The organism is Agrobacterium sp. 5Ca50, from assembly GCF_055381905.1.
The window spans coordinates 792279-906781 of sequence record NZ_AP026440.1 but is presented as its reverse complement, the minus strand read 5'-3'; the positions used below and the strand labels follow the sequence as shown (position 1 = coordinate 906781).

The window sequence follows — 114503 nt, the reverse complement described above, 5'->3', positions numbered from 1 at the left end:
AAGGCTGTAGAATTAAAGCCCTCGGACATTGTCACCCGCCAACCTGCAACCGCAATCAGGATGTAGACCAATGTCCATGCGGGTCCAAACAGCCAGTTCGGTGGGGTAAACCACGGTTTGGCCAAGGCCTCATACCATTCACCCGGCTGGATCGTCAGGCCTATGGTAAAGCCAACGCCCAAGACAACAACAAGGAAGACGACCAGAGACGTGTAGTTGGTGGGTGATGCTGTCAATGAACTGCCCTCTTACATGACACCGCGTATGGACGCCGAACAGAGCCGTCAGTCTCAGCGATCAGTTATCCATTCTGCTTGTTGCTCGAAACGGTCAAATCCGGTTCCGGTTCCCAACCGAAAACGCTGCGACCGCCCCATTCGTGAGAATGGGCATATTCACCGGCAACGATCTCCTTGAGGTCGGGTCCGGTGACATAACGCTCCATCTCACGGGCTTGGGCATCGAGCCGCTGCAGCGCCTGCAATTCTTCATCACGCCCCAGGCGCGCCTTGCTGACCGCAGACTTCATGACCCGGATGGTTTCGTCATAGACCTTCAAGGGTACCGGGAACGGATGGCGGTCCTTGCCGCCGTGCGCCAGCGAAAAACGGGCCGGATCAGAAAACCGACAGGGCGTGCCATGCACGACCTCTGACACCATTGCCAAGGCGCGCACGGTTCTAGCTCCCACCCCCGGTGTCAGGATGAGGTCTTCAAAATCCTTGGGTCCACGATCCGCCGCTGCCGCCAGCGCACCATGGAGCCGTCGCATATTGACGTCTTGTTCCCTCACATCATGGTGGTCAGGCATGATCAGATGCGGCAGCATGGGTTGTGCGACCGGTTCTTTTGCTTTTGCCGAAGGTTCCAGAACAGACAATTCCTGCAGGATACGATCGGGTCCGAGCGCCGACAAGAGATCGACCTGACCAATACGCGACGGTGCCGCTCTGCTATCGGCGAGATTAACGATGTTGCCCTGCTGTCTGCCTTCGATTGCCGAATGCGGGGAATCGACAAAACTGCTCATGCCCTCCGACAGCCAATGGTAGCGACGCGCCTGACGTCGTTCGCCATTCATGCCTTGCTGAACAACCACCCATTTGCCGTCATCCGTGACGATGAAACCATGCAGATAAAGATCAAAACCATCCTGCACGGCGGCGCTATCAACCTTGGCGACCAGACGGCTGGTATTGGCCAATTCATCGCCATTCAGACCGGTTCGGCTGGCGATGGCAATCAATTCATTGGGTGTTTTCCGCGAATGCTGGCCACGTCCTCCGCAGACATGAATGCCCAATTCGCCTGACATCGGCGTTAGCCCACGTTTCAGCGCACCGATCACGCTGGTGGTAATGCCTGAAGAGTGCCAGTCCATGCCCATGACGCTGCCAAAGGACTGGAACCAGAATGGATGGGCGAGACGCCGCAAAAGTTCATCGCGACCGTAATGGATCACGATCGCTTCGGAAATGATGGCGCCAAGGCGTGTCATCCGGTCGCCAAGCCAACGCGGGACGTGACCGCTATGAAGGGGAAGATCAGCACTGCCAGCTCGTTTGACCATGGTCGTCTTATAGATCTCCGGCAGTCAAGCTCACAAGCAAAATCGCATGTCACAGAAGTCAGGATCGCGGCGCGGTGACCAAAAACACAGCCCCCTGATCGCCAGTATCTTGCAGCGTAACATCTCCGCCATGTGAGGCCAGCATGGTGCGGGCGATCTCAAGTCCCATGCCCGTGCCGCCATCCTGCAGCCGGGTGGAAAAAAACGGCTGGAATATGCGCTCGCGATTGGCTTGCGAAATGCCATTGCCATTGTCGGCGACCAAAATCCGCACGATCTGCGCATCGCCTTGCACGTCGAGATCGACACGCGTCGCACCATTCTGGAAAGCATTTTCGGCGAGATTACCAAACACCACGGCCGCAGCTTCGATCGGCAGTGCAAACCGAATGCCCGCTTGGCCGGAAAGACCAATCATATGGTGTGGAAACCGATCGCGCAGCATGTTGCAGACATCATCTGCCGTGCTTTGATCGGCGGGAATAGGGATCTCGGCATAGGCCAGTTCCCTCAATCTGGCCAGCAACAGGTCCAGCCGTTTGGAATCGGCAATGATGATGTCAAGAAACCGCTGGCGTTCCTCTTTGGTCATTGGCTGCTCGTCGTCGTCATCACGCATCAACTCGGCCGCACCACGGATTGACGTCAGCGGCGATTTAAGCTCGTGTGATACATGCGCCGCAAACGAGCGCACATATTCGTTGCGATCGACCAGCTTGCTGGCAAGATCGAGAAAACTTTGCGACAGGGTCGCAATCTCGTTTGTGCCGTAACTGTCAAGCGGCTGGATTGCCGCCCGTCCCCCGCGCGCGATTTCATCGGAACGCGAAATCAGCGCGTTGATCGGCCCGGTAATGTTGCGGCTAAGCACGTAGGCAACACCGAGCGTCACCAGAAGCACGCCCAACAACGCTCCCGCCTCCGTTGTGGTCGTCAGGGACGCCGTGCTGTCGATGGTGCGAAACCAGATGATGCTGATAATCGGCAGCGCCATGATCGACAGCAGCACCGAATACACGATCAGGGCCAGTCGTGGCCGCCATTTTGACTTTACCTGCGGTGCCGGCATGTCAGTGACCCCGCTCAGTATCGACGCGCAGCTTGAAACCGACACCATGGACTGTCGTGATCACGCTGTCGGCGCCAACAGCTGCAAGTTTTGCCCTGATGTTACGGATGTGGCTGTCAATGGTCCGGTCGGCGACGTAAGTTCCCGGGCCGTATGCCGCCACCATCAATTGCTCACGGTTGAACACCATGCCCGGACGCGCCATCAGTGTTTCGAGAATGGCAAATTCCAGCGTGGTAGGTAGAACGGCATTGCCCGAGAAGGTCACAGTCCTGCCAGCACTTTCCAGCCGCAGTTCGCCAACGGTAAAATCCTGTTCGTTTCGACCTGCTGTGCTTGTCGTGCCGGTTCGTTTGAGAATGGTTTTGACCCGCGCGACCAGTTCGCGCGGGCTAAACGGTTTGGTGACATAGTCATCGCCACCGATCTCGAGCCCCAGGATCCGGTCGATTTCCTCGTCCCGCGCCGAGAGAAACAGGATGGGAATAGAGGATGTTTTGCGGATTTGCCGGCAGACTTCTAGGCCGTCCATGTCAGGCATACCGATATCAAGAACGATGAGATCGATTTTGCTCGCACGAAACGTTGCCATCGCCTGTGTGCCGGTTCCGGCCGTAGCAGTCGCCATGCCAGCGCGTTCAAGTGCAAAACAGATCACCTCACGGATGTTCGGCTCGTCATCGACGACAAGAATGCGCGGCACCACAAGGTCTCCTGATAATTCCAATGTTTCGTTGATATCGCTGTTTCATTGTTCGATCAAAGCGGTAGACCGAATATAGTTTGCAATTCTGTGGTCCCGGTAGTTCCAGCTTCGCCAATCCAATGAGCGCATTGCAAACCTGGTAGCAAGACGATCCCTCATGCGCTTCGCCATCTCGTGCCTCCAGTCATGTCCTGGCACTTTTGCAACATAGATATCGATAGCCGGGATTGCCGATGGTCCAAGTGAATTGAGGTAATACAAGTCGAGTGGTGTGCCCAACTGACTGACCTCCACACTGTTTTCGACATTGAAGCGGGCAATAAAGTCCGAGAAATCGAAGAATGCAGAGATGTAAAGAACAGCCAGCAGCGTCGCGAGGTTCATGGAAATCAGCCATTCATTGGACCGACGCAATGTAATTCGTAGCAAGATGAAGACCAGACCTGCCGCCACCAGGCCCATCCAGATACCGGCTGCCATGCGCAGACCTGTCAGCGAATAGGTTTGCACGTAAAGATCGAGTCTGAGAATGGACGACAGACAGAGCAGGACATTCTGCAAAATCCAGGCAATCACCAGCATGCGGATCAGACGGCTGCTGTCACCGGGACCGCCACTGCGCATGGCAATCAGCACGAAGGCTGCTGCAAGCAAGGCGGTTGCCACAAGCGGATAGGCACCACGATGGGCATATTCCGCATGGCTCATATCTGTCGGCAGTTCCGCGCCGCCCCACAGATACAGCACATCCAGCGTCGTCTGCATGGCAAACAGCAGGTTGAAGATCCACAGGCACCGGAGGAGGGCGGTATGATCGAGAAAGCCGGTCGATTGACGGCTGACCTGCGGGGTTTCGGTAATGTGATGTCTGATTTTGCGTATCAGGCGCGGACGCAGTATCGCCGAGATACCGATTGCTGCAAGCAACCAGAACCCGATGCGCGTGATATCAAAGAGGTTTATCAGAAAGCTGAGATCGATATTGTGCAGCCCCATCGCGATCAATGGATTGGCCACCGTGAACAACAGCAGGAACACCAGTCCCATGCCGAGCGGCAACAGCCAGCCGGCAAGCGACGTCAACGTCGTTCCGAAAATTAGTTTTCCTGAATGCGAGACGAAATAGCGGCGGCAGAAGTGCGGCAAACGCAACGGCACCAGCGGAATGAACCGCAGCAGCGTCAGCGGTACGCCCATTGGCGTTTTCGGCAATAGATTTGTACAAAAAAGCGCGATGGAAACGACAGCCGTCATCGCTAAGATAACACCTGTTACGCTTGGCGTTTCCAGTAAGGGTGCTGCGGCTAGCGCAGAAATACCAAGGCAGGTGGCTGCCTTGATGCCGCTCGGTGGTCGGCGTGCTGTCATGAGAATGGCTGATGTCAGCGATAGAGAAAACAGGAAAAGGTTAAGGCCCGGCGCCTGCTGGAAAATCAGATAATCGGCGACTGCAATCGTAGCAATGAACACCAGCAGCAGTTTTTTGTCAGCAAGGGTACGGGGTGGGGCAACAGTTTGCGTGTGTGTCAGTTGCATATCGGTACCTCACGCTTTTGCGGCTGAAGGCGTCGAATCCTGTCTTGGCTTATAGATGAAGGCGGGATGCGGGTTTCAACGTAGGAATTATCTTCCAACCACCAACTTTCTTGCAGCAGACTGTAAGGCAGGCGGGGAAGGGCGGCTTGATCAGGGATGAGGTGCTTTTTCATATGAACAGGCTAGGCCCGGCGTTTGCAGATTTTGTGCAGACGATGAGCAGCTATTCAGGAATTTATACGGCGTGCGCCTTTTGACGCCATCGAAATAAACCCGTCTGCCCAGGGCGTCAGGCATTGCGCTGTGCGGCGGCACCTGCTGCAATCATCATGATGATCTCATCAAGCTCATGCCCGAGGCGTTCTGGCGGCAAGCCGACAAATCGCGCTTCCAACGTGATGCTGATGATGCCGTGGACGGCACCAAACAGCGTGCGGGCACGCACGGCGCGATCTTCCGCACTCATGTCAGGCTGCAATTCGGCCAGAGGCTCGGCAATGATGCTGAGCAGAAACAGATGCTCGTCGAGATGCCACTGGGGGGCGGGCGATTCTTCCGGCGGATAATGTTCGAACAGCGCCTTCCAGAGATTGCGATTGGCCATCGCAAACTTCAGATAACCTTGCCCGAGATTGCGCAACTTTTCGGTTGGTGACTTGTTTTTGACCTCAGCCAGCGCCAATGACTGCTCGAGAGCCTTTAATGTCGTCGAATTCACGTGGATGATCAGATCATTGAGATCCGTGTAGGCACTATAGAGACCACCGAGAGCACAGCCAGCATCATGCGTGACATCACGTGCCCGCAAATTTGCTAAGCCATCGCGTTTTATGCGGTCACGCGCCGCTTCCAGCAATCGCGCCTTGAGATCTTCCCGTTTTTCTTCCCGTCGACCCATGCCAGCCACCTCGTAAAAATTCTGAACAACGTTCAAATAAATATTGAACACTGTTCATTTTTATGCGAAACACAAATTCATGAACAACGTTCATAAGCGGGAGAGGCCCAATGTTCAACCAGATCACAACAGTTTTACGTGGTCGCCTCGTCACCGCAGCTTGAACCTCATGTCAACACATCAAGGAATTAAAGCCATGAATGACAGTTTTCAGAAACATTCCTCCACCTGGGTCAGCTTTTCCTACATTTCCTTCGGCGCTGCCGCTTTCATGCTGGTGCTTGGCATCTGGATGATGCCACTTGATCTCTGGGGCAAGGGATATCTCGCCATGGGCATTCTTATGCTCGTTCAGACCACGGTCAACATGACCAAGACCCTGCGTGACAATGTTGAATCGGAAAAACTGATCCGCAAGATCGAAGACGCCAAGACTGAAAAACTGATGGTAAAGTTCAATCGCGATAGCGACAGCTAAACACTATTAACCACACCCTGGGGTTGTTTTAGCTATCAATAATTACCTAACGACTCCATGGTTTTCCTGTCGCGATCGAAAAGGAAAGCGCCAATGCAAGATAGTCTGATTAAAACGAGGAAATTCGCGCCGCTGTTCTGGACGCAATTTCTGTCCGCGTTCAATGATAACTTTCTCAAACAGACGTTGATCTTCCTCATTCTGGCGAAGATGGCTGCGGAAGGTGCGGCCCTCGTGACCCTGGCAGGCGGCATCTTCATTGTGCCCTTCTTGGCGTTATCGGCACTTGGCGGTGAACTCGCCGACAAACACGACAAGGCACAGATGGCCGAAAGGTTGAAATTTGCCGAAATCGGCATCGCCGCCATCTCGGTTATCGGCATCGCCTTTTCATCGATCACTGTGCTGATGGTTGCGCTGTTCGGTTTCGGTGTCATCTCGGCACTGTTCGGACCGATCAAATACGGCATCCTGCCGGACCTTCTCGAAACAAAAGAACTGCCAAAGGCCAATGCCTGGATTGAGGGCGGCACCTTTATCGCCATCCTTACCGGTACGATCGTTGCCGCCTATGCCTTCGCCGAAGGTGACAGCGTCTGGATCTTCGGCCCGATGATGATGGTGCTGTCGGTTCTATGCTGGTTGTCGGCCCGCATGATCCCGCGTACTGGCGCACGGGCACCCTCGCTGGTCATCGACAAAAACGTGCTGCGCTCCAGCATGACACTGGTCAAGGAACTGCGTGAGGATAGTCGCGTCTGGCGCTCAGCACTGATGAATTGCTGGTTCTGGTTCGTCGGCGCCTTTGTCATGTCGATGTTGCCGATCATGGTCACCGAAATCCTTGGTGGTACCGAGCTGATCGTTCCTGCCTATCTGGCAACCTTCGCAATCTCGATCGCCATCGGCTCGGCGATTGTCGGCTGGATGTCGGCCGGTCGTGTCGTTCTTCTGCCCGCACCTGTTGGCATCGCTATCGTTGCCCTGTTCGGTATCGATCTTGCGTGGAACCTCTGGGGTCTGCAGTCGTCAGCACATGCCGATACCATGGCCGCCTTCTTCGCCGGTCAGAACACCATTCGTGTGGCGATTGATCTCGCTGGCATGGCCATTGGTGGTGCATTCCTCGCCGTTCCGACCTTTGCTGCCATGCAGACCTGGGCCGATGAGACACGCCGTGCCCGCGTTATTGGCGGCGCCAATGTTCTTTCAGCCCTGTTCATCACCAGCGGCTTGGCGCTGGTTGCCATTCTACAGGCGATTGGCGTGTCGGTGCCAATGATCATTCTTGGCCTTTCGCTCATTAATCTCGCTGTAGCTTGGCTGATGCTGAAGTTTCTGCCAACCAACCCGTTCCGGGATTTCATCTCCATCCTGTTCCGTGCCTTTATGCGGCTGGAAGTTGAAGGTCTGGAAAACATCCGCAAGGCAGGTCGCGCGCCGATTATCGCTCTCAACCACGTCAGTTTCCTCGATGGCGCGCTGGCGCTGGCCATCACCGAAGAAGAGCCGGTCTTTGCCGTTGACTACAAGATCGCGCAGGCCTGGTGGGTGCGCCCATTCCTGAAGATGTGCAAATTCCTGCCGCTTGACCCGACCAAGCCGATGGCGACACGTTCGCTCATCAAGGTGGTGCAGGATGGCAATTCTATCGGTATTTTCCCCGAGGGGCGCCTGACGGTGACCGGCACTCTTATGAAGGTTTACGACGGCGCCGCCATGGTGGCCGACAAAACCGGCTCGATGGTTGTGCCTGTTCGTATCGATGGTCTGGAAAAGAGCTATTTTTCACGCCTGTCCGGCGGCCAGGTTCGTCGTCGCTTGTTCCCCAAGGTCAAAGTGACCATTCTAGAGCCGGTTCGTCTTGATGTTCCAGATGAACTGAAAGGACGCAAGCGTCGCATTGCGGCCGGTGCAGCCCTCTATAAGATCATGTCGATGCTGCTGTTCAAGACGACGGATACCGACCTCACTGTTCTCGAACGCATCATCAAGACAGCGAAGGAGAAAGGTGGCAGCAAACTTGCCGTCGAAGATCCGATCAGCGGTCCGCTGTCCTATGGCAAGTTGCTGACCGGTGCTGCCGTACTCGGCGCAAAGTTCAAAGCCCTGTTCCCGCATGAAAAGAACCTCGGCGTCATGTTGCCGAACGCCAATGGCACAGCCGCCACAGTTCTCGGCGTCATGTCGGCAGGCAAGGTCCCGGCCATGCTGAACTTCACAGCTGGTGCCGCCAATATCCTGTCGGCCTGCAAGGCAGCACAGGTGCAACATGTGTTGTGCTCGCGTGCCTTCGTCACACAGGGCAAGCTTGCTCCGATCATATCCGAACTGGAAAAGGACGTGACCTTTGTCTGGCTGGATGATCTGCGTGAGACCATCACCACTTTTGACAAGATCAAGGGCCTGATCCGTCGTTACAAACCGCTGGTGAAACAGACAGCAGAAGACACGGCCGTGATCCTGTTTACCTCGGGTTCGGAAGGTGCGCCAAAAGGTGTGGTACTGACCCACCGCAACATCCTGTCAAATGCAGCCCAGGCGGCGTCGCGCATTGACTTCCACTCGGGCGACAAGGTGTTCAATATCCTGCCGGTCTTTCATTCCTTCGGCCTGACCGCAGGAACAGTCCTGCCGCTGGTCGCCGGTGTGCCGGTCTATTTCTATCCGTCACCGCTGCATTACCGCATCGTGCCGGAACTGATCTACACCTCCAACGCCACCATCATTTTTGGCACCGACACTTTCCTCAACGGTTACGCCCGCACCGCACATCCCTATGACTTCCGTTCGATCCGCTACATCTTTTCCGGTGCCGAACCGGTCAAGGCGTCGACACGCGAAACCTATATGGAAAAATTCGGCCTGCGTATTCTGGAAGGTTACGGTGTAACGGAAACGGCACCAGTCATTTCGCTCAACACACCAATGTTCAACCGTTCCGGCACCGTCGGCAAGATCATGCCCGGCATGGAATGGAAACTGGAACCAGTGCCGGGCATTGATGAAGGTGGCCGTCTGTTCATCCGTGGCGCCAATGTCATGGCCGGTTATCTCAGAGCCGAAAACCCCGGTGTGATCGAACCGCTGGTAGACGGCTGGCACGATACGGGCGATATCGTCACCATTGACGAAGACGGGTTTGTCACCATTCGCGGCCGTGCTAAGCGCTTTGCCAAGATCGGCGGTGAAATGGTGTCGCTGGCAGCGGTGGAAGCACTGGCAGGCCAGTTGTGGCCGGGCAGTCTTTCCGTCGTCTCATCCGTGCCGGACGCCAAAAAGGGTGAGCGCCTCATCCTGCTGACTGATGCCCCCAGGGCGACGCGTGCAGCCTTTGCAAGCTTTGCGAAGTCGAAGGGCGCTATGGACATGATGGTGCCTGCCGAAGTGACTATTGGCGCCGTGCCGGTCCTTGGTTCGGGCAAGGTCGACTTTGTTGCCGCGAGAAAACTCGCTTTGTCGACGCAGCCGGGTAGCAACGCGGCCTGATGTTTCAAACCCTGCGGACGGCAAGCAATTTGCCGTCCGTATCCATGTCTCATCAGACATGAAGGGGGAAGTGGGCGCTCGCTCAAAGCGTGCTCTGCCACTTCCGCGATGAATACATCAAGCACCGACCAATTTGATGCCGCCATCTCCCGCCGCGGCGGCATCCTGAAACATCTGACGACGCAATCAGATTTCCTTGATTAGCTGCTCGGCAATCCGCACGCTGAGTGCTGCGCCTGTCAGCGTCGGGTTCATGCACGATGCCGATGGCATGACGCTTGTCCCGGCAATGAACATGTTGGGATGGTCGTGGGTACGACAATCACGATCAACAACGGAATCTGTCGGATCATCACCCATGCGGGTCGTGCCCATGACGTGCTGGCGGTTCTGCCATTTCACATCAGTGGATAGCACTTCGGCGTCCAGCAGTTCGGCAATCTTGTTGAGATCCTGCAATCCGCGATCACGACCCGCATTCCAGTAGTCGGTCACGCTGTAATAGAGGACCGGGACAGGAATGCCGAGTGCATCGAACTTTGTTTTCGATGGCGTGACGCGGTTTTCGGCCAGTGGCAGCGGTTCGAAATCGATGGCCCAGTTCAAGGAACGTGCCGAATATTTTCGGATCTGCTCATCCAGCTTGGAACCGAGAATACCCTTTTTGATGAAACCTTCAGTCATCTGCGCGGTCGGAACAGTGTTGCGCACCTTGATCTTATAACTGGGGTAGTCCTTGCGGAATTCGCCATCCCGCTGGTTGAGATACACCAGCAGTTCCGTTGGGCCTTCACCCGGCCACATATCTTCCTTGGTCAGCATGTTCATGCTGATACCGGTATGGTCCATAAGGTTACGACCAACCTGATCCGAGGAATTGGCGATACCGTTTGGATATTTTTCCGATGTCGAAATCAGCAACAGTTTGGCGGATTCAATACCATAGGCAGCCAACACGAAATATTTTGCCGTCAGACGATGCTCGGAATTGTCGGGCTTCTTGTACCAGATGGCGGTGATCTTGCCGTCGTCACCCGCTTCGATCTTATAGACCGGCGAGTTGTCGAGCAATTTGGCACCGTGACGTTCCGCTTCGTCGATATGCATCGAACCATCGTATTTTGCGCCGATCGGACAGACAGGATTGCAATTGTTGTTGCCGGCGCATATCGGACGATTGCCGTAAGGACGCGAAGCGCGACCATGAGGCTCCAGAACCGGGTTGAAGCCACCGACCAGCAGCTTTTCAGCCAGCGTGTCGAACATATAGGTGGAGTTCAATTGCTTCATCGGAAACGGCATGGAGCGTGGGGGCATAGGGCCACCGCCCTGACCGCTTTCGTCCTGTCCGTCGGTGCCGGTGACGCCCAGTTCCAGTTCGGCCTTGTTGTAATATTGTTCTAGATCATCATAGCCGATCGGCCAGTCACGACCGCGTCCGTAAAGGGTCTGGATCTTGAAGTCGTTGGGTATCATGCGCCACAGCGCCGAGCCGAAATGCCAGGTCGTGCCACCAACCACACGCAGATAGGAGGTGTTGTATTTGACCGGCCCTTCATACTGCAGATAATCGCCATAGGTGGAGGGCGCCCATGGCATGCTCGGAAAGGGAGAGCCCGCACCTTGCAGCTTGGCATTGGCGAGCGACAGTTTGACCGGCGCATTACGGTAGGTCTCGACGATTTCGCGGCGATCAACGCGCGGTCCAGCCTCCAGCACGATGACCTTCTTGCCCGCCTTGGCGAGATTGGCGGCTACAATTCCGCCCATTACGCCGGAGCCGATAACGATCAGGTCGGCATCATAAGATGTGTTTGCCATTTCAAGTGTTCCTGTCAGATCTTGCTGCCGGGCTTAGGTCCCCAGGCGTTAGGGCCTGGACCATAAGACGGAATGGTGAGAAGGCCCTTGGTCGGGCGGTACATCAGGGAATCGGCATAGGTGATAAGCTCGGCATCTTCCGGCTCGCCAACCACACCGAGATACCACGCGGAAACGATCTTGGTTGCAGTCTTCATCAACGCGGGGTCGGTGCCGGAAAGGGCGAGAAAACCATCCATATCCGACACGCCGGATTGTTTGATGAGGTTTGACAATGCCGCCATGCTTGCATCCAGCTCGGCATTACGTTTTTTCAGTGCGGCCAGAAAACGGCCGCCGATAACCGGATCGAGTGTGTAGCCGGTCAGGAACTCTGACAGCTGTGTAAAGGACGTGACAGCATCATCTGTGGCAGCGGCCGAAAGTGGGCCAGTCAGGTCGGCAAACACTGCCAGACCAGCAATTGCGACAGTGGTACGCAGGAATCCGCGACGCGAGACATGTCCTGTGGCAGACGGGGAAAAATTATCGAGAGGCATCAGGATCTCCGGTGGAGCTGTAATGCAAAAAGGAAGGGACGGTCTTACGCCTTAAGAGGCAGGCGAACGACGACGGCGGATCAACAGCCAGGAGATCAACCCAACCACAAAGACACCACACGCAATTGCTGCCGGAGCAGCAAGCGGCGCGAGCCTGACGATCAACGGCTTTTCGCCACCCTCGCGAACAAGGGCGACATCTGCAGCACTGACCTTGACGGCGGGATTGCCGTAATTGGTCAGAACATAATTGCTGACATCGGCAATATCTTCGTCAGACAGACGATCCGTGTAAGAGGCATCAGGTCCAAAAGCCGGCATGAAGGCAACGTTGTCGCCAACTGTGCGATGGACGCCGTATAGGACTGTCGCAATCAGATTGTCGGCCCGGTGCGCAGCGGTTGCGGTATTTTTAAACAGCGATGGGTAGTGCAGGTTACCCTGGCCTTCCGGCTGATGGCAGGAAGCGCAGCTGCCACTGAAAATATGGAAACCGTTTTCGTTCGGCTCCTGTCCAGGCAGTCCACGCAGCGACGCTTCGATTTCTGTCGACGGCTTGCCGAGATCGGCACGCGATTGTTCGTCGCCGGACGCACTGGCAGGCACATCCCTCAGATAGGTGACGATTGCCTTGAGGTCTTCGTCAGGCAGGTGCTGCAGGCTGTTTTCAACCGCTTCGGCCATAGGCCCAGCAGCCTGCGCCTTGCCGCGGACATTGCCGGTCTTGAGATACTGCACGAGGTCGGCATCCGACCAGCCGCCAATGCCAGCCACCTTGTCAGAGGTGATGTTTGGCGCAAACCACGGACCGATCGCTCCGCCCGCCAAAGGCAGGCTGCCGTCTTCGGCCATAAAACCATTTCGCGGTGTATGGCAGGTTCCACAGTGCTCAAGTGCCTCGGCGAGATAGGCGCCGTGGTTCCATTCCGCTGACTTAGCCGGGTTGGGTTCAAACCGCGTCTTATCGAGGAACAACATGTTCCACACGGCCATGGATGTGCGGATTGAAAACGGGAAGGGCAGTGCGGTCTGCTGCGGTTTATGGTCGTCCGCTTTCACCTCATTCATGAAATAAGCGTAGAGTGCCTTCATGTCTTCATCGGTGATCTTGGAATAGGCGGTATAGGGCATGGCCGGATAAAGATGGTTGCCATCCTTGGCGACACCATCACGCACGGCGCGCGCGAATTCTTCCTCGCTGTAATTGCCGATGCCATCCGTTTTTGACGGTGTGATATTGGTCGAGAAAATCTTGCCAAGCGGTGTGTCGATGCCATAGCCACCGGCAAAAGGCGTTCCGCCATGCGGTGCGGTATGACAGGCAGCACAGTCGGCAGCAGTCGCCAGATAACGCCCACGCGCAATGAGGTCGGAAGAGGCGCTGATGGTGTCTTCTGCAAGCGCTAGACCGGACGTAGCGGCCAGCGCGGTCAGACAGAGAAATATGGGTGACAAGACGGGAAGAAGCTTGGGCATAAACAACGTGCTTTCATCAAGCATGAACGATAAGTGCCAAACCGTGCTTCTCCTCCCACGAGCAAGGCCGATACGTGTCGCCGCGGCCCAGATAGCAACATCGCGGAAAACACCAGTCTTTCCGAAGCAATTCTTGCGCGAAAACGCTTAATTGGATAATTCCATACGGAAATATCAGCGTGTCGATGTGTCGCGGGTACGACTTGACGAGTGTCATAACGCCGCCCTCGCCACCTTGACTAGGCAGTTTTTTCTATAATCAGATTTCACCATACGTGAAAGGTTGGATGCGATGAAATTTGATCTGACGGACCTTCGTATCTTTCTGTCAGCAGTTGAAGGCGGTAGCCTGACAGCCGCCGCAGCGCAGAACAATATTGTTGTGGCAGCGGTAAGTGCCCGGCTAAAAAAGCTGGAAGAATCGTTCGACCTGCCCCTGCTAGAACGCACGGGAAGAGGTATTCGCCCCACACTTGCCGGAGACATGCTGGCGCGGCACGCCCGACAGGTTTTAAGCAGCGCGCAGCGCATCGAGATCGAACTGAGCAATTTCTCGCACGGGCGCAGCGGTAATATCCGTTTCCTCTCCAACACAAATATGTTGGCAGAACATCTGCCAGCCGTCATGGGGCGATTTCTGGCCGAACATCCTGACATTAGCATCTCGGTTGCCGATAAACCAAGCCTCGAAGTGGTGGCGCTGCTGAGAAACGGTGAGGCTGATATTGGCATCGTTGCGGCATCTGCCGACATGAGCGGTTTGGACCGCTGGCGTTTTGTGCCCGACAGACTGGTGCTGGTTGTGCCAAAGGATCACGCGCTGCTGGACGCCACCGATTTTTCACGCGTGCTCAGCGAGCGTATGATTACCTTGCAACAGAAGGTAGCCTTGTCACAGTTCCTGCGAAGGCGAGCCGTCGAGCTTGGACGCGATGTCGATATTCGCATGCGCATGGATGGGTTTGAGGGCATCTGCGCCATGGTCGCGCAAGGGGCAGGCGTTGCAATCGTGCCCGAAAGCGCTGCCCTCCGTTATGGTCGCTTCATGGATTTTCGCATGGTGCAAATCCTCGACGATTGGGCCGACCGCGAACTTTATCTATGCGTTCGAAAGGAAGAACATCTTCCTCACCATGGAAAGAAGTTTCTTGCCCATTTGCTGTCTTATGTCAGCGAAGCATCCGCAACTGCTTGAACAGTGCCCTGTCCTGATTTGATGTAAATAGACGAGGTTCCAGCCATAGGAGCGGCACAATCATATACCGCAGTTCGGTAGCGCAGTAGTTGAGCTTTTCAGCATGCACGCGTAAAAATCTCTACATCCGTGTTATGCAGAATCGCGAATAGGAAGAACAGCGATGACCGAGATTTCTCCATTGCCCGTGAGCACATTGCGTCTTGTACTTGCCTATCTGGCAGCCTTCGTCGGCGCAACGGTCCTGTTTTATATCATCATCGTGGTGATGGCAGAGCTGTTCAATATTGAGTTTCAAAACAGCGCAATGGGCTTCATTGTCGCCTTTGTCTCGGCAAATTATGTCGGCCAGTTCTGGTATTCGCGTGAGGCAAACCTGCCTGTTAAAGCCCGAATCTGGAAGATCACATTGCTTTGCGCATTGATCACCCTTGCCCTGTCAGGATTGATATTCTGGGGTGTCTATCATCTGATAGGCCTCGACAGTCAGGCAAGCCTTTTCTCGTTGAGTGGCGATGACGCAACGATCATCGGCGGGTTTGTCGTAGGGCTGGTTCTGCTGCAGGTACTTGTTATTCGTTTCGGCATTGGTATGGGGCTGAAACAGGCCGCCAAACTGCAGGCGCAGAAACTTGCCAAAAGCGGGTCCTGACAGCCGCATAAGGAAATCGGCTGTCAGGCGGTCATATCGCCTATCGGTTATAGACGGCCGTGATGCGAGCGCTTTCAATGCTGTTGGCGTGAACCATAAATCCGGTCAACGCATTGCTTGGATTTTCCGGCAGGTCGAGCTTGTCGACCGACAGGGCGTGGACCGTGAAAATGTAGCGGTGAACTTCACCCGGTGGCGGGCAAGCGCCACCGAAACCGGCAACGCCATAATCGTTGCTGATTTGCGTGGCACCCGCTGGCATCTTGCCATTGGCACTGGCATTGAGCTCCAGGGATGTCACCGTGGCCGGGATATTCACGACATTCCAGTGCCACCACCCTGAACCGGTTGGCGCATCCGGATCGTAAGCCGTGATCGCAAAGCTTTTTGTGCCTTGCGGTGCGCCTGACCATGTCAGTTGCGGGGACTGGTTGTCGCCGATGCAGCCAAACCCGGCAAAGACAAATGCCTTGTCAAGTTGCGCACCCTCGGCAATCGATGAGCTTGACAGCTTGAGGTCCTGCGCGCCCGCCATTGACGAAATCGTCGCAGCCAATAAGGCGGCAGAAAAAAATGTCTTCTTCAACATGATGATGTCCTTCTGAACCGTTGATCATGGTGTTGAAGATATAATCTGTCGCTAGATACCGCTTCCGGCTGACAATCAAATACTATCGGTAAACGCTCATTTTTCAGCAGAACGGATCGCTTTTGGTCTTATACCGAACCTTTTCCGAAAGGCGTCCGAAAAATGGGAAGGGGTCTTGAAGCCGCATTGAAGGGCGATCTGCGAAATCGATGTGCTGGTCGTCTGCAATTGTGCAAGCCCGTTTTCAAGGCGCGTGTTGAGCAGGATTTCCGCAAATCCAAGACCCGATTTTGCAAGCCAGCGCCGCAGAGTTGCTTCACTCATCGCAAAATGCTGCGCCACCTCGGCGAGGCGCCATGACCTGCTAATATCAGTCTCGATAAACCGTCGCACCTTGCTCCAAGGCTGGTCTTCACTGCGGGTGGGAAGTCGCACGCCATTTTGCTGCAACCAGATCAGCGGCTCCAGCAACCTGTGTTGTCTGACGATGGCAGGCAGATCATCCCGATGAAGTGTTTCCTTGATGAGATCAAGGATCGTTGAAATGTCGGTAGAGGCGGCACGGAGCAACTGGATACCTGCGGGTGACGTCGGCCTCGGCTGCTCGGCAAAAACGCTTTCAACCAGATCATGGGAAAAATAAACGCCATCTGCCAGATAGTTGGCGTTTGGAACCGGGCGGTTTTCCAGCGTCACAAGATCGCCCGGAGCGAATATCAGCAAATCCCCTTGTTCTGCGATCAATTCACCGCGCACAGGGCAGACCACACGCTTTGAGCCTGACTGAATGAAACACAGAAAGGCCTGGCCGATATAAAGATCGGTAAATGTTGCTGCCGTCGCCTGTGAGATCGGAAAGATCGAAACCCTAGCAACTGGACTTGGTACCATCACGTCCTGATGTGCGTTTTTATGGTCCACTGGGATGATGCCCTGGCGCGGTAAATTCTCGCCCAAGCTTTTAGGTCATTTTGTCGTAACTGCAATGACAGCGGGACAGACCGTGTCTGGCATCATCCAAAGACAAAGCGTTGCATCAAGAAATCTGGCCAGGCGGAGTATTTTTCCGAGATTTCGTTCAATTCAGGTTCGGTACTGCGCTCCAATATGCCGGTTCGTACAAGACAGGAACTCAGGCCTGCGCCGGCAGCACCTGCGATGTCATGTTCGATGCTGTCGCCAATACAGATGATGCGATCCGAGGCGACGCCGCCCAACAGAGATTGCGCCTTCTGGTAGATTGCCGGATAGGGTTTTCCAAACCAGCGCACGACACCGCCAAGCTCCTGATAGGTTAGCGCAATACTGCCAGCACCGGGTGCCGTGACACCGCCCTTGGCAAGCTTGTGGCGATCAGGATTGGTGCAATAACAGGGCACACCACGGCGCGCTGCCGGTTCCAGCCGCTCCCGATATAGGGAAAGCGGAATTCGTTCAGCCTCGCTGCCCGAGATGATCACCACATCGGCGAGCGCCGCATCTTCTACGCTTTCGAAACCGAGTGAATCAGCCAGATTGCGGTCGTCGCCGCTCGAAATCGTCAGGCATCGCGTCGTGCTTTTCCCTGCCGTCTCCTCTGCCAGAATGTCATGGGCAACATCGCCTGATGTCAGAAAGCGATCGAAACCGGAACGGTCAAAGCCGAGCTTCACCAGACGGTCGGCATTATAGTCACCGCTTCGACCTGAGTTGGAGAGGATAATGATGGATTTTCCCAAAGCCTTCAGTCGCACCAACGCATCATTGGCGCCGGGGTAAGCCCGCTCGTCATCCCGCAAGACACCGAACTGATCGATGAGTAAGACGTCATATCGTTCAGCCAGATCAGCCAGGGTCGTCCAAGGTTTAAGGCTCATGACCATCTTGCCTTTCCGGCCAGCGCCAAGGAGGCAGTGCCGACAGCCGCCTCGGCTGACCGCGCGGCAAGCAAAGGCACACCGAGCGCCTTTTCGCGCATGTTTGCCCAAGCGGGATTGGCAACTCCGCCGCCCACGGTTCGCACAGATTGAAGTTTCGGACCACCAAGTTCGACCAAACGGCCGTAACCCGATTTTTCGATGGAGGTGATACCTTCCAGAATTGCCTGGAAAAACAAGAGATCATCTGCCGGGCGAGGTTCCAGACGCGGCGGATAGGACGGATCATTGATGGGAAAACGTTCGCCGGGCTTGTTCAGCGGGTAATAATCAAGGCCGGTCGGCTTACCTGGCTGCAGAAGCGGTGTCATGGCTTTTAATTGTTCGCCATCAAAGAAGCTGCCGATAACTGCACCTCCGGAATTCGAGGCTCCTCCCGCCAGCCAGAAGTCCAGAATGCGGTGCGAATAAATGCCATAATCAGCAGCATCGATCGGATTGGCTGAGGCCAATTTGATGACCAAAGTTGAACCAAGCGCGGTCACGCCGTCACCAATGCTCGACGCGCCGGTTGCGAAAAATGACGCGCAGCCATCCGTCGTTCCGGCATGATAACGGCAAGTCGCGGGGATGCCGAACAAGCGAGTTGCGGCACTGATTTCCGAAATAGGAGCGCCGGCACGTTTGACCACGGGCAGAAGCGCGATATCCATGCCACAGGCATCCAGCCAATCCGGCCAACGCTCGTTTACGAGATCATACCCGGTTTTCAGCGCATTGTTTTCGTCACTGGTTGCCGCCGACACGCCAAGCTTGAGCAAAATCCAGTCGGCCTGATGCACAACCTTGGTCACGCCGGTCTGGCGCGACAGATGAATAGCGCGGGCCAATGCGGAGGTTGCACCGCGAGCGGGGCTGTTGGTTGGCGCTTCTGACGCGATCTTCTCGACAATCCTAAGGTCGGGGCAGGGGTCGTTGTACATCAACGCATCGCCAACCGGCTCGCCGCTGGCGTCCAGCGCCACCACAGTACCTGAGGTGCCATCAACCGCTAACCCTTCAATATCCTTTAACGGCAGGCGAGCGGAAAGTTCTGCCAGACAGGATTGCACCCCGGCCCACCACACGGAGGGCGAACGCCCGGCCGCAGCATTGGGAAATGAAAATGCGGCCATATCCAAAAGAGTGCCATCGTCCGCAAGCGCAGCAGCACGAACCCCTGAGGTGCCGAGATCAATGCCAAGCGCTTTGGCTGGTCTTGCCGTCGCACTCATGTGCGCTGACTCGCCTTGCGATCCAGAGCCTGACGGTATTGTTCGGCCTCCCAATGGGTCAGTTCGTATTCCTGATCCGGCTCGAGATAGACAACGGGTGCATCTTCGGGAATGCGAGCAACGACTTCCGCAAGGCAGCGCGCCATGACGCGACCACCATCCGTCAACTCATTTGCCAGCAGGACACCGATATCAGGAGCCAGAAGCATTTTGGGGACGGCCAGATTTTCCGCCAGGCGTGCTTCACAATAGGCTTTTGCCGTCTGCCCCTTGCCCAAAACACCAATTTCCGTCCCCAGAAAAATGACATGATCCGGATAGAGAGACCCACCTGTCGCCAGTTTGACGCTCGCAGGATCAAGGGCAGTCTTGTGGCTGCCTCGGTCTTCCGCAGCATGGAAATTGGAACCCGCCGCTAACGCTATCAAAGCTGCGACATCGACCTCTGCGACAGGGCGTTCCGGCATCGTTAACGCCTCCGTGACACGGGTTATGCGATCCCGCACCTGTTCCACGGTCTCACCCGTAACGATAATGCCGTGATTGTAGAGGATGAGAACATCAGGCCGGTTTGTGGCAACCAGTTCGATTTCACGAGCAAGCGGTGTGCCGGGGCGACGATAGGGAATGGTTGCCCAGGTCAAATCTGGAAGCCTTGCCATGCGCTCAGCGATCCGTTTTTCACGATCCTCCAAGACGGACAGCGCAATTGCATTGACGCAGTGATAATGCGCCACCACCGTTTGCGGCAATGCCGCATGAAAGCTCGCCTCGATTGAGGGGCGCAGCCCCGACGCATTCAGGTCGGAGATGATGAAATCAGTGGCTTTTTCGGCGCTTGGATCCCGTGCCCTGAGCGCGTCCACCAGTGGAGCGACCTCAAGGGGCACCATGATGTCGCGTGTTCCGGCATGGGCAAGCCATGTGCCCGACGCCTTCACCCACATCATGCCGTCGTGCTTGATGGACGTGTTACCGCCGGCGCCCTGCGTTTTCAGCACCTCACCGCCGATCTGCCGCGAAAGGTCGAGAAATGCCTCGAAAGCTGGAATGTCCTGCGTCCGATTGCCCGAAGTCATGCCGGCCTCCTCCTATGCCGTAGCGTCGCACCATCGTCGTTTAACAACGATTATGAGCGAACTTTTCTACAAAAGGTATTTTCATGATCACAAAACGTCAATAGTGAATAATTTTCGTCACAACTATTGATAAGGCAGATTGATTATGATTATCTTCATTCATCGGCGAGGGAGACGCCGGGAGGAAACGTCTTGAACGACACCGAACGCCACAAAGCCATTACTGACCTTTTGCGTGAGACACCGTTTGCTTCGGTACGGGATCTGCAGGAGCAGCTTGGCGTTTCTCCCGCCACGATCCGTCGTGATATCGACAAGCTGCATGAGCTTGGCCGTGCACGCAAAGTTTATGGTGGCATTTCTGCGATGGAGCCGGGTGACAGCATCCGCCTGTCAGCACGCCCCTATGACGAGAACCGTGACATTGCCGTCGAGGCAAAACGGGCCATTGCGGCCATGGCTGCCGATCTGGTGCGCGATGGCGATTCCATCATCGTGCATGCCGGTTCGACCTGCTACCAGCTTGGCATTCTGCTGGCGCAGCGCAATCTGCGGCTCTGGACCAACTCCATGCCGCTTGCAGCCTATCTCGGCGAACATGGCACCTGCCAGCTTTCACTTGCAGGCGGCGACCTATACCGCGAACCGGGCATCATCCATGATCCGACAGCCGGCTCCCCGGGCTTTTTTGCCTCACGTTTCTTTGTGGGGACGCAGGGCATCAGCGGCAAGGGGCTGCTTGAATCCCATCCGCTGCTGGTCAAGGTAATTGGCGAACTTGCAGCCTGCGCCGATGAGATTGTTCTTCTGGCTGACAGCCGCAAATTTTCAATTCAGCCACGCAATGCCGTGCTGCCGCTGTCGCGTATCGGCACCATCATCACCGATGATGGCCTGACGGATACGGCCTCGAAAATGCTGGAAGACGCTGGCGTCAGCATCATGATCGCCAATGTCGGAGGTGCGGCATGAGCGCAAATCCTCTCGCAGTCTTTGATCTCGGCAAGACCAATTCAAAACTTTTCGTCGTGTCGGCGGATGGTCAGGTGATTGACGAGGCCCGCACGCGTCCCATCTGGCGCGAGCAGGATGACCTGCGTGTACTGGATGACGATGCACTTTTCGACTGGATGAAGGGTGAGCTTGCCCGTGTCGTTGCCGGGCATGGCGTCGACCGCATCACCTTTTCCGGCCATGGCTGCACATTTGCACTGACGCGCGGCGACCAGTTGGTTCACGCCATTCTCGACTATGAACAGGAACCACCTGCCGATATCGCCGCACGGATCGATGCGATGGCACCGGATTTCAGCGAAACCTTTTCGCCGCCGCTGCCGCTTGGTTTCAATTATGGACGACATCTGCTCTGGCTTGATGCCCGTGATCCGGCACTGATCGCCGAGGCAGAGGCCATTCTGTGTTACCCGCAATTCTGGAGCTGGAAATTTTCCGGTCGTGCGGTGAGCGAAGTCTCTTACCTCGGCTGCCATTCCAATCTGTGGGCACCACTAAAAGACGATTTCAGCAGCCTCGTTGACCGCATGGATTGGCGGAAAAAAATGCCTGAATTTGCAAGTGCAGGCACTGTCATTGGAACATATGCTGTGCAGCTCGAAGACGGCCGCAGCATTGATGTCGCCGTCCATAACGGCGTGCATGACAGCAATAGCGCGCTTTATTTCTACCGTTCGCTTGGCTTTTCGGATTTCACGCTGGTTTCAACCGGCACCTGGGTCATCATCTTCAATCCGGCAAGCCCGTTGGAAACACTGGATGCCAAGCGCGACATGCTGGCCAATGTCACCGTCGATCACCAACCGGTCGCCACGATCCGCTTCATGGGTGGCCGCGAATACGATGTTGCAAGCGGCGGGTGGACTAAGCCTGTATCACCCGAAGCCGTTGCATCGGTTATCGCCAAAAAGGCGTTTGCCTTGCCATCCTTTGCGGCTGGCGGTCCCATGCCCGGCCACAACGGCCACTTCATTGGTACAACCGTCGATGGCGAAGAACGCGCCGCCGTTGCCATGCTCTATGTCGCCTTGATGACCGATCTGTCACTCGACCTGATTGGTTCGAAGAACACGATCGTCATTGATGGCGGTCTGGTCAAAACAGGACTTTATGCGTCAGTTCTTGCAGCCCTCAGACCGGATCAGACCGTGCACACCAGCGCCAACCCTGAGGGTAGTGCCTTTGGTGCGGCTGCGCTCGTCTTTGACGCAAGTGGCCACAATCCTTTCGTCAATGATTGCGCCACGGCCACGGCGGCTACCATCGCCGGACTTGAGGACTATCGCTTGGCATGGCGCCAGCATGTCGATGCCCTGACAAGCTACACGCAAAACGATGCAAAGGAGAAGTGCGCATGACCTTGACGGCAAGCCAGCAGCACCCGATCCTTGAAATGCGCGAGATCAGCAAGACATTCGGCGCCTCAAAAGCCCTGTCCGAAGTCAGCCTGACCGTACATGCCGGTGAAGTCCATTCACTGATGGGCGAAAACGGCGCCGGCAAGTCGACCTTGATGAAAATCCTTTCCGGCGCTTATACGGCTGACCCTGGCGGTTCGGTGCTGATCGATGGAGCGCACGCCTTGCTTGGTGATCCACAGAGAGCCAAGGCCCTAGGCATTGCCGTTATCTATCAGGAACTTTCACTCGCACCCAACCTGACCGTCGCGCAAAACATGTTCCTTGGTAACGAGCCTTCCCGCTTCGGTGTTGCAGACCGGGCAGAGATGCGCCGTCGCGCAGAACCCATCCTGCAGCAACTCGGTATTGGTTTCGGCCCAGGGCGACGCGTCGCCGAACTGTCACTTGGCGAACGGCAAATGGTGGAAATTGCCCGGGCGCTAACGACCAATGCGCGTATCATTGTGATGGACGAGCCGACGACCTCCCTAACAACACGCGAGACCGACCGGCTGTTTGACGTAATTGCCCGCCTGAAGGCAAAAGGCATCGCGATCATCTATATCAGCCACCGCATGGAAGAGATCTATCAGCTTTCCGACCGAGTGAGTGTGCTGCGTGACGGCGCCTATGTCGGCACCCTGGAACGATCCGAACTGTCGGCAAACAAGCTTGTGTCGATGATGGTCGGGCGCGATCTGTCTTCTTTCTACAAAAAAGAGCACCGGCAAGTGACGGGCGAACGCGCTGCTGTCCTGTCGGTCAACAATGTCGGCGACGGTATCAGAGTGCATGACTGCTCTTTTGATGTGCGTGCCGGCGAAGTGCTTGGCGTTGCCGGTCTGGTTGGATCAGGCCGGACAGAACTTGCTCGCCTCGTTTATGGTGCCGACCACAAGACAACAGGCAGCATTACGCTCAACGGCAAACCGGTCGCCATCACGTCCCCGCGCGCAGCGCTCGATGCTGGCATTGCCTATCTGACAGAAGACCGGAAATCGCTCGGTCTGTTCCTCGACATGTCGATCAGCGACAACATCAATATTGGCGTCATTGCAGGTGATGCCAAGTCCGGTGGCGTACTCAATTTTTCGAAGGCGAGGGAACGGGCCGCACATGCGGTGAAATCCCTGTCGATCCGCACCGCCGGGACGCAGATCAATGTCGGTGCCCTCTCAGGCGGTAACCAGCAAAAAGCGCTGCTTGCACGCCTGCTGGAGACAAAACCGAAGGTCATCATTCTGGATGAGCCGACCCGTGGCGTGGATGTCGGCGCGAAATCGGAAATCTACCGGATCATTGATGAGCTGGCCCAGAACGGCATCGCCATCGTCGCCATATCAAGCGATCTGCCTGAAATCCTCGGCATTGCCGACCGAGTGCTGGTCATGCGCGAGGGGCGCATCGCCGGTGAGGTCACCGGATCACCAGAAGAACCGATCGGACAGGAAGCGATCATGGCACTGGCAACCGGCACGGCAGGCCACGCAGCCTGACAACGACAACAGAAAAAGAAGTGGGAGCGGAACAATGAGCGCAAGTGAGACCGAACAGAGCAGGATGGAAAAGTTGAAACTGCGCTCGACGCTGACAGCGCTCGGCATGTTGCCTGTTCTTGTTCTGCTGGCCATCGGCTTCCACTTGATCAGTGGTCGGTTCCTTTCCGCCAATAACCTTTCCATCGTCATGCAACAGGCATCGATCAACACCGTGCTTGCAGCTGGCATGACCTTCGTCATTCTGACCGGTGGCATCGACCTGTCGGTCGGGTCAATCCTGGCGGCTTCCGCGATGATTGCTGTGATTGTGTCTCTTGTGCCTGATCTCGGCATGCTTGGAATTCCGGCCGCCATTGCTGCCGGCCTTGCCTGCGGTTTCCTCAACGGTGCCATCATCGCCTGGCTGAAGCTGCCGCCTTTTATCGTCACACTGGGTTCACTGACAGCCATTCGCGGCGTTGCCCGTCTGCTCGGCAACGACACCACGGTGTTTAATGCAGATTTGCCCTTTGATTTCATCGGCAATGGCACGCTGTTCGGCGTTCCGTGGCTGGCGGTTATCGCGCTGACGACCATCGTCGTGTCTTGGTTCATTCTCAAGCGCACGGTGCTCGGCACATGGATCTATGCCGTGGGTGGCAACTCGGAAGCCGCCAGACTGACCGGCATCAAGGTGCCACTGGTTCTGCTGTTCGTCTATTCAATGTCTGGCCTGTTGTCCGGTGTTGGCGGCGCGATGTCTGCCGCACGCCTTTATGCGGCCAATGGCCTGCAGCTCGGTCAGGCCTACGAACTTGATGCCATCGCGGCGGTCATCCTTGGCGGTACAAGCTTTGTTGGCGGGGTCGGTTCGATCTGGGGCACACTGATCGGCGCCCTCATCATCGCCGTGCTTTCCAACGGCCTCATCCTCGCCGGTGTCTCTGACATCTGGCAGTACATCATCAAAGGCCTTGTCATCATCGTCGCCGTCGGCCTCGATCGCTACAGGCTCCAAGGGCTTGGCCGGACCTGATTTCCGGCTGAACGAACCGGTTGGGAACCGGAAACAACCGCGCAAAACGCGCATTATGGAGGAAAACATGCGTCTTATGTCCAAGTTGCTTATCGGCACCGCCATGGCTGCCGCCCTTTGCATGCCCGCAGCCGCCAAGGACCTCAACAAGATCGGCATTTCGGTCGGTCTGCTTGGTAACCCGTTCTTTGTTGCCACCATCAAGGGCATTGAAGACCGCGCCAAGGAGATCAATCCGAACGTCGAAGTTATCTCCGTTTCCGCCGACTATGACCTCAACAAGCAGGTCTCCCAGATCGACAGCTTCATTGCTGCCGGTGTCGACATCATCATGCTGAACGCAGTTGACGCCAAGGCCATCGCGCCCGCCGTCAAAAAGGCAGAGGCCGCCGGCGTTGTTGTGGCAGCGTTTGACGTTTCCGCTCCGGGCGCCAACGTCACCGTCATGACCAACAACGTCAAGGCTGGCGAAGAGGCCTGCAACTACATCGCCGAAAAGATCGGCGGCAAGGGCGACGTTGTCATCATCAACGGACCGGCCTCGTCCTCGATCCTCGACCGCGTTCAGGGTTGCAAAGAAGCGCTTGGCAAACATGCCGATATCAAAATCCTGTCCGACGACCAGAATGGCCAGGGTTCCCGTGAAGGCGGTCTTGCCGTGATGCAGGGTCTGTTGACCCGGTTTGACAAGATTGACGCGGTTTTTGCGATCAATGACCCGACAGCAATTGGCGCTGAACTTGCCGCCAAGCAGCTCAACCGCAGTGAGTTCATCATTACCGCTGTCGACGGTGCACCAGACATCGAAAAGTCGCTCGCCAGCGGCAATTCCATGATCAAGGCATCCGCTTCGCAGGACCCATATGTCATGGCCGGTCAAGCCTTGAAGCTTGGCGTGGACGTGCTGAACGGCAACAAGCCCGCTGAGCCGATCGTGCTGCTCGATCCACAGCTGATCACCGCAGACAACGTCAAGGATTACAAGGGCTGGACTGCAGCTCGCTAATCTCCTCCAGACCGGACTGGCACCACAGGTCTATGCGGTGCCAGTCCGACTTTTTTTTCCATTCAATTCAGAAAGTACCGGGATATGTCGAAGATCGGTGTGCATTCCTTTGTCTGGAGCGCGGGCTCCTCGCGCGGCGAGCTTGAAAAGGCGCTCGAGAACACGCAAAAGCTGGGCTACAAGCTGATTGAGTTCTCTTATCTCGATCCTGCTCAGGTCGATGTTTCCTGGCTTGCAGGCCGTATCCGTCAACTGGGCCTCGACGTTGCCGTCAGCATGGGCCTGCCACCAGAAGGCGATATCTCGAGCGATGACGCATCAGTGGTGGCCAACGGCGTCGATATCCTTGACCGGGCTGTCGCGCTGGTGCGCGATCTCGGCGGCAGCAAACTTGCAGGCATATTGAGTTCCTCCCATGGCAAGCAGGAACATGTGCTGACCAGAAGATCATGGGATAACAGCGTCTCAGCGCTGACCAAGGTGGCAGACCGCGCCAAGGCATCCGGCGTCACACTCAATCTCGAAATCGTCAATCGCTTCGAGAGCAACATGCTCAACACCGCCGCACAGGGCATGGCCTATATCAAGGATACAGGCGCCTCGAATGTGCTGCTACATCTCGATACATTTCACATGAACATTGAAGAGGCCGATGTTGGTCTCGCCATCCGTCACGCGGCAGACAAGATCGGCTACATCCACATTGGCGAAAGCCACCGTGGTTATCTGGGAACCGGCACAATCGACTTCCCTGCAATCTTTGACGCGCTGGTAGCAATTGGCTGGGATGACTATGTGACGTTCGAATCCTTCTCCACCACCATCGTCGATAAAGATCTGTCACTGAAGACGGCCATCTGGCGCAATTTGTGGGACGATAACGTTGCCCTGGCCAAACATGCGCACCGCTTTATCGAACTTGGGCTGGAAACAGCCTACCTCAAAGGCCAACTGGTTCGTCAGGCTCACCTGCCAGTTTAATGAACAAACCCAACACGCCTTAACGGTCGTCGGCGGCCCACACATCTGGGCCGCCGACTTCTTGGATCGCGCTTATTCAGCGGTCGCTTCGATATCGATCCGGCCTAACAGATACATCGGATTTTGCGATGCGGCTGCCAGATCAAGAACACCAAGGCCGTTAGGACCTTTGGCCTTGATCGTGACAGTCAATGTACCTGGCGCGTTGATGAAGCGAAGAACGGCGTCAGCAGCGCCCTGCAGTTGTGGCTGTGTGGCCGTGATTTCCTGCAGGCCCATGGTCGCACCTACTGTCAAGATGCCTCGTACCTGATCTTCGGTCATGTCGTTTTGCGCCGCGTAAAGCTTCACGGCCTTGTCAATCAGACCTTCGTCCTTGATCGTCATCTTCACTTCGCGACCAGCGAGGCCAAAAAGCGCCCCTTGCATACGTGTTGTATCGAACGAGAAAAACTCCTCGCCAAAGCCACTCACCAGACCGGAAAAATTGATGCTGCCGATATCCTTGCCATTCGCAGATATTTCCTTGATGACGAGGTTCTTGTTTGCTTCATCCCAATTTGCAGCAAGCCCGTAGGAGACGGTCAGAACCTCCATACCCATCTTGCGCAACTGCACGAAGGTTTCATCCGAAGAATTCTCAGGGATTGGAAGCGTCAAATCTTCCTGTTTGATCGTGATGTCGGTTGGAATGCCGTTAAATGGCTTGGTCAGTGCCATCTCATAGTTCTTGAGTTGGAATTGAACGCGCTCAGGCACAGTTGCCGCCGCCGCTTCATCACCTTCTGCCGTATCATCTGTCTTTGGGGTCGTCACATCAACATTGATACCTGCAGCGCGAATGGTGCCCAATTCCGGCATCAGTTGGCTGAATGCAAAGCTGGCCATCTCGTCTTCTTCACGGCTCACAAACTTGCCGAAGCCCTCGAGCGACGAACCCCAGTCGAAACCCGTAAGGCTGGCCTCAGCAACTTCGATTTTGTCGTCGCCATTACCCATTTTCAAGCCGTGCAGGCCGACATTGAGCTTGCGACCGTCCATTTGCAAAAAAGTACTATCAACGACCAGCTTTAGCTTCTTTCCTTCTTCATCGCTCGCCGTGTCAGGGGCGTCGACAGTCAGGCCGCGCAGCTCCAAATCGGCCTTGCCCATCATGTCTACGAGAGAAAGAAACTTGCCAAAATATGCCTGCCTCTCTTTAGGTGAGAGATCGTCATAGTTTGTCGCTGTTGATAGTGCCTTCAAAGTCTCCATAAGGGGCTCCGATGGCATGCGCGAGCTGACCCCCTTGCTGATCATCTCATCATAAGTGAACTTCGTCTCACCGTCTGAGAAAGCAATTTTGCTGACCGTAACCGGTCCATAGACAAGCTTTGCGTCCTTGTCGTCAGGGCCAGCCTTTTCAGTGTACAGCCGGACAAGATAGGCAACATCAATGCTCTCACCTGCGATAGCACCGGTCGTGATCAGCATATTCTTCGTTTTGGTCGCGGCATCACTCTCCGGCAGATCGACCGTAACATCATAGCTGCTGCTATCGACCGAATATTGGGCGATCTTGCCATCGGCCACCCCTGTGAAGACAACATCTTTGTAAACCGTCTTCTGACCGGTATTGGCGACTTTTTGAGTAGCGATGGTTTCAGGAATAAAAATACGCTTTGCGGAAAAACTTGCAATCACTTCAGCAGGAGAGGCGTCGTGCGGGATGCTTTTATTGAAAGCCGGCTCTTCCCAGCGGATATGCGGTATCGAAGCGTTGACCAATTGTGTCTCGACTTCAACGCCATTTACCTCCAGATCGCTTTTGAGGAACAGAAATTCCTGGCGGCCATCAGCGGCCGCAATACGCAGATTGCCGCCATCGGCTTGTGGCAGCACAAAGTTGCGAACATGAATGCGCCCGAGAAAATCGACCTTGACGACCTCAGCTGTGCCGCCAGTGCTGGCGATGAAATCCTTCACTTTGCCTTCGTAGACAGTCTTAACCCCGACGACGCCGACGGCTGCAACTGCGATCACTGCAACGGCTGCCAATAGTCCTTTGCGCCGACCCTTGACGGTCTGGTTGTTTGCCTGTTCCACGAAGTTGGTCCTCTTACTATACAGAATTGAAACGAAACGTCTTTTAAGCACGCGAAAGTTGCTTCGCAAGCCCGGGCGGAGACAAGCGCCGGTGATAAATCAACACCTTGCAAAAACATGTGGCCACCCATGCCAGGAGTGACCGGGCCTGGGATCAAATTTGCGGCAGCGGTATCACAGCCAAGGACCGCAAATATCGCGATAGCACCATCAGGATCACGCGGAAAACTTCACGGTCACGCCACGTTGGCGGAAATAGGCCTGCATCAACTTACGGCCGGAGCGGTTGTTATGGGCCAATTTTGCCGGATCAAAAACCGCTTCCTTGGCTCCTTCACGCGCCAACGCCTGCTTGAGGTCAGCAATATGCAGGTCAATGTCCGCATTGTCCGACTGGATCGATGCGTAAATCTTGTCAGTTACCTCAGCTACTGTCTGGTCGCTCACGGTACTTATCCTCTCATTCGTAAAACCGGCCGGATATCACAAATTTTCTGGCTGTCCTACTGGATGAGTGATGTTCACAGAATCTTAATAACGGAAGTCTTCCGCAAGTTTCGACTGATCTTTCCCGTGAACCAAAAGTGATCATCTATTTTTGCATAGCTCCACTGCGCTATTGGCTATTTCGAAGGCACGCATTTTATCGTATTCATTAACTCAACGAAGCGATGCACCTCCTCCCGCAAAGCTTCGTCATCAGACGGCCCACTCCTCCTCCCAAGGGACGTCTGGCAGAATAGCGGCATCCTCCTCCCAGTCGCTATTCAATTCTTTCGAAAGCCTGCCGCACCTCCTCCCGCGGCAGGCTTTTTCGTTTCTCGCTATAGTTTCAGATATTTTTCGAGGCAGCACTCTGCCAGCAAAGCAAAAAATCGCGCTTTTAGCGCGGTGGAGTTGGGCTGCAATCAACGATGTCGTGTGGCTTGCGGCCGGAATGCAGAAATCCTTCCCTTCGTTTTAGAAGGAAAGGACAGTCGTTAGACAGAAAAACGATCAGCCGCCAAAGCCGAAGCCATCAGGAATGTCTGTCAGCGTAATGCCGAATGGCTCAAGGCTTTTCAGGATCCAGGTCTGATTGTTGCCAATACGGCGGTTATATTCTGCCCAAGCGGACACGAATGTCTTGAAAGGCTCGTCCACACTGTAGTTGAGGGCAATCACCGACGGTGTCGACAATACCGGAGTAGGGACCTGTACGGACCCGATGTTTGGTGCCTTCTTTGAAATCACGAGCCCGTTCAACATGGTGTTGACCAAGCCCTCGGCCTTGCCCGTGGTAACAGCAACAATGGCTTCGTCGCGGGTCTTGAAACGCAGAATATTGGCCTTTGGCAGATATTGCTGGGTGATCAGGTCCTGTGCAGAGCCGAGATCCACCGCAAATGTGTATTTGGGATCGTTCAGCTCATTCCAGGTCTTGCCGCTGAGCTCATCTTTTGAGGAAACGATGACAAAGCTGTTGTAATAAGTCGGATCAGAGAACGACACCGACATGGCGCGAACTGGCGTTGCAGTAACCGCAAAAGCCATGTCGACCTTACCGCTTTGTACATCGAGGATGGCGTTCGCCCAACTGGATTCAACCACTTCAAGTTTGACGTCGAGCGTCTTGGCAATGTCATTTGCCATGTCGATGACAAATCCCTGCCACTCGCCCGTACGCGGGTCCTTGTTGAAATAGGGCGTTTCATTGAGAATAGCCGGGATACGAAGGACGCCGCGGCTACGGATATCATCGATTGTTCCAGCTGAGGCAATGGTGCTGCCCAACAGTGACAGTGCCATCACTGCCGCACCACAGAGCTTGGAAAATAATTTCATAATCTCGTTCTCCTATGTTCCCCGGAATATTTTTCACTGTCCGCGACCCGTGCTCCTGGAAGTCCAGTCCACAAGGCCAAGCGGTCGAGAACCAGCCTATCCGTGATTTGACAGGGGACAATGCTAGAGACTCGGACGTACTTATCGGCTTTTTTATATGTCGTGCTCACAGCGGCGGAAGCGAAAGCTCGCTCGCCCGTGGAGGGTCGAGCACCGGCCCGACAAGCTCGCGGCGACAGTCGTCGAACAACTGCTGTACCATCGGGTGTTTCTGCAGAAATCCTGCGGTTCCGAAATAGACGCGCACCTCTGGCAGATTGGTGAGTTTTTTACTGCGGATCGTGTGATCTTTCGGCCCGACACACCACGATGGAATGATCGAAAAGCCCAGCCCCTCGGCCACACAACGCTTGACGCTGGAACTGCCAGAGGTGGACACAACAGGCTGCACGATTGCCCCGTCCCGCGCCAGAAAATCGACGGCAAGATTTCGAAGGGTCTGTCCGGGCTCGTAGGTTATGAACGGCCGCCCCTCCGCCCAGCTTGGTATATCCTGCGGGTCAGGAAGGTCGCCCCAGCTTTCAGGATAAACACAACTCAGCCTGTAACTGCCAAGCAATCGCTGCGGCACCACCGGATCACCAAAATATCGCTCGGAAATACAGACATCGAGACTGCCGTTCTTGACCAGTTCAGCCAGCACGGTGTCACGTTCATAGACTGCGAACTCGATTTCCGGAAAAACCTCGCGGAACCGCGACAATATGTTGGTGAAAAGGTAATAGAAAATCGCCTGTGGCATGCCAACGCGAAGTGACGAACGTTGGTTCTCGATCAGCTTTGTCAACCGTTCGAGCATGATATCAAGCTCTGGATGCAACAGATTATAAAGTGCGCGCCCGCGCGGCGTGAGCGATATCCGCTTGGCGCCCTGTTCTGAATCGATCAGCTTACCCTTGAGAATCTGCTCCAGCCGCCGGACATGATTGGCGGCTGATTGGTAACTCAAGTTGAGTTCTCGTGCCGCACCGGAAAACGATCCCAGGCGCGCCACCTGATAAAATGTCTGGATGAGTGTAAGGCTTATCTTGGCCATGACTTTGGTCCCCCTCCCTCTTTTCTAGAGAGTGATGAGTTTTTAGCGGATACAAATTTCGTGACCAAGTAACGTCATCATCTTGTATCGACGGACAAGGCCAGCCTCCGCCAATATCGGGCGACAAGCAACAAGGTCGGCCAGAAATTTATGCAATCCCGCTCTTCATTCAGCGTTATCGTCGTCGGATCCGGCATCGTCGGTGCTGCGACTGCCTACTTTTTGGCCCAGCGTGGCGCAGAGGTAAGGTTGGTTGATGCATCCGCACCTGCTGCCGAAGCAACCGGAGCTGCAGACGGTGCCGTCTCGGTCGCAAGCAAGCGTCCAGGCCCTATGATGACCGCAGCCATGAAGGGTGTCGCACTCTATGGGCAGCTGGCGGATGAGGGCCTGTTTGCAGGAGCATTCAAACGGCGCTCGACCTTCATCATTGCAGCGTCCGACGATGAATGCGCTGTGTTGGACGCCCATTCGGCAGCACTTGCAAGCGCCGGGGTAACTGTAAAGACGCTCAGTGACGCGGCCTTGCACCATTCATTTCCGGCACTTTCGCGACAGGCGAAAATGGCTGTCGAGGTGCATGGTGAAGGCCACGCCATTGGCTATCAGATCGTTCACCGGCTGCTGACCGCAGCAAAAATCAAAGTCGACCGCGATACGCAGGTGCAGGGCATCCGCGTTGAACAGGGCGGTAACCGTATCGCCGCTATTGCCACCAACCGCGGTGATCTCAGGGGCGACGCGGTTGTTATTGCGGCCGGCAACGGATCCGCCAAACTCCTTGGTTTGTCAGATGTGCTGACACCAAGAAAAGGCCAGCTTCTGGTGACCGAACGGGCACCGGCACTGAATGCCCTAATGCCCGGCGCCATCATGTCCGGCCGCTATCTCCTGAGCAAAGGCAGCCAGAAAGGCGCGCAGGCAGCAGCATCGCGTGGCCTCGGACTGGTTATTGATCCGCTCACCACAGGGCAGTTCCTGATCGGCGGTACCCGCGAAGATTTCGGCCGCCGCGAAACCAACGATATCGATGCGGTGACGCAGATATTATCCAGCGCCGTCGATCTCGTTCCCGGTCTGGCAGGCGTGAGGCTGTTACGGAGTTTTTCGGGCGTTCGCACCGCTGTTATTGATGGTCTACCGCTGGTAGGGCGAATTCCCGGTCTCGAAAACGGCTATGTCGCAACAGGCTTTGAAGGGGATGGCATTTGCCTTGGCCCAGTAACCGGCAAGGCTATCGCGCAACTGATTTGCGATCAAAAAACTGATCTCGATATCTCCGCATTTAATCCTGCCCGCTTCAACAGTTGTGGAGTGGCAGCATGACCGCAATGACGTTTGAGTGGATGGGACAGAATATTCCGTTTCGTGCGGGTGAAAGTGTTGCGGCAGCCTTGGACGCAGCCGGCATCCGCGGCTTCGGCCATGACGCACTGGGACAGGAAACACGGTATTTTTGCGGCATCGGCGCCTGCCAATGTTGCGCCATGCGCATTGACGGCACAGTCCGGGAAGCTTGCATCACTCCCGCCAAAGTTGGCATGCGGGTGGAGCCGATGGAGAACAAACATGGTTGAACCAGATGTTCTCGTGATCGGTGGCGGGCCTGCCGGCATGGCCGCGGCGACAGAGGTCGCGCGCGCCGGTTACAAGGTTGAACTCGTTGAACAACGCGACACTCTTGGTGGTGCAATCTACCGCCAACCAATTGCTGGCGTTGAAAGGTCATGCCACACGGCGCAGATGCGGGCTCGTTGGCAGGCGATCCTGAGTAAATTTTCGCAAGCCCGTATCCCGGTGCACCACAATTCGGTTTTCCTCGGCGTGGATGGCGACGGCGTGGTTTTGCTGGACAACAGGCGCACGGGACACATCGAGCAGCGCCGTCCACGGGGTGTCATTATTGCCTGTGGCGCTGTCGAAAAGGTTTTGCCAAGGCCGGGCTGGCATCTTCCCGGCGTGTCCACCGCCGGTGGTTTGCAAGTGATGATGAAAGAAACGGGCAGGGTACCGGAGGGGAGTATCCTTCTTGCGGGAAGTGGACCCTTGCTGATTGCAGTTGCCGCGCAGATGGCCAGGTTGGGCAATCCACCCGTTGCCATTGTCGAGGCGGGTGATCCACTCCAACAAGTGGGACCCTCTTTTGCAATGCTGCCCCATCTTTCACTGCTCCGTGAGGCAGTCGGATATCTTGCGCATATATATGCCCGGCGTATTCCGTGGATACGTGCTGCACGCCTGGTGGCAATCGAGCGCAATGAAACTGCACTCCTTGCAACCATTCGCCATAAAGATGGCAAATCCCAGACCATCACGGCGGATCGCATCGGCCTGCATGATGGCATTCGCCCGAACGATTCTGGGCTGCCGCCAGAGGTTACCGACAGCCCGTCAGGTCCGTTCGTTCTGCGGGCCGGTGACTGCCGCGAAGCTTTGGGTGCATTTGCAGCCGACGCCGATGGCAGGCGGGCAGGCCAGTCAGGCGTTACCATACTTTCGGGCAAAGGGACGGCAGCGAACATCTCCAAAACAATCAATCGTGCCCGCAAGGCGCAGGACATCCTGGTAGCGCTCTTTGCACCATCCGATCAATCATCGGTCTTCAACCAGTTGCCTGACGAAACCGTGCTTTGCCGATGCGAAGGCAAGACAATCGGTGATCTTCGCCAGCTCTGTGAACGAGAAGACCTGCTAAGCGGACGCGAAGTCAAACACAATGGCCGGTTTGCCATGGGCGCCTGTCAGGGACGTTTCTGCGCGGCAAATACCGCCGCTCTCATGGCTGAACTCAACCCGGGCGACCGTGCTGCGACAGCACAGGACCTCACCGGCCGCCGCTGGCCGTTACGTCCGGTTTCCATCGCGGCGCTGACTGGCGCCAACTCCACTCCCCACGATAACAATTGAAAAGGTTTACCGAGATGACTCAAGCGCAGCGATTGATACTTGATACAGCCAAGGTGATCCTCGTCCGCAATCCATTCAACGATGCACCGGTTGGTGAAATTGCCGTCAGTTCACCTCTCGAGATCGCAGCAGCCATCACACGTGCCAAGGCAGCCCAGAGCGAGTTTCGCCATTCAACTCCGGCGGTCCGCCGCGCAATGCTGAATGCACTGGCGCTGGAAATCGCCGCCGACGCGGAAAATCTTGCCAAGACCATTTCCAGTGAGATGGGCAAGACAATCCGCGAGGCGCGTAACGAGGTTCGCAGAGCACAGAACACGCTGCGGCTTTCAGGAGATGCGGCAACATTTCTGGATGGTGAAGCCCTGCACTGCGCTATCGTCGAAGGCGGCGCCGACCGTCTGGCAACCATTACCTATGAACCAGTCGGCGTGATCGGCGCCATCACACCATTCAACTACCCCCTGAACCTGCTTTGCCACAAGTTGGGCCCGGCAATTGCTGCTGGAAATGCAGTCGTCGCAAAACCGTCTCCCAAGGCACCACTCGCTGCAGCACGCCTGCGTGAACTTGCCTTGAAGGCTAGATGGCCCGCCGATCTTTTCCAGGTTGTACATGGTGCAGCTGAGGCTGCCCTTTCATTGGCTAGGTCACCGATCGATCTGCTGTCCTTCACCGGCGGTCCGGTTGCCGGACTGGCACTCAAGAACGCCAGCGGGTTGATCCGCTGCCTCATGGAATTGGGCGGCAACGATCCGCTGTTTGTCCTGCCCGACGCTGACCTCGACAAGGCAGTCGCCACCACCATCGGACATCGTTTTGAGATTGCCGGTCAGAGCTGCGCAGCTGTCAAAAAGCTCTATTTGCACCGCGACATCGAAAAAACCTTCACAGAAAAACTGCTGGCAGCCGTTGATGCCGTGGAGTTTGGAAACCCGTCGGATGAAGATACCGACATGGGCACTGTCATTGACCTTGCTGCTGCCAAGAATGTGGCTGATCGGCTCGCGGCAAGCGTTTCCGGATCGGGCGCAAGATTGCTAACAGGCGGTTCCCATGACGGCACGGTGTTTGCTCCAACCGTGTTGACCGATGTCACAGCAGATGCGCCAGTCATTGCCGATGAAACATTCGGTCCGGTTATCGCAATCCGGTCGTTTTCCGACCCGGCTGAAGCGATTGCCGAGGTGAATGCCGGTGCCTACGGATTGCAGGCGGGTATTTTCACCAATGACCATGCGCTAATCAAGACCTTCTCAAGGGATCTTATTGTCGGGGGCGTTATGGTCAATGAAGGACCAGACTTCCGGGCAGAACACGTGCCGTTTGGCGGTGTAAAGCGCTCCGGACTTGGCCGTGAAGGTGTTCGCATTGCTCTACGCGAGATGTCGGAACCAAAAGTCGTCATCGACTGAGGAGTAACGCCATGCGCATTGCTATTCTCGGCGCATCCGGCAGGGTTGGTACTCGTCTCATTGAGCTCACCCTCGTCAATCCGGGACTGGAACTGGTTGCGGCACTCGTTTCGCCGCAGTCGAGGCTGGTTGGTACCCCGGTTGCCGGCGGCAGCATTGAATATCGCCCGGCGGAACGCTGGATAAAGACCCGCAGCGATGTGATGATCGACTTTTCGACTCCTGCGGCAAGTCTTGCGATGCAGGACCTGCTCGGCACGAAGAGCGTTCCCGTGGTCATCGGCACGACTGGTTTCACATCGGAAGATCATGCGCAGTTGACGGCATTTGCCACCAGCCGACCGTTGATGATCAGCGCGAATTTCGCCCATGGTTTTGAAGCATTCCGGCGTTCAGTGATCGATTTTGCCCGCCGCATGCCAGACGCCACAGTGACGATCAGCGAAACCTATCATGCCCGCAAGAAGGCGGAGCCATCCGACACATCGCGACTTCTGGCACGGGATCTGTTTGAAGCACAGAGCCTTGCCATGGAGTTTCCCGCACCAGAGCCGGTCATCCTGATTGATCGTATCGGTGAAACAGTCGGTATCAACGAAGTACGCTTCACCATGGGATCGGCCCGTACAGTTTTCAGCTACCGCGTCGAAACACTGGCGGCTTACGCGGAAGGTGCGCTGGCCGCCGCGCAGTGGCTGGTTTCAACACAACACACCGCGGGGCGCTACAGCCTGGCCAACAGTCTGGCCGATTGAACGAGATAAAGAGAGGAACTTGGACCATGCAGAACATTCATGACCGTTTCAACGGAGTTTTCACTGCCCTGATTACCCCTTTCAAGGATGGCAGCGTCGATCTGCCCGCCTACGATGCATTGGTTGAGCGCCAGCTCGAAGCCGGTGTCGCCGGACTTGTGCCTGTTGGCACAACCGGTGAAGCAGCAACGCTGAGTGACGATGAAGCCGATATGCTGATTGCGCGCACCGTCAAGCTGGCCGCCGGCCGCGCGATTGTCATGGCTGGAGCAGGCGCCAATGACACCAGGAAAACGATCGAAAAAGTGAAGCACGCCGAAGAAGCAGGCGCCGATGTGTTGCTGATCGTTACGCCCTACTACAACAAACCGACGCAGGCCGGACTTCTGGCTCACTACAGTGCAGCCGCAGAAGAAACCACGTTGCCGATCATGCTTTACTCGGTTCCGGGCCGTTGCGGTGTCGAGATTGCGCCGGAAACCTGCGCCGAACTCATGCACCGCCATGACAACATCATTGCAATCAAGGAAGCTGGCGGCTCAGCATCGCGTGTGACGCAGCTTCGCGCGGCATGCGGGGAGGGCTTGATCATCCATTCCGGCGACGATGGCCTGACCCTTCCGTTCCTGTCGCTAGGTGCCGCTGGCGTTACCAGTGTTGTCTCCAATGTCGCCCCGCGCGAAATGGTCCAGCTTGTCGAAGCCTGGAAGTCGGGTGACACGGCGCGCGCGCTGGCGCTTCACGAACTGATCGCCGAACTGACGGACGGAATGTTCATCGAGTCCAATCCCGGCCCGGTCAAGGCTGCCCTGGCACTCTCCAACCTGGCGGGACCGGAAATGCGCCTGCCGATGGTACCGGTATCGGACGTGAACCGCGAAAAGCTCATTGGAATTCTAGGTCGTTTTGCCAGCGCGTCTGTCGCCTTCCAAGAAATGCGATAAGCAGCGCCATCAGCTTTGCATTGTCCGCCTGTAGCGGACATAGCACTATCAAATCGTCAGCTGCTGTTACCTTGCGGCGGCTGACGCGAAAAACAAGGGAACAACAATGACAAAACGAACCGATGAGAAGCTGCGGTCCCCGCGCGGGTATTGCCCGTTTTTATGCGCGGCGGTGACAGCCGGAGGTGAGCGATGAATTACAGCTGGGACTTCCACTCCGTTTGGCAGTACTGGGACCTCTTTCTCTGGGGCCTCTGGATCACTGTCGTCTATACATTCGGCTCGATATTTTTTGGCATCATCATCGGTTTTGTGACCTGTGCGGCACGGCTTTCCGGCTGGAAAATCTTCTCGGCCATTGCCCGCATCTATCAGGAAATCTTTCGCTGTACGCCGCTCTTGGTGCAGCTATTGTGGTTCTATTACGCGTTTCCGCTGCTGATCGGCGGCTCGATCGACAATCGCCTGGCAGCCATGTTGACGCTGTCGCTTTATGTCGGTGCGTTTTACGCTGAAATCTTCCGGGGCGGCATTGTTTCTATCGACAAGGGACAGCGCGAAGCGGCATCCGCTATCGGCATGAGCCCATGGCAGTCGATGACCCGCATCATCCTGCCGCAAGCGATGAAAAGGGTGCTGCCATCCTTTATCAATCAGTCCGTCATCCAGTTCAAAAACACATCGCTGGTGTCGGTCATTTCGGTTGCCGATCTCGCCTACATGGCAGCGGTGGTCAACGGCCAGACCTACCGGCCGCTGGAATCCTACACTTTAATGGCTGGCCTCTACATCGCCATGCTCCTGCCGCTTACCCAGGCTGCAGACTGGATCGAACGACGCCTCAGAGTCAGCGACTAACGGAACGGATGCATGAACATGACACAGCACACACACGACAATGTCCCTGTCATCGAAACGCAAGCGCTTCGTAAGGCATATGGTACGCATGAGGTTCTCATGGGGCTGGATCTCAGCCTCAAGCGCGGCGAGGTGGTCGCACTGATCGGGCCCTCGGGCTCTGGCAAGTCAACCTTCATTCGTTGTCTCAACATGATGGAAACGCCGACCGGCGGCACGGTTCGCTTTCGCGGGAAAGTCGTTGGCCAGAGTTTTCGTGACAAGGGAGAGGCGGTCGGCATCGGTACCTTGCGTCGCCATGTCGGGATGGTCTTCCAGCATTTCAATCTATTCCCGCATAAAACGGTGCTGCAAAACGTTACCGAAGGGCCAATCGTGGTCCGCAAGAGGCCAAAACGCGAAGCGGAAGAACTGGCGATGGATTTGCTCGGGCAGGTGGGATTGGCCGAGAAACACGCATCCTATCCGGCTCATCTGTCGGGTGGCCAGAAACAGCGTGTGGCGATTGCCCGGGCACTGGCTATGGAACCCGAAGTCCTGCTGCTTGACGAAGTGACGAGCGCGCTTGACCCGGAATTGGTCGGCGAGGTTCTGGCGGTTATTCGTGGGTTGGCCGACAAGGGCATGACCATGGCCATCGTGACGCATGAAATGGCTTTTGCCGCCGATGTGGCAAGCCGCGTGCTGTTTCTCGATGGCGGTGTGATTGCTGAAACCGGAACCGCAGATGAAGTCATTCTGCGCCCGAAAAATCCGCGCTTGCAAGGCTTTGTCCAGCGTTTCAGGGGGCAGACATTGTGACAAAACTCAACGTCAGCATCGTCGGCGCCGGAGCAATCGGCGTCGCCATGGCCCGAACCTTGTCGAAAACTGGCGAATTTTCCATTCAGGTCATTGACCGCTCGGAAGAAGCTTTGTCACGCTTGCAACAGATGGAGATAGATGCCTCTGTCAAAGCCGTTCGACACGGTGAGGATTTGCAGACCCATCTGAGAGGGCAGGATGTTGTCGTTGCAGCCGTACCCGAGCCGGCGGTAGCAGATGTTGCACAGGCCGCGGCCAGAGCGGGCGTTCATTATCTCGATTTCACCTGCCCGAGGCCGGAAACACAGGTGATACTGGAGCCATTGTCAAAACATAGGGCGGTTTTCAGCGGATGCGGCGTTTCTCCCGGTCTGATTGGCAATGTCACCTGTGGCCTGCTCAAGTCTTTTTCACCGGTCACCGACGTCATCATGCGTGTCGGCGCCATCCCCCGTTATCCCACCAATCGTCTCGGTTACGGGCAAATCTGGAATGTTGACGGGCTGATCGATGAATATACCCGGCCGAGTGCCGCGATCAGGGATGGGCAGTCGGTTCTGCTGACACCCCTGGAAGATTACGGCCGGTTGAGTATTGACGGAGTAAGCTACGAAGAGTTCATTACATCCGGCGGGGTAGAGGCGCTATCGATCTTCTCGCATGCCGCACCGAAAAACCTGACCTTCAAGACCATCCGCTATCCGGGCCATCTCGACTATATTCGTTTTATGCTTGATGATCTCAACCTGCGTCATCGGCGCGATATGCTGCGTTCGCTGCTCTACAATGGCCTGCCGGTTATCGAAGACGATATCCTGCTCCTTGTGGTAACTGCACGCGGCTATCGTGGCAGGTTGCCCACCGAACGGACAAAGTCCTATCGGTTTGCACCAAACAAGGACGTTGGCCCGTTCAACGCACTGATATCAGGCGCAACAGGTTATGCGGCCGCCCTGTTGTCCATGTTAAGCCAAGGCAAGATTGAACCGCACGGGCATGTCGAACACCACCTCATTGATACGGATGCGCTTCTGGCATCGCCGTTTCTAAGGCCACTTTTGCAGTAACTGGTAGTCGACTATTCATGCAAAGGTTTGGACAATATCCTTGACCAGCCTCTGCAGCGATGCAGTGGAGCCAAATGGCCAATGGGGCGTGGAGGCAAGGAGCACATGCCCCTGCGCCACAAGTGGCAGGACCGGCCATAGAGCAGCATCGCTCAACTCGCTCGGCAATTGCTCTGACAACAAGAATAGCGACGTTTCGCTATCCAGCGCGGCCAGTCCCTCGAGATCAATGGTGGTGAAGCCGAACGGCTGCGGGTCCATGTCCAGCGCGGTTGAAAACCCGACCCGGCTCAACAGCATCGATATGGCAGAATTGGGCGCAAAGACCCTAAGACGCGGAACGCCGGGCAGCGGTTGCGCGACCAGCAATTTCCGGCCGGAAATCTGCCCTGCCGATTTGGTCTTTAAGAGATCAATATTGCTGTCAAATTGCGCAAGCAGCGCCTTAGCTTCGCTCTCAAGGGATAGAGCGGTGCCCGCCTGACCAACGCTCTGGTAGACGGCTGCCAGCATATCCCCGTCACCGGCTTGGTCATCGAGCAGATGAGTAGGGGCAATTTCACCAAGTGCTGCGGCAAGCGATGCATGGCGAAAGCGCGACGCCAGGATGAGATCAGGCTGCAAATTGCGGATAGCCTCAAGACTTGGCTGCTGTCGGCGGCCAACATCCGTCACATGATCGATCTTGTCATTGGCGACATTGACCCAAGTTCGGTATCCGGACGGTTCGGCACAGCCAACTGGCGACTTGCCCAACGAAAGTGCAATTTCGGTCGAGGTCCATTCCAGCGTAACGATGCGCTTGGAGGGCGCCGCGCCAAACGCCATCGGCGCGACGGCCAAAGCCGACACGCCGGTGATGAATGATCGTCTGCCCAGTTCTGTTACCACTTCACACTCACTGTACCGACCACGGTGCGTCCCTGACCGTAGTAGCACTGGTATTCCGTGTTGCAGCCCGCCACATAGTCCTTATCGGCAAGATTATATCCATTGAGCTGGAATGAATAGCGATCATGTTCATACCGCGCAAAGGCATCGACCAGCGTATAGCCTGACACGAAGAAGGTGTTTTTGGTATCTCCTGCCGTTTTGCCAATGTGGCGCGCACCTGCGCCAATGGTCAGCTTGCCATCCCAGGCGTCCGGCATCGGCACATCATAGCTGACGAATATAGATTGCTGCTGCTTGGGTACCGTATATGGCAGCTTGCCAACCTGTGTCGCCGTCTGACTGCGCGTCACCTCCGGGTCCTGCCAGCTTGCGGCGGCCGTCACATTCAAGCGATCCCAAAGGGTGGCATTGGCTTCAAGTTCGATACCACGAACCCGCACTTCGTCGGTTTGGAAATACTCGCCCGAGATGCGCTGCACGACGTTTTGCTGCGTCGCTTCGAAACCAGACAGCGTCACATTGTAGTCTTCACCCTCTGGCGCATATTTGACGCCCACTTCCTTCAACTCACCGGTCGTTGGTTTCAGAGGCTTGGGTGCCAAAGTGAGAACCGGGGAGAACGATGTCGAATAGACCGCATAAGGAATAAAGCCACTGTCGAACACATAAGCTGCACCAACGCGGCCGGTGAAGGCGTTGTAATCTCGGCGCTGCTGCGTGAGCGTGTCAGGAGTGCCGTATGCAATGCTATCGGAATCGTTGGTTACGAAGTCCTGACGTCCGCCAATCGTTAGACGGAAACGATCAAGCTCAATCTGATCCTGCAGATAAATGCCAGCCTGTTTTTGCGTCTGATCAAGATGTGTCCTGATAGGAGCAGACGTCACACCGATGTTGTAGATCGGGTTAAAAATGTTGAGGTTATATGCAGTGCCAGTCTTAGTTCCGGTATCATTGACGAGATTTTGCCATTGCAGATCGACACCACCCAACAGCGTATGGCTGACTGGGCCCGTATCAAACTTGTACTCAAGATTGGTATCAAGCGCGACTGCGTTGAGCGTCGGCTGCGCATTGTAAACCGTACGTGCAAGCGTTGTCGGGGAGGCGGCAAAGCCAGTGGCATACAGGTTCTGATAGTTCACATCGAGATAGGAATAACGGAAATTCTGTCGCAACGTGAGATCATCGTTGAAGGCATGCTCCAGACGGTAACCGATATAGGCGGTTTCCTTGTCGTAGATTGCCAGTGATGGGTCACCATCGGAAAAATTACGCGGGATCGTCAGTCCGAGACTGTTCGGATAGACACTGCCAAGCGCCGGAATAAGCGACGGTACCTGACCGGCATCATCCTTCATGTAAGCACCATAAACGGTGATGCTGGTATCTTCGTCAGGCGACCATTTGATCGTTGGACTGATGGCGATGCGGTCATTCTTGCCGAAATCGTTCATCGTGTCGCTGTCGCGCACAACACCTTCAACACGATAGGTCAGGTCTGATCCGCTGCCGAGCGGACCTGTAGTATCGAAACCAACCTCCTTCTGTTTGAAGCTGCCGAACCTGACATAAGCCTGACCACCGGCCTGATCAGAAGGATCCTTGCTAATCATGTTGACGACGCCACCGACATTCGTCTGGCCGAACAGAGCAGAACTCGGTCCACGCAGCACTTCGACACGGTTCAGGAAATAGGGTTCTACACGAAAACCTGCATAGCCGCCGGTCTGGTTGGCAATCTGTGGAACGCGTAGACCGTCGAGATAGAGATCGGCACTAAAACCGCGGATGGTGAAGTAGTCGGAGCGCGGGTCGTTGCCATAACGCTGACCATTGACGTTGGAGCTGTATAACAGGCTGTCAGCCACAGTTTGTACGGCGCGGTCAGTCATGGCTCCACGTGTAATCACCGAAATGGACTGAGGCGTCTCGGCAATCGGTGTTGTCGTTTTGGTGGCCGATGCGGAGTCCTTTGCCACGTAACTGCGCTGTTCAACGCGCGCACCCTTGGTGCTGCCTTGCCCCTGAACAACGATCGGAGCGAGGCGCGTTGCATCAGTCTCTTCCTGCGCAAAGGCCCTTTCACCAAAACCGGCAACCGCAATCATGGCAACACCAGACATCAACAGAACGCGTGACCGCCGGGCGGAGAGGATCGAGGGGTTGCAAGAGGTCGAAGCGGTGTTATGCATTTTGCGGCCTTTGAAGAGCGTGATACGGCTTCAAACGAGACCCGCCACCTGTGCAGGTAGTCATGAATGGGCGTCTCGCCTGATTTTGAGCTTAAGTAGACTTTTCTAGTCACCATTGTCAGGTCAAATTGAAACTCTGCCGGGCCACAAAGCGACCCATCTGGACCGATGTCGCGGAATCCGGACGAATCGGGTCAAATTTATTTTTGAAAAATTTGATAGCACCGGCTAATGCTCCGGCCGTGATTAAGCTATCCACGGATTTTTCCCTGTTGTGACAGGGCCTCCGATTGGGAGACGAGATGAAACAGCAAAAGGCCGGCGATCTTCAGAACGTGCCCCGCCCTGTCGCCGCAATGTCGCGGATTTATGAAAACAGCGTCGATTTCGGCTGGCATAGCCATCGCCGGGGTCAGTTGTTGCAAATTCTCGGCGGTTTCATGACGGCCCGTACACCTGACAGCTCATTTATCATCCCCAGTGGCTACGGCCTTCTCATTGCGCCCGATGTACCACATGCCGTTACATCTCATGGTCGCGTCTCCATGCAGTCGCTTTATATCGAGCCGGATGGGGCATTGATGCTCAACTGGGAGCCGACGCGGGTTATCTCGACCTCTGTTCTGCTGTCAGCCATGGTTGGAGCATTTATTGAAGAACCGACGCTCTATGCCGAGAACGGGCGGGGCGGGCACCTTGCCGCTCTCATTCTTGATGAAATTTCCCGTGCAGAAGAAGGGCCATTTGCACTGCCAATGCCCAGCGACAAAAGGCTGCAACGCTTGTGTAAGGACCTCTCCGAAACGCCATCTATCGATCTTGACATCGACGATTGGGCCGACAATCTTGGCATGAGCCGCCGGACAATGACACGAAAATTCCGCACCCAGACCGGCATGAGTTTTGCCGAATGGCGCCGCCGTTTGCGTATGGCCCATGTCATGCGTAGGCAGGCCGAGGGTGCACGACTTGATGAAGCCGCTGCAGATGTCGGTTACCGCAGCCTGTCATCTTTGCGCAAAGCCATGCGCGAGGTCGTGGTGTGAGTGATCAAAACACAAATGTGCCCGCGGTCGAAGCCCGTGGACTGGCTGTGGCTTACGACCAGGCCTTTGCACTGCGCGACGTTGATGTGCAGGCGCATCACGGTCGCATCACCGTGATATGTGGCGCCAATGGATCAGGTAAAAGCACGCTTCTGAAAACTCTGGCAGGACTGGAAGCGCCAACGTCAGGCGACATTCTGCTGTCGGGTCAGCCACTATCCCAATTGTCGCGGCGTGATATTGCCTGCCGGGTGGCGGTCATGAGCCAGTCTCCGGAAGTTCCGTTGGGCCTGACGGTCGAGGAACTGGTTGAACAGGGCCGTCATCCACATAGACCTTGGCTTGGCCGTCTTTCAGTAGAGGACCGTGACCTTATCGACCGCGCCATAAGACGTGTTGATCTGCATGCCCTGCGCGACCGCGAACTCTCCACACTCTCCGGCGGTGAGCGCCAGCGGGCTTGGGTCGCAATGGCTTTGACGCAGGAGCCAGAACTGTTGTTTCTTGATGAGCCAACCAGTTTTCTTGACATCCGCCATCAGGCCGAACTGTTGACGCTGCTGAGGCAACTTAACAAAGAGGAAGGCCTGACGATCGTTGCCGTACTTCACGACTTGAACCAGGTCATGGATATCGCCGACGACATTGTGTTGATGTGCAAAGGCAAGGTGTTGGCGACTGGCTCGACAGGACACGTCTTGCAAGAAGACCTGCTTGAACAGGCCTTTGGCTGTAAGGTTGATATCGTTCCTCACCCCCGCAACCATGATCGCGGTTACTGCCTTATTGAATGGGTGGATAGCGCCGACAGCACCAATACTCTGCGGCTTGTAGAATGACAGCAGCAAACGCACCCGTGCGATTAAGGCCGTTCCTGGCTGCATTTGCCTGGCCAATTGGCCTATTGCTACTCGTCCTGTTGGCGGTTCTCGATTTTCGCATGGGAAGCAAGCTGGTGAACTGGAGCGATGTTCTATCGTTTCCGACACGCCCCACCAGCTTGGCTCAAACCGTGTTGGAGACCATTCGTGCGCCCAGACTTGTCGCGGCTATTTTTGTTGGCGCCGCACTGGCCATCGCCGGATCGGTGTTTCAAAGCGTCCTTCGCAATCCACTGGCAGCACCGGATATCCTCTCGGTCACCAGCGGAGCGCAGCTGTTCCTCGTCATTTCGATACTCCTGCTGCCTGTTGCAATTCCATCGATCATCGCAACAACCATGGGGGGCGCTGTTGGCGCCGTTGCCTGCATCGCACTTGCTGGCGGGTTTCGTGCGCCACCGGGCCGATTGGCGTTGGCCGGCGTCGCCATATCCCTATGTTTTGCAGGAATAGCCTCGGCAATCGTCCTGCTGGCTGATGATCGCGCATCCGGTTTGATACTCTGGTCTGCCGGCATTCTTGACCAAACCGGCTGGTCGAAAGTGCTAATGGCGGGGCCGGCCATCATCGCATCATGTATTGCCCTTCTCTTGATCGCCCGGCAGCTTGATCTATTGGGTTTGGGGGAACAGACCTCTGCAAGCCTGGGCGTGACCCGCACCACCACACTGGCTGGCCTGATTGCTGGCGTCATCCTGGCGGGCGCTGCCGTAACACTGGCTGGCCCGATCGGTTTTATCGGGCTTGCCGTCCCCAATGCCCTTCGCGCTATTGGCGTCACACGCCATCACCGTCAATTACCGTTGGCCGCGCTGTGGGGTGCAAACGCCCTTCTAACTGCCGACATGATCACGCAATTACTGGCTGGTAATGGCATTGTTGTACCAACCGGTGTCGCAGTTGCCTGCTTTGGTGCTCCTGCCATGCTGTTGCTTTTGAACACAACAAAAGCAGGTGGTGAGAGCCGTATGGCGGCACCTTCAACTGCCAATCGCCTGTCCTTACCAATGCTTTCCAGTGTGATTGTTGCGGTTGGCCTGCTGGTGGTCATCGGAGCATTGGCTATTGGAGATGGCGTCTCGTCGTCATTTGGTGCCCTTGTCGCAAACCTCGATTTACGCGCCCCAAGGCTGTTTATTGCTCTGGGGTGCGGCGCATTGCTGGCAACTTCCGGTTTGGCGCTGCAAGCGGTCACGCGTAATCCGCTTTGTGGCCCGGAAACGCTCGGTCTCTCGCAAGGGGCAGCGTTGTTCAGTCTGATTGCCCTGCTCTCAGGCCTTGTTCCCGGCACATTGATGTTTCAGTTGGTGACCGTCGCAGGCGCCCTGTCTGCGGTTGTCCTTTTGATGGTACTCGGTCCACGGAGATCACCACAAAAGCTCATTCTGGCCGGCATCGCAATCGCCGCCAGTTTTGGAGCAATCGGCACCATCATCGTTGTCGAAGCGAGATTGCAGACGGCGCAGGCGCTGTCCTGGCTGAGTGGGTCAACCCATGGCCGCGGATATCATGATGCATGGGCCATGGTGCCATGGCTCATCGTCCTGGCAAGTATTGGCCTTTTCTGCAGCCGTCAGTTGGACGCACTTGTGCTGGGTGACGAAAAGGCACGCGCACTGGGAGTTGAAACGGATCGCGCCCGTATTCTGGCGTTGTTATACGCAGCGTTTGCGAGTGCTATCGCCGTCTCGGCCATTGGAGCAGTCGGTTTTGTCGGATTGCTTGCACCCCATGCAGCCCGCCTTTTGGCAGGACCACGCCACGCGCGTAATCTATCGGTTGCCATGGCGACAGGTGCCATTTTCATGGCCGTGGCGGACCTTGTTGGCCGTAGTATTATTGCACCGCTTGAACTGCCTGCGGGTGTCGTTACCGCAGTTCTCGGCGCACCGTTTTTTATGCTGTTAATGCGCCCGCCAGCATCCAGAAAAACCTCAGTTTCGTAACCAACTCAGCCCAGTTCGAGCGTTGTCACACCGAAAACACATGCGGTTTCGAATGATGGCGGTGTTCCACGATACATCCGCGTCGTCTGGAAACCGCACTCAAATCCGTGAGCTTCAAGGACCGCAGAAAACTTGGCCTGATCGGCAGGCACGTCGATGTGGATCAACTGACCTTCAACCTCCGCCGCACACGCAAAAAGCAATGTCGTTGCAGCGTCGGAATCTACAGCGAAAAGTGGCCCGATCTTATAGCCCTCATGGCATTGCCGTGCGACAGCATAACCGCAGATCGCACTATCGCGGATGAGCACTTTTGTCTGCCTCGGCAACGCCAGCCAGGCTTGCAAAAAAGCCGCACGGCGCTCTGCAAAACACTCGGCGTCAAACGTGATCAGGCTGGCCGGATTAATATCTTCGAGGGAGCAGATGTCAGGATCGATCCGGCCGTGCAGCTTTCCGCTCCAGCGAAAGGTCTCGTAGTTGGGGACAAATCCCATGGATCGATAATTCGCCAGTTGCTCCGGCACGCCATCAAGACCGATCGTTCGGTTTTTCAGATATGCCATGCCGGCATCCCAAACGCGCCGCCCGTATCCGCGCCCGCGAAAATCAGAACGCGCAATATAAAGACCGATAAATCCGAAATTAAAACCATAGCGGATGGCGGATATGCCAGCGGCCATCTGCCCATCGACAAAACAGCCGATAAATCCTTCGGGATCAGCAGCCTGAAATGGTGCCGCGTCGGCGATCCCTGGGTTCCAGCCCTCAGCCTTTGCCCAACCAATCAGCATTTCGATCTCCGCCAGATCGAGCGACCGGATCACAACGTCACTCATAAGCCTGTCAGCCGATCAGGTTGGAAGGGCTCCAACATGCCTCGATAGGGTTTCGAGATCGGTGTTGCATAGGCACCGCGCTTGGCGGTCGACAGGCCAAGCGTTACCAGCGATTCCGCCTGTTTTACTGCCGCCGCAACGCCATCCACGACAGGCACACCGAATTCTGCCCTAAGCTCTGCGGTCAGATCCGCCATGCCGGCGCAGCCGAGCACAATCGCTTCAGCCCTGTCTTCCTTCAGCGCCAGCGCAATCTCGCTGCGCAACCGCTCGCGGGCGTTGGAGTTCGGGTCTTCAAGAGACAGCACTGGAATATCCGCCGCTCTCACCTTGCATCGCGACGACATACCGTACCGATGGACGAGATGTTCAAGCGGCAACCGCGACCGTTCCATCGTCGTCACAACAGTGAATTTCTGGGCAATGAAGGCCGTGGCAGAAACCGCTGCCTCGCAGATTCCGATCACTGGCACGTTTGCAAGCGCCCGCGCAGCATCAAGACCAGTATCGTCGAAACAGGCGATGACGACGGCATCGACACCGTGTTTTTCGCCTGCGGCGATTTCCTTGAGCAGGCCAGGAACCGCAAAGACCTCGTCATAATAGCCTTCAATCGAAACCGGCCCCATCGATGAGGTAACGGCGACGATCTCCGTCTGATGCCCTGCAACACGGCACGCACTGTCGGCGATGGTTGCGGTCATGCTGGCTGTTGTGTTGGGATTGATGATCAGTATGCGCATCGGTGTCTCATCAACTCCGCAGTCTGCGACGATTAAGATGGACGATCAGGCCGAGCGTGCCAGCAATCACCAGGAAGGAGAAGACCGTGGTGACCGTACCGAGTGCATAAAGCACCGGCGTCGTCACATTGGTCGTCATCCCGTAGATTTCCAGCGGCAGCGTGTTGAACGATCCGGCCGTCATCAGTGTGCGGGCAAATTCGTCATAGGACAGCGTGAAGCCGAACAGGCCAACGCCGATCAGGCTCGGCGCGATCATCGGCAAAACGACATTCGAGAATGTCTGCCAGGAGGATGCGCCGAGATCCCGTGCCGCTTCCTCGTAGGCAGGCGAAAAGCGGTTGAACACGGCAAACATGATAAGCACACCAAAGGGCAATGTCCAGGTCAGGTGCGCGCCGAAGGCTGAGGAATACCATGCCGGCTGCAGACCGAGCTGGCTGAACAGCACGCCGATGCCGAGCGAAACGATAATCGAGGGGACAACGAGGCTTGCAACCGCGAGATAAAAAAGCGCCGTCGCGCCAATGAATTTTCGGCGAAAGGCCAGTCCCGCCAGCAGCGACACAACCACCGTTACCAGCATGACCATGATGCCAAGCATTGCCGAGCGACGGAACGAGCCGCCGAAATCACCCACCGCCTGGGTTTCGAACAGGTTGGCGAACCAGCGCAGCGACACGCCGTTAAGTGGGAAGGTCAGGCCGCCATTTGGCCCCTGGAAGGACAGGATCAGGATCGCCGATAGCGGACCATAGAGGAACAGCACGAAGACGGCAAAGAAGATGGCGAGAAAGTAGAATTCCCGGGAGCGTTTTTCACGGTACATCTTAAAGCTCCTTCCGGATATCGACGATCCGCAATATGCCAGCGACCATCATCAACACGAGAACCAGCAGCACCACCGCATTGGCGGCAGCGGCGGGATATTGCAGTAGCGACATCTGGTTCTTCATCATCAGCGCGACGGAGGCGCTTTGTCCGCCAGACATCACCTGCACGGTGGAAAAATCGGCCATGACCAACGTTACGACAAAAATCGTGCCGATCGCCATGCCGGGTTTGGCCAGCGGAATGATGACGTTCGACAGGACCTGCCAGGAAGAAGCGCCTGCATCACGCGCTGCCTCTACCAGCGATTTGTCAATGCGCATCAATGTGTTGAAGATCGGCGTCACCATGAAGAGCGTATAGAGATGCACCATGGCCAAGACGACAGCGAAATCGGAATAGAGCAGCCATTCTACCGGTTCGGAAATCACTCCGGACCCAACCAGCGCAGAATTGATCAGGCCGTTTCGTCCAAGAACCGGGATCCATGAAATCATCCGGATGATATTCGATGTCAGAAACGGCACGGTACAGATCAGGAAAAGTACCATTTGCATTGATGTGGTGCGGATATGGAAGGCAAGGAAGTAGGCGACCCAAAAGCCGATGAAAAGCGTGATTAGCCAGACCAGAGCAGCATATTTAAGTGTGTTGAGATAGGTCTTCCAAGTAACCCATGACCCAAGCGTTTCGGCATAGTTCATCGTCAGGAAGTCGGGATACATCTGGGCGAAATCATAATCCCAGAAACTGACAACTGCGATCATGATGATCGGTAACAGCAGAAAGAACCCAAGAATGAGCGTCAGTGGCACCGCCTGTAGATAGGAGATGACGGCAAGCGGCAGCTGAAAGCCTTTTGGGCGAGACTGCCCGGCATTTTCCGTATCCGTCGATATGATCGTCGCCATTGCTTGGCTTCTCCCTATGGGCCTCTGAACCTTCTCGCAATGAAAAGGCATCGCTTCCGACTACACCCTCTGGCCGAACTGCCATCTTCTCCAAGACTGGGAAGAATACTTGGCCCGCTCACCCGCCATGATCGCGCCTGGCGGTGCGGCTGGGTTAAGCCCTCCCCCTTGCGGGGGGAGGGTGATCTGTTTGTCTGTCAGGCTGCGATAAACTCGTTCCAGCGGCGGACCATGTAACGGTCTTCGTCCATCACCGAGTTCCAGCAGGCGACATGGCCCATGCGTTCCTCGAAGGAGCCGCCGTCGCGCACTGCGCCAGCCTTTTCCATGACCTTGCCATCCGGCGCAACGATATCGCCGGTCGCGGCCTTGCCTTCGATCCAGTAGCCCCATTCATCGGCCGACATGTGTTCCTTGGCGGTTTCCATGCAGGCGGAGTAGTAACCCTGACGGTTGAGATAGGCGCCAACCCAGCCGGAGGTGTACCAGTTGATATATTCGTAAGCCGCGTCGAGCTGTGCACCGGTCAGATGTGCTGCGAGACCCAGACCGCCACCCCACGAACGATAGCCTTCCTTCAGCGGCTGGTATTTGCAATCGATACCCTTCGAGCGAACGGCGGCAACAGCTGGCGACCACATAGACTGGATGATCACTTCGCCAGACGCCATCAGGTTGACCGACTCGTCAAACGACTTCCAGAAGGCGCGGAACTGGCCGTCCTGCTTGGCCTTGATCAGGAAGTCGATCGTCTTGTCGATCTCTTCCTTCGTCATGTTGCCCTTGTCGGCATATTTGATGTTGCCGAGCGCTTCCATGATCATCGCTGCATCCATGATGCCAATCGACGGGATGTTGAGGATCGAAGTCTTGCCCTTGAACTTCGGATCCATGATGTCGGCCCAGGTGGTGATCTCGCGGCCAACCAGATCAGGACGAATGCCGAGCGTATCGGCATTGTAGATCGTTGGCATCATGGTGAAATACTGGGTTTCTTCCTTGGCAAAGGTTTTGTCGCCCGGCTTTTCAACGAAACCGACCGTGTGCGGCGCGGTGCCCTGTGCAATCACGCTGTCGGGTGTCAACTTGCCGTTTTTGAACAGCGGAACGACCTTGTCGTAATATTTCAGCTTCTTTGTATCCATTGGCTGAATCACGCCGGCTGCATAGACCTTTTTCAGGATCCAGTATTCGATATCGGCGATGTCATAGGACTTCGGCTGGGTGACTGCACGCTGGGCGGCGGCATCAGAATCCGTCGCCGTCATCTCGAGCGTGATGCCAAGATCAGCCTTGCACTTCTCGGCAATCGCATTGAGGTTCGACACGCCGGTGCCAAACTGGCGAAGCGTAATCGGGTTCTGTGCCCAGATGGTCGGGAAACCGGTAATCACGCCTGAACCGGCCGCAAGGCCGGCCGCAGCCGATGCCGTTTTCAAAAGCGAACGGCGGGAAATACCCTTGGCCGTCTTGTCGATCCCCGTTTTTTTTGTATCGGTCATGCCAGTTCTCCTCTTGAGGTTTATTGTTGTATTGTCAGTGCTTCAGCCGCCCCAGCACGAGCGCGTCCTCACGCTCCCACGAAAGCGGAATGGCGTCGCCAACCTTCACCGGATTGGCGAAATAGTCCTTGTCACTGAGGATCGCGGTAAAATCCTCCACACCGGAGCCATTGACGGTGAGTTTCACCGATGAGCCGCGATATTCGACGTTTGAGACGGAACCGGTGAAGCCGAGGCCCTTTTCGGTCGCAGGTGCAACACGCACGTGGTCGGTCCGAACCGCGATGTCGGCCGTGTCGTTCAGACCGGCAGCTTCGGCGCCGATCGCCAGAAAATCGCCGCCAGCCGGGACCGAAATCATCAGCTCATCGCCGGCGCTCTTTATCACGCGACCGGAAATCACATTGTGATCGCCCATGAACTTGGCGACGAAGGCAGTTGCCGGGCGCTCAAACACGGTGCGCGGATGAGCGGCCTGCTCGATGCGACCATCATTCATGATGACGATGATATCGGCAAGCGCCATTGCCTCTTCCTGGCTGTGCGTCACATGCACGAAGGTGATGCCAAGCGAGGTCTGGAGCTTTTTAAGCTCCGCCCGCATGCGGATTTTCAGGAATGGGTCGAGAGCTGAAAGCGGTTCATCAAGCAGAAGGGCTTCCGGATCAGTGATTAGAGCGCGGGCAAGCGCCACACGTTGTTGCTGACCGCCGGAAAGCTGGGCCGGGCGGCGTGGCGCATAGGCTTCGAGCTGCATCAGCTTCAGCATGTCGAGCGCCTTGGCACGCCGCACGTCTTTCTCCACCCCCTTCATCTTCAAGGAAAAGGCGACGTTGTCGACGAGGTCCAGATGTGGAAACAGCGCGTAGGACTGGAACATCATCGCCGTGCCGCGCTTGGCTGGCGGCAGGTCGGTGACAACAGCATTGCCAAGACGGATATCGCCCGTCGAGATGCTCTCGTGCCCGGCGATCATTCTGAGCGTCGAGGTCTTGCCGCACCCGGAGGGTCCAAGCAGGCAACAATAGGTGCCAGCGGGGATCTTAAGGCTGATCTCATGGACTGCCGTGGTGGCACCATAGATCTTGGAAACGGATACGATGTCTATTTCAGCGGCTTTGCTCATAGGCACTCTCCTGCGATTGTTTTTGGTGATGCAGGAGCCGTGCCAGTTCAATTAACCATTGAAGATCAACGATATCCTGGCGCGAGACAGTTTTTGTCATTTTGGGCTGCGCAAATTTGCATCTATTGTTTTCGATCCTATGGTCAAATTGTATGCAATCTGAGTTGCGGATTGCAAAATATCCCACTGGCAGATGGCCCCGCAACGCGCTACAACAGGTCATACTGGACGAAACCAATGACCTTGCTTGAACATACCTCCGTCTCTGCTGACCCAATGGTCGAGGACCGCTCGATGGCGATCCGCGAGTCGCTGCGCAATGCCATCATTGATCGGCGGCTCGCGCCGGGAACAAAACTGTCCGAGGCGGAAGTTGGCGCGCTTTTTGATGTCAGCCGCACGGTGGCACGCGCTGCACTTCAAATGCTGACCTTCGAAGGCCTTGTGAAGACCGAGCGTAACCGTGGCGCCTTCGTTTCCAATCCGACGCCAGAGGAGGCACGACAGATCTTTGCATCCCGCCGGCTGATCGAGCCAGGCATTGTTATAGCCGCCGCCGAAAGGATTACGCCGCAGGACATCGCTCGTTTTCGCGAACAGCTGATTGAAGAAGAGCGCTATATGAACGAGCGCGGCCCGGCGGCAAGGCGGGCAGAAATCAAGGCATCCGGTGATTTCCACCTCATGCTGGCCTCGGTTGCCGGAAACGGCATTTTACAGCGCTTCATGGACGAACTAGTGGCGCGGTCTTCACTGGTCATCGCGCTTTACGGCCGTTCAGGTGTGTCGAGCTGCGGCCATAGCGAACATTTCGCCATTCTGGACCTGATCGAACGCGGTGACGCCAAACGTGCCGCTGACCTGATGCTGCACCATATCGATCACATCGAGGCCGATCTCGACTTGCAGCCCAAGCAGGGCGTGGCGCTCAAAGATGCGCTGTCAATCGGCTAAAGGATGAGTTCATCGTGAAAGTGACGCCGACCGGAAAGGCCGGCGTCTTTTTTCTTACTTCTTGATCGCTTCCAGATCGACATCCAGCAACAGGTCTGGTCCCAGACCAAAGTCTGCCAGCTTGGTGATGCCAAAATCAGCGCCGGTGATCGCAGCCGTTGCAGAAAAACCGGTCTTGATGGTCTTTGCATCCCAAGGAAGCGGCGATTCAGAATTCCATGTCACATCAAGTGTAACCGGCTTCGTCGTGCCTGCGAGGCTCAGATCGCCGGTAACCTTTGCAGTCTTGTTGCCGGTCTTTTCAATCGCGGTGCTTTTGAAGGTAATCTCAGGGAACTCTTCAACGTTCAGGAAGTCCGGGCTCTTGAGGTGCGTGTCACGCTGTTCGTGGTTGGTGTCGATGCTGGCAGCTTCTATCTTCAGCTCGATCGAGCTTTTCGTGACATCGTCCTTGTCGAATGAAATTTCACCGGACACGGTGCGGAACAAACGTTAAATCGGGCTGCGTTATCGAGGCATAGACATAGCCAGTCTCAAAATCTTCCACATGCGTGACTGTGGTGCCGTCAGCTTCCTTCCAGGTTATCCAAAACACATGAGGCCGGATGAACGTTGCGCTATAGGTTTCCATATGGGCAACAGCATCGAAATCCTCAGCCGATGCATCCGCCCAACGCAGAGTTTTGCCATCGGGCGCAAAATCGACATGGAACACGACGGCGCCCTAGTCGGCACGGTAACGATGACCGACACCGGGGAAAGTTTCATTCGCCATTTTCTCTGCCTCGATCTGTTGTCGATCTGTCCCCGTTTTCAACCCCACTTCATCTCGCCCTTGGCAACCTTGGCACCCAGTTCCAGCGAGCTGGCATCCTTGAGGTCCGGATAACGTTTGAGCATAGCGGCAATCACCTCTGCGCTATCCTTGCCCTTGGACACTTCTTCCTCGAAAGCCATGAGGTAATCGCGTGTGAACTTAATGGCCTCGACGCCTTGCGGTGCACCCTCGGACTGGTGACCGGGAATAACGATCTTCGGGTTACGGGCAATCAGATCATCAAGCGCCTTGATCCATGCCGCACGCTTTTCAGCAGTACCTTCATCAGCCACCCAGACGTGAATACCGGAAGACACAAGAACGCCGCCAAAAACAGCTTCAAGTGATGGTACCCACAGGTAGCGACGATCATGCATTGTGGGAATTTCGACGATTTCTATTCTGTTGCCGTCGAGCTCCAGTGCTTCGAGGTCGGACACGGAGGGAATGACGACATCCGCCAGCTTTTGCGGGCCATTTTCCTTGAGTTGTGGACCCCAAACCTCCAGCTTGCCCTGGACATTGCTATTGATAGCGTCAACGGTGGCTTTCCGGGCAATGACCTTCGCATCAGGAAAAATGTCAACGACCGGCCGCAGGCTGAAATAGTAATCAGGATCGTTGCAGCTCACATAAATTGTCGACAGGTTTTTTCCTGTTGCCTTGATGGCGGCTGCCAGAGCACTACCGTCTGACAAGGTAAAACCGCCATCGATCAGGATGGCATCTTTTTCCCCGGTCAAAAGAACGGGTGTGCGGCGAAAACCGGTCTCATCCGCCTGGAAAAACGTCCATTTCAAAGTTGTGGCAAATGCCAGTGATGCAGAGACTGGCAGTGCCGCAAGGCTGGCGGCGGCGGCTGTGAGCTTGAGCGTGTTGCGTCGTGTAAACATGGATATGTCCTCTGAGTGAAATTGTTAGGCGGCTTCGACATGAGCCTTGAGGTTCTGGAAATTGCTAAAAAGGGCGCTCGAATCCACCAGGCGACGGCTTTCACCTTTTTCGATGATCAGTGCAGGAACGCCGTTGGCGTTGAACTGGTGGAACAACTGCTTGCCGATTTTCACGAGATCAGCGACGGCTAATCGAAGTCCGTCATCTGGCTGACGAACACGGGCGGCAGCCTCAGATAATCCTGCCTCTTCCAACAGGTTTGCGACGACGGTCTGATCAATTGTGTCCAATCCCCTGACATACCGGCCGTGCTGCAAGGTCTGCAGAGCCGAAAAGCGTGTCTGCGGCGTATGCAAGCCCGCCGCCACGATACCTCTTGTGGTAGCAGTTGAATCAAACATCGAGCCTTGCTTCCGGACGACTTTTTCAAGGTAATCCCTGGAAAACTCCTGGCCGGTAAGCCGCTGGATACGTTGGTCATTCGCCCATGCGTATGCTGAGAACGCTTCATCCAGCGGGCGGGCTCCCGAACCTGAAAACAACCCTGTCGGGATTGCTTCGATAGACGTCCCTTCCGCCATCAACCTCGTCAGCATTGGCGATGCGCCATAACACCAGCCACAGAGGGGATCGAATAAATAAATGATGCGGTCTGGCTGCATGTCTTTGATCCCGTTTCGATGGTCACCATCATTCATTGACTTTGACAGGGAATAAAGATCGGTTATTCGTACAGACTGTATGATTGAATGAGACAATGATGAGTGATCTTCTCAACCTCAACCGTCTGATATTTTTTACAACCGTGGTGGAAAGCGGCTCGTTTACTGCGGCGGGCGAACGTCTGGGCGTGGCGAAAGCTGTTGTCAGCCATCACGTGGCAAGGCTTGAGGAGGAGCTTGGCGTTACGCTTCTGTCGCGAACAACGCGACGGCTGGCCACCACAGAGGAGGGGCGGATCTTCTACGACCGCTGTGCCGTCATTCTGAGAGAGGCCGAGGCCGCTTATGGGGAAATGTCCCACCATACAAGCGAACCCTCTGGCACCCTGACATTGACCGCACCGCTCGACTACGGCGCGGTGATTGTCGCCCCTGTCATAACAGCCTATCTCGCTCGTTATCCAACTATGAAAGTCGACCTGGTCTTCGACGATACGGTTATCGATCCCGCGACCCAGCAGCTTGATCTTGCCATTCGCGCTGGCTGGCTGACCGATACAAGCCATCAGTCACGACGGCTTGGGGCGTTTGAACAATATCTTGTCGCCACACCATCCGTGGCAGAGCGGTTTTCCTCACTCCAGACACCAGCCGACGCGGCCAATCTGCCGTGGATCGAAAATTCAGTACTGCGTCACCCGCTTCGCTGGATGTTTTCCCGTGACGGCTTTCCCCCCGAAATGGTCGAGGTATCGTCTGCCATCCGTACGGATAAAACACCGGCCGCTTATGCCTGTGTGCTGGCCGGAGCAGGGGTTTCGGTTTTTCCTGATTATATGCTCGGCAAAGATTTAGCGCAGGGCAGACTGGTGCGGCTGCTGCCCGATTGGAGTCTGCCAGCTGGCGGCCTGCATGCCGTTTTTCCGGTCGCCCGCTTTCGACCGGCAAAGGTGCGACGTTTTGTGGAGATGATGCTGTCGGCCGAACGCAAACGTGGGCTTGAGGCCTAATGCGCATCCCTACTCACTGTGGCAACCTGAAGTGATCATCGATGTGGCGGCGATGGCGGGTTTCCTTGTGCCAGCCGATTGCCTTGCGATAACTGCCAAACAATTGTTTGCCATGAACATCCTCGACCGTGAGGCCATGGACCATTTCTGCATCGGGCTCGACATAGAGAGCATCAACAGGACAATAGAGTTCGCACATGAAGCATGTCTGGCAGGAATCCTGCCTGAGAATTTGGGGAGGCCCCTCCGGCATCGCCTCAAAAACATTTGTCGGGCAGACCTGAACACAGAGATTGCAATCGGTGCAGGTTTGCGGATCAAGAACTTCAATCATTACTCGGCCACCTCCGGCAACAGGTCTGAACCTACCGGTTCGGAACGAATGAGAATGTCATCCAGCCCGCTGAGAACAAGGCGATGATGTTGGGCCGGATCCTGCTTGGGAAAATCATCGCGACGATGCATGCCACGCGTTTCCGTCCTTGAAATTGCGGCCTTGTACATGTAGCGCGCCGTTGCGGTCATCGCCTGCGCCTGGCGCAGCCGTAAGGTTCCGTTTTCATCCACCGGCACGGCGGTTTTGATGTCATCCCACAGACTATCCAGCCGTTTCAAGGCCGCTGACAGCACGTCGTGGGTGCGGAAATAGTTGATATCGAGCGGGAAGACCTCATTCTGCACCGCGGCCAAAATGGCGGTGGGATCCGCATAATGTGACGGATTTCTCGCAAGGTTCTCAGCTTGTGGATCTGATATAGAATGGGGTTTGGCGTTGGCTTTTGCGAAACCGGCGGCCGCGCCACCGGCAAAGGATCCTGACGCAATCGCCCAGGCAGCGTTATGGCTGCCGCCACCGGTAAACCCGCCACAGATCGGTTCGCGCGTGGCATTGTCACCGGCCGCATAAAGGCCGGGAACCGTGGTGGCACAATCAAGCCCGGTCAACCGGAGGCCACCTGTTCCACGAACTGTGCCTTCAAGGCGAAGCTTGACCTCGAACATCTGGGTAAACGGATCAATGCCACGTCGGTCAAAGGGGACAAAGAAGTTCGGTTGCGCCTGCCGCAATATCGTTCTGACCTCATCGGTTTCAGCCAGATCAAGTCGGGCGAATACAGGCTCCGACAGCAACGTGCGGGCAATGATCGAGCGGCCGCGTGCGGAGCCAGCCCCTTCAATCAGGCTCTCATCCCTACGGTAAAACTGCGCAAAACGATAAAGCGCTGTCTTGGTAATGGAGGCAAAGGCCGGCGATATAGCATAGGCCGATGAGAATTCCATGCCCGACAATTCGGCACCAACCTCTGCCCCCATCAGATAACCGTCACCGGTCAACACGTCACATCCAAGTGCCTTGCTCATGAAAGCACAGCCTCCGGCAGCCAGCACAACAGCACCGGCCGTCACCTGCCATTCGCCACCACCCTGTTGCACAATACCGGTTGCGCCCGCCACCCTGTCGCCATCAACAAGCAAATGTGTCGCTGGATGATGATCCAGGATGGTGACGCCGGCGTTTTTGACCTTTCGCCGCAACAACCGCATATATTCCGGTCCCTGCACCGAGATACGCTGTTGTTCTCCACTTTCATCACGCGGGAAGGGGTAACCCCAGTCGGCCAGCCGATTGACGCTTTCAAACGTCTTGTCGAGTACCGGTCGCATCCAGTTACGGTCTGAAAGATAGCCGCCCATCGCTTCACGGCTGGCCATGGCGGCCTCGCGCTCTTGCGGGTCCGGTTTCACGTACCAGATCTGCGTGCCAGCGGATGCCGTTGCACCAGAGCTGCCGCAATATCCCTTCTCGACAAGCACCACGTTGGCGTTTGCCGCCACGGCCTCCAGCGCCGCCCAGCAACCGGCCGGACCACCGCCGATAACCAGAACATCACAGTCAAAATCTGATTGCCGGTTCTTTGAGGGGGAAGTGTTTGTCAGGGATAGTTTCATATCATCCGTCCTAAATGAAACCATTGCATTGCAGAACAAACCAGTTTCAACATAGATTTTATGTTGTTTATCGGAGTGCTTTTATGACCCTTGCCAGCCTTGCCATGTATGTCAGCCCGCCACAGGTGGCGCAGGCGACCCACCAGTTCTGGCTGGCGCTCGGTGCGCGGTTGCGCGACTACGGGCTCAATGCGCCTGATGTGCTTGATGACACGGTGCGATATGACGAAGCCTGGCTTCGTCCGGATCTCATTTTTGGGCAAACCTGCGGATACCCCTATGTGCAACATCTCAGGGACAAGGTTCAGCTGGTTGCCACGCCCAATTACGATCTGCCGGGATGTGATGGGCCGATTAAATGCAGCTTTGTCCTCGTCAATGCGCAGTCTTCGGCGCAGTCCATCGAGGATTTGCGCGGTGCCCGTGCGGCGATCAATGAGCCCGGAAGCAATTCGGGCTATAATCTCTTCCGTGCCTTCATCGCACCCCATGCCGAAAACGGGCGTTTCTTTTCCTCCGTTATCGAAACCGGTGGCCACCGTGCCAGCATCGACGCGGTTGCAAGCGGCAAAGCGGATATCGCCTCCATCGATTGTGTGACCTTTGGCAATACCCTGCGCTTTGACGCCGAACGCCTTGCAGGTGTTCGTGTCCTCGCCGAAACACCGCGGGGTCCCGGCCTGCCATTCATCACTTCGATTGAGACCTCGGCCAAAGATCTGGTGATCCTGCGTCGGGCGCTTGCAGAAACGATTGCTGATCCAGCGCTCGGCGAGGTCTGTGACGTGCTGTCGCTGCGCGGCATCACGCTTCTCGGGGACGCTGATTATCAAATCTTGGCCAAATTGGATCGAGATGCTGAAGCTCAAGGTTACCCCGCAATCGCTTGACGTGGGATCGGCGCCGCAGAAGCCAACGGGAAATGACAGGCCACGCTACGAGCTCCCTTGCCCGCGAGCAATGGCGGCGCATCGGCGGCGCATTTCGGCTGAGCCACGGGACAGCGTTTGTGAAAGCGACAGCCGCTTGGCGGGTTGCTGGGGTTTGGCAATTCACCTGTTAGAACAATCCGTTCACGCTGCCGACTGGGGTCAAGCGTCAGATTGGCGGAAAGCAGTGCCTGCGTATAAGGATGAGCTGGCTCTCTAAACAGGCTGGCGGTTGGCCCGCTTTCGACAATCTGTCCAAGATACATCACCGCCACTCGATCCGTGACGCGCCCCACCACGTTCAGATTGTGTGAGATCAGCAGGTAACTAAGGCCAAGTCGATCTCGCAGGCCACGCAGCAGATTAAGCAGTTCACCCTGAACAGAGATATCAAGGCCAGCGGTTGGCTCATCCGCGACGATGACGGAAGGGTTGGCCGCCAGTGCACGCACAAGTGCCACACGCCGCGCCTGTCCACCGCTCAATTGATGCGGATAACGCGTCAGCAATTGCTGGCCAAGGCCAAGGCTTTCCGCAAGAGCGACAATCTCTGCAAAACGTTCGGCGGTGTAAACATTCATGATTTTCAACGGTTCGGCGAGAAGCGTTTTGACGGTGAGCCGTGGCGAAAGCGAAGCCGCAGGGTCCTGAAACAGCAACTGGATTCGGCTTTGCGCATCGCCAGCCTTACGACGGGTGCCTGCACGAACGGTTTCACCATCTACCGAAAGCGTGCCAGAGGCGAGCGGCTGAAGACCGACAATAGACCGCGCAATGGAAGATTTACCGCAGCCGCTTTCGCCTACGAGACCAAGCGTTTCACCACGCCGCAACTCCAGCGAAACACCATCTACAGCCGTAAGTCTGTGATAACGGACAACTGCGTCTTTCAGAACAAGTGCAGGCTCCTCCATTACGCGGCCTCCCGCCAACAGGCATAATGGTGCCCATGGTCCATCTCACGTCGCGGTGGCTTCTGGTGACATTGCACCTGCCGCCACGGACAGCGGGCGGCAAAAATGCAGCCGTCAGGCCGGTTCGTCAGGTCGGGAACATTGCCCGGTATGGTCGACAGATCCTGTGTGGCATCAAACGGCGCATAGGGATCGATTTCGCAGGCAAGAAGCGCTCGCGTGTAAGGGTGGCGGGGATTGTGCAACACCTCGCGCACCGGGCCGGTCTCAACCACGGTCCCCGCATACATCACCACCACGCTGTCACACAATTCGGCGATCAGGCCCATGCTGTGGCTGACGATCAGCATGGAAACCTTTGTTCGCTGCCGCATTTCATGCAGCACCTCAACGACCTGTGCCTCAATCGTTGCATCGAGCGCTGTTGTCGGTTCATCGGCAATCAACAGTTTCGGCTCAACCAGCAAGGCCATCGCAATGACAACGCGCTGGCGCATGCCGCCGGAGAACTCATGCGGATAGCGGTGCATACGGCCGGCCGCATCCTGGACGCCGACATCGGCCAGCACCGCTTCGGCACGCTGCCAGAGTTGTCGTTTGCTCGATTTGGGAAAACGTCGCCGCTGTATGTCGACCAGTTGTTCGCCGATCGTGAACATCGGGTTCAACGCCGTCATCGGATCCTGAAAGATCATGGCGATATCAGTGCCGCGAAGGGAGGCTGTTCCCTTGGGATCAAGCCGCATCGCTTTATCATCAAACGTCGCGTGGCTTGTCACGACAGTTGCGTTGTCGGCGAGAAGCCCAAGTAGCGCAAAGGCAATAGTCGACTTGCCGCTGCCACTTTCTCCAACAAGGCCGACGGATTTGCCCCGGTTGATGGTGAGGTTGACGCCATCGAGAATATGGGCGCTGCTTCCAGTTCCGCGATAGGCGACGTGCAGGTTTTCAATGGAAAGGAGTGCCTCGGTCATAGGGTTTTCCTGAGCTTCGGATCCAGCGTATCGCGCAGCGCTTCACCCAAAAGCGCAAAACCAAGCGTGGCGAGGATCAGCGAAATGCCTGAGAAGGTGGCAAGCCAGGGAGACTGGTCGAGATAGACGTAACCGTCATTGAGCAGATTTCCCCAGCTGGCGAGAGGAGGGCGCACGCCAAGTCCAAGAAAACTGAGACCAGCCTCGATGGTGATGACAACGGGAATATCCATGCAGGCCAACACGAAGATGGGGCCGATAATATTGGGAATGACATGATGCAGGATAATGCGCCAAGTCTGGGCACCAAGTACCTTCTCAGCTTCGATGAAAGGGCTGTTGCGCAGCGTGATCGTCTGGCTGCGCGCCACCCGTCCGAAATGTGGAATGAACACGATGCTGACCAGCAACACGACGTTGCCAAGTCCGGGGCCAAACACCGCAACGAGCGCAAGAGCAAGAATGATGCTGGGGAATGACGTCACCACGTCGAAAATGCCGACAATCAATAAGTCCACCGGACGCGGTGACAGCGCCGCGACAATTCCAAGCACCACACCGGCGGTAAGGGAAATGGCAATCACCGAAAGCGAAATGCCAAGGGCAATGCGGGCCCCATATATCAGGCGGCTCAAAATATCGCGACCTAGGTGATCGGTGTCCAGTATATGCTGGAAAGACGGATCCATCAGACGATTGGCAGGTGCGATGGCGTTCGGCGCATAGGGTGCAATCAGCGGGGCCGCAATGGCCAAAAGACAGAGCAATGTCACGGCCACCAGGGCAAAGGTGCCGCCGGGGCGGCGGGAGAGATCAGCAAACATTGTCATCTCACAGCTCACTTTTGCGGGCCAGCCGCGAACGTTCGCGTGGGTCGGTGAGTGTTTGAGATAGCTCCGCAACAAGATTTGTCAGCACATAGAGCAGAACGATCACGAACACGCCGCCTTGCACAACAGGATAATTGCGGGTGCGGATGGAATCGTAGATGAGTGAGCCAAGGCCGGGCCTGTTGAAGATGACCTCAGCAAAAACTGCCCCGCCCAACAGTTCGCCAAACCCCATGCCAAGCACGGCAATGGTTGGCAAAATGGCCGGTTTGAGCGTGTATTTGATCAGGATTTTGACGTCACTGACCCCATAGGCGCGCAATGTGCGGATATGGCTTTCGCTCAACACTTCCAGCAACGACGACCGCAGCAGGCGGGCAATGTACCCCACCCAGCCAGCAGCGAGCGCAAGTGTCGGAAGCACAAGATGCCAGAGCTGATCCAGTATATCCCCACGTTCTCCCGCGCCCAGAACCGGAAACCATCCGAGTTTGACCGAGAAAATCATCAGCAGGAACACCGAAACAACGAAGCTGGGTGTCGAGATAAAACCCACACTGACAAAGGCGATCAATCGGTCGATGCGGCCACCTGGGCGATGGGCAGATATCAGCGCGAGCGGCACGCCAATGGCAATTGCCAGAAGCATCGCCGAGATGGCGAGGGCAACCGTATTGGGCAGGGCCGCCGCCACCAGTTGCAAAACTGGTCGGTCGTTGAAGACGTCTTGGCCCAGATCGCCGACGCTCAGTCGACTAAAAAATGTCAACACCTGCATTTGCAGCGGTTTGTCGAGGCCGATGCGCGCGTTCAATGCTGCAACGGTTTCAGGCGTAGCACGCGAACCGAGAATGACGGTTGCCGGATCGCCGGGTATCAGGCGTGTCAACGCAATTAACAAAACAACAGAGCCAGCGACAGCGAGAGCTGCTGTCACCAGCTTGAAAACCAGATGGCTTTGAAGAGATGCGCTGCTCATCGCAGCGCCTCCCTGTATTTGTTTTTGGTCGTCACAGTCAGACCGCCGCGTCGGTGAAAGCCGTATAGAGCCAGTTATTGCCGTTCGGCAGCACACCGGGCTTCAGCCATTTGCGTGAGGCAAAGGCATTCAGATTGTGAGTGATCCAGATAAAGGCAGCGGATTCGTCGAGCAGTTTCTGCGCCTCGATATAGATCTTCTCCCGCTCTGCCGGATCAACGGTGACGCCACCTTTCTGGTGCAGGGCGTCATAATCGGCGTTCTTGTAACGTTGCCAGTTCCACTGGCCGACCTGCTCCGAGGTAAACCACTGCGTCTGGAAACCTGGGTCGAACTTGCCATTGAACTTGACCAGCGAGAGTTCGAGATCCTTGCTGGCGTCGTTTTTGCCAAGTGCCCAATAGGCCGCCGATTCGAGCGCTTCAATCTCCACCTCAATCCCGACATCGGCGAGATTTGCCTGAATGATCTGTGCGATTGCCTCGTAACGGGCGCCAGCTTCAACCGTCAGCTTGGTCTTGAAGCCACCGGAATGGCCAGCTTCGTCCAGCAGGGCCTGCGCCTTTTCCAGATCACGTTTGTAAACCGGCGCGTCTTTCCATGCACCGAGCAAACTTGGAGCGAGAAGGGCGTTGGCACGTGGGTAGATGCCGGAATAGGCACCTTGAAGAATGGCATCGACATCCACAGCATAACGGATGGCCTGGCGTACCCTGATGTCGTCAAACGGTGCCTTTTCTACATTCGGCCCAAACCAGACGTAATCGATCGCCGGAATTTCCGTGACGCTTGCGTCAGGCAGAGCAGAAAGTGTCTTGCCATTCTCCGGGTCAATGGCGGTGAAGTCGATTTCGCCAGACTGGAAGGCAATTTCAGCCGTCTTCTGTTCGCCAATCGGCTTGCCGACAATCTGCTGGAAATGTGGTTTGATCGGTCCCTTGTAATCCGGATTGATCTCAAGCACGAACTGTTCGCGCGGCGTCCATTCCTTCAACACGTACGGGCCGCTGCCAACAATCTTGGTGGCAAAATCCTTGCCTAGAGCTTCAAATGCCTTTTTGGACACGATACGACCGGAGCCATCGGCCAGCGCAATGGTATAGAGTGCCGGTGCCGGGTTCTTGAGGATGATACGACCCTCAAGCGGACCGGTAACCTCAACATGATCCAGTGCCGACCAGTCCTTGGCATAGGTGACGGATTTGCCTTCTGCATCAGGCTTTATGAAACGTTCGAAGGAGAATTTTACGTCCTCCGCCGTCAGATCGCCATAGCCGCCGGTAAAGGCGAGGCCGGATCGCAGCTTGAAGCGGATTTCGGTGTCGCTGACCTGCTCGAGTTCGTCTGCGGCGTCCAATTCCCACTCGGTTGAACCGGGTTTGAAGGAAATCAGCCCTTGCTGCACAGACCAGATGACATTCAGGTCAATCGGGCCAGAGCGGTTGGCGGGATCAAGGTTGACGAGATCCTTTTCCACGCGGACGGTAATCTTGGTGCGGTCAGCATTGGCAAAAGCCGGGCTGATACCTCCGAAAGCGACCACAGTGGCAATGGTGGCGCCGCCCGCGAGAAACTGTCGGCGTGTTGAATTCAGTGTCATGGATGTCCCCTGTCCAAAGCGGCTTTGTGCCGTATATGCCTCTATGGCCAGGATTAGATATTATAATCTATGGTTTTGGTAGAATTGAAATTCTCCTGCGAACCATCATCGGCAAACTAGTTTTCCGTTTTTCAATTCCGTTGCGCAAAGCCATGTGGCGCGTCCGGACGTTATGCGACCTATAGTTCGGCTCTCAATTCCAACAGCATTTCCAATGCGCGGAGCCGCCATGTTGCGCCATTCCACCCTGTCTCAACTCAGCCAGTCGTCGATCGCGCGCCTTGAATGGCAGACGGTTGTTTTAGCAATCGTCATCTACGGCGGTTTCATCGGCCTCACATTGTTCTGGCAATCGCTGCCTCTGCTTCTCGTCATCGCGCTGGGCGGTTGGCTGGTGGCATGGCAGGGATCCTTGCAGCACGAAGTCATGCATGGACATCCAACACGGCTACAGGCAATCAATGATGCCATTGGTTGGCCTCCGATTTCCCTGTGGTTGCCTTATGCTATCTACAAAGAAGGCCATCTGCTCCACCACCGCGACGAGCATCTGACGGATCCGATTGAGGATCCGGAATCCTCCTATCATACGCAGGCAGCGTGGGAACGCATGGGAGCCTTTGGCAAATTGCTGTCAAATCTCAATATGACGCTTCTGGGGCGCCTCACCATTGGTCCTGCCGTGATGATCCTGAGTTTTCTGTTTCAGGAGTTTTTGCTCATTCGTGCCGGAGACCGGCGCAGAGCATTTATCTGGGGAAGGCATAGCCTGGGTGTCGCCGTGGTGCTGACATGGGTGGTCCTAGTCTGCCAAATGCCGCTTTGGATCTATCTATTCGGGTTTGTTTATTTTGGAGCAGCACTCAGCAGATTACGGTCTTTCGCTGAGCACCGTTTTGCCGATCACCACGATGAGCGCACGGCAATTGTCGAAAACAGCCCACTGTTGGGTCTGCTGTTCCTCTACAACAACCTCCACGTCCTGCATCACAAACGGCCGGGTATTCCCTGGTACCAGATTCCCCGTTTTTATCGTCGGCACAGAGAGTTTCTGGTCAATCTCAATGGTGGACTGGTCTATAATGGCTACCGGGAAGTTGCGCGTCGTTTTCTGGTAAAACCGCACGATGATCCCCGTCATCCAAACCACCGTGAGCAATAAGCCGTCAACACTTCTCTCGCGGACGGCATGGAACGATAGGCTTTGATGTCCGTTAGTCCTGCCGTAAAGCAAGCCCGCTCACGGGCACTCCATCAGCTATCAAGCATTGCGGAAGCCGCACACCGATATATTGTTGCCGCTTCCAGCAGGACATTTCTCCGGAGGAACACCTCATGAAATCTCAGCAGATCGTTCTTGCCAGCCGCCCAGTGGGTACGCCGAAACCACAAAATTTCCGGCTCGAGGAAGTCGACTTACCGCAGGCAGAGGAAGGTGAGGTTACAGTTAGCGTGCTGTTCCTGTCACTTGACCCCTACATGAGGGGCCGCATGAGTGATGCGAAATCCTATGCTGCGCCGGTACCGATTGATGGCATTATGGAAGGCGAAACCATTTGTGAGGTCCTGAAATCACGAAGCAGCAATTTCGCGCCGGGCGATATTGTGCGAGGACGCACCGGCTGGCGAACCCACGCGGTCGTGGATGGCAATGCTCTACGAAGGGTCGAGACACATGGTGCACCGCTGACGACCGCGGTCGGTGCACTTGGCATGCCGGGTTTCACTGCATGGAGCGGCCTGAAATTTATCGGCCAGCCGAAAGCGGGCGAGACCGTTGCAGTCGCCGCGGCGTCCGGCCCTGTCGGCTCAATGGTTGGACAGCTCGCAAAACTCTGGGGTGCAAGGGCGATTGGCATCGCCGGTGGTTCAGAAAAATGCACCTATGTGAAGGATGAGCTTCACTTCGACGCGGTCATTGATCACCGCTCCGATGACCTTGTCTCTCGATTGGAGGCGGCGACACCCGACGGTATCGATGTCTATTTCGAAAATGTCGGCGGACATGTCTGGGATGCGGTCCTGCCACGGCTCAACAAGTTTGGACGAGTTCCGGTGTGCGGACTTGTCGCCCATTATAATGGCGCTTCAACATCCGATAACGACCGGTTGCCGGCGACCATGTCTGCAATTCTGCGGCAAAGCCTGCTCGTGCGTGGTTTCATTCAGACCGAATTTGCAGCAGATCATTTTGACGAATTTCTTGCTGAGGTCGGTCCGCGCGTTGCCGCAGGCGAGATACGGTATCGCGAAGATATTGTTGACGGTCTCGAAAATGCACCAGACGCCTTCACCGCAATGCTGACCGGTGGCAATTTTGGAAAGCTGATCATCAAGGTCGCCTAAAGCGGCGTAGCGTTGTTTAATTCTGGCACGCTTGCGATCGGTTGGACACCCCAACCGAAGCAGCGTTCCGCCGCAGTATACGCTGAGCAAGTCAGAAAATTTGCATTGACCGTTTTCGATCGCGAGGTGAAACTTCGACCTTATAAAACAGGAGGTAACACATGGACGAACCAGACCGCTGGCGACATATGCGAAACGCTCCCAGAGACGGCAGTCGCATTCTCGTTACCATCCGCCCCACGGAACAGGGGCCAGGTGCAGTTGATCTCGCCTATTGGTCAAATGGCGATCAGTTCGGAGGCGAAGCCTGGCGCTCTTCTGATTCCGCTCCCGGCCGCATCATCGAATATGCCGAACCCGAGTTGAAGTGTTGGATGCCGATCCCGTCGGCCGACCCAGACCGCATGAGCTTGCCCTCTCCGTGGAAAGGAAAAGACACACAAGAGCTGGAGGTTGACGGGTCGGGAATCTAACCACCCCACACAAAATTCCGCTGACCCGTGCGGTGCCTATCTCGTTGTATTCAGCACAGCGAGGCGTTCTATTGCTTGTCGGGGATTTTCTGCGGCCAGCGTATGAGCGCTTCGCGGCCAGCATCTGTCAGACCGTAAATCCCTCGTTCCAGCCGCTCAAACCAGCCATAAACATTTGAAAGCAATATCTTTCCTGCGTCCGGCACGGATGTCGTGACATCACGAACACGCAACGGTCCTGCAGCCAGAGCGGCCGCGCAACCGAGTGCCTGCTGGCGATAGGCTGTCATGACAGGTTGGCGTGTGCTGCCGCCGAGCGCAGGATCACCCCGCCTGTTGCGGTGTTCGCGCATCAACCGGGAGCGTCGTTTCGGATTGGTGCGCGGCATCGGGGTAACCGAGCCGACGATAACGCTGACATCGCCCGCATCGGAAACACCGAGCATGCCAATCCCAAGCCTGCGGCAAAGATCTCTGTAACGTTTGTCCGCTTCGCGCCCTCTGCCTTTGGCTGAAATCCGCGCCGCAATCCACACCTCGTCAGAAACCGCGGCGCGGTCAACGGCCTGTAAGATAAGTTCAAGATTGAAGGACAGTTTCAGCTCACAAACCACGACGATGGTCGGATCACTATCGCTGAGGCCAACGAGATCGCAGCCACCGATTTCGCCTTTCACGGCGTAACCTGCCTGTTCGAGAAAGTCTTTTACGGGCAGATAAAGGGAGGTTTCCATAGGGCTGCTGTTAGATGTGGAGAATCGCATCACAAGCTACAGTGATTGCTCGCCTGCGTCACCACAGGCGCAGGCAACAAATATCCACACGACGATCCGAAAGAATGGATGCCGTTAGAATATCTGGCGAATTTTGCAGACAGAAATGCCGTCTTTAGAAAACAGCTCCCGTCACTCAGCGTGCCGGAACAACTGATATTGATCGAAAGATCACATATCGAAGGCCACGACGAAAAGACGGGCTGTTTTCACAGCCCGCCAATCCAATCGATACCACGACGTGTCGCAGTAATTATCTGGTCTTCTTTGGCTTCGAAGGCAGAAGACCTTCGCGCTGCAGCTGCTTGCGAGCGAGCTTGCGCTGACGGCTTACAGCTTCAGCCTTTTCACGAGCCTTCTTGATAGATGGCTTTTCAAAAGCTTCACGCAGACGCATTTCGCGGAAAATGCCTTCACGCTGCAGTTTCTTCTTGAGAACTCGAAGCGCCTGATCGACATTATTGTCGCGCACTAATACTTGCATTTGCCCCTCTTGAGCTAAAAATCGAAAATCGTGCGCCACCATACTCATTTTCGCGGCGATTCCAAGATCGATAACAGCTTTCTTTTGGCATTTTTTTCAAAGAATCGGACGAATTTTGCAGTTATTGTCATGGTTGACCGTTAAAAAATGGAATCCGACCCGTCGTCCTGACGGAATCACGTCACCAGTAAGGTCTCCAAACCTGACAATTTACGTGTGAAACAACCCAATCAATGGAATCGCTGTCGCTCATAACTGAAGAAGTCGAAATGCACGCGACATGATCACGCCGAAGTTCGTTGACGAATCTGCTGATAACATGTCCAAATCCTCTCAACTTACGTCTCCCCCACCTGATTGATTGAATGCCCTACATGATCCGCAAACGCCGACTTGGTAACACATCCCTTGAACTCAGCGAGCTGGGTTATGGATGTGCCGCCATCGGCGGCATGTATAGAAGTGTCAATCGAGCAGAGGCCACGGAAGCGCTGACGGCCGCCTGGGAGGCGGGGATCCGCTATTTTGATACCGCGCCCGGTTACGGCGTCGGCATATCAGAGCGTATTGTCGGTGACTTCCTTCGCGACATCCGACCCGGTGACTATGTGCTGTCCACCAAGGTCGGCAAACTTCTCAAGCCCGCCAAGTCTGTTGCGACAGGCCCTATGCCCTTCGAGATCACGTTCGACTATAGTTATGACGGCATCATGCGATCCTACGAGTTCAGTCTGGCACGGCTTGGTCTCGCCAAGATCGATCTGCTGCTTGTCGACGACCTCGATCCACAAACGCTCGGTTTGCTGGAATACCGCAGGCATTTCCCAAAATTTCTCGATAGCGGCATAAAAGCCATGGAGGAGTTGCGATCCAGCGGCGACATCGCGGCATTTGGGTTGGGTGTCAGTGATGTTGGGGCATGCATTGATATCATGCAGAGAGTGAAGCTCGACTGCCTGCTTATCAATGGCCGCTATACACTCCTTGATCGCACAGTCGGCACGCGTGTTCTCGGCATGTGCAGACAGTCCGCCACACCGCTGATCGTCGGCAGCCTGTTCAACTCTGGTACTCTCGTGCGCCCCACTGGGAATATGGACGAGATCGATTTCATCGCAAATCGCGCGCGCGAGGTTGCCGCATCAGCGGGCGTAGACATCGCATCCGCTGCAACGCAGTTTCCGTTGAGAGACGAGCTTGTGACGTCTGCGATTTTGGGAAGCGCGCGACCATCGCGTATTCGCGCCGCGATTGCCGGATTGTCAGATACGATACCTGAGACGGTATGGACGCAGTTTTCGTCATCCGCCAAGAACTGAGACGCTGTGACCGCCCTTCGACAGCAGGGCTCGCGTAAATCCGCGACCAACTCCGATCATGAAAGCCATATCACTCGGCCTGGAATCTCAAGCAAAACTTACCAACCTTTAATCCGGCGGATATCCAACGGTAATCCACACTCGTCTAATGTCTATCCCATGGTCGCGAAACAAGGCGTCGACCATTCAAAAAGGATCAGGACCATGACGACTAGATTACACACATTCGTCACTACCGGACTGGTCGCCTTGACGATTGCTGGTTCAGCGTTCGCCACCGCCTCCCAGGCCGAAGCGCGCAATAATTTCGGCCGCGGTCTCGTTGCGGGTATCGCGGGCGCTGTGATTGGTGGGGCGTTGCTTGCCAACGGCCATCACGCGTCGGGTTATGGCCCGCCAGCCTACGCAGTAGTGCCATATGGGCCTCCTCCCACCCCCTATGGCGCGCCAATATATACCTCACATTATCCCGCCTGCCATGTTGTTTGGCGACAGGACGCCTGGGGCGACATGTACCGCGCCCGCGTTTGCGATTAGGCGCGCAAAACCTTCCGTTGAAACCGTACCGCGACACGACCCAAACCCGCCAGAGCCCGCCGCCCTGGCGACGGGAAGCCATTGCCTGTCCCGGTGTTAAAAGAGAGTGAGAATGATCATGTCGAATACCCTTCACAGAAATCGCGTCCTCGCCCTGCTCGGGGCCGCCATTATCGCAGTGCCATTGGCAACACCGGTCATCCTTGGCAGCAATGCTGCTTTCGCAGCACCATCCACGGCCCCGGCAGTCAGCGGTATCGTTGCACCAACAGGCTCTTTTGCCTCCATCGTTTCTGCAGACAAGCCTGCCGTCGTTACCGTCACCACAACGATGAAAACAGAATCCGTCGCTTCGGACGAAACCTCACCTTTTGGTGAAAACTCGCCCTTCAACGATCAATTCAAGCAGTTCTTCGGGCAGCGCGGCATGCCAATGCCACAGCAGCGTCAGTCCCAGCGTTCCCAAGCCCTCGGCTCAGGCTTTGTCATCTCGTCGGATGGCTACATCGTTACCAATAACCACGTGATCGACAATGCCATCGACATCAAGGTCACTCTCGATGATGGTACGGAACTGCCAGCAAAGTTGATCGGGGCTGATCCAAAGTCGGATCTGGCGGTCCTGAAGATCGAGGCTAAGACGCCACTCGCCACCGTGTCATGGGGTGATTCCGACAAGTTGAAGCTTGGCGATCAGATCCTCGCGATCGGCAATCCGTTCGGCATCGGCACGACGGTCACTGCGGGTATCGTCTCGGCGCGCGGTCGTGACCTGCATTCTGGCCCTTATGACGACTTCATCCAGATCGATGCACCAATCAACCACGGTAACTCTGGTGGTCCTCTGGTGAATAGTGACGGCAGTGTCGTCGGCGTCAACACGGCGATCTACTCACCAAACGGAGGTAGTGTCGGCGTCGGTTTCGCCATCCCTTCGGATCAGGCCCAGCGGGTCGTGGCAAAGCTGATGAAGGACGGCTCTATTGAGCACGGCTTTATCGGCGTGCAGATCCAACCAGTGTCTGCCGATATTGCCAATGCGATTGGGCTCGAAAAGTCTGAAGGCGCGCTGGTGGCCAGCGTGAACGATGACACCCCTGCTGCGAAGGCTGGCGTCCAGGTCGGTGACGTGATCACAGCCCTTGGTGGTCAGGCCATTTCTTCACCACGCGACCTGTCGCGTATGGTTGCAGACATGACCCCTGGCTCGAAGGAAAACCTGACGGTATGGCGGCAGGGTGCCAGCAAGAACCTGCAATTGACGATCGGCCAGAACAGCCAGGACCAACAACAGGCTTCGACCGATCAGGACAAGGGTGGCCCTGCAGCGCAAAAGCTTCCCACCATTGGCATTGGCCTTGCCGATGTTAATGATCAGGTCCGTCAGGCCCTTAACCTGCCAGAACATGAAACTGGTGCCGTCGTTGCAAGCGTCGCACCTGACAAGCCGGCAGCGGAAGCTGGCCTGCAGGCAGGCGACCTGATCCTCTCGGTTAATCAGCATGCGGTCAAGACAGCCGAGGAAGCCAAGTCGGCCGTGGCAAATGCTGGCAAGACAGGCAGAAAGGCCGTTCTGTTGCTCATCCAGCGCGGCAGCGACCAGAGCTTTGTGACCGTTCCGTTCGCAGTCGGTTGATCATAAAACTAATGAAACCGGCCGTGTACTCTTCGGGTGCAAGGCCGGTTTTACGTGGGGATATTTCCGGTAAAAAATCCGAAGGCTGCCTATCCGCATGAGAGTATCGACCAGGCCATCAAATGCCGGCAGAAGGAAAGTTTGGAGACAACCAGACTCTTGCAAATCGCAGCCCACCGCCCTAATTAAACAGAATACTGCCAAGGTTCCTTGGCACGTAAGCGTTAACGTAACTCAACGCGCATGATCAAACGGGCTTCCCGGTTCTGATCTGCGCGGCTGTGTCCTGCAGATCGATCCGTCGGCCTCTGAAAGGGATACATTTTGACAACCGACGTATTTACTTCTTCTCCGAAAATTGACCGTATTCGTCACGAACTAAAGCGACGTGATCTCACCGTCATCGCCAAAGACAATATCACTCCGGCGATGCTGCGCATCACGCTGAAGGGCGATGACGCTTCGGACTTCGTCAGCCTCGGAGCCGACGACCACATCAAGATCTTCATTCCGACATCAGGCGGCGCCCCTGAACGCCGCGACTACACGCCGAGGCGTTACGATACGTCGTCACGCACTGTCGTCATTGATTTTGCCATCCATGAAGCAGGTCCCGCGACCCAATGGGCACTGAATGCCAAGATCGGTGACGTCTTGTCCATTGGCGGCCCCAAGGGCTCTGCGGTCGTTTCGCCACACATCATCAACTGGTTGCTGGTTGGCGACGAAACAGCGCTCCCGGCAATTGGCCGCCGCATAGAGGAAGCCCTGCCGGGCCAACGGATTTCTGCGGTCATTGCAATTACCGGACCTGAGGAAAAGCAAGACTTTACCTCAAAGGCAGAGGTGAACATCCATTGGGTTTACCGGCCACTCAGCGATGCCGCCAAGGCGGACCTGCTGCTTCAAGCACTTGAACAGATCGAAATCGCGCCGCACACCTTTGTCTGGGTTGCTGCCGAAGCGTCAGTGACGCGTGACGTGCGTCGCTATCTCGTTGAACAGCGCGGGCATGCCCTACCGTGGACCAAGGCCTCCGGCTACTGGGTCAAAGGCATGGCGGACGCTCATGAAAAATTCGAGTGACATCCCGTGATGCAACAAAATTTTCTGGTCAAGAAAAGCCGTCAGTCACTCAGCCCGCGCTGGTGACTGACGGGTGTCTGATCACGCTTAAGGAAAGTCGCAGGCGTGCCGTTTTCGCGGCACCCACGATCTCAGATATCTGATGTATCCCGATCTGGCAGGCCAGTCCGCACCCGGTTGACCACCGTCCAGATCAACAGCACACAGGCCATCGGCTGGAGGTGCCACATCCACTCAGGAAGCGTATCGAACATCGCCACCAGCAGACCAATTGCCCCAAACAACAGTGCACGGTCGCTTTTTCCCATCGGCCCTTCGTAGTTTCGTCCCTTGCCATGGGCGACACCCAGCACACCGGCAAACTCCGTCAGCACCGAGAGGAAAACAATGGTCGCAATCCATGGGAGCGAGAAGGGCGCGACCAATGCAAACGGAATGTACAGTGCTGCGTCCGACACCACATCTGTAATTTCATTGAGGTAGCCACCGAGGGCAGATTGCTGCCCATGCTCACGCGCCAGCATGCCGTCGACGGCATTGAAGGCCATGCGCAGAAACATCCACAGTGGCACCAGTGCAAACAGCCCCGGCAGCGGCTGCACCAACAACAAAGCACCGATTGCAACGGAAACAAGTGCCGCACCCACGGTCACCTGATTGGCTGTTACCCCGGATGCCGCCAGCCGTCCGACAAGCGGGCGAAGGATGGCCTGAAACGAAGATTTCAGTTTGTAGATCGACATGAAAGCCCGAATCCGATTGAGTGCATCCACACATGCAGGCGCAAGTTGATGAAATCAACTGGAAATTTGGGAAATCATCCTTATAGAGTCCAGTTCAGTCAAGTGGGAGTGACAACGGCATGATCAAATCAGAGTTTGCGAGCCATGACGGCATGGAGCTTTTCTACCGTTACTGGCCGGCACGCTCCGGCACTGCCAAGGGTGCAATCGTGCTTCTCCATCGCGGCCACGAACATGGCGGCAGAGTAGCCCATCTTGCCGAAGAGCTTGGTCTGGATGACTTCGCTTTCTATGCCTGGGACGCGCGCGGTCACGGAAATTCTCCCGGCGAACGCGGTCACTCGCCATCCTTCGCCCATTCGGTACGCGATCTCGATTGTTTCGTCCGTCATATTTGCGAGACCGGCGGTTTTGCCATCGATCAGATTGCCGTTGTCGCACAGAGCGTTGGTGCAGTGCTCGCAGCAACCTGGGTGCACGACTATGCGCCCAATATCCGCGCACTGGTGCTGGCGTCCCCGGCATTCGACGTCAAACTTTATGTTCCCTTTGCAAAGGAAGGCATTGCTGTTTGGCAAAAGCTGAAAGGCACCTTCTTCGTCAATTCCTACGTCAAGGCACGCTTCCTGACGCATGATCCTGAGCGTATTGCATCATTCGAAAGCGATCCGCAGATTACCCGCCCCATCGCGTCCAACATTTTGCTGGAGCTTTACGAGTCGGCCGACAGGGTAGTCTCCGACGCCCGCGCCATTACCGTACCGACGCAGTTGCTCATTTCCGGCAGTGATTTCGTTGTGCGACATGCGCCTCAGCATCGTTTTTTTGAGAATCTCGGTAGCACCATCAAGGAACGCCACGTGCTGCCAGGCTTTTATCACGACACGCTCGGCGAGTTACACCGGGTCAAGGCATTGGAAAAGATCAGTGCATTCATCACGGCACGTTTCGATGAAACGCCAGTCGTTGCAGATCTTCGCAAAGCACATCTCTCCGGTTACAGCCGCGATGAAGCTGACCGATTGGCAACGCCACTGTCATTGATGACACCGCGTGGTCTCTACTGGGCTTTGACGCGCGCCTCGATCCGGTTTGGCGGTCTGTTTTCAAACGGCATCAAGACGGGTGTTCGCACCGGCTTCGATTCCGGCTCGACGCTTGATTACATCTATGAAGACGATGCCCGAGGCCTTGGCCCCGGCGGCCGGCTGATCGATCGCCAGTTTCTCAATGCCATCGGCTGGCGTGGTATCCGGCAGCGCAAGGTGCATTTGCAAGAGCTGATCGGCAAGGCATTCGCTCGGCTCAAGGCAGAGGGCAAGCCAGTGCGCGTGCTCGATATCGCAGCTGGTCACGGACGTTATATTCTGGATGCGGTCGCAGCGTCAGATGTGCGACCGGACAGTATCCGCCTGCAGGATTACTCACCGATCAATGTCGAAAAGGGTGGCGCACTGATCACCGAGCGCGGCCTGAGTGATATCGCCTCGTTCCACCGCGCCGATGCCTTCGATACGGCGGGATTGGCCGCGATTGAGCCGAAGCCGACACTCGCCGTGGTTTCCGGCCTCTACGAGTTGTTCCCTGACAATGATGCCATCGAAGCCTCGCTTCACGGCCTTTCGCAGGCGCTGGAACCGGGATCCCTGCTGCTTTACACCGGCCAGCCCTGGCACCCACAGCTAGAGATGATTGCGCGGGCACTGACCTCTCATCGTGGTGGCGAAGCCTGGATCATGCGTCGCCGCACGCAGCAGGAAATGGATCAGCTTGTCGCGGCCGCCGGTTTCCGCAAGATTGAGCAGCGCATCGACAAGTGGGGCATTTTCACCGTGTCGCTGGCCGAACGTATCTGAGGGCGACATGGAGGAGGGGGTTACATCGGTTCCCGAGGGAACACGCAGCGCGGTTCTGCGACGGGCAGCCCTGTGGCTCGCTTTCCTCGCTCCGTTCTTTTATCTCACCTACGGCCTAGCGAACTGGCAGGCATCGCTGCGTGCAGACGTGCCGAACCTGGCATTTGCCTGGGAAAAACACATTCCCTTCATTGCGTGGTCAATCGTACCTTATTGGTCGATCAACGCATTTTATGCGCTGTCTCTGTTTGTCAACGACACAACGGACGACGTCGGCCGCTTGGCGCGTCGTTATCTCACCGCACAGATCATAGCCGTTGTCTGCTTCCTGTTATTCCCGCTACAGGCAATTTTTGTCCGACCTGAAACTCATGGCTTGCCGGGTTTCATGTTCGATGTTCTCGGTGGCTTCGACAAACCGTTCAATCAGGCACCATCGCTGCACATTGCCCTCCTGGTGATCATCTGGGATCACTGGCGTGTCCGTTTAAAGGGACCGGTTCTCGGTATTTGGCACGTCTGGTGCCTGCTGATCGGCATATCGGTGCTGACCACCTGGCAACATCATCTGATCGACATTCCGACAGGAGCACTGCTCGGTCTGTTTGCCCTCTGGCTGTTTCCGGCGCAAAAAACGTCACCAATCGCCACCTTCCATTTAACCGGTGATCAAAGGGCGAGACGACTGGCATTGGCCTATGCGGTGGGTGCCGTATTGTTTCTTCTGATCGCAGTCCTATCGCTGCGCAATTCCGGCGCAGGCCTGTTGTGGTTGTGGCCGAGTGTTGCGCTGGCACTGGTGGCCATCGGTTACGCCGGTGCGGGACCACAGGTCTTTCAAAAGGATGGCAACGGAATAACAAGCCTTGCGAGCCGTTGGCTGCTCTTGCCCTATCGCCTCGGAGCAAAGATGAACCGCTGGTGGTGGACGCGCAAGCTAACGGCTGCGGTCGAGGTGGCGGATGGAGTGTTTCTTGGACGTGCACCTGATCGAAAAGAGCTTGCCGCCTATTCTTCTGTTGTCGATATGACCGCAGAATTTCCAGCCCGTTGCGTCCCCGGCCTCAACTGGCATTCCATTCCATCACTCGACCTGCTGGCCCTGACGCCAGAAAGAATCCGTGCCGGAGCGCTGGCCGTTGATGACGCTCGCCGGAACGGACCCGTGCTCGTCTGCTGCGCACTCGGTTTTCAGCGCAGTGCTGCCGTCGTCGCGTGTTGGCTTGTACGGTCAGGCCGCGCGACAAATGCCAAAGCGGCGGCAGACCACCTGATGACGCTTGGTCGGACGGTTCATTTGAAACAGGCAACCTATGCGGCAATCGATGAGGCGGCACGATGAGTGACTGGAAAACGGCCACAATGCGTATGGCCCGACGGTTGCGGCGTAATGGCATCAGCGGTGGTCTGATCGCACTTTTGCTGGTCGCCGTCGCACCGGTCACAGCAGGGGCACACGGTTTTACCGCAGCCCTTGGATGGTGGCTGCTGTTGGCTTTCTGCCTTGCCCCGATCGCACTGGCCGTCCATCTTCTCTTCGACGCTCGTCTCTTTCATCTGGCCGCATCTCATGAGAGTGAAGCGGAAGCACTCGCCGCTATCGATGACGTTTTGGCCCGTATGAGGCTTCGGGCGAGGACCGCCGTTCCAGCACCGCTATTGCAACGGTTTTCCGGATGCCGTCGCCTCATTCTGTTGCAATGGTCGACCCTTGCCATTGCGATTTTGCTCTATGGCATTCTTATGCTTGATGCCGTCGATGGAGTTGCGACATGAGCGGCAGTGCATCTCTGCTTCAGATCGTCTCCGGGTCGATGCTCGCTGTGCTTGCGCGGGCGGTGACCGGGGTCCGGCCTATCTGGGCCGGATCAGCACCGAATGGTGGTCAGCGCATCTATTTCGCCAATCACGCAAGTCACGGCGATTTCATTCTGGTCGCAACGTGCCTGACACCATCCGAGCGTAGCCGGACAGCGGCGGTGGCCGGTGCCGATTATTGGAGCGCAGGGCATGTGCGCCGATTCATCTCCCGCCGCTTGCTGCGGACGGTGCTTGTCGAGCGCAATTGGGTGGAACGAACGGCTGACCCCATGCAGGTCATGTTGGATGCGCTCGACGCCGGTGAATCCCTCATCTTTTTCCCCGAGGGCACGCGCAACATGACGGAGGAACCCTTGCTGCGGTTTCGCTCCGGTCTGTACAACCTCGCTGTCGCCCGCCCGGGCGTCGAACTTGTTCCCTGCTGGATCGAAAACATGTCTCGTGTTTTGCCGAAAGGGGCTCTTCTTCCCGTCCCGCTACTATGCCGCACCGTTTTTGGTGCGCCGGTGACGCTCAAAGAGGGCGAAGACCGCAAAGAATTTCTCGAGCGCGCCCGGCAGGCACTTCTATCCCTTGCCCCGCGAAAAGATGGAAATAACGGATGAGCGACGACACCACGCGCCTTTTTCTCGGTCTGATCGGGGTGCTCGTCACCGCGAGCGTCATTGCCGGTGTGTTGTCCTGGCGCAGCCCCAAACCGCTGCCATCGACACTGGACAATCTCAATGCGCGTATCAAGGCGTGGTGGATCATGGTCGCCGGCATCAGCTTCGCGTTTCTGTTTGGGATACGCGGGGTGCTTTTGCTTTTTGCCTTCGTTTCCTTCGCATCGCTGCGGGAATATGTAACGCTGACCAAGACGCGCCACGCCGACCGCTGGACATTGCTTGGCATGTTCCTGATCATTGTGCCTACGCAATATTATCTGATCTGGATCGACTGGTACGGGCTCTATTCGATCTTCATTCCGGTCTACTGCTTCCTTGCCATGCCAGCGATTACGGCGATGCGCGGCGACACGTCGCGTTTTCTCGAGCGGGTCAGCGAACAGCAATGGGGTGTGATGCTGTCGGTCTATTGCCTCAGCCATGTTCCGGCGCTCGTCACGCTACCCATTCCCGGCAATGAAGGGCGTGGGCTGTTGCTCATCGCCTTTCTGATTGCCACAGTGCAAGGCAGCGATGTGCTGCAATATATCTTTGGCAAACTGTTCGGTCGTCACAAGGTGGCGCCGAGCATCTCGCCATCCAAAACCTGGGAAGGGCTGATTGGCGGCATCGCCAGCGCGTCTCTTATGGGGGCAGGGCTGTTCTGGCTCACCCCGTTTTCACCACTGGAAGCCGGATTCCTGGCCGCACTGTCCTGCGTCATGGGCTTTTTCGGTGGCCTTGTTGCCTCCGCCATCAAGCGGGATCGGGGCGTCAAGGACTGGGGCCATATGATCGAAGGCCACGGCGGCATGCTGGACCGGGCAGACAGCCTGGTTTTTGCAGCACCAGTCTTCTTCCACATTGTTCGCTACGCCTGGACTTGAGTTTCAAGTCCAGCAACGTATTAGCGCGCCGAATTGTGCAGCCTATAAAAGCTCAGCGATACATTCCGCCGCCAGCCTATGATCTTCAACGTCAGGGAGACCGCTTACCGCGACCGAGCCAACGAACAGGCCGCCTTTCAGGAAAAGCGGGACAGCACCACCAGACGGTGCGAAATCCAGAACAGGCAATGCAAACCGTTCATTGAGGTTGTAGCCCTTCTCTTCAGCCATTATCCGCATGTAGAGAGAGCTTTTGTGAAACCGGTGTACAACCGCACACTTACGGCGTGCCCAATTGAAATTATCGATCGTTGCGCCCGGCAGAAGACATGCAAACACCACGTCGTTGCCGTGCCGGACCTCGATTGCGATTGGCAAGCCGGCAGCGACTGCACGCTCGCGAATTTTTGCGCCAAGTTGCCAGGCAACGTTATAGTCAAAATGCGGAAGCTGCAGTTTTTCCTGTTCATCAAGAAGTTCTGAAAGCGTTGGCGCAAGCAAGCTCATTAAATTACCTTCAGTCAGATTTTCGGTCGCATGGCACACGCGCTGTGGCTGCTGGCACGAATAGTGGCGCGAGTTTGAGGGCAAAGCAAGCATGCCTCACGGCATACTTGCAGTTACCCACCTGCCGACCGCTTGGCAACGGCGGTGCCTGTTGGTGTCAGCCCAGCAAACCCGACGTTTTCCTGAGAAATGTCGACCAAACGGCGTAACCGGCAGCATTCATGTGAACGAGATCGGGAAGGTAGTAGCGAAACATCGGCAACCTGTTTTCGCCAATCAGGCCGACGCTTGGATCTATCCAGCTGGCATTGCCATCCGTTTCACACCACTGACGGGCCAGCTGGTTGAACAAGTCAAATTCATCGCGATAAATCCAGCGGGCCGGACTGTGTTTGATGGCAAAAACAAAAACCTTAGCCTCCGGCAAAGTCTTTGAAATAGCCTCTCGCAATGTCTTTAAATGGCCAAGAGTTGTCTGGGCTGTCAGGCCATCGCTGGCAATGTCATTTTCGCCAAAATACAGGGCAATCCGCCGTGGCTTCAGAGGCGTCAAAAGCTGGTCCATGTAGTGGATGCCGGAAAGATATGTACCACCGCCGAACCCCAGATTGACGACATCCAGTGAGCCGAGGTCTTCGGTGATCGAACTCCATATCCGAAACGAGGACGAACCGTAAAAGGCAATCGGATCATCGGGCAGCCCGACGCGCTCCAGCCGAGCCAGCGTTGTGATGATATCGTTTTCGTGACGGCCTGTGCCGATACTGGGCGGAAAGTCATACATTGGGTTTCTCCTGGACTATTGCAGGTCTACAAAAGTGAATGTTTGAGAACACTCAACGCCCCGCGAACAAGAACGTCATCTGCACCGAGGTCAATTTCCAGATCGAATTTTCTCGCTGCTGCCAGATAGAGGTCGTTCAATCCGTCATTGCCAACAATGGTTGCCTTGTCGCCCGGCGAATACCAGCCCGCATCGCAGGCCTGCCGGAATTCCTGACCAATGACCACGCCATGAACGTAGGATCGCAACTGATCGGGTGACAGCTTGCCAGCCAATCCGCCCGTTCGCGATGAAAACAGCAGTGAGAGCATCGCGCGCGAGTTTTTTGCCTCCTCAAGGCCCTGGTCAAAAGCGGCCGGATCGTCAATGGGCGGCTGGGTGGCACCTCGGGCAATGAAGGAGTGGTTGATCAACAACGCGAAGATTTCACCAGTCACAAAGGTTTGAAAACCGGCGATCTTGCCTGCCTTGACGCTTGCCCATTTGCTGTGAGTGCCAGGGATGATGATGGTTGCATCGGCGCCTAGCCCATGCCCAACGATCTGCGTCTCTTCCCCGCGCATCACATCGGGAAATGGACGGCGGGCCGGGTCGGTCAATCCTGGCAGGAAAACCAGGTCCGATCCATTTGGCAACTGTCGTCTTGTGCTGCCGACAGCAAGGTCTGCAGGTCCTGCAGGGCAGGGCACGTAAGGAATTTCCAGCCAGCCGTTGCGGCTGGTGATCATACCGAGCGCAGCCACTGGGATCGCACCATGGGTCTCGAACCAGGGCGCCAAAGCCCCCATCAATGCACCCTCATGTTCGCCCTTCTGAAGGGACGAGATGCCCTGTGCGGTTTCCAACTGGTCCAGTTGTTCACCATTGGCGTCCACCAGCGCAGCTCTCAGTGATGTGGTTCCCCAATCGACGATGATCGATGCGGTTTGTTCTGCCATGTCGTGAGCCTCCTCGCTCATTTTCATCTGAGGGCTTGTCATAAGAGTTTTGCGCATGTAGTGTCAATTAGTGAATTCAAAGTATCAATATGTGAGACTTCTTTGGGAGGTAAGGAAATGGCGACTGGTCTGAAGGGCATACTGCCCGTTCTGCCAACACCGTTTTTGAAGAGCGGCGAGGTTGATAAGGCAGGCATGTCACGGCTGGTGCGGTTTGCACTCGAACAGGGCGTGGACGGCGTGGTTTTTCCCGGCTTTGCCAGCGAGGTTGAGAACCTCAGCGCTGACGAACGTGCCGAGCTTCTGGCAGTGGTTGTTAAAGAGGCCGCAGGGCGGGTCCCTGTAGTGGCTGGTGCCAGTGCCGCTGATTGGCGCGAAGTGGTGGAGCACGGCCGGGTGGCCGCCAGCCACGGTATCCGCCATCTGATGGTGCAGCCGCCAAAATCGGTCGGCACCGATGCCCCGGCATTGATCGAATTTCTTGGCCATGTTCTGGACGCACTGCCAGAGATCGAAATCATCCTGCAGAATGCGCCTGCACCACGCGGTTCAGACCTGTCACCCCATGCTATTGTTGAGATTATTCGTGCCTTGCCGCGTGTCGCCTATGTCAAGGAAGAGACACTGCCGGCCGGCCCAGCCATCAGCCACATCATCGCGAATGCCCCAGAAAGCCTGAAAGGCGTGATCGGTGGCGGCGGTGCGCGTTACATCCTGGACGAATATGCTCGCGGCGCGACGGCTGCCATGCCAGCACTCGAGATTGCCGGCGAACATGTGGCGATCGACCGGGCACTGGTTGCTGGCAAACACAACGAGGCGCGGGCGATTTACGTTCGTACTTTGCCGCTGCTGGTTTTGCAGGCCGTCTATCGTATGCGGTTGACCAAACATGTGCTGGCCCGTCGCGGCATCATCGACGGTGTCGGCGTGCGTGCGCCGACCCCTGATCTCGATACGGCGGCGATTGCCGATATCGATGCCAATCTTGTTGAACTCGGTCTTCTCTCTGCGGAGGCCGCATGAACAGCCCGGTCGCATCTATCGAGGTTTTTACCCTGACGCAGCCGCGCAAAGTGCCCTATCTCGGCGCTTTGCGGGAAGGTGAGGTCGTCAATCCCAACGGTTACATCGTGCGCAAGGGAAACCGCACGGTTTATCCAACCTTCGACCGCAGCGCGCTTGTGCGCATGACCACACAAAATGGGGTGGTTGGCTGGGGCGAGACCTATGGCATCGTCGCACCAGGCGCTGTGGCCGCACTGATCAATGATCTGCTGGCCGGTTTTGTCATCGGCCGTGATGCGTCCGACCCATCGGCGATCTATGACGATCTCTACGACATGATGCGGGTGCGTGGTTACACGGGTGGCTTTTATGTCGATGCACTGGCGGCCCTCGATATTGCGCTGTGGGATATAGCCGGTCAGGAAGCGGGTAAATCCGTCCGTGACATGCTGGGCGGTGGCGTAGACGATTTTCCGGCCTATGTTTCAGGCCTGCCGGAAAAGACGCTGCAGGCACGCGGCGAGCTGGCAAAATACTGGCAAGATCGCGGCTTTGACGCCTTCAAATTTGCGACGCCGGTGGCCGATGATGGCCCCGCCGCAGAAATGGAAAACCTGCGCAAGGTTTTGGGGCCGCAGGCAAAAATCGCAGCCGACATGCATTGGAACCAGACGCCGGAACGGGCGCTGGAGCTAATCGCAGACATGGCGCCGTTTGATCCATGGTTCGCCGAAGCGCCCGTCTGGACCGAAGACATTGCCGGGCTGGAAAAAGTATCCAAAGGCACCGACATCCCGATCGCTGTCGGGGAGGAGTGGCGCACCCATTGGGACATGCGCGCCCGCATCGAGCGATGCCGCATCGCCATTGTACAGCCGGAAATGGGCCATAAGGGCATCACCAACTTTGTTCGCATCGGCGCCCTTGCGACCGAACATGGCATTGACGTGATCCCGCACGCAACAGTGGGCGCCGGTATCTTTCTGGCGGCAAGTCTGCAGGCGTCTTCAACATTGAAGACGCTTAAAGGCCACGAATTCCAGCATTCGATTTTCGAGCCGAACCGTCGCCTCCTTTCAGGTGACATGGATTGCCGCGAAGGTCGTTATTACCTGCCCTCCGGGCCAGGGCTCGGGGTAAAGCCGTCGGAGGCGGCGATCAGTATGCTTGAACGTATCTGAATTGGTTCTTTGGGAGGAAGCCATGAACAAGACAATGAAAAGACTGGCGCTCGGCGCCGCAACCACAGCTTTGGTGACCATTGGCAGCCTTGCGCCTGCCATGGCCGACACGGTGCTGAAATTCATTTCCTGGCAAACCGATGATGCTGGCACCGGTGAGTGGTGGCACTCGGCCATTGCAGAATTTGAAAAACAGCATCCCGGCGTGAAGATCGAATTCACCAAGGCCGAGCGCAGTTCCTACGCTGATACGATGACGACGCTGTTTGCGGCCAACCAGCCGCCACAGATCGTGCATCTCGCATCCTTCGAATTCCAGATGTTTGCCGATAGTGGCTGGCTGGAGCCACTCGATCCCTGGCTCGAAAAGGACGGCATCGACATGACCGGCTGGGCCGGTCAGAAAACTTGTGAATGGAACGGTGAAACCGTCTGCATCATGACCAACTACTTCGGTTTCGTGATGGCGTACAACAAGAAGATTCTCGATGAGGCCGGCATTGCGGTGCCAAAGACTTATGATGAATTCTTTGCCGCTGCCAAGGCAACCACCAAGGATCTCAATGGTGACGGTATCATCGACCAGTTCGGTACGGGTCATGAAACCAAGGGTGGCCCGGGCCAATATCTCACCGAGATGCTGAACTACATCATCGATGCCGGTGCCTATTGGACTGACAAGGACGGCAATATCACCATTGATACGCCTGAGATGGTCGAGGGTCTGACACGGTGGAAAACCGTGATGAAAAGCGGCATCAGCCCGGTCGATATGAGTGCTAGCGATGTGCGCAAGCTTTTTGCCGATGGAAAAATGGCCATGCGTCTGGATGGACCATGGCTTTACGGCACCACCGAAAAAGGTTCGGCCAAGAACGACATCGTTTATGCTGTACCACCGCTGACACCGCCGCTCGGTGGCTCATCCAACGTGTTGGCCATGCCATCAGACATTCCCGATGACCAGAAACAACTGGTCTGGGATTTCATCAAGCTGACGATGACACCTGAATTCCAGCGCACCTATGCGACGCTAGGCGGCAACACGCCGCCAAGCCCTAAGGCTGATGTGTCTGGCGTTGAAAAGACCATTCCGCATTTCCCGATTCTTTTGGAAACGATGAAGGCTGCATCGGAGAAGGGGATCGACCGTGTACCGATCGGGCTTGAGCTCTATTACAACGAGTTCAGCAAGATGGTGATGGAAGAGACGCAACGGATGATCATTCAGGACCTCGACCCTGCGGAAGTCGCAAAGACCATGCAGGCCAAGGCGGAAAGCATCAAAGGCTGACGCTTTTTTGGGACCATGGCCCGCTTGCCTTGCGGGCCATGCACATATCACACAGCATCCGGCAGGAGAAATATCCATGACCGACACCGTTCAGCCGGAGCGACGCAAGTTCTTTGACCTTGCGCGCCCCAGCCGGCAACATCTTCTCGGCTACATCTTAATCGCCCCGGCGGTTTTGATGGTCGCCGCCATCATCGTCTGGCCGCTTGTCCTGGCGATCGACCTGTCGTTCCAGCAAGTCAAGATACCAAGGTTGGGTGGTGCTAGCCGTCCGTTCTCGATCAGCAACTATGTGTGGCTATTTTCCTCGCCAGAATTCTGGCTGGCCTGCTGGGTTACGCTGAAACTGGTGATTGTGGTTACAGTCGGCAGTGTTGCCGTCGGTCTCAGCACAGCACTTCTCGTAAACAACCGTTTCAAAGGTCGCACCGCCGCCCGCCTCGGCATGGCACTGCCTTGGGCAGTACCGGAAATCATCGCTGTGGTGATCTTTGCCTGGATGTTTGATACCTCTTTCGGGCTGTTCGGCTGGCTGGCGATACAGCTTGGTTTTACCGACCAGATGATCCCGTGGATCAGCAGTTCGACGGCGGCTTTCTGGGCGGTGGCCATTACCATGGTCTGGAAAGGGTTCCCCTTCGTATCGATCATGTGCCTTGCCGGCCTTCAGTCGATCCCTGCGGATTATTATGCCGCCGCAAAGGTCGATGGTGCCGGTGTCTGGCAGCGTTTCCGCTGGATCACCATGCCGCTTTTGATGCCGGTGCTCGGTGTCACACTCGTGCTGACACTGCTCTGGGTTTTCCGTGATTTCTCGATCATCAAGGTCCTGACCGGTGGCGGGCCACTGCGCTCCACCCAGACACTATCGATCATGACCTACGATCAGGCTTTCCAGTACCACAACTTCGGCCGTGCCGCCGCTGTCGGCGTACTGACACTGGTCATCTGCATTATTGCCAGCCTTTTGATGTTGGGCCGGCGTTCGAAATCCATTTATTGAGGAGGCTTTGATGAGACGTACATTCGCACAGAGTCTCGCGCTTTACGCCACGGTCGCGTTCACGCTGATCATGATCCTGTTTCCGGTTTATTGGTTGCTGGTAACGGCGCTGTCGACGACCGATGAACTTTACCGCCTGCCGCCAACCTTCTGGCCTGACGATCCGCAATGGGACATCTTTGCCCGCGTCTGGGCCGCAAAACCCATTCTAATGTGGCTCTGGAACTCGATGCTTGCCGCCATCGGCTCGGTGGTGCTGTCGATGCTGGTTTCTGTCAGCGCCGGTTACGCATTGTCACGCTATTCCATGCGGGGTGGCGCGACCATGGGGATGTTCGTCCTCACCGCCAAGATGTTGCCGGCCACACTCTTGGTCATTCCGCTGTTTTCGATCTTCTCTAGCTTTGGCCTGATCGGCAGTCTTTGGACGCTTGTGCTGGCGCATTCGACGATGATCATTCCCTTCGCCACCTGGATGCTGAAGGGGTATTTCGACACCATTCCGAAGGAGCTTGAACAGGCTGCCATGGTTGATGGTTGTTCGCCCATTGGCGCCATGATCCGTGTGGTCCTGCCCATCGCGACGCCGGGCCTTGCCGCAACCGCGCTTTATGCCTTCGTGCTCAGCTGGGCGGATTATGCCTATGCGCGCACCTTCCTCGTCAACTCGCCTGACAATTGGACGGCCAATCTCGGCATCACCACGATGCAGGGTGAATATGTCACCTACTGGAACGACATTTCCGCCGCATCTGTGTTCATCGCGCTGCCAATCATCGCAATTTACCTCTTTCTTGAACGTTATTTGGTCGGCGGTCTTACCGCTGGCGCGGAGAAATAAGCATGGCCAATATTTCCATTCGCAATGTCAGCAAGTCCTATGGTGCGCTCAACGTCTTGCGGCCCTTCTCTCTGGAGATCGAAGACGGCGAGTTCGTGGTGCTGGTCGGACCATCCGGCTGCGGAAAATCAACGATGCTGAAAATCCTGGCGGGTCTCGAGCCTGCCTCCGAAGGCGAGATTTTCATCGGTGACCGCGAGGTAACGGATCTTGCGCCCGGCGATCGAGACATCGCCATGGTGTTTCAGAATTACGCGCTTTATCCGCATCTGACCGTACGCCAGAATATCGGTTTCGGCCTTAAGATGCGCGGCACTGATAAAACAGAAATCGATCGCCGTGTTGATGATGCAGCGCGTATCCTTGAAGTGACGCCCTATCTCGACCGCAAACCAAAGGAACTCTCCGGCGGCCAGCGCCAGCGCGTCGCACTTGGCCGTGCAATCGTGCGTCAGCCACAGGCGTTTTTGATGGACGAGCCTTTGTCCAACCTTGACGCCAAGCTACGTGTCCATATGCGCGCCGAAATCGGTGCCTTGCACAAACGCATCGGTGTGACCACCGTTTACGTTACCCACGATCAGGTCGAGGCCATGACCATGGCTGATCGTGTTGTGATCATGCAAGGCGGTATCATCCAGCAGATCGCCGCACCCGACGAACTGTTCAATAACCCCGCCAATCTTTTTGTGGCAGGCTTCATTGGTTCGCCGGGCATGAACTTTCTCAATGCGGAATTGCGCGATGGCACGGTGACGGTGTTTGGTCAGCAGGTGGCCTTGCCACGCGCCACCAGCCATCACGGCGCGGTCGTGATTGGCCTGAGACCGGAACACCTCGTGCTTGGTGATGCGCCGGTGACCTTCTCTGTCCGCCCAACATTGATTGAAAGCCTCGGATCGGAAAAATACGTCTACTTCAACGTTGAAGGCGCACGCATCGCAGACGGCGAAGAAGGAAAATCGAAGGGCTTGATTGCCCGCGTTTCCCATACCGGAAATCTGCCACGTGACGAAGACATCAGGCTCGGTTTTGATCCTGCCCAGCTTTATCTGTTCGATGCAAAGACCGGTGAACGGTTATGATTCTGGTCACCGGCTCCGCAGGGCGGGTTGGCCGCGCTGTCACTGCTGCATTGAGGGCAAAAGGTCGAGCCATCAGAGGTTTTGACGTCAAGCCTTCAGGGACGGATGGCGATGTCGTTGGTTCGCTTGAAGATGCTGCCAGTCTGACGCAGGCAGTTGAAGGCGTAACGGATATCCTGCATCTCGGCGCGTTCATGTCCTGGGCAGCCGCTGACCGCGACCGCATGTTTGCAGCCAATGTCGAGGGAACGCGGCGGCTGCTGGATGCGGCTGCGGCCGCAGGTGTGCGTCGTTTTGTCTTTGCGTCCTCAGGCGAAGTCTATCCTGAAAATCGGCCAGAGTTTCTACCGGTCACCGAGGAGCATCCACTCCGTCCAAACTCTCCTTACGGTCTCACCAAATTGCTTGGGGAAGAACTGGTGCAGTTCCACCAGCGCACTGGCACAATGGAAACCGTGATCCTGCGATTTTCGCACACGCAGGACGCCAGCGAATTGCTGGATGAAGACAGCTTCTTTTCCGGCCCGCGTTTTTTCCTGAGACCACGTATCCGCCAGCAAGAGAACTTTGGAAACCTTGCTATAGCCGATCTTCTGCGCTCCAGAGACATCGGCGAGCCCGCACATGTTCTGGCACGCAATGAAAACGGCCGTGCGTTCCGCATGCACATAACCGAAACCCGCGACATGGTGGCGGGTATTCTCCTGGCGCTCGATCATCCCGACGCGGCAGGTCAGATCTTTAATCTCGGATCAGACGAACCGGAAGATTTTGCCGAACTCATCACCGAAATGGCAACTTTAACCGGCCTTCCAATCGTACCAGTCGATTTTCCCGGCGCAGGCGTTTATTACCACACGTCAAACGCGCGTATCAGGAACAGGCTGGGGTTTAGGGCGGAATGGACGATGAAGCGAATGCTGGACGAGGCCATCGCCGCAAGGCGGCAGCGTCTCACCGGGGAGAACGAGCCTTGGGGGAAGAGGCCATGAAGCCTGAAACGCCGGGAGGGACAGCCGCGCTCGCCAAAGGGTTGACCTTGCTCGACATGGTCGCCGATGCCCCAGAACCGTTGCGTTTTGCAGAATTGCTGCGCGCCTCTGGCCTGCCGAAGCCAACCTTTGCACGCATTCTGCGCACGCTCATCGCCTACGGGCTGGTGCGCCAGGACGAGGCGCGCGGCACGTACGTGCTGGGCCAGCGTTTTCTCGAAATGTCGCATAAGGTGTGGGAGAGTTTCGATCTCGTCTCGGCCGCAACACCTGAACTGGAACGGCTAGCGGCCGAGCTTGGCGAGACGGTGGCCCTGTGTCGTCTGGACGGTGTGATGGCGCAATATCTGGTCGAACGTTCACCCAATGGTCTGTCCGTACGCGTTGAAGTGGGCCGCCGCGTGCCGCTACATTGCACCGCGCCTGGCAAGGCGCTTCTCGCCTTTCAGGACCCTGCAGTCGGCCGGTCACTCATCGAGCGTCTGACGTTGGACGCGCAAACGCCACAAACCATTACCACACTCGATGCGCTGCAGGCTGACCTGACACTGACGCGGGCTCGCGGTTATTCTATTTCCTATGAAGAGCATTTGCGCAGCGTAAATTCGGTGGCTGCTCCTGTGATGGGGCGCGACAATACGCCGATCGGCGTACTGGTGGCGCTTGGCCCATCCTCACGTCTCGATGCATCCAACATCCATCCAGCTGGCCGTGAACTGATTGCAGCAGCCCGGCGCATTACCGGTGCCGCGGGTGCCGTCGCCATCAGTTCACGTCCGCGTCCTCGCACAGCTGTCGGGCGCCACATGGCGGACCTCAGTTGCGTTCTGCCTTGGGGCGCACAACTTGGTGAAAGCCCGGTCTGGCACGAAGACGAAAGGGCCCTCTACTGGGTGGATATTCTGCACCCAGCGGTCCATCGCTTTGACCCGGCAACCGGCCGCAACGACACTGCGGAAACCGGCAAGTTGGTCAGTGCTGTCATTCCAGTTTCGCAAGGCCGTCTGCTGGTTGCCTCGCAAGATGGCATTGAATGGCTGGATTTTGCCTCCGGTCGCTTGACACCTTTCGTCAGCCCGGAAGCGGGCATTGCCGATAACCGCCTGAACGATGCCAAATGTGGACCCGACGGTGCTGTCTGGGTTGGCTCAATGCGGATCGACGCCTCCAAACCAACAGGCGCGCTGTACCGCATCAATGCCTCTGGTGCTTCCGAACGCAAGGAGGGCGGCATTATCGTATCCAATGGCCTTGGCTGGAGCCCGGATGCTCGCACCTTCTATTTTGTCGATACCGTGCCGGGGCTCATCCACGCATATCATTGCGATCCAGTGACCGGCACTCTGTCGGGACGACGCGAATTTGCGCGCATTCCGGTCGCCGACGGTCGACCGGACGGGCTCGCGGTCGATGCTGAAGGCGGTGTCTGGTGCGCAATCTGGGATGGCTGGTGCGTGCATCGCTATCTACCCAATGGCAAGCTAGACCAGGTAATCGATCTGCCGGTGCCAAGACCAACCAGTATCGCCTTTGGCGGTCCAGACCTCTCGACACTTTTCATCACCAGCGCCCGCACACGTTTGCCAGCTTCGGCGCTGGCAGATGCACCACTGTCAGGTGGCCTGTTCTCCTGCCGCCCCGGCGTTGCCGGTGCGCGCATACCGCTATTCGAAGGTTCAGTGTCCGAAGGATAAATGATGCGTCTTGAAACAGTTTTTGGCCTGAAGGGCCGCACAGCACTGGTGACGGGCTCCAGTCGCGGCATCGGTGCCGCCATTGCCGAAGGTTTGGCGGGGGCTGGCGCGCACATCATTCTGCACGGCACAAAAGCCGGAGGCGCAGCAGTTGTTCAGCAACGCATTACCGATGCAGGCGGCACAGCGCAGGAACTGGCAAGCGATCTCTCAAGCCCCAATGCTGGCCGAGACCTGATTAAACGGGCTGAAGCCATCGCACCGATCGATATTCTCATCATCAATGCCAGCGCCCAGATCAACGCGACCCTGTCTGATCTGAAACCCGCTGATCTTGCGTTCCAACTGGCGGTGAATCTCGGTTCGACGGTGGATATGCTGCAGACCGCGCTGCCGCTGATGGCCGCCCGCAAATGGGGCCGGGTGGTTTCGATCGGATCGATCAACCAGCTTCGCCCGAAAGGGGTCGTTACCGCCTATGCTGCCACCAAGGCGGCACAGCACAATCTTATCCAGAGCCAGGCACGGGATTTTGCCCGCGACAATGTCCTGCTCAATACGCTGGCACCTGGCCTGATCGATACCGACCGCAACGCACATAGGAAAGATGAGGATCCCGAGGGCTGGGCAGATTATGTCCGCACCCTCAACTGGATGGGCAGAGCAGGGCAACCGGAGGAGATGGTCGGAGCGGCGATTTTCCTGTCATCTCAGGCGTGCAGCTTCATGACCGGCGAAAGCATTTTCCTGACCGGTGGTTACTGAGCCGGACCTGTTCGCCACCTGCTGGTTAACCTGCGTAACCAATCGCTACTGTCTCCTTTGCTCGGCAGGCCTCCATCGAGGCGTGTTCAAGCGGACTGCGCCTGTTCCAAAAGCCATCTTTTAGAAAACTGAATTTCCAGCAGCTTTCCAGACATTGCCAACCTAAAGCAAGCTTCTGTCAAACCGGAAGCGGCAGCTTACCGGGGATATTGTGCGGGCATCATTAATTTATCCAGATTTGTTGTCGACAAAATGAATACACTAGATTATATCCAGGGTAATCGAATGTATAAAGTCCATTGATCCCGTGAGTGAAATGGCTCAACAGAAAGGAAGCCGCATGTCCGCCGCAGTATTTTCGGGCACTATGCCTGCATTGATGACCCCTTGCAAAGAAGACCGCACGCCGGACTTCGACGCACTGGTCAAAAAGGGCAAAGAGTTGATCGCGCTCGGCATGTCAGCGGTGGTTTATTGCGGTTCGATGGGTGACTGGCCACTCCTGACCGACGAACAGCGCATGGAAGGTGTCGAGCGTCTGGTCAAGGCAGGTGTGCCTGTGATCGTTGGAACCGGCGCCGTCAACACCGCTTCTGCCGTTGCCCACGCAGCCCATGCCCAGAAGGCAGGCGCGCAGGGTCTGATGGTTATTCCGCGCGTCCTGTCGCGTGGCTCGGTCGTGAGTGCCCAGAAGAGCCACTTCAAGGCCATCCTCGCTGCAGCACCTGATCTTCCGGCGGTGATCTACAACAGCCCCTACTACGGCTTTGCGACCCGTGCCGACCTGTTCTTTGATCTTCGTTCGGAGCACAAGAACCTTGTCGGCTTCAAGGAATTCGGTGGCCCGGCTGACATGCGTTATGCCGCAGAGAACATCACCAGCCGCGATGATGAAGTCACGCTGATGATTGGTGTCGACACCGCCGTCGTCCATGGCTTCGTCAATTGCGGAGCAACCGGTGCAATCACCGGCATCGGCAACGTCCTGCCGAAGGAAGTCCTGCACCTGTGCAAGCTCTCCATGGCTGCGGCAACAGGTGATGCGGACGCTCGTCAGCGTGCATTGGAACTGGAAAACGCTCTTGCCGTGCTGTCATCCTTCGACGAAGGTCCGGATCTCGTTCTCTACTTCAAGCACATGATGGTGGTGAAGGGCGACAAGGAATACACGCTGAACTTCAATGAGAGCGATTTCCTCTCTGACAGCCAGCGTGGTTACGTCGAAGCACAGCTGAAGCTGTTTGACAATTGGTATGCTCAGTGGAGCAAACTGCCAGGTGCCGTGCAGACCTACAAGGCGTAACCAGAAATAACAGCGGGGTCCGAGCACAAACTCGGACCCCGCTGTAAATTTCGTATTTTCACACTGCTCACTGGTGATTTTCACTGAGAGCCGGCTCTGGCAGCGTAAACGGCGCCGCACAGCTCCCAAAATGCATAATCAAGCGTGCCGGCGAAAAAGCGTCTCCGCGCAGATGGGGCGACCTGTCATCAAATCGATCCCCATTCACGCGCGGCAACGAGCCGTGATTTAATCAAGCAGGTACGACGTTTTCCGCTTTCGACTTGCCAGTCTTGCGGTCCTGACCGATTTCGTAGCTGACCTTCTGGCCGTCACGAAGTGGGCTCGAGCTCTGAACTGCAGAGATGTGAACGAATACGTCAACGCCGCCATTGTCTGGCGTGATAAAGCCGAAGCCTTTGTCCTGATTGAAAAACTTTACTGTCCCAGTGGCCATGTATATCCCCGTAAATAATGGCGGCCCTTATGCCGCCGACGCGGGAGATTAGGCATCTGCGCCGTCAACCGCAACCGATATTTGATAGTAAATACTGTAAATACAACGTTGCGAGGCCACTTTAATTGCCTAGACAGCCATTTTTGGGACTTCACCGGCCAAACGTGGCCAAACAAAGGCCTGACAAAACTGCCTTTGGCAGGCAGTTTTGCATCTGGCCCTGTCGACTAGATCAATTGAGGACTGGAAGAGACAGAGGTGCGAGTTCGCCAAGCGAACGGCCGCGCGGGTCGTTCTTGGCAATACGGCTGACCGCAAACTTCGAGGCCTCCTTCATCACCTGGACCGCAGCATCATAATCGAGCCCAAGCAACTTGCCGCCACGCGCAATACATTGTCCATCGACATAGACGACCTCTACCGCGCGCTCTGCCGCGCATTGCAGCAGGTTGCGCAGTGGATCGTAGACCGGCTGCATTGCGGGATGGTTGAGATCAACAAGCGAGAAGTCCGGCTTTGCGCCAACCGCAATGCGACCAATATCCGTACGGCCAAGTGCCTTCGCACCACCAAGTGTTGCCATGTCGAGGATGTCACCGGTTTTGATGTCGAACACGCTCTTGCCGGCAATGCGCGCGCAGATTAGCGCGCGGCGCATCTCTTCCAGCATGTTGTAAGGATAACTGTCCGTGCCAATACCGACATTAATACCGGCGCGGCGATAACGCCCGATCGATTCCAGGACCATGCCGCTGCGCGAAAACGTCACCGGGCTGTGGGCAACGCTGGTACCGCGTTTGGCGAGCAGCTCCATATCGGTCTGCGTGCGTTCGCGTGTCCAGGAATGACTGTCGAGGAAAATGCAGTGACCGAGGATCAACCTTTCATCGAGAATACCAAGGTCTTCGAGATATTTGACCGCCGTCTTGCCAGTTCGGCGCAGCAATTCCTCATGTTCTGCCATGGTTTGGGCGGCGTGGATGGTGATGGGCACGCCACGGCTTTTGGCGGCCGCCGTCGCTTCAATCAGCAATTCCGGCGAGCAGGTCTCAACCTGCGACGGGGCGATGACGCCACCAATGCGGCTGGAAGGGTGGGCCTCGGCGGCGTCAACACAGGCAAGTGCCTGTTGGTAGGCCTCGCGACCACGTGCCTTATCCCAGCGATATTCCAGTCGGTGACTGTTCTCGACGTGCCAGCTCGCTTCACGAAATCCCGGCGCGGCATAGGTACGGGCACCGCTTTTAACCAGCGTCGGCAGCCACGCGTCATGAGGCCCGGCAATATCGAGAAGTGTGGTAACACCACTGCGAATAAGGTCGCCAAGCATGATCGTCAGTGACGCTTCACGCGCCTCCCGGCTGATTTCGATCAGGCCCGAATATTCATACATCGCCTGACCCCAGAGGGCGGCTGTGCCCATGTCATCGAATATGCCCTTTGACAGCGGCTCCTCATCGGAATGACAGTGGATGTTGATGAGACCAGGCAACAGCATACTGCCCTGGCCGTGTTCTTCCACCGCAAATGGACCGGTATAGTGCCCACCAATGTGCAGGATAGACGTGTCATCGAAGGCAATATCGCCATTGTTGAGATAGGCATGGCTGCCGGTTTTTTCGTCATAGGCGACGATCGTTTCGACATTACGGATGACGGTGATCTGCTTAGTCATGGCTTGTCCTGAAATAACGTTCGAGGAAACGGCTATAGGCACCCATCAGTGCACTGAAGAGGAAATAGACGGCAGCGGCGAACACGTACCCTTCCAGTACGGCAATGCCCTGCCAGACCGGATCGCGCATCGCCGAGCGCACAGTATCGAGGAAGTCGAGCAGCCCAACGATGGTCACGAGCGTCGTGTCCTGAAAGAAGCCGATGAACAGCGACACCAGGGGCGGAATGACTTTCTTCATTGCCTGCGGCAGCACGATCTTGAACATGATCGGCCAGTAGCCCATGCCAAGTGCCTTGCCAGCCTCGATCTGGCCCTTCGGCACATCCTGCAGACCGCCGCGCACGATCTCGGCAATATAGGCGGCAGCGAAAATGATGATGGCGATCTGGGCACGCAGCAGCTTGTCCACCGTCACCCCATCCGGCATGAACAGAGGCAACATCACGGTTGCCATGAACAGAATACTGATCAACGGCACACCACGGATGATCTCGATGAAGCTGGTTGCCAGAACACGGATAACCGGCAGGTCAGAGGCGCGCGACAGAGCAAGCAGAATGCCAAGCGGCAGGGCACAGGCAAGCCCAACAAAAGACAGCATGAAGGACAGCGGCAAACCACCCCATTGCGTTGTCGGAACGGCAGGCAAGCCAAACATTCCGCCAGCCATCAGAATGTAGAGGCCGGGCAGGATGAGGAAAATCCACGACAGCAGCAGCTTGCGGCTCCACATCTGCGGTACCATCGAAACCGTGATGGAGCCGATGAACACGATGAGGGAGAGAAGCGGCCGCCACTGCTCTTCATAGGGGTAAAAGCCAAAGGCCATGTAGCGCAGCTTGGTGCTGAGAAATGGCCAACAGGCACCGCTTGCCGTCTTGCAGTCTTCCGGTGTGCCGGCAAAAGTGGCGTTGAGAAACAGCCACTGTATCGCAAACCAGCCCAGCGCGAGAGCGACGGTACTGCTCAGAATGGTGATCAGCGCATTGCCAGGTGTACCAAACCAGTCTTGCCACCAGCGTTGCGGAGGCCGGGGAGGGGACTGGATGCTGGCTGCACCAAGGACGAGTTGAGCTTCCGTCACGATCAACGCTCCTTCAGGGTAACATGAGAGTTGTACCAGTTCATGAACAGCGAAATGATGATCGACAGGGTGAGATAAGCCCCCATGAAGATCGCAATCGTTTCCATGGCCTGCCCGGTCTGGTTCATCACTGTGTTTGAGACCATGACAAGATCGGGATATCCAATGGCAATCGCCAGCGAACTGTTTTTGAAGACGGTGAGGTAGGTGTTGGTCAGCGGCGGGATCATCAGCCGCGACGCTTGTGGCAGGATCACTAGCCGCATGGTGCGGCGGCGTGGCAGACCAAGCGCCATCGCAGCTTCCCACTGCCCCTTGTTGACGGCCTGAATACCCGCACGAACAATTTCCGCCACGTTGGCCGATACGCTCAGCGACAGTCCAAACAGCAGCGCAACAAATTCAGGTTTCACCTGCATGCCGCCGGTAAGACGGAAGCGGCCTTTTTCTGGCAGGTCAAAGGTCATGTCCATGCCGTGCAGCAGCAGGACGAGCGCAACCGGCAGGAAACCGAACATAACGGCAATCAAGGCGCCGTGGTTGGACACGCCGGTCGCCAACCGTCGGCGCAATGCAAAACGCCTGATGACAACTGCACCTATGATGCCAACAACAATGGCCGCAAAAACAAAGGCAAAACCGCTTTCAAAGGTGACGGAGGGAATGACAAGGCCGCTATTGGAAAGATAGACATGTGGTGCCAGTGCCAGGGCTTCTCGCACCGGTGGCAGCACATTGATGATCACCGCGTACCAGAACAGCAAATAGAGCAGCAGCGGCACGTTTCGAAGTGCCTCGACATAGCCCAGCATCAGCCGCTGCAACATCGGATTGCGCGACATGCGACCAATCCCGACCAGAAGTCCGATGATAGTGCCGAAAATGGCGGCCAGCAGCGACACCTTGACGGTGTTGGCAAGACCAACCAGCAGCGCATGGGCCACTGTGTCGCTCGGCCCATAAGGAATTGCCGCTTCACTGATGACAAAACCAGCCTGTCGCGACAGGTAGCTGAACCCGGTCGCAATATCGTGTTTGGCAAGGTTTTGGCTTGCAGTCGTAAACATCGACCAGGCAATCAATGCGATGACACCGATTGCCAGCCATTGGAAAAAAAGCGCGCGAAAGCGCACATTGCTCAGCAGAGCCATCGGAACCCTCCGTCGAGACGGCCGCAAGGGGTATTCGCGCCCGCAGGAACGGGCGCGACGATCTCGTCTTAGCGGATTGGCGGAGCGTAAAGCAGGCCGCCCTGGTTCCATTGGGTGTTCGGGCCACGGGTCATGCCAAGTCGGGTCTTTTCACCAAGCGCTCGGTCAAAAACTTCACCATAATTGCCGACCGACTTGATGATGTTGTAGCCCCACTTGTTGTCGAGCTTCAGCATCTCGCCGAGATTGTCGGTTACACCAAGCATCCGCTGGATTTCCTGGTCGTCGCTTTTGACCTTTTCCTCGACATTGGCCTGGGTGATGCCCTTTTCTTCGGCCGCCATCAGCATCCAGACCGACCAGGATACGATATCGCGCCAGTTGGAATCGTTCTGGCGAACGCCAACGGCCAATGGCTCCTTGGATATGGTTTCCGGAAGAACGACATAGTCGTCGGGATTGTTGGCAACGGCGCGGATCGAGGCAAGGTCGGAACGGTCAGACGAGATTGCATCGCAACGACCGCTGAAAAACGCCGCACGGTTTTCGTCGGGGCTTTCAAACACAACAAGTTCAAATTTGGCGCCAAGCTTGCCGAAGAAGTCGCTGAGGTTCTGTGCCGTCGTAGTGCCGGGCAGGGTGCAGATGGCTGCATCCTTCAGTTCCTCGGCGCTGGTGACGCCAAGCGATTTCTGCACCATCAGGCCCTGACCGTCATAAAACACGACAGGCCCGAAATCTATACCGAGAGAGGCATCGCGGGTAAATGTATGGGTTGTCTGACGCGACAGCACATCGATTTCGCCGGATTGAAGTGCCTGGAAACGGGTATTGATGTTGGTCGGGACATATTCGACTTTTTCACCATCCCCAAAAACGGCGGCGGCAATGGCGCGGCAGATATCCGCATCAAAACCTTCCATGCGACCCTTGTCATCAGGTGCAGCAAAACCGGGTGTGGAGAGAGAGACGCCGCAAACCAGCTTCCCGCGCTGCTTTACCGTGTCGAGTGTATCGGCGTTGGCAACGCCTGCTGTGACGACTGTCAGAATTCCGAGGGCTGCACCGATGCAGTTCCCAACTGTCCATCTATTCATTTCAGTTCCCCTTTTGATTGGATGCACTTCCCTAGAATTTTGTTATTTTTGATGGAGATAATGCGTACAGCATTGTCTACAATATCTTCCCATGATTGACAACACCCGTCTCTATCGCTGCGCTGAATTTTCCGAAGCAGGCAGGCGCAGCTGATCGCCACCACGAACGACAGACGCATTCGTGCGTGATGCCGAGCCAGCGGGATTTCACAGCCGATACCACAGCAAATATCAGGCGAGGGCGGCGCGCAGATCGTGGGAGAGATCGCGGATTTCGCTCAGGTCGAGTTCGGATTCGACATGCTCGAGATGATGCGCCATCAGACGAATTGCCTTTTCGGCATCGTTGGCGGCAACCGCCTCAACGATCTCGGCATGTTCATCCGGCCCACAATTGAAGCGGTTGGTATTGCGGTAGACGGCTGTTATCAGCGATGAGCGGGCAATCAGGTCCCGCATTGTCGTGAACAGGAAGTCCGAACCCAGAGTTTCCGCCAAAAGCAGGTGAAAACCACCAGAAAGCTTGATGATTTCACTCGTAATATCTTCCGTATTAGCGACACGTTCTTTGGCGACATGATCACGCAATCGCTTCAGATCCGCCTTGGAAATCGACTTGCACAGACGTTCGATCACGCAGCGCTCAACCGTTCGGCGCACGAAAAATACGTCCCGCGCTTCTTCTACCGATGGCTTGGAAACAAAGGCGCCGCGGTTGGGAATGATGGTGACAAGGCCATCGCGCTCCAGTGCGGTGAGAGCCTGGCGAACCTTGGCGCGACTGACATTAAAGATCGTCGCCAGTTGCTCTTCCTTGAGCTGCACGCCGGGACGAAGCCGGCGCTCAGCGATGGACAACCAGACTTTTTCGACAATGTGTTGTGTGGACGGTCCGGCCTGCGCGGTCATCAAATCTGTTCCCTATTGCCGTTATAAAAACGCGACGACACGAGAAAAGTCAATGATATTGTCATGATTTTCATTGCAATATTGTCGACAATATGAGACATCATTGTAAATTATGAAATTGAGATCTCACCATGGAATTCGACTTCACCGAACTTGAGCCACAAAGCCGCTACCGACTGCTGACGAACTTCATCGGCCCGCGACCGATAGCGCTGGTGACGACCCGTTCGGCAGCAGGCCATAACAACGCGGCGCCCATGAGTTTCTTCAACGTGTTCTCGCACGATCCGCCACTTGTTGTGCTTGGCATCCAGCCGCAATCGTCGGGCGAAGAAAAAGACACGATGGTCAATATTCGCCGCACTGGCGAGTTCGCCATCAACATGGTCGACATGACCTTGTCGCAGCAAATGCTGGTCTGCGGGCTAGGCTTTGATAATGAAGTCGATGAACTCTCCATGGCCGGACTGACTGCTAAATCCTGCGCCAAGATCGATGCAAGTTACGCTGCGCAATCGCCCTGCGTCTTTGAGTGCCGGGTCGAGCGTCTGATCGATTATCCCCGCCGCACCCTGGTGATTGGCGAAGTCGTCCACATGCATGTTCACCGAGAGTGCCTTGATGCTGAGGGTCGTTATGTCGATCCCGAGCGATACCAGCCGATCGCGCGTTTGCATGCCGACAATTACATCACTTCGGATCGCCAGTTTGAACTGAGCGCACCACCGATCGCAGATTTCATCAAGCCACAGGACAAATAGGCCCTGAAAGGTTCGCGACGATGCATATTCGCCTGATCAACCCAAACTCCACGGCTTCTATGACCAACCAGGCGCTGGAAAGCGCGTTGCGTGTAAAACAATCGGGCACCGAGGTTTCTGCCGTTAATCCGGCAAACACACCCGTCAGCATCGAAGGTGGCGCGGATGAGGCAATGGCTGTGCCCGGCATGCTGGAGGAAATTCGCAAGGGCGAACGTCTGGGCATCGAGGCCTATGTCATCGCCTGCTTCGACGATCCCGGCCTGCACGCGGCGAGAGAAGTTGCGCGCGGCCCCGTCATCGGCATCTGCCAGGCGGCGATACAGGTGGCGATGACCATCAGTCGCCGCTTTTCGATCATCACCACATTGCCCCGGTCCATCCCGATCATCGAAGATCTGGTGGGTGATTACGGCGCAGATCGTCACTGCCGTAAAGTCAGGGCGATCAATTTGCCGGTACTCGGGCTGGAGGACGATCCAGCCATGGCAGAGCAGTTGCTGATCCGTGAGATTGAAACGGCCAAACAGCAAGACCGCGCCGAGGCCATCATCCTCGGTTGCGCTGGCATGTCGGCGCTCTGCCACCGTCTACGCGAGGCGACCGGTGTTCCGGTGATTGATGGCGTGACGGCAGCAATCAAGATGGCCGAAGCCCTCGTCGGCGCTGGTTACGTCACATCAAAGGTCAATGCCTACGACTATCCGCGCGTCAAGGGGTGACGGGCAGATCTGCGGCTGGCACCGGACCGTCTTACGACTGAATTCATCCGGTCGACATACTTCCCATCATTTGCTCGCGAGAGACTTGTGGCAGCGGATCATTATCTTCCAGCCGAGAAAGCGACCGCCTGTCGGGCTTGGCACCAGATCATCACGGATACAGACAATAAAAGGCAACAAATTAGGTTGCCACTTCCCCCCTGCTTTTCGAACGAACATCCGTACTCTACTCGGCATCAAGCCTGCCGTTTCAACTCGCCACCACAACGGCTAAAGTCTTGCGCACGCATCTGATTAGGCCAAGGGATCTTGAAAATTGAAGCGACTTTTTTTGGCAACAACTCTTGTTCTGCTCCCACAAATCGCGTTCAGCCTTGAGCAAAATCAGCGTGTTAAGCCCATACCAAGTAGGGCAGTTCCAGACTATCAACTGGGCGGCAGTTATGAGCCTCCCCTTGGCGTTACTGTTGTGGCGCGCGATAGCACGGCGATGCCAGCCGAAGGCCTTTACAATATTTGTTACGTGAATGGTTTTCAGACCCAGCCGGACAGCCAGTGGCCAAATGAGCTTTTGGTTATTGGCAAAAACGGCAAAGCATTTGCCGATCCCGGCTGGCCAGATGAGTATCTTCTGAACATCTCGTCTGCAGCGATCAGAGAACAGATTGCAAAACGGCTCGCCACCAGCATAGCGCACTGCGCGAAGGCCGGCTTTGACGCCGTCGAATTCGATAATCTCGATTCCTTTAGCCGCTCAAAAGGGGCGTTGACGCAGGAAGATGCGGTGGCATTCGCGCGCCTGCTTGTCGAGATCGCACACAGCAATGGATTGGCCGCGGGTCAGAAGAACACACCGCAGCTTTCCCACGACGAGCGCCGCACAATCGGATTTGATTTCGCCGTTGCAGAAGAATGCCATCGTTTTGATGAGTGTTCCGAATACACACGCTTCTACGGAGATCAGGTCATCAACATTGAATATACCGATGACCTGCGCCGAAAATTCTCCGCTGTCTGCCGTGACAAGAACACGCCCAAAGCAACGATCCTGCGTGATCGTATGCTGAAAGCGCCGGGACAAAAAGGCTATCACTACGCCCATTGCCCGGCAGCATCTCGCTGACACCTCCGCTTGTCGCGGCAACTTCTGGCATCAACCGAACCACAAAGCGTTACGCAAAAAACCGGTTGGTGGGACGTGGCAACCCGAGATGGTCTCGCAACGTTGTTCCTTCGTAATCTCGGCGGAACAGGCCTCGCCGTTGCAGTTCCGGAACCAGCCGAAGTACCACATCGTCCAGCCCTTGCGGAAGATAAGGTAACACGACTGTAAAGCCGTCACTGGCGTCCTCGGCCAACCATTTTTCCATCTCATCAGCGATGGTTTGTGGCGTGCCCACAAAAGCGAGGCCAGCATAACCACCATATCGCTGTGCCAACTCACGCACCGTCAGCGCGTCCTCTCTTGCAAGCCTTATCGCTTGCTCGCGACCGGTCTTGCTTGCATTCGTATCGGGTATGTCAGGCAGCGGGCCATCCGGATCAAAACCGGACGCATCATGGCCAAGAGCAATCGACAGTGACGCGATAGCGCTGTCATAGTGCACCAGACTGTCAAGCTTGGCGCGCTTGGCCTTGGCTTGTTCCACCGTGTCTGCAATCACGATGAGAGCAGCGGGCAGTATTTTCAGTTGCTCCGGACGGCGGCCGAAAGCTGGCATCCTGCCTTTGATATCGGCATAAAGGAGCTTTGCAGCGGCCAGATCGCGCGGCGAGCAAAACACCACCTCTGCGGTTTCAGCAGCCAGTTGACGACCGGGCTCTGATTGCCCGGCCTGCACGATGACGGGCCAGCCCTGGACAGGCCGGGCTATATTCAAAGGCCCCTTGACCTGCAGGGCAGGGCCTTTGTGATCAAGCACGTGCATTTTATCGGGATCAAAGAAGATGCCGCTTTCCTGATCGCGAATAAATGCATCATCGGCAAAGCTGTCCCACAGGCCCGTGACGACAGCGAAAAACTCACGCGCTCTCGCATATCTATCTCCATGATCAACATGGGTATCCAGACCAAAGTTGAGCGCGGAGTCAGGGTTTGCCGTTGTAACAATATTCCATGCAGCGCGTCCGTCGCTGATATGATCGAGCGAGGCAAACCGGCGAGCAACGTGATACGGCTCGTCAAAAGTCGTCGACGCCGTTGCGGCAAGGCCAATCTTTTCAGTCACGGCAGCCAGCGCCGAAAGCAAAGTGAACGGCTCAAAGGATGTAACAGTGTGGCTGCGTCTCAGCGCCTCCACTGGCATGTTCAGAACCGCCAGATGATCCGCCATAAAAAACGCGTCAAATTTCGCAGCTTCGAGCTTTTGAATGAATGACTTCAAATGGGAAAAGTTGAAGTTCGCATCGGCATAGGAACCCGGATATCGCCACGCGCCGGTATGCAGACTGACGGGACGCATGAACGCTGTGAGATGCATCGACTTTGCCATGGCGCGGCTCTCCTTGGAGCATGTTGGGAATATATTGGCGATAAAAATAGGGCCAACCTCCCGAATATTTATTCCCTAATTTTAACCTAGATAAGATAAATAACTCTATATCCAACCACATCATTGAAAATTTAGATTTTTCTTCCGAAAATTCGAACTTTCGACATTACATCATGATCTGAATAGTATATATATTTTATAGACAATAGCCGGGTGAGGATAAATCATGGTTCACGTTTCATTTGATCGTAAATATGACGCAACCCGCAATATGACCGACATCACGCAAAACCGTTGTTGCCGTTTTCCATTACGAATGCACGCACCTGTGAAATCGCAGAGGTGGATTAGTTCGAGGTCAAAAAACGCGCTGAAAAGAGACGGATATGCAGAGACACGTTATTGAACACGCCGGACTGCCGGTCGGAATAGCAATCCCTGAAGACAACAAGTTGCGGTTCATTGCCGTGAAGTTCCATGTGATTGATCTCGACAATCGCAGATATGCGAACTTGCACGATCTGACGGCAGACATCCGCAGCCATCTGGCAACACCCAGCGCTTTTGCGGCGTGATCCTTGGCGGACCATGATTTTTCAAAGACGAGCGGATGTGCGGCTTAACTTACGGATGCGCGCAGAGAATATTTGTCCTTGCTTCGACGATATGCGCAGACATATGGTTTCCCGCAGCCAGACTGTTGCGGTCCTTGAGGCCATTAAGGTTTGATTTTTTGCCGATGTCGTTTTTCATCCGCTCCGCGATTAGGGACACTTCGCCATCCGTCGCCAGAGATTTCCCGCTTGGTCGTCGTTATCAAGCCAATCTGCAATCTCCCAGGCATCAATCAGACCCGGGGAGTGTGACATTCCAACTTTGCAGAAACAGGACACTTTAACTTTGCGGTGGAGAAGCTAACCCAAGTGCATCATGCCCGTTTTGCAGGATAGGGGATCACCTATCTTCGTGCAAATGCGCCATAAACACCTCGGCCGGCGTCCTGTATCCAAGGCATTTGCGCGGTTGATCGTTGATATGACGCGTGAGGTCGAGAAGGTCGCGCTGTGACACGACTGCCAGGTCTGTGCTGCCTGGCAGGAAGCGTCGAATTCGCTTGTTGGTATTTTCGACGGTCCCTTTTTGCCAAGGCGCGCTTGGGTCGCAAAACCAGCTGCACGCACCGATCCCTTCCTCCAAAGCCCTGAATCCGGCAAACTCGGTACCGCGATCAAAGGTGAAGCTTTGACGCGCGAAGGCCGGCAATGGAGAAAACGCTCTGATGATCTTATCCATGATTGGGCCTGAGTGACGGCTTGGGTTCTTGATGAGAACGGTATAGCGGCTCTTGCGCTCCACCAGGGAGGTGACATTGGCGTGGCCGAGTGGACGTTCGAAGATGAGGAGGTCGCCCTCCCAGTGCCCAAACCGCGATCTATCTCCAATAAAATCAGGCCGTTGGGATATGCGGTGAGTGGCTGGAAACGCGCCGTCGCGCGGTTTCCTCGAGCGCAGCGGACGACTTTTGCGGCGCGCTTCGGGGAGGTATTGATAGAGGCCTAGCCCATAATCTTCCTTGCTGTAGATGAAGCGATAGATCGTCTCCTTGCAGACACGAACAGCACTGAACCCCTCCGACAACAGGCGTCCGGCGATCTGTTCCGGAGACCAGCGAGCCTCTAACTGGTTGATGATCTCCGTGCGCAAATTCGGATGGCGCCGCAGCTTTCTCAGTCGCCGCCGCCGCTCCTTGGAGATATCGTGAGCAACTGTGCTGTAATAGCCGTCGTAGTCCGGCAGTTCGCGATCACGAAACGTATTGCGCTTGATCTCGCGGTAAATCGTCGAGCGATGACGGCCAAGCTGACGGGCCATCTCGTTGATCGGAACTTTTGCCGCCACCAGATGATGCAAGCGTCGGCGATCGGTGAGGGTGATCTGCGTGTAGCATCGAGCCATGCCAAAATCTCCAAAGTGAAGCCATTGAAATTACTGGCATGTCGCACTTGGAAATAGAATGTACCCGGCTACACACATTGTGGCAGAGGAGTTGAAATGTCCGCCGCTGTGCAAAGTAGAAATGTCCAATTGAGGCGTCTCAGCCGTTCAGACATGCCACACTGACACCGCAGATCAGCCCCCGACCGAACCAGCTCTCCGATTGCAAGGAGAGGGCGGGGGCGGGTGATGAAACACCCTTTCGGCTGAGCTCTAGAACTCTTCACTCCGCCGCTTGCTGCTGCGACAACGCTTTCCGTCGCCGTGCAATGACGGCCGGATCGTTCGTGAAGTCTTTCCGACGACCGGGTCCACGAGCGCGTTTGATGTAGCCATTTTTATCGCTGCTGCTCTTGACCTCAGGCGCGGGGCGCTCGTCCTGGCGTTCTTTGATATAGGCCAGAATATCTCCAAGCCGCTTGTTCTCGGTGATCGCCGCATGCGTCACGCGTTGATCCTTGTCGAACACCGTGTAGGGCAGGGAATACCCTTTCCAGCGCACGTCCAGTCGACCATCCGTATAGGCATAGGTCTCAACATATTTGCCAACAAGGCCGCGCGTGACGTCAGTCTCCTCAAGCATGATGCGTTTGCGTTCATAGGAGAATGTCAGCTGTGATCCAACATAACGCTGTTCACGCTTGCAAAGGATATCGGATAAGCGATCCGGTGCGAGATTAACCGGTCGGTGCAGGTCATCAGATCGGGCAGGGACGACCGCAAATCGTGCGTTATAATCGTCCATGAAGTCAGGCAAAAATGCATTACCGGCGTCCATCGTGTCGATGCCAGCCAATCGCAACTCCTTGACCAGCCGATCCTGCAATGTCCGGTTCATCCGTTCCACACGGCCTTTCGCCTGGCTGGAATTTGCACAGAGAATCTCGATATTTAACTCACACAGCGCCCGCCCGAACTGGGTCATTCCCTGGCCACCTTTGGCGTCCTTCTTTGCCACCCGGAACACCGAATGCTTGTCGGAATAGAAAGCAATCGGCGCACCGTGACGCTTGAGATAAAGCGCCAGCGCCTCGAAGTAGGTGAAGGCGCTCTCGGAACGCACAAAACGCAGCTGCATCAACCTGCCGGTCGCGTCGTCGACGAACACCAGCAACGAACACGCTGGCCCGCGATCCTCAAACCAACGGTGCTCAGAACCATCAATCTGCACCAGCTCGCCATAGGCCTCACGTCGAAGTCGCGGCTGGTGAAACCTCCGCCGCTGCTTGCGCGACAACCAAAGTCCAGCATCGACCATCCAGTGGCGAACCGTCTCACGCGAAACCTGCAGGCCATCACGCTCGGCAAGCTTCTCGGTCGCCAGGGTCGGTCCGAAATCCGCATAACTCTCCCGAACGAGCGCCACAGCGTAGTCGCGAATACCATCATTGATCCGGTTGTTCGACGGTCGACCAATGGCCTTGTGCCGGATCGACGCCGCACCACCAGTTCGGATCCGATCAAGCAGCCGGCGAACCTGACGCTCACTCAGGGCAAGTACATGTGCCGCTGATACCATCGTCATTCGACCGGCGATGACTTTCGACAAAACCTCGATCCGCCGCAAATCGCGCTCGCTCATCGTAATCAGTCCCATCTGCAATCTCCCAGGTGTCAATCAGACCCGGGGAGTGTGACATTCCAACTTTGCAGAAACAGGACACTTTAACTTTGCGGCTACACACATAAATCGCATAAGGTTTGTTATGGAACTTATGTATTCCATGTCCTTATGTTTAGTTGGTATCAGCTGTTCGGCCGGTCTTGCTCAAAAGCGCTGCGGACAAATAACTAAAAACAAAATCATCCCTCGCAAAGAACCCTCAATTCCGTCATTTGTTGTTTTTAGCGATTTTTGTTGCAATGCACAGACTTTGAAAATGCCAGCGCTGAAGCCATAAATTTTGGACCTCCGTCAATTTAGACCGAAAATTATATATTTATTACAATAGGATAGATTTTATTTTAACAAAAATTATCCTTCCCGTTGACAACTACGGACGAGAAATGTTGCCCTTAAATCAGCAGAAGTGAATAAATATCACATATGCTGATTGCCGGGAGGGCAATCGTCACGTTCACGATCATGGGAGGATCATATGAACAGTCGTCGTCATTTCATGGTTACCTTATCGGTAGCCGCTTCCACTGTCGCAATTCTCGCATTTGGTGGCCAAGCCGCCTACGCAAAAGATCTCAAAATCGGTTTTAGCCAGGTTACCCTGCAATCTCCATTTTATGTTCAGTTGAAGAATGGTGCAGAGGCCGCAGCAGCGGCATCAGGTGACACGTTGGTGTTTCTGGATGCCAACGGCGATGTGTCTAAGCAAAACAATGATATTCAGGATCTCATTACACAGGGTGTCAACGCTATCATTATCAATCCGGTCAACCCGGATGCCGTGGCACCGTCTCTGGATGCAGCCGCGGCGGCAGGTATTCCTGTCATAACGGTCGACCGCCCTGTGCGTGGTGGCACCGTGGCGGCCCATGTCGGGCGCGACAACAAGGCCATGGGCAAACTGGTTGGCGAGGCCGTCGTTGCGAAACTGAAGGCAGATGGCATCAGCGATGCCAAAATCATCGAAATCCAGGGTGACGCCGGTGGCGCCGTGATGATGGATCGTCGAGACGGCTTCCACGATGCGATCAAGGATAGCGGACACAAAATCGTCGAAGGCCCTTACGCTGAGTACATCCGCGCCAATGCGGTCACCGCAATGCAGGACCTTTTGCAAGCCCATCCTGATGTCAAGGTTATCTACGCCCATAATGATGACATGGCACTTGGCGCTATGCAGGTCTTGAAGGAAAACAACCGGGACGATGTTCTGGTTGCGGGTGTCGATGGGCTGTCTGAAGCGCTGCAGACCATGAGCTCAGGCGGCAAATATGTGGCGACCGCTCTCAACGATCCTCAGTATCTCGGTGACGTCACCATTCAAGTCGCACTTGAAGCCGCCGCCAAGAAAACTGTTCCGGCCTTTGTCGATGCCGGCACGGCGCTGGTAACCCCGGAAAATGTCGGTAAGTTCCCGCATTCTGCACTGTTTGCGGAATACCGTCCGCAGGTTCTCAACCAATAACTCCCAAGCAGACAGGAGGGGCTTTGCCCCTCCTGATTGATCTTATCTGTCAATGAGCGTCGGCGCCCCAGCCCGACGATTGCCTCAGTGTATCTGAAGGATAGCAAAATCATGCGTGCAGCCGTACTCCACACGCCCGGAGATATCCGCCTCGAAGACGTTGCCAAACCCGTGCCGGGACAAGGAGAAGCCCTCCTACGCGTCGCGGCCGTCGGCGTTTGTGGTTCGGATTTGCCGCGAATGCTCACCAAAGGTGCCCACAAGATGCCGATCATCTGTGGTCATGAGTTTTCTGGCGTTATCGAAGAACTCGGTTCGGGTGTTCCCAATTTCGAAGTTGGTGAACTGGTCACAGTTCCTCCAATGCTTCCATGCAATAGTTGTGACCAGTGCGCCACCGGCAACTTCTCTCGCTGCCGCAATTACGACTATTTCGGCTCTCGTCGCGATGGAGCCTACGCGGAATATGTCTGCGCTCCGGTCAGCAACCTTATGAAGGTTCCGGCAAACTGCGACCCCCGCGCGGCCGCAATGGTCGATCCGGCGTCGATCGCGCTACATGCCATTTGGAAGGCGGGCGGCGTGACGATGGGTGATCGCGGAGCGGTTATCGGCTGTGGTCCAATCGGGCTTTTTGCCATTCAGTGGATGTTGTTGATGGGAGCAACCGAAGTTGTTGCGATCGACATTTCCAAAGAAAAGCTTGAGTTGGCTCGTCAGGCCGGCGCGACACATACGTTGCTTTCAACTGACGATATCCCGAAAGATCTCCTGTGCAATATCATCATCGAGGCGGCCGGGCATCCAAGTTCGATCGGCACAGCAGTGCAGCTTGCCGCACCAGGCGGTCACGTTGCTTTTATCGGCATTCCGGTTGGCGAAGTGCCTCTTTCCAATGCCACCTTCCAACACTTCCTTCGTCAGGAAGTCTCGCTGCATGGTTCGTGGAATTCGTTTGGCGCTCCCTACCCCGGCCCACAATGGACGGTTGCGCTTGACAAGCTTGCGTCCGGAGCCCTCAAATGGGAATTCATGATAACCCACGATCTTGCACTCGATGAATTACCCGCAATTTTCGAGCGGCTTCGCAACGACCGTGGCTTCTTTTTCTCGAAGATCATGTTTCGCCCGTGACGGACAAAACCCGGTTGGAGGCCGGGCCGTCATAACTGGCAGTTTGGGGAGGACAATCGAACATGGCTCATATTTTGAGCTTCGATTTTGGCACCGGTGGCGTACGAGCAGGTGTTTACGACGTCGACCGCCGTCAGATGCTCGGTCAGGCGGACGCAGCCTATGCGACACATTATCCGAGAGCCGGGTGGGCTGAACAATCTCCGACTGATTGGCGCAAAGCCCTTCGTCATGCTGGCCGTGCCGCCCTTGAAAAAGCAGGGCGAAAGACGGTTGATGCTGTCTGCTGCGCGACAACGGCTTCCACTGTCGCGGTGTGTCTGCGTGATGGTACCCCGCTTTCGCCAGCAATACTATGGATGGACTGTCGCGCCGATGCTGAGGCACGACAGACGGCTTCGCTTGACCATGAGGTAATGCGGTTTTGCGGCGGCTCGGACGCTGTCGAGTGGCTTGTACCCAAATCGATGTGGTTGAAAAGCCATATGCCGGAACTCTGGTCAAAGGCCGAAGTGATTTGCGAAGCGCTCGACTACGTAAACTTCGACCTGACGGGTGAATGGGTCGGTTCGCGCATGAATGCAGCCTGCAAGTGGAATTACGACAGCCAGAACCATCGTTTTGTTCCGGAAATTTATCAAGCCTTCGGTATTCCAGATCTTCTGGAGCGTTTGCCGCAGCGTATCGTTCCAGTCGGCGGAATTATCGGCACGATGCGCAGCGAAATGGCCGCTGAACTGGGTCTTGATAACCTGCCGGTCGTAGCGCAGGGCGGCATCGACGCTCATATCGGCATTCTCGGCGCAGACACGGTCGAACCTGGCGGCATGCTGTTCATCGGTGGCACGTCTATCGTCCAGCTGGTGCAACTTGCACAGGAGGAAGACGTTTCCGGTTTCTGGGGCCCCTACCCGAATGCACTGACCGATGGCCGCTGGCTGGTGGAATGTGGTCAGGTTGCTGCGGGGTCGATGCTCAATTGGCTGACCGATGAAATTTTCGGCCTCGACAAAAATGGACATGCGGCGATGATTGCCGATGTTGCCGCAACGCCGCACCGCTCCGAAGGCCTGCTTGCGCTGGACTATATGATGGGTAATCGTACACCCTATCGTGACGCCTCCTTGCGTGGCGTGCTGATGGGGCTGACGCTGGGCCACACACGCGCTGACATTTACGCGGCGGCGATCGATTCCGTTGCGCTCGGGTCCGCCAATATCCTGTCGGTGCTCAAAGCACGGGGTGTGGCGGTCGAGCGGGTGATGATGGCTGGTGGCATCGTCAAGAATGCCGCCTGGCTGCAAGCCACGGTCGATGCGCTCGGACTTCCGGTCCAGGTCGCCCGTGAAGACAATCTTTCTCTTGTCGGCACGGCGGTCGCAGCCGCCTCCGCGATTGGCGTGTTTCCTGATCTGAAGACCGCCGCAAAAGCCTGTGTTGCACCCGCAAGCGAGCTACTGCCCAATCCCGGCCGCGCCGAATGGTTCGAACGTATGCTTCCCCTTTATCAAGACGCAACCGAACAGTTGCGCCCGACATTACACCAGCTTGCCCGTCGGCAGATGGGAGCGTGAACATGGCAGAACGTAACCCCTACTCCGCCCGCCTGCCCGTCAATGAACAGCGCGACCATCTGATGGTGCAGGTGGCCAAACTCTACTATGATTTGGATCGCACCCAGTCAGACATTGCCAACGAACTCGGCCTAACCCGCTGGCAAGTTGGCCGCCTGCTGGTTGAGGCCAAGGAAAACGGTGTCGTCCGGATCGAAATCACGCCTCGCGCTGGTCGGCGAACATCAATGGAAGTCGAATTGCAGCGCCATTTTGGCGTTAGAGAAGCAATCGTCGTCCCGACGGTCGATATCGAAGAGCCCAGCCTGATCATTGACAGCGTTGCGCAAGCTGCAGCAAGCCATCTTGTGAGCCTCAATCCCAGACCATCTCTCATGGGGGTCAGCTGGGGACGCACGATGGCAGCGGTTGCCCGCGCCTTGCCAAAAGACTGGTGCCCTGGCCTCAATGTGGTTCTTGTCAACGGCTCGACCGCTCTGACGACTACCACCAGCCGAAATTCAGCAGTTGCCGAGGAGTTTGCACAGTCAGCACCGGGGCGCGCCACGCTTTTGCCTGTGCCGGCGATAATGGGATCACGTTCGACGCGAGAGGCTCTTGAACATGACCCGATAATCGGGCGCGTCCTCAGACTTGCCGATGAGGCACCCGTTGTCTGCTTCGGTCTTGGAGGGCTTACCCATCAGTCCGTTTTGCTTGGCTCGGGGTATCTCGATGACCACGATATTGCGCGCTTGAAAACGCTGAACTCCGTTGGCGATATCATGGGGCGTTTCGTCGACCGGAATGGCAAGATTGCCGATCGCCAGCTTGATGATCGAACTATCGGCCTGAGGCTGGAGGCACTTGCGCACAAGGAAAGAGTAATCGGTGTCGCGGCCGGTGAGGACAAGCACCTGATCACCGCAGCCTGCCTTCGGGCCGGCTACGTCACAGATCTGGTGACCGATGAAGGAACAGCCCGCAAAATTCTGGAGGAAGCTGCCTGATGGAAGACGTACTCCGGATAGAACAACTCTCCAAGAAATTCCCACCACATATCGTGGCCCTCGCCGAAGCAAATATTTCGGTCAGAAAAGGTGAAGTTCATTGTCTTTTGGGTGCGAACGGCGCCGGAAAGTCCACCTTTCTCAAATTGATCGCTGGCGCTCTTTCGCCTTCCGGCGGGGACATCTGGGTCGAAGGCAAAAAGGTGAATTTCAAGGCACCGGCTGAGGCCGCAGCGGCCGGAATTTCAATGATCTACCAGGAACTTGATCTTGTTCCGCAGCTCACCGTCGCTGAAAATCTGTTTCTTGGCCACCCACCCGCCAGTTTCGGTTTTCTGAACAAACGAGAACGGCGTGCCCGCGCCCTTGAAGCATTGGCCAGGATAAAGGCTTCCTTTTCTCCAGAAGACCGGGTTGGTAATTTGTCAATTGCCAACCAGCAACTGACGGCAATTGCGCGCTCCCTAACGCGGGATGCCAAGGTCATCATCATGGATGAACCGTCGGCCGCGTTGAACGAAACAGAACTGAAGGCAGTCTTCCGCGTCATCCGGGAACTGACGACGCGCGGCGTTGCGATTCTTTATGTCAGCCACCGCCTCGGTGAACTTCGCGAGATCGGAGACCGCGTCACGGTGCTGCGGGGTGGCCAGACGATCGAAACCTTCGATGTCGCAGGCACTCCGGACAGTGCGCTGGTCGAAGCGATCTTGGGTCGTAACCGCATGCTGATTGAGCGGCAGGAGCGCGCACCCGTGACCGGCGATGTCGTGCTGAGGGTTGACCGTCTTGTGGGAGCACACAAGCTGGAAATCCGCGATTTTGAATTGCGTCGTGGTGAAATTGCTGGATTAACCGGACTGAACGGTTCGGGCCGAACGTCATTTCTGAAGGCTCTATTTGGTGCAGACCCGGCTCAATCGCAAATGTCTCTTTACGGCAAATCGTTCAATCCCAAGTCGCCACGCGACGCGATCCGGGCGGGCCTGGGCCTGGTGCCCGAAAACCGCAAGACGGAAGGGCTCATTCTCGACGCACCGATCTATCGCAATGCCACTCTCCCGGCCA

108 protein-coding genes (2 of these 108 cut by a window edge) are annotated in these 114503 nt (G+C 56.1%); 56 read left to right on the top strand and 52 right to left on the bottom strand.

What is annotated here, in order from left to right; translation table 11 throughout:
- The 6 genes from ACZ5FM_RS26350 to ACZ5FM_RS26325 form a co-directional block, all read right to left on the bottom strand.
- Positions 1-236: the 5' portion of a TspO/MBR family protein gene (locus ACZ5FM_RS26350; protein WP_464041271.1), read on the bottom strand. It extends 226 nt beyond the left edge of the window; only the first 236 of its 462 coding nucleotides appear in the window; the start codon lies at positions 234-236; the stop codon falls past the left edge of the window.
- Between the two features lie 65 nt (positions 237-301).
- Positions 302-1570 (bottom strand): DUF763 domain-containing protein, encoded by a 1269-nt coding sequence (locus tag ACZ5FM_RS26345; protein ID WP_464041270.1) that lies wholly within the window; start codon positions 1568-1570, stop codon positions 302-304.
- 58 nt (positions 1571-1628) lie between these two features.
- On the bottom strand, positions 1629-2639 hold the full coding sequence (locus ACZ5FM_RS26340; RefSeq protein ID WP_464041269.1) for a HAMP domain-containing sensor histidine kinase: 1011 nt from the start codon (positions 2637-2639) through the stop codon (positions 1629-1631).
- 1 nt (position 2640) lies between these two features.
- The gene (locus tag ACZ5FM_RS26335; protein WP_464041268.1) at positions 2641-3345 is read right to left on the bottom strand and encodes a response regulator; all 705 of its coding nucleotides are present in this window, start codon (positions 3343-3345) and stop codon (positions 2641-2643) included.
- Positions 3346-3387: 42 nt separating this feature from the next.
- The gene (locus ACZ5FM_RS26330; RefSeq protein WP_464041267.1) at positions 3388-4881 is read right to left on the bottom strand and encodes a DUF4153 domain-containing protein; all 1494 of its coding nucleotides are present in this window, start codon (positions 4879-4881) and stop codon (positions 3388-3390) included.
- Between the two features lie 289 nt (positions 4882-5170).
- Positions 5171-5779, bottom strand: a complete 609-nt coding sequence (locus ACZ5FM_RS26325) for a TetR/AcrR family transcriptional regulator (protein ID WP_464041266.1) — start codon at positions 5777-5779, stop codon at positions 5171-5173.
- Between the two features lie 196 nt (positions 5780-5975).
- Between ACZ5FM_RS26325 and ACZ5FM_RS26320 the strand changes: the two genes are divergently transcribed.
- A complete protein-coding gene (locus ACZ5FM_RS26320) occupies positions 5976-6257 on the top strand; it encodes a YiaA/YiaB family inner membrane protein (protein WP_312949231.1) in 282 nt (93 codons plus the stop codon).
- A 93-nt stretch (positions 6258-6350) separates the two neighbouring features.
- Entirely contained in the window at positions 6351-9746 is a 3396-nt protein-coding gene (locus ACZ5FM_RS26315) for an acyl-[ACP]--phospholipid O-acyltransferase (protein WP_464041265.1), read from the top strand.
- Positions 9747-9932: 186 nt separating this feature from the next.
- On the opposite strand, the gene ACZ5FM_RS26310 is transcribed toward ACZ5FM_RS26315, so the two are convergent.
- The 3 genes from ACZ5FM_RS26310 to ACZ5FM_RS26300 are packed head-to-tail and all read right to left on the bottom strand — an operon-like array spanning position 9933 to position 13582.
- Positions 9933-11567, bottom strand: coding sequence for a GMC family oxidoreductase (locus ACZ5FM_RS26310; protein WP_464041264.1), 1635 nt, complete (start codon positions 11565-11567; stop codon positions 9933-9935).
- A 14-nt stretch (positions 11568-11581) separates the two neighbouring features.
- Positions 11582-12106, bottom strand: a complete 525-nt coding sequence (locus ACZ5FM_RS26305; RefSeq protein ID WP_464041263.1) for a sugar dehydrogenase complex small subunit — start codon at positions 12104-12106, stop codon at positions 11582-11584.
- Between the two features lie 51 nt (positions 12107-12157).
- Positions 12158-13582, bottom strand: coding sequence for a c-type cytochrome (locus tag ACZ5FM_RS26300; protein WP_464041262.1), 1425 nt, complete (start codon positions 13580-13582; stop codon positions 12158-12160).
- 292 nt (positions 13583-13874) lie between these two features.
- Between ACZ5FM_RS26300 and ACZ5FM_RS26295 the strand changes: the two genes are divergently transcribed.
- Together ACZ5FM_RS26295 and ACZ5FM_RS26290 are read left to right on the top strand one after the other, a co-directional pair.
- Positions 13875-14777: a LysR family transcriptional regulator gene (locus ACZ5FM_RS26295; RefSeq protein WP_464041261.1), complete on the top strand. Its 903-nt coding sequence runs from the start codon at positions 13875-13877 to the stop codon at positions 14775-14777.
- 163 nt (positions 14778-14940) lie between these two features.
- A complete protein-coding gene (locus ACZ5FM_RS26290) occupies positions 14941-15429 on the top strand; it encodes an ABZJ_00895 family protein (RefSeq protein ID WP_464041260.1) in 489 nt (162 codons plus the stop codon).
- Positions 15430-15469: 40 nt separating this feature from the next.
- Here the strand turns inward: ACZ5FM_RS26290 and ACZ5FM_RS26285 are convergent, their stop codons facing one another.
- The 5 genes from ACZ5FM_RS26285 to ACZ5FM_RS26265 form a co-directional block, all read right to left on the bottom strand.
- Entirely contained in the window at positions 15470-16018 is a 549-nt protein-coding gene (locus ACZ5FM_RS26285) for a YbhB/YbcL family Raf kinase inhibitor-like protein (RefSeq protein ID WP_464041259.1), read from the bottom strand.
- 96 nt (positions 16019-16114) lie between these two features.
- Positions 16115-16939 (bottom strand): helix-turn-helix transcriptional regulator, encoded by an 825-nt coding sequence (locus ACZ5FM_RS26280; RefSeq protein ID WP_464041258.1) that lies wholly within the window; start codon positions 16937-16939, stop codon positions 16115-16117.
- Positions 16940-17031: 92 nt separating this feature from the next.
- Positions 17032-17874 carry a TIGR01459 family HAD-type hydrolase gene (locus ACZ5FM_RS26275; protein WP_464041257.1) on the bottom strand — a complete coding sequence of 281 codons (843 nt, stop codon included), beginning with the start codon at positions 17872-17874 and terminating at the stop codon, positions 17032-17034.
- The gene (locus ACZ5FM_RS26270; RefSeq protein ID WP_464041256.1) at positions 17871-19148 is read right to left on the bottom strand and encodes an FGGY-family carbohydrate kinase; all 1278 of its coding nucleotides are present in this window, start codon (positions 19146-19148) and stop codon (positions 17871-17873) included. The genes ACZ5FM_RS26275 and ACZ5FM_RS26270 overlap by 4 nt, the downstream gene beginning before the upstream one ends.
- Positions 19145-20227 carry a class II aldolase/adducin family protein gene (locus tag ACZ5FM_RS26265; protein WP_464041255.1) on the bottom strand — a complete coding sequence of 361 codons (1083 nt, stop codon included), beginning with the start codon at positions 20225-20227 and terminating at the stop codon, positions 19145-19147. The genes ACZ5FM_RS26270 and ACZ5FM_RS26265 overlap by 4 nt, the downstream gene beginning before the upstream one ends.
- Positions 20228-20419: 192 nt before the next feature.
- On the opposite strand from ACZ5FM_RS26265, the gene ACZ5FM_RS26260 reads away from it, so the two are divergent.
- The 6 genes from ACZ5FM_RS26260 to ACZ5FM_RS26235 all read left to right on the top strand — a co-directional run bounded on the left by ACZ5FM_RS26260 (position 20420) and on the right by ACZ5FM_RS26235 (position 27142).
- The gene (locus ACZ5FM_RS26260) at positions 20420-21199 is read left to right on the top strand and encodes a DeoR/GlpR family DNA-binding transcription regulator (protein ID WP_312949257.1); all 780 of its coding nucleotides are present in this window, start codon (positions 20420-20422) and stop codon (positions 21197-21199) included.
- The gene (locus ACZ5FM_RS26255) at positions 21196-22599 is read left to right on the top strand and encodes an FGGY-family carbohydrate kinase (protein WP_312949259.1); all 1404 of its coding nucleotides are present in this window, start codon (positions 21196-21198) and stop codon (positions 22597-22599) included. Before ACZ5FM_RS26260 ends, ACZ5FM_RS26255 begins: the two co-directional genes overlap by 4 nt.
- The gene (locus ACZ5FM_RS26250) at positions 22596-24137 is read left to right on the top strand and encodes a sugar ABC transporter ATP-binding protein (protein WP_312949262.1); all 1542 of its coding nucleotides are present in this window, start codon (positions 22596-22598) and stop codon (positions 24135-24137) included. Before ACZ5FM_RS26255 ends, ACZ5FM_RS26250 begins: the two co-directional genes overlap by 4 nt.
- Positions 24138-24171: 34 nt before the next feature.
- The gene (locus ACZ5FM_RS26245) at positions 24172-25155 is read left to right on the top strand and encodes an ABC transporter permease subunit (RefSeq protein WP_192490761.1); all 984 of its coding nucleotides are present in this window, start codon (positions 24172-24174) and stop codon (positions 25153-25155) included.
- Between the two features lie 67 nt (positions 25156-25222).
- Positions 25223-26161 (top strand): ABC transporter substrate-binding protein, encoded by a 939-nt coding sequence (locus ACZ5FM_RS26240; RefSeq protein ID WP_192490762.1) that lies wholly within the window; start codon positions 25223-25225, stop codon positions 26159-26161.
- Between the two features lie 84 nt (positions 26162-26245).
- Entirely contained in the window at positions 26246-27142 is an 897-nt protein-coding gene (locus ACZ5FM_RS26235) for a sugar phosphate isomerase/epimerase family protein (protein ID WP_464041254.1), read from the top strand.
- A gap of 72 nt (positions 27143-27214) precedes the next feature.
- On the opposite strand, the gene ACZ5FM_RS26230 is transcribed toward ACZ5FM_RS26235, so the two are convergent.
- The 4 genes from ACZ5FM_RS26230 to ACZ5FM_RS26215 all read right to left on the bottom strand — a co-directional run bounded on the left by ACZ5FM_RS26230 (position 27215) and on the right by ACZ5FM_RS26215 (position 32147).
- Positions 27215-29227 (bottom strand): hypothetical protein, encoded by a 2013-nt coding sequence (locus ACZ5FM_RS26230; RefSeq protein WP_464041253.1) that lies wholly within the window; start codon positions 29225-29227, stop codon positions 27215-27217.
- A 216-nt stretch (positions 29228-29443) separates the two neighbouring features.
- Positions 29444-29674 (bottom strand): hypothetical protein, encoded by a 231-nt coding sequence (locus tag ACZ5FM_RS26225; RefSeq protein ID WP_250983930.1) that lies wholly within the window; start codon positions 29672-29674, stop codon positions 29444-29446.
- 549 nt (positions 29675-30223) lie between these two features.
- Positions 30224-31051, bottom strand: coding sequence for a transporter substrate-binding domain-containing protein (locus tag ACZ5FM_RS26220; protein ID WP_250983931.1), 828 nt, complete (start codon positions 31049-31051; stop codon positions 30224-30226).
- 166 nt (positions 31052-31217) lie between these two features.
- Positions 31218-32147: a LysR family transcriptional regulator gene (locus tag ACZ5FM_RS26215; protein ID WP_275642710.1), complete on the bottom strand. Its 930-nt coding sequence runs from the start codon at positions 32145-32147 to the stop codon at positions 31218-31220.
- A gap of 150 nt (positions 32148-32297) precedes the next feature.
- Here ACZ5FM_RS26215 and ACZ5FM_RS26210 point away from each other — a divergent pair, with 150 nt between their 5' ends.
- The 9 genes from ACZ5FM_RS26210 (at position 32298) to ACZ5FM_RS26170 (ending at position 40897) form a co-directional block, all read left to right on the top strand.
- Positions 32298-33473: an NAD(P)/FAD-dependent oxidoreductase gene (locus ACZ5FM_RS26210; protein ID WP_464041251.1), complete on the top strand. Its 1176-nt coding sequence runs from the start codon at positions 32298-32300 to the stop codon at positions 33471-33473.
- Positions 33470-33724, top strand: a complete 255-nt coding sequence (locus ACZ5FM_RS26205; protein WP_464041250.1) for a 2Fe-2S iron-sulfur cluster-binding protein — start codon at positions 33470-33472, stop codon at positions 33722-33724. Before ACZ5FM_RS26210 ends, ACZ5FM_RS26205 begins: the two co-directional genes overlap by 4 nt.
- Positions 33717-35054 (top strand): FAD-dependent oxidoreductase, encoded by a 1338-nt coding sequence (locus ACZ5FM_RS26200; RefSeq protein WP_464041249.1) that lies wholly within the window; start codon positions 33717-33719, stop codon positions 35052-35054. Before ACZ5FM_RS26205 ends, ACZ5FM_RS26200 begins: the two co-directional genes overlap by 8 nt.
- Positions 35055-35068: 14 nt before the next feature.
- Complete coding sequence (locus ACZ5FM_RS26195) at positions 35069-36469, top strand: aldehyde dehydrogenase family protein (protein ID WP_464041248.1); 1401 nt, start codon at positions 35069-35071, stop codon at positions 36467-36469.
- 11 nt (positions 36470-36480) lie between these two features.
- Positions 36481-37224, top strand: coding sequence for a dihydrodipicolinate reductase C-terminal domain-containing protein (locus ACZ5FM_RS26190; protein WP_464041247.1), 744 nt, complete (start codon positions 36481-36483; stop codon positions 37222-37224).
- Between the two features lie 26 nt (positions 37225-37250).
- Entirely contained in the window at positions 37251-38168 is a 918-nt protein-coding gene (dapA, locus tag ACZ5FM_RS26185) for a 4-hydroxy-tetrahydrodipicolinate synthase (protein ID WP_464041246.1), read from the top strand.
- A 192-nt stretch (positions 38169-38360) separates the two neighbouring features.
- Positions 38361-39026: an amino acid ABC transporter permease gene (locus ACZ5FM_RS26180; RefSeq protein WP_250983939.1), complete on the top strand. Its 666-nt coding sequence runs from the start codon at positions 38361-38363 to the stop codon at positions 39024-39026.
- 12 nt (positions 39027-39038) lie between these two features.
- A complete protein-coding gene (locus ACZ5FM_RS26175; protein WP_250983940.1) occupies positions 39039-39827 on the top strand; it encodes an amino acid ABC transporter ATP-binding protein in 789 nt (262 codons plus the stop codon).
- A complete protein-coding gene (locus ACZ5FM_RS26170; protein ID WP_464041245.1) occupies positions 39824-40897 on the top strand; it encodes a saccharopine dehydrogenase family protein in 1074 nt (357 codons plus the stop codon). Before ACZ5FM_RS26175 ends, ACZ5FM_RS26170 begins: the two co-directional genes overlap by 4 nt.
- A gap of 15 nt (positions 40898-40912) precedes the next feature.
- Here ACZ5FM_RS26170 and ACZ5FM_RS26165 read toward each other — a convergent pair whose 3' ends face one another.
- Both ACZ5FM_RS26165 and ACZ5FM_RS26160 read right to left on the bottom strand, forming a co-directional pair.
- Positions 40913-41788: an ABC transporter substrate-binding protein gene (locus ACZ5FM_RS26165; protein ID WP_464041244.1), complete on the bottom strand. Its 876-nt coding sequence runs from the start codon at positions 41786-41788 to the stop codon at positions 40913-40915.
- Positions 41782-43986, bottom strand: coding sequence for a TonB-dependent siderophore receptor (locus ACZ5FM_RS26160; protein ID WP_464041243.1), 2205 nt, complete (start codon positions 43984-43986; stop codon positions 41782-41784). The genes ACZ5FM_RS26165 and ACZ5FM_RS26160 overlap by 7 nt, the downstream gene beginning before the upstream one ends.
- Positions 43987-44288: 302 nt before the next feature.
- Between ACZ5FM_RS26160 and ACZ5FM_RS26155 the strand changes: the two genes are divergently transcribed.
- The 3 genes from ACZ5FM_RS26155 to ACZ5FM_RS26145 are packed head-to-tail and all read left to right on the top strand — an operon-like array spanning position 44289 to position 47859.
- Positions 44289-45032 carry an AraC family transcriptional regulator gene (locus tag ACZ5FM_RS26155; RefSeq protein ID WP_464041242.1) on the top strand — a complete coding sequence of 248 codons (744 nt, stop codon included), beginning with the start codon at positions 44289-44291 and terminating at the stop codon, positions 45030-45032.
- Positions 45029-45871 carry an ABC transporter ATP-binding protein gene (locus ACZ5FM_RS26150; RefSeq protein ID WP_464041241.1) on the top strand — a complete coding sequence of 281 codons (843 nt, stop codon included), beginning with the start codon at positions 45029-45031 and terminating at the stop codon, positions 45869-45871. The genes ACZ5FM_RS26155 and ACZ5FM_RS26150 overlap by 4 nt, the downstream gene beginning before the upstream one ends.
- The gene (locus tag ACZ5FM_RS26145; protein ID WP_464041240.1) at positions 45868-47859 is read left to right on the top strand and encodes an iron ABC transporter permease; all 1992 of its coding nucleotides are present in this window, start codon (positions 45868-45870) and stop codon (positions 47857-47859) included. Before ACZ5FM_RS26150 ends, ACZ5FM_RS26145 begins: the two co-directional genes overlap by 4 nt.
- A gap of 5 nt (positions 47860-47864) precedes the next feature.
- Here the strand turns inward: ACZ5FM_RS26145 and ACZ5FM_RS26140 are convergent, their stop codons facing one another.
- The 6 genes from ACZ5FM_RS26140 to ACZ5FM_RS26115 form a co-directional block, all read right to left on the bottom strand.
- Positions 47865-48698, bottom strand: a complete 834-nt coding sequence (locus ACZ5FM_RS26140; protein ID WP_464041238.1) for a GNAT family N-acetyltransferase — start codon at positions 48696-48698, stop codon at positions 47865-47867.
- Entirely contained in the window at positions 48695-49441 is a 747-nt protein-coding gene (locus ACZ5FM_RS26135; RefSeq protein WP_464041237.1) for an aspartate/glutamate racemase family protein, read from the bottom strand. The genes ACZ5FM_RS26140 and ACZ5FM_RS26135 overlap by 4 nt, the downstream gene beginning before the upstream one ends.
- A 10-nt stretch (positions 49442-49451) precedes the next feature.
- A complete protein-coding gene (locus ACZ5FM_RS26130; protein ID WP_464041236.1) occupies positions 49452-50270 on the bottom strand; it encodes an ABC transporter permease in 819 nt (272 codons plus the stop codon).
- Position 50271: 1 nt separating this feature from the next.
- On the bottom strand, positions 50272-51183 hold the full coding sequence (locus ACZ5FM_RS26125; RefSeq protein ID WP_464041234.1) for an ABC transporter permease: 912 nt from the start codon (positions 51181-51183) through the stop codon (positions 50272-50274).
- Positions 51184-51380: 197 nt separating this feature from the next.
- Positions 51381-52685 carry an ABC transporter substrate-binding protein gene (locus ACZ5FM_RS26120; protein ID WP_464041233.1) on the bottom strand — a complete coding sequence of 435 codons (1305 nt, stop codon included), beginning with the start codon at positions 52683-52685 and terminating at the stop codon, positions 51381-51383.
- 34 nt (positions 52686-52719) lie between these two features.
- Positions 52720-53811, bottom strand: a complete 1092-nt coding sequence (locus ACZ5FM_RS26115; protein ID WP_464041232.1) for an ABC transporter ATP-binding protein — start codon at positions 53809-53811, stop codon at positions 52720-52722.
- 237 nt (positions 53812-54048) lie between these two features.
- Here ACZ5FM_RS26115 and ACZ5FM_RS26110 point away from each other — a divergent pair, with 237 nt between their 5' ends.
- Positions 54049-54765, top strand: a complete 717-nt coding sequence (locus tag ACZ5FM_RS26110; protein ID WP_464041231.1) for a GntR family transcriptional regulator — start codon at positions 54049-54051, stop codon at positions 54763-54765.
- Between the two features lie 54 nt (positions 54766-54819).
- Here ACZ5FM_RS26110 and ACZ5FM_RS26105 read toward each other — a convergent pair whose 3' ends face one another.
- The 4 genes from ACZ5FM_RS26105 to ACZ5FM_RS26090 all read right to left on the bottom strand — a co-directional run bounded on the left by ACZ5FM_RS26105 (position 54820) and on the right by ACZ5FM_RS26090 (position 57138).
- A complete protein-coding gene (locus ACZ5FM_RS26105) occupies positions 54820-55254 on the bottom strand; it encodes a YceI family protein (RefSeq protein WP_464041230.1) in 435 nt (144 codons plus the stop codon).
- Positions 55232-55480, bottom strand: coding sequence for a MoaF-related domain-containing protein (locus ACZ5FM_RS26100; RefSeq protein WP_250983955.1), 249 nt, complete (start codon positions 55478-55480; stop codon positions 55232-55234). Before ACZ5FM_RS26100 ends, ACZ5FM_RS26105 begins: the two co-directional genes overlap by 23 nt.
- A gap of 98 nt (positions 55481-55578) precedes the next feature.
- Positions 55579-56475: an MBL fold metallo-hydrolase gene (locus ACZ5FM_RS26095; protein ID WP_464041229.1), complete on the bottom strand. Its 897-nt coding sequence runs from the start codon at positions 56473-56475 to the stop codon at positions 55579-55581.
- Positions 56476-56499: 24 nt separating this feature from the next.
- A complete protein-coding gene (locus tag ACZ5FM_RS26090) occupies positions 56500-57138 on the bottom strand; it encodes a DsbA family protein (RefSeq protein WP_464041228.1) in 639 nt (212 codons plus the stop codon).
- Positions 57139-57236: 98 nt separating this feature from the next.
- On the opposite strand from ACZ5FM_RS26090, the gene ACZ5FM_RS26085 reads away from it, so the two are divergent.
- Complete coding sequence (locus ACZ5FM_RS26085; protein ID WP_464041536.1) at positions 57237-58148, top strand: LysR family transcriptional regulator; 912 nt, start codon at positions 57237-57239, stop codon at positions 58146-58148.
- A 13-nt stretch (positions 58149-58161) separates the two neighbouring features.
- Here the strand turns inward: ACZ5FM_RS26085 and ACZ5FM_RS26080 are convergent, their stop codons facing one another.
- Together ACZ5FM_RS26080 and ACZ5FM_RS26075 are read right to left on the bottom strand one after the other, a co-directional pair.
- Positions 58162-58482, bottom strand: coding sequence for a 4Fe-4S dicluster domain-containing protein (locus ACZ5FM_RS26080; protein ID WP_192490790.1), 321 nt, complete (start codon positions 58480-58482; stop codon positions 58162-58164).
- The gene (locus tag ACZ5FM_RS26075) at positions 58482-60098 is read right to left on the bottom strand and encodes an FAD-dependent oxidoreductase (RefSeq protein ID WP_464041227.1); all 1617 of its coding nucleotides are present in this window, start codon (positions 60096-60098) and stop codon (positions 58482-58484) included. The genes ACZ5FM_RS26080 and ACZ5FM_RS26075 overlap by 1 nt, the downstream gene beginning before the upstream one ends.
- An 83-nt stretch (positions 60099-60181) precedes the next feature.
- Here ACZ5FM_RS26075 and ACZ5FM_RS26070 point away from each other — a divergent pair, with 83 nt between their 5' ends.
- Complete coding sequence (locus ACZ5FM_RS26070; RefSeq protein WP_464041226.1) at positions 60182-60988, top strand: phosphate/phosphite/phosphonate ABC transporter substrate-binding protein; 807 nt, start codon at positions 60182-60184, stop codon at positions 60986-60988.
- On the opposite strand, the gene ACZ5FM_RS26065 is transcribed toward ACZ5FM_RS26070, so the two are convergent.
- Genes ACZ5FM_RS26065 through ACZ5FM_RS26045 form a run of 5 tightly spaced genes read right to left on the bottom strand, consistent with a single transcriptional unit; the run spans position 60970 to position 66324 of the window.
- Positions 60970-61941, bottom strand: coding sequence for an oligopeptide/dipeptide ABC transporter ATP-binding protein (locus ACZ5FM_RS26065; RefSeq protein WP_464041225.1), 972 nt, complete (start codon positions 61939-61941; stop codon positions 60970-60972). The genes ACZ5FM_RS26070 and ACZ5FM_RS26065 overlap by 19 nt on opposite strands.
- Positions 61941-62915: an ABC transporter ATP-binding protein gene (locus ACZ5FM_RS26060; protein WP_464041224.1), complete on the bottom strand. Its 975-nt coding sequence runs from the start codon at positions 62913-62915 to the stop codon at positions 61941-61943. Before ACZ5FM_RS26060 ends, ACZ5FM_RS26065 begins: the two co-directional genes overlap by 1 nt.
- On the bottom strand, positions 62912-63739 hold the full coding sequence (locus tag ACZ5FM_RS26055; protein WP_464041223.1) for an ABC transporter permease: 828 nt from the start codon (positions 63737-63739) through the stop codon (positions 62912-62914). The genes ACZ5FM_RS26060 and ACZ5FM_RS26055 overlap by 4 nt, the downstream gene beginning before the upstream one ends.
- A 7-nt stretch (positions 63740-63746) precedes the next feature.
- Complete coding sequence (locus ACZ5FM_RS26050) at positions 63747-64724, bottom strand: ABC transporter permease (RefSeq protein WP_464041222.1); 978 nt, start codon at positions 64722-64724, stop codon at positions 63747-63749.
- Between the two features lie 37 nt (positions 64725-64761).
- Positions 64762-66324, bottom strand: coding sequence for an ABC transporter substrate-binding protein (locus ACZ5FM_RS26045; protein ID WP_464041221.1), 1563 nt, complete (start codon positions 66322-66324; stop codon positions 64762-64764).
- Positions 66325-66553: 229 nt separating this feature from the next.
- Here ACZ5FM_RS26045 and ACZ5FM_RS26040 point away from each other — a divergent pair, with 229 nt between their 5' ends.
- The 3 genes from ACZ5FM_RS26040 (at position 66554) to ACZ5FM_RS26030 (ending at position 69143) form a co-directional block, all read left to right on the top strand.
- A complete protein-coding gene (locus ACZ5FM_RS26040) occupies positions 66554-67486 on the top strand; it encodes a fatty acid desaturase (RefSeq protein ID WP_464041220.1) in 933 nt (310 codons plus the stop codon).
- A gap of 173 nt (positions 67487-67659) precedes the next feature.
- Positions 67660-68670 carry an NADP-dependent oxidoreductase gene (locus ACZ5FM_RS26035; RefSeq protein WP_464041219.1) on the top strand — a complete coding sequence of 337 codons (1011 nt, stop codon included), beginning with the start codon at positions 67660-67662 and terminating at the stop codon, positions 68668-68670.
- Positions 68671-68831: 161 nt separating this feature from the next.
- Positions 68832-69143: a hypothetical protein gene (locus tag ACZ5FM_RS26030; RefSeq protein WP_250983968.1), complete on the top strand. Its 312-nt coding sequence runs from the start codon at positions 68832-68834 to the stop codon at positions 69141-69143.
- Between the two features lie 68 nt (positions 69144-69211).
- On the opposite strand, the gene ACZ5FM_RS26025 is transcribed toward ACZ5FM_RS26030, so the two are convergent.
- Positions 69212-69877, bottom strand: coding sequence for a DUF2161 domain-containing phosphodiesterase (locus ACZ5FM_RS26025; RefSeq protein ID WP_250983969.1), 666 nt, complete (start codon positions 69875-69877; stop codon positions 69212-69214).
- Positions 69878-70169: 292 nt separating this feature from the next.
- A complete protein-coding gene (rpsU, locus tag ACZ5FM_RS26020) occupies positions 70170-70400 on the bottom strand; it encodes a 30S ribosomal protein S21 (protein ID WP_192490802.1) in 231 nt (76 codons plus the stop codon).
- 374 nt (positions 70401-70774) lie between these two features.
- Between rpsU and ACZ5FM_RS26015 the strand changes: the two genes are divergently transcribed.
- From ACZ5FM_RS26015 to ACZ5FM_RS26000, 4 genes are all read left to right on the top strand, one after another.
- On the top strand, positions 70775-71719 hold the full coding sequence (locus ACZ5FM_RS26015) for an aldo/keto reductase (RefSeq protein ID WP_464041218.1): 945 nt from the start codon (positions 70775-70777) through the stop codon (positions 71717-71719).
- A 204-nt stretch (positions 71720-71923) separates the two neighbouring features.
- Positions 71924-72256: a hypothetical protein gene (locus ACZ5FM_RS26010; protein ID WP_464041217.1), complete on the top strand. Its 333-nt coding sequence runs from the start codon at positions 71924-71926 to the stop codon at positions 72254-72256.
- A gap of 118 nt (positions 72257-72374) precedes the next feature.
- A complete protein-coding gene (locus ACZ5FM_RS26005) occupies positions 72375-73892 on the top strand; it encodes a DegQ family serine endoprotease (RefSeq protein ID WP_464041216.1) in 1518 nt (505 codons plus the stop codon).
- Positions 73893-74216: 324 nt separating this feature from the next.
- A complete protein-coding gene (locus ACZ5FM_RS26000) occupies positions 74217-74978 on the top strand; it encodes a siderophore-interacting protein (RefSeq protein ID WP_464041215.1) in 762 nt (253 codons plus the stop codon).
- Between the two features lie 131 nt (positions 74979-75109).
- On the opposite strand, the gene ACZ5FM_RS25995 is transcribed toward ACZ5FM_RS26000, so the two are convergent.
- Complete coding sequence (locus ACZ5FM_RS25995; RefSeq protein WP_464041214.1) at positions 75110-75721, bottom strand: CDP-alcohol phosphatidyltransferase family protein; 612 nt, start codon at positions 75719-75721, stop codon at positions 75110-75112.
- Positions 75722-75840: 119 nt separating this feature from the next.
- On the opposite strand from ACZ5FM_RS25995, the gene ACZ5FM_RS25990 reads away from it, so the two are divergent.
- From ACZ5FM_RS25990 to ACZ5FM_RS25970, 5 genes are read left to right on the top strand one after another with little or no spacing between them, the layout of a single operon-like run.
- A complete protein-coding gene (locus ACZ5FM_RS25990; protein WP_464041213.1) occupies positions 75841-77577 on the top strand; it encodes a bifunctional alpha/beta hydrolase/class I SAM-dependent methyltransferase in 1737 nt (578 codons plus the stop codon).
- A 7-nt stretch (positions 77578-77584) separates the two neighbouring features.
- Complete coding sequence (locus ACZ5FM_RS25985) at positions 77585-78919, top strand: phosphatase PAP2/dual specificity phosphatase family protein (protein WP_464041212.1); 1335 nt, start codon at positions 77585-77587, stop codon at positions 78917-78919.
- A complete protein-coding gene (locus tag ACZ5FM_RS25980) occupies positions 78916-79353 on the top strand; it encodes a hypothetical protein (RefSeq protein WP_259148464.1) in 438 nt (145 codons plus the stop codon). The genes ACZ5FM_RS25985 and ACZ5FM_RS25980 overlap by 4 nt, the downstream gene beginning before the upstream one ends.
- On the top strand, positions 79350-80003 hold the full coding sequence (locus ACZ5FM_RS25975) for a lysophospholipid acyltransferase family protein (protein ID WP_250983978.1): 654 nt from the start codon (positions 79350-79352) through the stop codon (positions 80001-80003). Before ACZ5FM_RS25980 ends, ACZ5FM_RS25975 begins: the two co-directional genes overlap by 4 nt.
- Positions 80000-80932: a phosphatidate cytidylyltransferase gene (locus tag ACZ5FM_RS25970; RefSeq protein ID WP_464041211.1), complete on the top strand. Its 933-nt coding sequence runs from the start codon at positions 80000-80002 to the stop codon at positions 80930-80932. The genes ACZ5FM_RS25975 and ACZ5FM_RS25970 overlap by 4 nt, the downstream gene beginning before the upstream one ends.
- Positions 80933-80974: 42 nt before the next feature.
- On the opposite strand, the gene ACZ5FM_RS25965 is transcribed toward ACZ5FM_RS25970, so the two are convergent.
- From ACZ5FM_RS25965 to ACZ5FM_RS25955, 3 genes are all read right to left on the bottom strand, one after another.
- Positions 80975-81439 (bottom strand): heme-degrading domain-containing protein, encoded by a 465-nt coding sequence (locus tag ACZ5FM_RS25965; RefSeq protein WP_464041210.1) that lies wholly within the window; start codon positions 81437-81439, stop codon positions 80975-80977.
- A gap of 157 nt (positions 81440-81596) precedes the next feature.
- Positions 81597-82223: a GDSL-type esterase/lipase family protein gene (locus ACZ5FM_RS25960; protein ID WP_312949363.1), complete on the bottom strand. Its 627-nt coding sequence runs from the start codon at positions 82221-82223 to the stop codon at positions 81597-81599.
- A 26-nt stretch (positions 82224-82249) separates the two neighbouring features.
- Positions 82250-83161 (bottom strand): 2-dehydro-3-deoxygalactonokinase, encoded by a 912-nt coding sequence (locus ACZ5FM_RS25955; protein ID WP_464041209.1) that lies wholly within the window; start codon positions 83159-83161, stop codon positions 82250-82252.
- A gap of 117 nt (positions 83162-83278) precedes the next feature.
- Here ACZ5FM_RS25955 and ACZ5FM_RS25950 point away from each other — a divergent pair, with 117 nt between their 5' ends.
- From ACZ5FM_RS25950 to ACZ5FM_RS25905, 10 genes are all read left to right on the top strand, one after another.
- On the top strand, positions 83279-84187 hold the full coding sequence (locus tag ACZ5FM_RS25950) for a dihydrodipicolinate synthase family protein (RefSeq protein WP_464041208.1): 909 nt from the start codon (positions 83279-83281) through the stop codon (positions 84185-84187).
- Positions 84184-85350: a mandelate racemase/muconate lactonizing enzyme family protein gene (locus tag ACZ5FM_RS25945; protein ID WP_312949372.1), complete on the top strand. Its 1167-nt coding sequence runs from the start codon at positions 84184-84186 to the stop codon at positions 85348-85350. Before ACZ5FM_RS25950 ends, ACZ5FM_RS25945 begins: the two co-directional genes overlap by 4 nt.
- 22 nt (positions 85351-85372) lie before the next feature.
- Positions 85373-86644, top strand: coding sequence for an ABC transporter substrate-binding protein (locus tag ACZ5FM_RS25940; protein ID WP_275642663.1), 1272 nt, complete (start codon positions 85373-85375; stop codon positions 86642-86644).
- A 76-nt stretch (positions 86645-86720) separates the two neighbouring features.
- Complete coding sequence (locus ACZ5FM_RS25935) at positions 86721-87647, top strand: carbohydrate ABC transporter permease (RefSeq protein ID WP_275642662.1); 927 nt, start codon at positions 86721-86723, stop codon at positions 87645-87647.
- Positions 87648-87657: 10 nt separating this feature from the next.
- Positions 87658-88488, top strand: a complete 831-nt coding sequence (locus ACZ5FM_RS25930) for a carbohydrate ABC transporter permease (RefSeq protein WP_464041207.1) — start codon at positions 87658-87660, stop codon at positions 88486-88488.
- A 2-nt stretch (positions 88489-88490) separates the two neighbouring features.
- Entirely contained in the window at positions 88491-89573 is a 1083-nt protein-coding gene (locus ACZ5FM_RS25925) for an ABC transporter ATP-binding protein (RefSeq protein WP_464041206.1), read from the top strand.
- Complete coding sequence (locus tag ACZ5FM_RS25920) at positions 89570-90565, top strand: NAD-dependent epimerase/dehydratase family protein (RefSeq protein WP_464041205.1); 996 nt, start codon at positions 89570-89572, stop codon at positions 90563-90565. The genes ACZ5FM_RS25925 and ACZ5FM_RS25920 overlap by 4 nt, the downstream gene beginning before the upstream one ends.
- Positions 90562-92259, top strand: a complete 1698-nt coding sequence (locus ACZ5FM_RS25915; RefSeq protein ID WP_275642658.1) for an SMP-30/gluconolactonase/LRE family protein — start codon at positions 90562-90564, stop codon at positions 92257-92259. The genes ACZ5FM_RS25920 and ACZ5FM_RS25915 overlap by 4 nt, the downstream gene beginning before the upstream one ends.
- Before the next feature lie 3 nt (positions 92260-92262).
- Positions 92263-93024, top strand: coding sequence for an SDR family NAD(P)-dependent oxidoreductase (locus ACZ5FM_RS25910; RefSeq protein ID WP_312949450.1), 762 nt, complete (start codon positions 92263-92265; stop codon positions 93022-93024).
- A gap of 340 nt (positions 93025-93364) precedes the next feature.
- Positions 93365-94327, top strand: a complete 963-nt coding sequence (locus ACZ5FM_RS25905) for a dihydrodipicolinate synthase family protein (protein ID WP_464041204.1) — start codon at positions 93365-93367, stop codon at positions 94325-94327.
- Positions 94328-94559: 232 nt separating this feature from the next.
- Here ACZ5FM_RS25905 and ACZ5FM_RS25900 read toward each other — a convergent pair whose 3' ends face one another.
- The 6 genes from ACZ5FM_RS25900 to ACZ5FM_RS25875 all read right to left on the bottom strand — a co-directional run bounded on the left by ACZ5FM_RS25900 (position 94560) and on the right by ACZ5FM_RS25875 (position 100682).
- On the bottom strand, positions 94560-94763 hold the full coding sequence (locus tag ACZ5FM_RS25900) for a cold-shock protein (protein ID WP_192490822.1): 204 nt from the start codon (positions 94761-94763) through the stop codon (positions 94560-94562).
- A 232-nt stretch (positions 94764-94995) separates the two neighbouring features.
- A complete protein-coding gene (locus ACZ5FM_RS25895; protein ID WP_312949385.1) occupies positions 94996-96438 on the bottom strand; it encodes an amidohydrolase family protein in 1443 nt (480 codons plus the stop codon).
- Positions 96431-97525 (bottom strand): amino acid ABC transporter permease, encoded by a 1095-nt coding sequence (locus ACZ5FM_RS25890; RefSeq protein ID WP_312949388.1) that lies wholly within the window; start codon positions 97523-97525, stop codon positions 96431-96433. Before ACZ5FM_RS25890 ends, ACZ5FM_RS25895 begins: the two co-directional genes overlap by 8 nt.
- Before the next feature lie 2 nt (positions 97526-97527).
- Complete coding sequence (locus tag ACZ5FM_RS25885) at positions 97528-98676, bottom strand: amino acid ABC transporter permease (protein ID WP_312949391.1); 1149 nt, start codon at positions 98674-98676, stop codon at positions 97528-97530.
- A 68-nt stretch (positions 98677-98744) separates the two neighbouring features.
- Entirely contained in the window at positions 98745-99773 is a 1029-nt protein-coding gene (locus ACZ5FM_RS25880) for an amino acid ABC transporter substrate-binding protein (protein WP_312949394.1), read from the bottom strand.
- A gap of 231 nt (positions 99774-100004) precedes the next feature.
- Positions 100005-100682 carry a GntR family transcriptional regulator gene (locus ACZ5FM_RS25875; RefSeq protein WP_275642652.1) on the bottom strand — a complete coding sequence of 226 codons (678 nt, stop codon included), beginning with the start codon at positions 100680-100682 and terminating at the stop codon, positions 100005-100007.
- A 131-nt stretch (positions 100683-100813) separates the two neighbouring features.
- On the opposite strand from ACZ5FM_RS25875, the gene ACZ5FM_RS25870 reads away from it, so the two are divergent.
- The 3 genes from ACZ5FM_RS25870 (at position 100814) to ACZ5FM_RS25860 (ending at position 103288) form a co-directional block, all read left to right on the top strand.
- Positions 100814-101443 (top strand): flavin reductase family protein, encoded by a 630-nt coding sequence (locus tag ACZ5FM_RS25870; protein ID WP_312949398.1) that lies wholly within the window; start codon positions 100814-100816, stop codon positions 101441-101443.
- 20 nt (positions 101444-101463) lie between these two features.
- Entirely contained in the window at positions 101464-102165 is a 702-nt protein-coding gene (locus ACZ5FM_RS25865; RefSeq protein WP_312949401.1) for an aspartate/glutamate racemase family protein, read from the top strand.
- A 316-nt stretch (positions 102166-102481) separates the two neighbouring features.
- On the top strand, positions 102482-103288 hold the full coding sequence (locus tag ACZ5FM_RS25860) for an endo alpha-1,4 polygalactosaminidase (RefSeq protein ID WP_312949404.1): 807 nt from the start codon (positions 102482-102484) through the stop codon (positions 103286-103288).
- A 49-nt stretch (positions 103289-103337) separates the two neighbouring features.
- Here the strand turns inward: ACZ5FM_RS25860 and ACZ5FM_RS25855 are convergent, their stop codons facing one another.
- Positions 103338-104657 (bottom strand): LLM class flavin-dependent oxidoreductase, encoded by a 1320-nt coding sequence (locus tag ACZ5FM_RS25855; RefSeq protein ID WP_312949407.1) that lies wholly within the window; start codon positions 104655-104657, stop codon positions 103338-103340.
- A gap of 386 nt (positions 104658-105043) precedes the next feature.
- Between ACZ5FM_RS25855 and ACZ5FM_RS25850 the strand changes: the two genes are divergently transcribed.
- Positions 105044-105232, top strand: a complete 189-nt coding sequence (locus ACZ5FM_RS25850) for a hypothetical protein (protein ID WP_275642647.1) — start codon at positions 105044-105046, stop codon at positions 105230-105232.
- A gap of 379 nt (positions 105233-105611) precedes the next feature.
- Here ACZ5FM_RS25850 and ACZ5FM_RS25845 read toward each other — a convergent pair whose 3' ends face one another.
- The gene (locus ACZ5FM_RS25845; RefSeq protein WP_464041203.1) at positions 105612-106613 is read right to left on the bottom strand and encodes an IS30 family transposase; all 1002 of its coding nucleotides are present in this window, start codon (positions 106611-106613) and stop codon (positions 105612-105614) included.
- Positions 106614-106875: 262 nt separating this feature from the next.
- The gene (locus tag ACZ5FM_RS25840; protein WP_312951373.1) at positions 106876-108249 is read right to left on the bottom strand and encodes an ISNCY family transposase; all 1374 of its coding nucleotides are present in this window, start codon (positions 108247-108249) and stop codon (positions 106876-106878) included.
- A 502-nt stretch (positions 108250-108751) separates the two neighbouring features.
- Here ACZ5FM_RS25840 and ACZ5FM_RS25835 point away from each other — a divergent pair.
- The 5 genes from ACZ5FM_RS25835 to ACZ5FM_RS25815 form a co-directional block, all read left to right on the top strand.
- Complete coding sequence (locus ACZ5FM_RS25835) at positions 108752-109738, top strand: substrate-binding domain-containing protein (RefSeq protein ID WP_312950232.1); 987 nt, start codon at positions 108752-108754, stop codon at positions 109736-109738.
- A 111-nt stretch (positions 109739-109849) separates the two neighbouring features.
- On the top strand, positions 109850-110872 hold the full coding sequence (locus ACZ5FM_RS25830) for a galactitol-1-phosphate 5-dehydrogenase (RefSeq protein WP_464041202.1): 1023 nt from the start codon (positions 109850-109852) through the stop codon (positions 110870-110872).
- Positions 110873-110934: 62 nt separating this feature from the next.
- A complete protein-coding gene (locus ACZ5FM_RS25825) occupies positions 110935-112446 on the top strand; it encodes an FGGY-family carbohydrate kinase (protein WP_312950236.1) in 1512 nt (503 codons plus the stop codon).
- Positions 112447-112448: 2 nt separating this feature from the next.
- Positions 112449-113435 (top strand): sugar-binding transcriptional regulator, encoded by a 987-nt coding sequence (locus ACZ5FM_RS25820; protein WP_275642643.1) that lies wholly within the window; start codon positions 112449-112451, stop codon positions 113433-113435.
- On the top strand, positions 113435-114503 hold the 5' portion of the coding sequence (locus ACZ5FM_RS25815) for a sugar ABC transporter ATP-binding protein (RefSeq protein ID WP_312950239.1). Its footprint extends 422 nt past the window's final position; the window shows 1069 of its 1491 coding nt (coding positions 1-1069); it begins with the start codon at positions 113435-113437; the stop codon falls past the right edge of the window. The genes ACZ5FM_RS25820 and ACZ5FM_RS25815 overlap by 1 nt, the downstream gene beginning before the upstream one ends.

Bases quoted from the DNA above. Each gene is read 5' to 3' on its own strand.
- ACZ5FM_RS26345 (WP_464041270.1), bottom strand. From the start codon at position 1,570: ATGGTCAAACGAGCTGGCAGTGCTGATCTTCCCCTTCATAGCGGTCAC.
- ACZ5FM_RS26340 (WP_464041269.1), bottom strand. From the start codon at position 2,639: ATGCCGGCACCGCAGGTAAAGTCAAAATGGCGGCCACGACTGGCCCTG.
- ACZ5FM_RS26330 (WP_464041267.1), bottom strand. From the start codon at position 4,881: ATGCAACTGACACACACGCAAACTGTTGCCCCACCCCGTACCCTTGCT.
- ACZ5FM_RS26325 (WP_464041266.1), bottom strand. From the start codon at position 5,779: ATGGGTCGACGGGAAGAAAAACGGGAAGATCTCAAGGCGCGATTGCTG.
- ACZ5FM_RS26320 (WP_312949231.1), top strand. From the start codon at position 5,976: ATGAATGACAGTTTTCAGAAACATTCCTCCACCTGGGTCAGCTTTTCC.
- ACZ5FM_RS26315 (WP_464041265.1), top strand. From the start codon at position 6,351: ATGCAAGATAGTCTGATTAAAACGAGGAAATTCGCGCCGCTGTTCTGG.
- ACZ5FM_RS26310 (WP_464041264.1), bottom strand. From the start codon at position 11,567: ATGGCAAACACATCTTATGATGCCGACCTGATCGTTATCGGCTCCGGC.
- ACZ5FM_RS26305 (WP_464041263.1), bottom strand. From the start codon at position 12,106: ATGCCTCTCGATAATTTTTCCCCGTCTGCCACAGGACATGTCTCGCGT.
- ACZ5FM_RS26300 (WP_464041262.1), bottom strand. From the start codon at position 13,582: ATGCCCAAGCTTCTTCCCGTCTTGTCACCCATATTTCTCTGTCTGACC.
- ACZ5FM_RS26295 (WP_464041261.1), top strand. From the start codon at position 13,875: ATGAAATTTGATCTGACGGACCTTCGTATCTTTCTGTCAGCAGTTGAA.
- ACZ5FM_RS26290 (WP_464041260.1), top strand. From the start codon at position 14,941: ATGACCGAGATTTCTCCATTGCCCGTGAGCACATTGCGTCTTGTACTT.
- ACZ5FM_RS26285 (WP_464041259.1), bottom strand. From the start codon at position 16,018: ATGTTGAAGAAGACATTTTTTTCTGCCGCCTTATTGGCTGCGACGATT.
- ACZ5FM_RS26275 (WP_464041257.1), bottom strand. From the start codon at position 17,874: ATGAGCCTTAAACCTTGGACGACCCTGGCTGATCTGGCTGAACGATAT.
- ACZ5FM_RS26270 (WP_464041256.1), bottom strand. From the start codon at position 19,148: ATGAGTGCGACGGCAAGACCAGCCAAAGCGCTTGGCATTGATCTCGGC.
- ACZ5FM_RS26265 (WP_464041255.1), bottom strand. From the start codon at position 20,227: ATGACTTCGGGCAATCGGACGCAGGACATTCCAGCTTTCGAGGCATTT.
- ACZ5FM_RS26255 (WP_312949259.1), top strand. From the start codon at position 21,196: ATGAGCGCAAATCCTCTCGCAGTCTTTGATCTCGGCAAGACCAATTCA.
- ACZ5FM_RS26250 (WP_312949262.1), top strand. From the start codon at position 22,596: ATGACCTTGACGGCAAGCCAGCAGCACCCGATCCTTGAAATGCGCGAG.
- ACZ5FM_RS26245 (WP_192490761.1), top strand. From the start codon at position 24,172: ATGAGCGCAAGTGAGACCGAACAGAGCAGGATGGAAAAGTTGAAACTG.
- ACZ5FM_RS26240 (WP_192490762.1), top strand. From the start codon at position 25,223: ATGCGTCTTATGTCCAAGTTGCTTATCGGCACCGCCATGGCTGCCGCC.
- ACZ5FM_RS26235 (WP_464041254.1), top strand. From the start codon at position 26,246: ATGTCGAAGATCGGTGTGCATTCCTTTGTCTGGAGCGCGGGCTCCTCG.
- ACZ5FM_RS26220 (WP_250983931.1), bottom strand. From the start codon at position 31,051: ATGAAATTATTTTCCAAGCTCTGTGGTGCGGCAGTGATGGCACTGTCA.
- ACZ5FM_RS26215 (WP_275642710.1), bottom strand. From the start codon at position 32,147: ATGGCCAAGATAAGCCTTACACTCATCCAGACATTTTATCAGGTGGCG.
- ACZ5FM_RS26210 (WP_464041251.1), top strand. From the start codon at position 32,298: ATGCAATCCCGCTCTTCATTCAGCGTTATCGTCGTCGGATCCGGCATC.
- ACZ5FM_RS26205 (WP_464041250.1), top strand. From the start codon at position 33,470: ATGACCGCAATGACGTTTGAGTGGATGGGACAGAATATTCCGTTTCGT.
- ACZ5FM_RS26200 (WP_464041249.1), top strand. From the start codon at position 33,717: ATGGTTGAACCAGATGTTCTCGTGATCGGTGGCGGGCCTGCCGGCATG.
- ACZ5FM_RS26195 (WP_464041248.1), top strand. From the start codon at position 35,069: ATGACTCAAGCGCAGCGATTGATACTTGATACAGCCAAGGTGATCCTC.
- ACZ5FM_RS26190 (WP_464041247.1), top strand. From the start codon at position 36,481: ATGCGCATTGCTATTCTCGGCGCATCCGGCAGGGTTGGTACTCGTCTC.
- dapA (WP_464041246.1), top strand. From the start codon at position 37,251: ATGCAGAACATTCATGACCGTTTCAACGGAGTTTTCACTGCCCTGATT.
- ACZ5FM_RS26180 (WP_250983939.1), top strand. From the start codon at position 38,361: ATGAATTACAGCTGGGACTTCCACTCCGTTTGGCAGTACTGGGACCTC.
- ACZ5FM_RS26175 (WP_250983940.1), top strand. From the start codon at position 39,039: ATGAACATGACACAGCACACACACGACAATGTCCCTGTCATCGAAACG.
- ACZ5FM_RS26160 (WP_464041243.1), bottom strand. From the start codon at position 43,986: ATGCATAACACCGCTTCGACCTCTTGCAACCCCTCGATCCTCTCCGCC.
- ACZ5FM_RS26155 (WP_464041242.1), top strand. From the start codon at position 44,289: ATGAAACAGCAAAAGGCCGGCGATCTTCAGAACGTGCCCCGCCCTGTC.
- ACZ5FM_RS26145 (WP_464041240.1), top strand. From the start codon at position 45,868: ATGACAGCAGCAAACGCACCCGTGCGATTAAGGCCGTTCCTGGCTGCA.
- ACZ5FM_RS26140 (WP_464041238.1), bottom strand. From the start codon at position 48,698: ATGAGTGACGTTGTGATCCGGTCGCTCGATCTGGCGGAGATCGAAATG.
- ACZ5FM_RS26135 (WP_464041237.1), bottom strand. From the start codon at position 49,441: ATGCGCATACTGATCATCAATCCCAACACAACAGCCAGCATGACCGCA.
- ACZ5FM_RS26130 (WP_464041236.1), bottom strand. From the start codon at position 50,270: ATGTACCGTGAAAAACGCTCCCGGGAATTCTACTTTCTCGCCATCTTC.
- ACZ5FM_RS26125 (WP_464041234.1), bottom strand. From the start codon at position 51,183: ATGGCGACGATCATATCGACGGATACGGAAAATGCCGGGCAGTCTCGC.
- ACZ5FM_RS26120 (WP_464041233.1), bottom strand. From the start codon at position 52,685: ATGACCGATACAAAAAAAACGGGGATCGACAAGACGGCCAAGGGTATT.
- ACZ5FM_RS26115 (WP_464041232.1), bottom strand. From the start codon at position 53,811: ATGAGCAAAGCCGCTGAAATAGACATCGTATCCGTTTCCAAGATCTAT.
- ACZ5FM_RS26110 (WP_464041231.1), top strand. From the start codon at position 54,049: ATGACCTTGCTTGAACATACCTCCGTCTCTGCTGACCCAATGGTCGAG.
- ACZ5FM_RS26095 (WP_464041229.1), bottom strand. From the start codon at position 56,475: ATGTTTACACGACGCAACACGCTCAAGCTCACAGCCGCCGCCGCCAGC.
- ACZ5FM_RS26090 (WP_464041228.1), bottom strand. From the start codon at position 57,138: ATGCAGCCAGACCGCATCATTTATTTATTCGATCCCCTCTGTGGCTGG.
- ACZ5FM_RS26085 (WP_464041536.1), top strand. From the start codon at position 57,237: ATGAGTGATCTTCTCAACCTCAACCGTCTGATATTTTTTACAACCGTG.
- ACZ5FM_RS26080 (WP_192490790.1), bottom strand. From the start codon at position 58,482: ATGATTGAAGTTCTTGATCCGCAAACCTGCACCGATTGCAATCTCTGT.
- ACZ5FM_RS26075 (WP_464041227.1), bottom strand. From the start codon at position 60,098: ATGAAACTATCCCTGACAAACACTTCCCCCTCAAAGAACCGGCAATCA.
- ACZ5FM_RS26070 (WP_464041226.1), top strand. From the start codon at position 60,182: ATGACCCTTGCCAGCCTTGCCATGTATGTCAGCCCGCCACAGGTGGCG.
- ACZ5FM_RS26065 (WP_464041225.1), bottom strand. From the start codon at position 61,941: ATGGAGGAGCCTGCACTTGTTCTGAAAGACGCAGTTGTCCGTTATCAC.
- ACZ5FM_RS26060 (WP_464041224.1), bottom strand. From the start codon at position 62,915: ATGACCGAGGCACTCCTTTCCATTGAAAACCTGCACGTCGCCTATCGC.
- ACZ5FM_RS26055 (WP_464041223.1), bottom strand. From the start codon at position 63,739: ATGTTTGCTGATCTCTCCCGCCGCCCCGGCGGCACCTTTGCCCTGGTG.
- ACZ5FM_RS26050 (WP_464041222.1), bottom strand. From the start codon at position 64,724: ATGAGCAGCGCATCTCTTCAAAGCCATCTGGTTTTCAAGCTGGTGACA.
- ACZ5FM_RS26045 (WP_464041221.1), bottom strand. From the start codon at position 66,324: ATGACACTGAATTCAACACGCCGACAGTTTCTCGCGGGCGGCGCCACC.
- ACZ5FM_RS26040 (WP_464041220.1), top strand. From the start codon at position 66,554: ATGTTGCGCCATTCCACCCTGTCTCAACTCAGCCAGTCGTCGATCGCG.
- ACZ5FM_RS26035 (WP_464041219.1), top strand. From the start codon at position 67,660: ATGAAATCTCAGCAGATCGTTCTTGCCAGCCGCCCAGTGGGTACGCCG.
- ACZ5FM_RS26030 (WP_250983968.1), top strand. From the start codon at position 68,832: ATGGACGAACCAGACCGCTGGCGACATATGCGAAACGCTCCCAGAGAC.
- ACZ5FM_RS26025 (WP_250983969.1), bottom strand. From the start codon at position 69,877: ATGGAAACCTCCCTTTATCTGCCCGTAAAAGACTTTCTCGAACAGGCA.
- rpsU (WP_192490802.1), bottom strand. From the start codon at position 70,400: ATGCAAGTATTAGTGCGCGACAATAATGTCGATCAGGCGCTTCGAGTT.
- ACZ5FM_RS26015 (WP_464041218.1), top strand. From the start codon at position 70,775: ATGATCCGCAAACGCCGACTTGGTAACACATCCCTTGAACTCAGCGAG.
- ACZ5FM_RS26010 (WP_464041217.1), top strand. From the start codon at position 71,924: ATGACGACTAGATTACACACATTCGTCACTACCGGACTGGTCGCCTTG.
- ACZ5FM_RS26005 (WP_464041216.1), top strand. From the start codon at position 72,375: ATGTCGAATACCCTTCACAGAAATCGCGTCCTCGCCCTGCTCGGGGCC.
- ACZ5FM_RS25995 (WP_464041214.1), bottom strand. From the start codon at position 75,721: ATGTCGATCTACAAACTGAAATCTTCGTTTCAGGCCATCCTTCGCCCG.
- ACZ5FM_RS25990 (WP_464041213.1), top strand. From the start codon at position 75,841: ATGATCAAATCAGAGTTTGCGAGCCATGACGGCATGGAGCTTTTCTAC.
- ACZ5FM_RS25985 (WP_464041212.1), top strand. From the start codon at position 77,585: ATGGAGGAGGGGGTTACATCGGTTCCCGAGGGAACACGCAGCGCGGTT.
- ACZ5FM_RS25980 (WP_259148464.1), top strand. From the start codon at position 78,916: ATGAGTGACTGGAAAACGGCCACAATGCGTATGGCCCGACGGTTGCGG.
- ACZ5FM_RS25975 (WP_250983978.1), top strand. From the start codon at position 79,350: ATGAGCGGCAGTGCATCTCTGCTTCAGATCGTCTCCGGGTCGATGCTC.
- ACZ5FM_RS25970 (WP_464041211.1), top strand. From the start codon at position 80,000: ATGAGCGACGACACCACGCGCCTTTTTCTCGGTCTGATCGGGGTGCTC.
- ACZ5FM_RS25965 (WP_464041210.1), bottom strand. From the start codon at position 81,439: ATGAGCTTGCTTGCGCCAACGCTTTCAGAACTTCTTGATGAACAGGAA.
- ACZ5FM_RS25960 (WP_312949363.1), bottom strand. From the start codon at position 82,223: ATGTATGACTTTCCGCCCAGTATCGGCACAGGCCGTCACGAAAACGAT.
- ACZ5FM_RS25955 (WP_464041209.1), bottom strand. From the start codon at position 83,161: ATGGCAGAACAAACCGCATCGATCATCGTCGATTGGGGAACCACATCA.
- ACZ5FM_RS25950 (WP_464041208.1), top strand. From the start codon at position 83,279: ATGGCGACTGGTCTGAAGGGCATACTGCCCGTTCTGCCAACACCGTTT.
- ACZ5FM_RS25945 (WP_312949372.1), top strand. From the start codon at position 84,184: ATGAACAGCCCGGTCGCATCTATCGAGGTTTTTACCCTGACGCAGCCG.
- ACZ5FM_RS25940 (WP_275642663.1), top strand. From the start codon at position 85,373: ATGAACAAGACAATGAAAAGACTGGCGCTCGGCGCCGCAACCACAGCT.
- ACZ5FM_RS25935 (WP_275642662.1), top strand. From the start codon at position 86,721: ATGACCGACACCGTTCAGCCGGAGCGACGCAAGTTCTTTGACCTTGCG.
- ACZ5FM_RS25930 (WP_464041207.1), top strand. From the start codon at position 87,658: ATGAGACGTACATTCGCACAGAGTCTCGCGCTTTACGCCACGGTCGCG.
- ACZ5FM_RS25925 (WP_464041206.1), top strand. From the start codon at position 88,491: ATGGCCAATATTTCCATTCGCAATGTCAGCAAGTCCTATGGTGCGCTC.
- ACZ5FM_RS25920 (WP_464041205.1), top strand. From the start codon at position 89,570: ATGATTCTGGTCACCGGCTCCGCAGGGCGGGTTGGCCGCGCTGTCACT.
- ACZ5FM_RS25915 (WP_275642658.1), top strand. From the start codon at position 90,562: ATGAAGCCTGAAACGCCGGGAGGGACAGCCGCGCTCGCCAAAGGGTTG.
- ACZ5FM_RS25910 (WP_312949450.1), top strand. From the start codon at position 92,263: ATGCGTCTTGAAACAGTTTTTGGCCTGAAGGGCCGCACAGCACTGGTG.
- ACZ5FM_RS25905 (WP_464041204.1), top strand. From the start codon at position 93,365: ATGTCCGCCGCAGTATTTTCGGGCACTATGCCTGCATTGATGACCCCT.
- ACZ5FM_RS25900 (WP_192490822.1), bottom strand. From the start codon at position 94,763: ATGGCCACTGGGACAGTAAAGTTTTTCAATCAGGACAAAGGCTTCGGC.
- ACZ5FM_RS25895 (WP_312949385.1), bottom strand. From the start codon at position 96,438: ATGACTAAGCAGATCACCGTCATCCGTAATGTCGAAACGATCGTCGCC.
- ACZ5FM_RS25885 (WP_312949391.1), bottom strand. From the start codon at position 98,676: ATGGCTCTGCTGAGCAATGTGCGCTTTCGCGCGCTTTTTTTCCAATGG.
- ACZ5FM_RS25880 (WP_312949394.1), bottom strand. From the start codon at position 99,773: ATGAATAGATGGACAGTTGGGAACTGCATCGGTGCAGCCCTCGGAATT.
- ACZ5FM_RS25875 (WP_275642652.1), bottom strand. From the start codon at position 100,682: ATGACCGCGCAGGCCGGACCGTCCACACAACACATTGTCGAAAAAGTC.
- ACZ5FM_RS25870 (WP_312949398.1), top strand. From the start codon at position 100,814: ATGGAATTCGACTTCACCGAACTTGAGCCACAAAGCCGCTACCGACTG.
- ACZ5FM_RS25865 (WP_312949401.1), top strand. From the start codon at position 101,464: ATGCATATTCGCCTGATCAACCCAAACTCCACGGCTTCTATGACCAAC.
- ACZ5FM_RS25855 (WP_312949407.1), bottom strand. From the start codon at position 104,657: ATGGCAAAGTCGATGCATCTCACAGCGTTCATGCGTCCCGTCAGTCTG.
- ACZ5FM_RS25850 (WP_275642647.1), top strand. From the start codon at position 105,044: ATGCAGAGACACGTTATTGAACACGCCGGACTGCCGGTCGGAATAGCA.
- ACZ5FM_RS25845 (WP_464041203.1), bottom strand. From the start codon at position 106,613: ATGGCTCGATGCTACACGCAGATCACCCTCACCGATCGCCGACGCTTG.
- ACZ5FM_RS25840 (WP_312951373.1), bottom strand. From the start codon at position 108,249: ATGGGACTGATTACGATGAGCGAGCGCGATTTGCGGCGGATCGAGGTT.
- ACZ5FM_RS25835 (WP_312950232.1), top strand. From the start codon at position 108,752: ATGAACAGTCGTCGTCATTTCATGGTTACCTTATCGGTAGCCGCTTCC.
- ACZ5FM_RS25830 (WP_464041202.1), top strand. From the start codon at position 109,850: ATGCGTGCAGCCGTACTCCACACGCCCGGAGATATCCGCCTCGAAGAC.
- ACZ5FM_RS25825 (WP_312950236.1), top strand. From the start codon at position 110,935: ATGGCTCATATTTTGAGCTTCGATTTTGGCACCGGTGGCGTACGAGCA.
- ACZ5FM_RS25820 (WP_275642643.1), top strand. From the start codon at position 112,449: ATGGCAGAACGTAACCCCTACTCCGCCCGCCTGCCCGTCAATGAACAG.